Annotated in this window: 84 protein-coding genes and 1 other RNA gene (1 of these 85 only partly in view); 24 read left to right on the top strand and 61 right to left on the bottom strand. The window is 64.5% G+C overall.

The features are described 5' to 3' along the window. Window positions 1–220: 220 nt before the first annotated feature. Window positions 221–1,018: a DODA-type extradiol aromatic ring-opening family dioxygenase gene (locus tag JQ592_RS26045; RefSeq protein WP_211405624.1), complete on the bottom strand. Its 798-nt coding sequence runs from the start codon at window positions 1,016–1,018 to the stop codon at window positions 221–223. A gap of 158 nt (window positions 1,019–1,176) precedes the next feature. On the opposite strand from JQ592_RS26045, the gene JQ592_RS26040 reads away from it, so the two are divergent. Continuing rightward, a complete protein-coding gene (locus JQ592_RS26040; RefSeq protein ID WP_027547875.1) occupies window positions 1,177–1,356 on the top strand; it encodes a hypothetical protein in 180 nt (59 codons plus the stop codon). A 19-nt stretch (window positions 1,357–1,375) separates the two neighbouring features. Here the strand turns inward: JQ592_RS26040 and JQ592_RS26035 are convergent, their stop codons facing one another. Both JQ592_RS26035 and JQ592_RS26030 read right to left on the bottom strand, forming a co-directional pair. Then, window positions 1,376–2,839 (bottom strand): carboxylesterase/lipase family protein, encoded by a 1,464-nt coding sequence (locus JQ592_RS26035; RefSeq protein ID WP_211405623.1) that lies wholly within the window; start codon window positions 2,837–2,839, stop codon window positions 1,376–1,378. Between the two features lie 82 nt (window positions 2,840–2,921). Continuing rightward, on the bottom strand, window positions 2,922–3,170 hold the full coding sequence (locus tag JQ592_RS26030) for a hypothetical protein (RefSeq protein ID WP_211405622.1): 249 nt from the start codon (window positions 3,168–3,170) through the stop codon (window positions 2,922–2,924). A 191-nt stretch (window positions 3,171–3,361) separates the two neighbouring features. Here JQ592_RS26030 and JQ592_RS26025 point away from each other — a divergent pair, with 191 nt between their 5' ends. From JQ592_RS26025 to JQ592_RS26015, 3 genes are all read left to right on the top strand, one after another. Continuing rightward, window positions 3,362–6,052, top strand: a complete 2,691-nt coding sequence (locus JQ592_RS26025) for a flavin-containing monooxygenase (RefSeq protein WP_211405621.1) — start codon at window positions 3,362–3,364, stop codon at window positions 6,050–6,052. A gap of 133 nt (window positions 6,053–6,185) precedes the next feature. Then, complete coding sequence (locus tag JQ592_RS26020) at window positions 6,186–6,458, top strand: hypothetical protein (protein WP_211405620.1); 273 nt, start codon at window positions 6,186–6,188, stop codon at window positions 6,456–6,458. An 84-nt stretch (window positions 6,459–6,542) separates the two neighbouring features. Continuing rightward, on the top strand, window positions 6,543–6,848 hold the full coding sequence (locus tag JQ592_RS26015) for a hypothetical protein (protein WP_211405619.1): 306 nt from the start codon (window positions 6,543–6,545) through the stop codon (window positions 6,846–6,848). Window positions 6,849–6,922: 74 nt separating this feature from the next. On the opposite strand, the gene JQ592_RS26010 is transcribed toward JQ592_RS26015, so the two are convergent. From JQ592_RS26010 to JQ592_RS25945, 14 genes are all read right to left on the bottom strand, one after another. After that, window positions 6,923–7,078, bottom strand: coding sequence for a hypothetical protein (locus JQ592_RS26010; protein WP_211405618.1), 156 nt, complete (start codon window positions 7,076–7,078; stop codon window positions 6,923–6,925). A 117-nt stretch (window positions 7,079–7,195) separates the two neighbouring features. Then, window positions 7,196–7,714, bottom strand: coding sequence for a septal ring lytic transglycosylase RlpA family protein (locus tag JQ592_RS26005; RefSeq protein ID WP_211405617.1), 519 nt, complete (start codon window positions 7,712–7,714; stop codon window positions 7,196–7,198). 168 nt (window positions 7,715–7,882) lie between these two features. Then, window positions 7,883–9,535 carry an NAD-dependent malic enzyme gene (locus JQ592_RS26000; RefSeq protein ID WP_211405616.1) on the bottom strand — a complete coding sequence of 551 codons (1,653 nt, stop codon included), beginning with the start codon at window positions 9,533–9,535 and terminating at the stop codon, window positions 7,883–7,885. 160 nt (window positions 9,536–9,695) lie between these two features. Then, window positions 9,696–10,688, bottom strand: coding sequence for a tripartite tricarboxylate transporter substrate-binding protein (locus JQ592_RS25995; RefSeq protein ID WP_211405615.1), 993 nt, complete (start codon window positions 10,686–10,688; stop codon window positions 9,696–9,698). 102 nt (window positions 10,689–10,790) lie between these two features. Beyond that, a complete protein-coding gene (locus JQ592_RS25990) occupies window positions 10,791–13,121 on the bottom strand; it encodes a mechanosensitive ion channel domain-containing protein (RefSeq protein WP_211405614.1) in 2,331 nt (776 codons plus the stop codon). A gap of 847 nt (window positions 13,122–13,968) precedes the next feature. Further along, window positions 13,969–15,006, bottom strand: a complete 1,038-nt coding sequence (locus tag JQ592_RS25985; protein ID WP_211405613.1) for a patatin-like phospholipase family protein — start codon at window positions 15,004–15,006, stop codon at window positions 13,969–13,971. Then, entirely contained in the window at window positions 15,003–15,932 is a 930-nt protein-coding gene (locus JQ592_RS25980; protein WP_211405612.1) for a polyphosphate kinase 2 family protein, read from the bottom strand. Before JQ592_RS25980 ends, JQ592_RS25985 begins: the two co-directional genes overlap by 4 nt. Further along, complete coding sequence (locus JQ592_RS25975; RefSeq protein WP_211405611.1) at window positions 15,892–16,911, bottom strand: branched-chain amino acid ABC transporter permease; 1,020 nt, start codon at window positions 16,909–16,911, stop codon at window positions 15,892–15,894. Before JQ592_RS25975 ends, JQ592_RS25980 begins: the two co-directional genes overlap by 41 nt. Further along, window positions 16,908–17,789, bottom strand: coding sequence for a branched-chain amino acid ABC transporter permease (locus JQ592_RS25970; RefSeq protein WP_211405610.1), 882 nt, complete (start codon window positions 17,787–17,789; stop codon window positions 16,908–16,910). Before JQ592_RS25970 ends, JQ592_RS25975 begins: the two co-directional genes overlap by 4 nt. 5 nt (window positions 17,790–17,794) lie before the next feature. Next, window positions 17,795–18,499, bottom strand: a complete 705-nt coding sequence (locus tag JQ592_RS25965; RefSeq protein ID WP_211405609.1) for an ABC transporter ATP-binding protein — start codon at window positions 18,497–18,499, stop codon at window positions 17,795–17,797. Window positions 18,500–18,502: 3 nt separating this feature from the next. Next, window positions 18,503–19,270 (bottom strand): ABC transporter ATP-binding protein, encoded by a 768-nt coding sequence (locus tag JQ592_RS25960; protein ID WP_211405608.1) that lies wholly within the window; start codon window positions 19,268–19,270, stop codon window positions 18,503–18,505. 12 nt (window positions 19,271–19,282) lie between these two features. Then, complete coding sequence (locus JQ592_RS25955; RefSeq protein WP_211405607.1) at window positions 19,283–20,593, bottom strand: ABC transporter substrate-binding protein; 1,311 nt, start codon at window positions 20,591–20,593, stop codon at window positions 19,283–19,285. Between the two features lie 94 nt (window positions 20,594–20,687). Then, a complete protein-coding gene (locus JQ592_RS25950; protein WP_211405606.1) occupies window positions 20,688–21,392 on the bottom strand; it encodes an NUDIX hydrolase in 705 nt (234 codons plus the stop codon). A 28-nt stretch (window positions 21,393–21,420) separates the two neighbouring features. After that, window positions 21,421–22,446, bottom strand: coding sequence for an ABC transporter substrate-binding protein (locus JQ592_RS25945; RefSeq protein ID WP_211405605.1), 1,026 nt, complete (start codon window positions 22,444–22,446; stop codon window positions 21,421–21,423). A 138-nt stretch (window positions 22,447–22,584) separates the two neighbouring features. Here JQ592_RS25945 and JQ592_RS25940 point away from each other — a divergent pair, with 138 nt between their 5' ends. Further along, the gene (locus tag JQ592_RS25940; protein ID WP_211405604.1) at window positions 22,585–23,034 is read left to right on the top strand and encodes a cupin domain-containing protein; all 450 of its coding nucleotides are present in this window, start codon (window positions 22,585–22,587) and stop codon (window positions 23,032–23,034) included. 58 nt (window positions 23,035–23,092) lie between these two features. Here the strand turns inward: JQ592_RS25940 and JQ592_RS25935 are convergent, their stop codons facing one another. The 4 genes from JQ592_RS25935 to JQ592_RS25920 are packed head-to-tail and all read right to left on the bottom strand — an operon-like array spanning window position 23,093 to window position 26,340. Further along, a complete protein-coding gene (locus JQ592_RS25935) occupies window positions 23,093–23,866 on the bottom strand; it encodes an anti-sigma factor family protein (RefSeq protein WP_211405603.1) in 774 nt (257 codons plus the stop codon). After that, the gene (locus JQ592_RS25930; protein WP_211405602.1) at window positions 23,863–24,381 is read right to left on the bottom strand and encodes a sigma-70 family RNA polymerase sigma factor; all 519 of its coding nucleotides are present in this window, start codon (window positions 24,379–24,381) and stop codon (window positions 23,863–23,865) included. The genes JQ592_RS25935 and JQ592_RS25930 overlap by 4 nt, the downstream gene beginning before the upstream one ends. A 39-nt stretch (window positions 24,382–24,420) precedes the next feature. Next, window positions 24,421–25,890, bottom strand: coding sequence for a YncE family protein (locus JQ592_RS25925; RefSeq protein WP_211405601.1), 1,470 nt, complete (start codon window positions 25,888–25,890; stop codon window positions 24,421–24,423). Between the two features lie 9 nt (window positions 25,891–25,899). Further along, the gene (locus tag JQ592_RS25920; protein WP_349630494.1) at window positions 25,900–26,340 is read right to left on the bottom strand and encodes a DUF305 domain-containing protein; all 441 of its coding nucleotides are present in this window, start codon (window positions 26,338–26,340) and stop codon (window positions 25,900–25,902) included. On the opposite strand from JQ592_RS25920, the gene JQ592_RS38765 reads away from it, so the two are divergent. Continuing rightward, complete coding sequence (locus JQ592_RS38765) at window positions 26,299–26,427, top strand: hypothetical protein (RefSeq protein WP_349630495.1); 129 nt, start codon at window positions 26,299–26,301, stop codon at window positions 26,425–26,427. The two genes, JQ592_RS25920 and JQ592_RS38765, sit on opposite strands and share 42 nt — an antisense overlap. Window positions 26,428–26,537: 110 nt before the next feature. Here the strand turns inward: JQ592_RS38765 and JQ592_RS25915 are convergent, their stop codons facing one another. Both JQ592_RS25915 and JQ592_RS25910 read right to left on the bottom strand, forming a co-directional pair. Beyond that, window positions 26,538–27,326, bottom strand: a complete 789-nt coding sequence (locus tag JQ592_RS25915) for an ABC transporter permease (protein ID WP_211405599.1) — start codon at window positions 27,324–27,326, stop codon at window positions 26,538–26,540. Further along, on the bottom strand, window positions 27,326–28,144 hold the full coding sequence (locus tag JQ592_RS25910) for an ABC transporter ATP-binding protein (RefSeq protein WP_211405598.1): 819 nt from the start codon (window positions 28,142–28,144) through the stop codon (window positions 27,326–27,328). The genes JQ592_RS25915 and JQ592_RS25910 overlap by 1 nt, the downstream gene beginning before the upstream one ends. 121 nt (window positions 28,145–28,265) lie before the next feature. On the opposite strand from JQ592_RS25910, the gene JQ592_RS25905 reads away from it, so the two are divergent. Both JQ592_RS25905 and JQ592_RS25900 read left to right on the top strand, forming a co-directional pair. Then, window positions 28,266–29,048 (top strand): ATP-binding cassette domain-containing protein, encoded by a 783-nt coding sequence (locus tag JQ592_RS25905; RefSeq protein WP_211405597.1) that lies wholly within the window; start codon window positions 28,266–28,268, stop codon window positions 29,046–29,048. Beyond that, complete coding sequence (locus JQ592_RS25900; RefSeq protein ID WP_211405596.1) at window positions 29,045–30,604, top strand: glycine betaine ABC transporter substrate-binding protein; 1,560 nt, start codon at window positions 29,045–29,047, stop codon at window positions 30,602–30,604. Before JQ592_RS25905 ends, JQ592_RS25900 begins: the two co-directional genes overlap by 4 nt. Window positions 30,605–30,652: 48 nt before the next feature. On the opposite strand, the gene JQ592_RS25895 is transcribed toward JQ592_RS25900, so the two are convergent. Together JQ592_RS25895 and JQ592_RS25890 are read right to left on the bottom strand one after the other, a co-directional pair. Further along, window positions 30,653–32,365 carry a sulfatase-like hydrolase/transferase gene (locus JQ592_RS25895; RefSeq protein ID WP_211405595.1) on the bottom strand — a complete coding sequence of 571 codons (1,713 nt, stop codon included), beginning with the start codon at window positions 32,363–32,365 and terminating at the stop codon, window positions 30,653–30,655. A 176-nt stretch (window positions 32,366–32,541) separates the two neighbouring features. Beyond that, window positions 32,542–33,306, bottom strand: coding sequence for a TetR/AcrR family transcriptional regulator (locus JQ592_RS25890; protein ID WP_246820666.1), 765 nt, complete (start codon window positions 33,304–33,306; stop codon window positions 32,542–32,544). Here JQ592_RS25890 and JQ592_RS25885 point away from each other — a divergent pair. Next, window positions 33,305–33,925 carry a hypothetical protein gene (locus JQ592_RS25885; RefSeq protein WP_211405594.1) on the top strand — a complete coding sequence of 207 codons (621 nt, stop codon included), beginning with the start codon at window positions 33,305–33,307 and terminating at the stop codon, window positions 33,923–33,925. The two genes, JQ592_RS25890 and JQ592_RS25885, sit on opposite strands and share 2 nt — an antisense overlap. Before the next feature lie 7 nt (window positions 33,926–33,932). Here JQ592_RS25885 and JQ592_RS25880 read toward each other — a convergent pair whose 3' ends face one another. From JQ592_RS25880 to miaA, 11 genes are all read right to left on the bottom strand, one after another. After that, the gene (locus JQ592_RS25880) at window positions 33,933–34,784 is read right to left on the bottom strand and encodes an SDR family oxidoreductase (RefSeq protein WP_211405593.1); all 852 of its coding nucleotides are present in this window, start codon (window positions 34,782–34,784) and stop codon (window positions 33,933–33,935) included. 99 nt (window positions 34,785–34,883) lie between these two features. Then, window positions 34,884–35,894: a DUF2336 domain-containing protein gene (locus JQ592_RS25875; RefSeq protein ID WP_349630493.1), complete on the bottom strand. Its 1,011-nt coding sequence runs from the start codon at window positions 35,892–35,894 to the stop codon at window positions 34,884–34,886. Between the two features lie 145 nt (window positions 35,895–36,039). After that, window positions 36,040–39,423, bottom strand: coding sequence for a bifunctional diguanylate cyclase/phosphodiesterase (locus JQ592_RS25870; RefSeq protein WP_246820665.1), 3,384 nt, complete (start codon window positions 39,421–39,423; stop codon window positions 36,040–36,042). A 326-nt stretch (window positions 39,424–39,749) separates the two neighbouring features. Continuing rightward, the gene (gene ilvC, locus JQ592_RS25865) at window positions 39,750–40,769 is read right to left on the bottom strand and encodes a ketol-acid reductoisomerase (RefSeq protein WP_018640837.1); all 1,020 of its coding nucleotides are present in this window, start codon (window positions 40,767–40,769) and stop codon (window positions 39,750–39,752) included. A gap of 133 nt (window positions 40,770–40,902) precedes the next feature. Then, on the bottom strand, window positions 40,903–41,505 hold the full coding sequence (locus JQ592_RS25860; RefSeq protein WP_211405591.1) for a LysE family translocator: 603 nt from the start codon (window positions 41,503–41,505) through the stop codon (window positions 40,903–40,905). Between the two features lie 7 nt (window positions 41,506–41,512). Next, window positions 41,513–42,388 carry an EamA family transporter gene (locus JQ592_RS25855; protein WP_211405590.1) on the bottom strand — a complete coding sequence of 292 codons (876 nt, stop codon included), beginning with the start codon at window positions 42,386–42,388 and terminating at the stop codon, window positions 41,513–41,515. A gap of 49 nt (window positions 42,389–42,437) precedes the next feature. After that, window positions 42,438–43,133, bottom strand: coding sequence for a class I SAM-dependent methyltransferase (locus JQ592_RS25850; RefSeq protein WP_211405589.1), 696 nt, complete (start codon window positions 43,131–43,133; stop codon window positions 42,438–42,440). 3 nt (window positions 43,134–43,136) lie between these two features. Further along, complete coding sequence (ilvN, locus tag JQ592_RS25845) at window positions 43,137–43,679, bottom strand: acetolactate synthase small subunit (protein ID WP_018640841.1); 543 nt, start codon at window positions 43,677–43,679, stop codon at window positions 43,137–43,139. 151 nt (window positions 43,680–43,830) lie between these two features. Continuing rightward, window positions 43,831–44,784, bottom strand: coding sequence for a threonine dehydratase (locus JQ592_RS25840; protein ID WP_211405588.1), 954 nt, complete (start codon window positions 44,782–44,784; stop codon window positions 43,831–43,833). Window positions 44,785–44,788: 4 nt separating this feature from the next. Beyond that, window positions 44,789–46,564: an acetolactate synthase 3 large subunit gene (locus tag JQ592_RS25835; protein WP_211405587.1), complete on the bottom strand. Its 1,776-nt coding sequence runs from the start codon at window positions 46,562–46,564 to the stop codon at window positions 44,789–44,791. A gap of 420 nt (window positions 46,565–46,984) precedes the next feature. Then, on the bottom strand, window positions 46,985–47,926 hold the full coding sequence (miaA, locus tag JQ592_RS25830) for a tRNA (adenosine(37)-N6)-dimethylallyltransferase MiaA (RefSeq protein ID WP_211405586.1): 942 nt from the start codon (window positions 47,924–47,926) through the stop codon (window positions 46,985–46,987). Between the two features lie 11 nt (window positions 47,927–47,937). Between miaA and serB the strand changes: the two genes are divergently transcribed. Beyond that, entirely contained in the window at window positions 47,938–48,843 is a 906-nt protein-coding gene (serB, locus tag JQ592_RS25825; RefSeq protein WP_211405585.1) for a phosphoserine phosphatase SerB, read from the top strand. 96 nt (window positions 48,844–48,939) lie between these two features. Here the strand turns inward: serB and JQ592_RS25820 are convergent, their stop codons facing one another. From JQ592_RS25820 to JQ592_RS25755, 14 genes are all read right to left on the bottom strand, one after another. Further along, window positions 48,940–50,448, bottom strand: coding sequence for a Do family serine endopeptidase (locus tag JQ592_RS25820; protein WP_211405584.1), 1,509 nt, complete (start codon window positions 50,446–50,448; stop codon window positions 48,940–48,942). A gap of 145 nt (window positions 50,449–50,593) precedes the next feature. After that, entirely contained in the window at window positions 50,594–50,800 is a 207-nt protein-coding gene (locus tag JQ592_RS25815; protein ID WP_211405583.1) for a DUF2065 domain-containing protein, read from the bottom strand. A gap of 72 nt (window positions 50,801–50,872) precedes the next feature. After that, window positions 50,873–51,769 carry a protease modulator HflC gene (gene hflC, locus JQ592_RS25810; protein WP_211405582.1) on the bottom strand — a complete coding sequence of 299 codons (897 nt, stop codon included), beginning with the start codon at window positions 51,767–51,769 and terminating at the stop codon, window positions 50,873–50,875. Further along, window positions 51,766–52,908 (bottom strand): FtsH protease activity modulator HflK, encoded by a 1,143-nt coding sequence (gene hflK, locus JQ592_RS25805; protein WP_211405581.1) that lies wholly within the window; start codon window positions 52,906–52,908, stop codon window positions 51,766–51,768. Before hflK ends, hflC begins: the two co-directional genes overlap by 4 nt. Window positions 52,909–53,061: 153 nt before the next feature. Further along, on the bottom strand, window positions 53,062–53,574 hold the full coding sequence (locus tag JQ592_RS25800) for a dihydrofolate reductase (RefSeq protein WP_211405580.1): 513 nt from the start codon (window positions 53,572–53,574) through the stop codon (window positions 53,062–53,064). Continuing rightward, complete coding sequence (locus tag JQ592_RS25795; protein WP_211405579.1) at window positions 53,574–54,059, bottom strand: GNAT family N-acetyltransferase; 486 nt, start codon at window positions 54,057–54,059, stop codon at window positions 53,574–53,576. Before JQ592_RS25795 ends, JQ592_RS25800 begins: the two co-directional genes overlap by 1 nt. Window positions 54,060–54,080: 21 nt before the next feature. Next, window positions 54,081–54,488, bottom strand: a complete 408-nt coding sequence (locus JQ592_RS25790) for a hypothetical protein (protein WP_211405578.1) — start codon at window positions 54,486–54,488, stop codon at window positions 54,081–54,083. Beyond that, window positions 54,467–54,883, bottom strand: a complete 417-nt coding sequence (locus JQ592_RS25785) for a HEPN domain-containing protein (protein ID WP_211405577.1) — start codon at window positions 54,881–54,883, stop codon at window positions 54,467–54,469. Before JQ592_RS25785 ends, JQ592_RS25790 begins: the two co-directional genes overlap by 22 nt. Window positions 54,884–54,889: 6 nt before the next feature. Further along, window positions 54,890–55,684 (bottom strand): thymidylate synthase, encoded by a 795-nt coding sequence (locus JQ592_RS25780; protein ID WP_211405576.1) that lies wholly within the window; start codon window positions 55,682–55,684, stop codon window positions 54,890–54,892. 173 nt (window positions 55,685–55,857) lie between these two features. Then, complete coding sequence (locus JQ592_RS25775) at window positions 55,858–56,838, bottom strand: tripartite tricarboxylate transporter substrate binding protein BugD (protein WP_211405575.1); 981 nt, start codon at window positions 56,836–56,838, stop codon at window positions 55,858–55,860. Between the two features lie 147 nt (window positions 56,839–56,985). Next, window positions 56,986–58,500 (bottom strand): tripartite tricarboxylate transporter permease, encoded by a 1,515-nt coding sequence (locus JQ592_RS25770; protein ID WP_211405574.1) that lies wholly within the window; start codon window positions 58,498–58,500, stop codon window positions 56,986–56,988. A 7-nt stretch (window positions 58,501–58,507) separates the two neighbouring features. Then, entirely contained in the window at window positions 58,508–59,269 is a 762-nt protein-coding gene (locus JQ592_RS25765; protein ID WP_211405573.1) for a tripartite tricarboxylate transporter TctB family protein, read from the bottom strand. A 96-nt stretch (window positions 59,270–59,365) separates the two neighbouring features. Continuing rightward, window positions 59,366–59,896: a chromate transporter gene (locus JQ592_RS25760; protein WP_211405572.1), complete on the bottom strand. Its 531-nt coding sequence runs from the start codon at window positions 59,894–59,896 to the stop codon at window positions 59,366–59,368. Further along, window positions 59,893–60,498 (bottom strand): chromate transporter, encoded by a 606-nt coding sequence (locus tag JQ592_RS25755; protein ID WP_211405571.1) that lies wholly within the window; start codon window positions 60,496–60,498, stop codon window positions 59,893–59,895. The genes JQ592_RS25760 and JQ592_RS25755 overlap by 4 nt, the downstream gene beginning before the upstream one ends. Window positions 60,499–60,594: 96 nt before the next feature. Between JQ592_RS25755 and ssrA the strand changes: the two genes are divergently transcribed. From ssrA to JQ592_RS25715, 8 genes are all read left to right on the top strand, one after another. Further along, window positions 60,595–60,962: a transfer-messenger RNA gene (ssrA, locus tag JQ592_RS25750) on the top strand. 114 nt (window positions 60,963–61,076) lie between these two features. Further along, window positions 61,077–61,598, top strand: coding sequence for an SspB family protein (locus JQ592_RS25745; protein WP_211405570.1), 522 nt, complete (start codon window positions 61,077–61,079; stop codon window positions 61,596–61,598). Between the two features lie 90 nt (window positions 61,599–61,688). Continuing rightward, window positions 61,689–63,122: a class II fumarate hydratase gene (gene fumC, locus JQ592_RS25740; protein WP_211405569.1), complete on the top strand. Its 1,434-nt coding sequence runs from the start codon at window positions 61,689–61,691 to the stop codon at window positions 63,120–63,122. Window positions 63,123–63,394: 272 nt separating this feature from the next. After that, window positions 63,395–63,583 carry a DUF4169 family protein gene (locus JQ592_RS25735; protein WP_211405568.1) on the top strand — a complete coding sequence of 63 codons (189 nt, stop codon included), beginning with the start codon at window positions 63,395–63,397 and terminating at the stop codon, window positions 63,581–63,583. Then, window positions 63,580–63,831, top strand: coding sequence for a ribbon-helix-helix domain-containing protein (locus JQ592_RS25730; protein WP_211405567.1), 252 nt, complete (start codon window positions 63,580–63,582; stop codon window positions 63,829–63,831). Before JQ592_RS25735 ends, JQ592_RS25730 begins: the two co-directional genes overlap by 4 nt. Window positions 63,832–63,947: 116 nt before the next feature. After that, a complete protein-coding gene (locus tag JQ592_RS25725; RefSeq protein ID WP_211405566.1) occupies window positions 63,948–64,223 on the top strand; it encodes a FeoA family protein in 276 nt (91 codons plus the stop codon). A gap of 38 nt (window positions 64,224–64,261) precedes the next feature. Further along, a complete protein-coding gene (feoB, locus tag JQ592_RS25720; protein WP_211405565.1) occupies window positions 64,262–66,133 on the top strand; it encodes a ferrous iron transporter B in 1,872 nt (623 codons plus the stop codon). A 544-nt stretch (window positions 66,134–66,677) separates the two neighbouring features. Then, the gene (locus JQ592_RS25715) at window positions 66,678–66,968 is read left to right on the top strand and encodes a hypothetical protein (RefSeq protein WP_211405564.1); all 291 of its coding nucleotides are present in this window, start codon (window positions 66,678–66,680) and stop codon (window positions 66,966–66,968) included. Between the two features lie 125 nt (window positions 66,969–67,093). Here the strand turns inward: JQ592_RS25715 and JQ592_RS25710 are convergent, their stop codons facing one another. The 3 genes from JQ592_RS25710 to JQ592_RS25700 all read right to left on the bottom strand — a co-directional run bounded on the left by JQ592_RS25710 (window position 67,094) and on the right by JQ592_RS25700 (window position 68,538). Continuing rightward, a complete protein-coding gene (locus JQ592_RS25710; RefSeq protein WP_349630492.1) occupies window positions 67,094–67,372 on the bottom strand; it encodes a hypothetical protein in 279 nt (92 codons plus the stop codon). Window positions 67,373–67,399: 27 nt separating this feature from the next. Then, the gene (locus tag JQ592_RS25705; RefSeq protein ID WP_211405563.1) at window positions 67,400–67,588 is read right to left on the bottom strand and encodes a hypothetical protein; all 189 of its coding nucleotides are present in this window, start codon (window positions 67,586–67,588) and stop codon (window positions 67,400–67,402) included. A 110-nt stretch (window positions 67,589–67,698) separates the two neighbouring features. Beyond that, window positions 67,699–68,538 carry a DUF3313 domain-containing protein gene (locus JQ592_RS25700; RefSeq protein ID WP_211405632.1) on the bottom strand — a complete coding sequence of 280 codons (840 nt, stop codon included), beginning with the start codon at window positions 68,536–68,538 and terminating at the stop codon, window positions 67,699–67,701. Between the two features lie 187 nt (window positions 68,539–68,725). On the opposite strand from JQ592_RS25700, the gene JQ592_RS25695 reads away from it, so the two are divergent. Next, window positions 68,726–69,388 (top strand): TetR/AcrR family transcriptional regulator, encoded by a 663-nt coding sequence (locus JQ592_RS25695; protein ID WP_211405562.1) that lies wholly within the window; start codon window positions 68,726–68,728, stop codon window positions 69,386–69,388. A 41-nt stretch (window positions 69,389–69,429) separates the two neighbouring features. Beyond that, on the top strand, window positions 69,430–69,927 hold the full coding sequence (locus JQ592_RS25690; protein WP_211405561.1) for a GNAT family N-acetyltransferase: 498 nt from the start codon (window positions 69,430–69,432) through the stop codon (window positions 69,925–69,927). A 231-nt stretch (window positions 69,928–70,158) separates the two neighbouring features. Here the strand turns inward: JQ592_RS25690 and JQ592_RS25685 are convergent, their stop codons facing one another. The 3 genes from JQ592_RS25685 to JQ592_RS25675 form a co-directional block, all read right to left on the bottom strand. Continuing rightward, window positions 70,159–71,598, bottom strand: a complete 1,440-nt coding sequence (locus tag JQ592_RS25685) for a DUF1254 domain-containing protein (protein WP_211405631.1) — start codon at window positions 71,596–71,598, stop codon at window positions 70,159–70,161. 95 nt (window positions 71,599–71,693) lie between these two features. Then, the gene (locus JQ592_RS25680; RefSeq protein ID WP_211405560.1) at window positions 71,694–73,130 is read right to left on the bottom strand and encodes a DUF1254 domain-containing protein; all 1,437 of its coding nucleotides are present in this window, start codon (window positions 73,128–73,130) and stop codon (window positions 71,694–71,696) included. Window positions 73,131–73,213: 83 nt separating this feature from the next. Beyond that, the gene (locus JQ592_RS25675; protein ID WP_246820663.1) at window positions 73,214–73,882 is read right to left on the bottom strand and encodes a hypothetical protein; all 669 of its coding nucleotides are present in this window, start codon (window positions 73,880–73,882) and stop codon (window positions 73,214–73,216) included. Between the two features lie 565 nt (window positions 73,883–74,447). Here JQ592_RS25675 and JQ592_RS25670 point away from each other — a divergent pair. Continuing rightward, window positions 74,448–74,750: a hypothetical protein gene (locus tag JQ592_RS25670; RefSeq protein WP_349630491.1), complete on the top strand. Its 303-nt coding sequence runs from the start codon at window positions 74,448–74,450 to the stop codon at window positions 74,748–74,750. A gap of 76 nt (window positions 74,751–74,826) precedes the next feature. On the opposite strand, the gene JQ592_RS25665 is transcribed toward JQ592_RS25670, so the two are convergent. Further along, a complete protein-coding gene (locus tag JQ592_RS25665; RefSeq protein WP_211405559.1) occupies window positions 74,827–75,723 on the bottom strand; it encodes a LysR family transcriptional regulator in 897 nt (298 codons plus the stop codon). Window positions 75,724–75,864: 141 nt separating this feature from the next. Here JQ592_RS25665 and JQ592_RS25660 point away from each other — a divergent pair, with 141 nt between their 5' ends. After that, the gene (locus JQ592_RS25660; protein ID WP_211405558.1) at window positions 75,865–76,881 is read left to right on the top strand and encodes a zinc-dependent alcohol dehydrogenase family protein; all 1,017 of its coding nucleotides are present in this window, start codon (window positions 75,865–75,867) and stop codon (window positions 76,879–76,881) included. A gap of 129 nt (window positions 76,882–77,010) precedes the next feature. On the opposite strand, the gene JQ592_RS25655 is transcribed toward JQ592_RS25660, so the two are convergent. The 4 genes from JQ592_RS25655 to JQ592_RS25640 all read right to left on the bottom strand — a co-directional run bounded on the left by JQ592_RS25655 (window position 77,011) and on the right by JQ592_RS25640 (window position 83,828). Next, a complete protein-coding gene (locus tag JQ592_RS25655; RefSeq protein WP_211405557.1) occupies window positions 77,011–77,253 on the bottom strand; it encodes a hypothetical protein in 243 nt (80 codons plus the stop codon). Window positions 77,254–77,295: 42 nt separating this feature from the next. After that, window positions 77,296–78,420, bottom strand: a complete 1,125-nt coding sequence (locus tag JQ592_RS25650; RefSeq protein WP_211405556.1) for a DUF2336 domain-containing protein — start codon at window positions 78,418–78,420, stop codon at window positions 77,296–77,298. Between the two features lie 241 nt (window positions 78,421–78,661). Further along, entirely contained in the window at window positions 78,662–82,306 is a 3,645-nt protein-coding gene (locus JQ592_RS25645; RefSeq protein ID WP_211405555.1) for an AsmA family protein, read from the bottom strand. 289 nt (window positions 82,307–82,595) lie between these two features. Continuing rightward, window positions 82,596–83,828, bottom strand: coding sequence for a cytochrome P450 (locus JQ592_RS25640; protein ID WP_211405554.1), 1,233 nt, complete (start codon window positions 83,826–83,828; stop codon window positions 82,596–82,598). Between the two features lie 131 nt (window positions 83,829–83,959). Between JQ592_RS25640 and JQ592_RS25635 the strand changes: the two genes are divergently transcribed. Then, window positions 83,960–84,571: a TetR/AcrR family transcriptional regulator gene (locus JQ592_RS25635; RefSeq protein WP_211405553.1), complete on the top strand. Its 612-nt coding sequence runs from the start codon at window positions 83,960–83,962 to the stop codon at window positions 84,569–84,571. A gap of 205 nt (window positions 84,572–84,776) precedes the next feature. After that, a protein-coding gene (locus tag JQ592_RS25630; protein ID WP_211405552.1) for a response regulator transcription factor crosses the window boundary here: on the top strand, window positions 84,777–84,917 show its 5' end (the start). It continues 495 nt past the right edge of the window; the window shows 141 of its 636 coding nt (coding positions 1–141); its start codon is at window positions 84,777–84,779; the stop codon falls past the right edge of the window.

Below are 84,917 nucleotides of genomic sequence, written 5' to 3'. Positions count from 1 at the left end.
TCCGGCCTCTCGACGGGAGTCCAGAAAGTGTCCACGATGTCTCCGAACACCCGTCCACCATCTCCCCGGTCTGAACAGTGGGAGAGGGTGGCTCGCCGCACTAGCGGCGAGACGGGTGAGTGGTATCTCTCCGCAAATTCAAATGAGAGTTGGACTCGCGGAGAGATACCCCTCATCCGGCGCTTCGCGCCACCTTCTCCCACAAGGGGAGAAGGAAGAGTCACCCACCAAACACATACGACGCCATCGCGACGCCCGCGACTTCGTCGACAAAAACACGCTTGCCCACGTCGCTGCCGGCGGCGCCGGCCGCCACCATCAACGGCAGCAGATGGTCCTCGCGCGGATGCGCAAGGCGTGCGCTCGGCGCATTCTCCCAGTCGACCAGCATCGCGTTGCGGCGCACCGCATCGGGGTTGCTGATCGCCTCGTTCAGATAGGCCTCGAAATCATACGAGACCGGCTTCGACTCCGGCCGGTTGAAGCCGCGCATGTTGTGATAGGTGAGTCCGCTACCGACGATCAAAATGCCCTCGTCACGCAGCGATGAGATCGCCTCTCCGACCTTGATGTGTTCGGCCGCATCGTAACTCGATTTCAGCGACAAGAGCACGATCGGCATGTCGGCGCTGGGATACATCAGGCCGAGCGGCACGAAGGTGCCGTGGTCAAAACCCTGATTGGGATCTTCGCGACAATCGAGCCCGGCGTGCTTGAGCAGCGCCCTCACCTCCGCTGCGAGTTCGGGCTTGCCCGGCGCGGGATATTTGAGGTGATAGGTATGCTCGGGGAAACCGTAATAGTCGTAGACCATCGGCGGATGCGCCGAGGTCGACACGGTGAAGGCGTCGGCCTCCCAATGGCCGGTGATGACGAGCACGGCCTTCGGCCGTTCCGGGAGAAGCTGCGGCAGCCGGCCGAACTCCTCGGCCGTCTTTGCATATTGCACCCGCCGGTCCTCCATGAAGGGCCAGGGGCCGCCGCCATGCGACAGGAAGAGGGTCGGAAATCGCGTCATGGGTAAAGGCTCGGCTCAAAGACAACATACGCGCGTAGCGGCCGCAGGCGACCGGCGGCGAGCATAGGCAAACCCGTATGGTTAGCAAGTCGTTAACGATTTGCCTTCCAAAATCCCCGCCGTGGCCAAAGGAGTCGGCCAGAAGACGAGGACGTGAGATGAGGAAGTTTGCGCTGGGGGACGTCGTCAACAGTGACAAGGGCCGCCGCGGCGTCGTTCGCGCCGCCTTCAAGTCGCGGGAAGGCCAGCAATTCTATGCCGTCGAGAAGGACGGTGCGATGGACTATCTCGAGGAAGACCGGCTGAGCCCGGCGCCGCGCGTCGAGCTCGCGGCCTAAGTCCAACTCTTTTGTCGCGCTAGCGCGCGAGCCGGTCGAGACGCTCCGCGAGGGGATCGTCGCCGCTCGCGATGGTATCGTTCGTCATCAGCAGCAGGCGATCGCTGCCAGCCGCCGCGTCCCAGCGCGGCAGGTCAGGACCGTTGGGATCGCCGCTCCTGACGAAGTTGATCCAGTAGGCGCGCATGCGGCTTGCGACCTCGCGGTCGCGCCGCGACAGGATGCCGGCACCGGGGACGCCTTCCGCGCCGAAGATGAATTGCAACTCGCGTCCGTGACCGCCCTCGGGATTGGCGCGCCGGGCCTCCGGCACATAGGCGAAGCGATAGCGGAAGGTTGGCGCGCCGGTCGCGGCATGCAGGCGCGCCAGCAGCCTCACCGGCTCGGAGAACACCTTGTCGGTGTAGACTCGTGCGGCAAGGTCCGAAGGCCTGGCGAGGTCGAGATAGAGCTTGCGCAGTTGTTCGGGTGTCGCACCCGACGATGCAAGTGCCTCCGCGATCTCGGGCTCGCTGTCGAAACCCGTCTCGTCATCGTTGGCGCCGATGATCAGGGGAATCCGGCCTTGATGTCCGGCCGCAAAGCCTGCGGCGACGTCTTCCGTCACGAGACCCCCGTCGATGGCCGGCGCGAAGCCGTGCGGAGATCTTGCGAGCAGCTTGCTTTCGGCCGCAAGCAGCCGCGCCGGCGCAATCGCGCGGGGGTCGGTGCCATCCTGCCCGAGCGTCGCGACGAATTGCAGGCCCAAGGCCTCCGCCTCCTGCCGCGAGAGCAGGCGCACGCGGCCGGGCAGCGATTGCAAAATGGCTTTCTGAAACAGGCCGCGCGCCTCGCCGCACAGCATCAACAACGCAATCGATGTCGCACCCGCGTCACTGCCGAACAGAGTGACGTTGCCGGGATCGCCACCGAACGCCGCGATATTGTCGTGCACCCAACGCAGCGCCGCGACCTGATCCATCAGCCCGTAATTTCCGGAGCCGCCTTCCGACAGCGCGGGATGAGTGAGCCAGCCGAGCACGCCGAGACGATAATTCACGGTGACCACGATGAGGCCGGCCTGCGCGAGCCTGGCGCCGTCGAACAGCGGATCGTTCACGGTGCCGCTGACAAAGCCGCCGCCATGGACGAACACCATCACCGGCAACGGGCCGTCGACGCCGAACGGACGAAACACGTTGAGTGTGAGGCAATCCTCGCGCGCGTTCGGCAGCGATGACTGCGGGCAGGCTGCGCCGTACTCGTAGGCGGTGCGCATCTCCGAGCTTTCCTCGGTCGCCTCCGGCGGACGCCAGCGCAGCGGCCCGACCGGCGGAGCTGCATAAGCCAGCCCCTTGAAGAAGGCCACCTCGCCTTCGACGCCGCCGAGCATCTGGCCCTCGCGCGTCAGCGCAAACGGAAACTGTCCGACCGGCTGGGCTGCGGCCGGGCCGGCAAGGCAAAGGAATCCGGAAGCCGTAACGAGCGCAAGCAGGGACCGCATCTTGGGGGATCTCGATGCGCAAAAAGGTTTCCTGCAAGGTTATGTCCGCGACGCGCGAAGAGGCAAGTCTCGCGGCTCCCAGCTAACCGCCCTTGGCGAGAATCTCCGCAAGCGCGCGGCGGGCGATGATGCCGAGTTCACCGAGCGTGGAGTGTCCCGACTGCGCCGCCTCGATCAGGCGCTCGGCGATGAACCTGCGGCTGTCATGATCACCGCCATGGGGCAGTTGGCGGCACGTCTCCTCCAGGACGACGTCCATGTTGGCTTTGGTCCGCTCACTCAACTCTGTCATGACGCCCGGCCGGCACGCGTGGCTTGTAATCGCAAGCATACACAGAGGGATCAGGCATGATTAGCCCGGGTAATCACGGCCATTGTGCATCGCGATGCGTGCATTGGAGCAACGTTCGCGCCGCCACCGTGAAGCCGCAAACGACTACCGAAGATTGCACTTGCTCTGATGACAAGCCGAGCCTGCAGGGCTAGCCTGCCGGCAAAACAAAACGCACGGGAGGAAATGCCATGCAGGAAGCAATGGTCGCTGCGCGTGAGTCCAAAGCGGCGAGTGGAACAGCCCAAGAGGTCGACGTCGCCGTGGTCGGCGCCGGGTTCGCCGGCCTCTATCTTCTCCATCGCCTGCGCAAGGCCGGGTTCACGACCGTTGCCCTCGAAGAGGCCGGCGATGTCGGGGGAACCTGGTACTGGAACCGCTATCCCGGTGCGCGCTGCGATATCCAGACCATCGACTACAGCTACACCTTCGATCCCGAGCTCGAGGCGGCCTGGACCTGGTCGGAAAAATACGCGACCCAGCCCGAGATCCTGCGCTATCTCGGCTTCGTTGCCGACCGCTATGATCTCAGGCGCGACATCCGCTTCAGGACGAAGGTGACCGAGGCCAGATGGGACGAGGCGGCCGAGCGCTGGCAGCTCACCACCGACAATGGGCCACCTGTCTCCTGCCGCCACTACATCATGGCCACCGGCTGCCTCTCCGCGCCCAAGCCGCCGGAGATCGACGGCGTCAAGGACTTCAAGGGCGAGGTCTATTTCACCGGGCGCTGGCCGCATGACGGCGTCAATCTCGCGGGCAAACGTGTCGCCGTGATCGGCACGGGCTCGTCGGCCATCCAGTCGATCCCGCTGATCGCCGAGCAGGCCGCGCATCTGACCGTGTTCCAGCGCACGCCGAATTTTGCATTGCCGGCGCATAACGGCCCCGCTCCCTCCGACCGCATGAGCCTGCTGCAAGGCGATCGCGCGGACTATCGCGCGCAGGCACGCCAGTCGATGGCCGGCGTGCCCTATCCGCAGCAGACGGTCGTGAGCTGGCAATTGAGCGATGCCGAGCGTCGTGAACGGTTCGAACGGGCCTGGGCGGCCGGCGACCTCGTCCACATCCTGACGCAGCTCTGGGCCGACCAGGCCGTCGACGTCGACGGCAACAAGATCGTCCAGGACCTGATCCGCGAAAAGATCAGCGCCGCCGTCAGGGATCCCGAGACCGCCGCGGCACTCACGCCGCATGACCATCCCTTCGGCGCCAAGCGTCCCTGTCTCGACACCAACTATTACGCCACCTACAACCGGCCGAACGTTACACTGGTCAATCTGCGCCATGAGCCGATCAAGGCGATCACCGCGAGCGGCATCTCCACGAACGGCCGCAGCTTCGACCTCGACGTCATCGTGTTCGCGACCGGCTTCGACGCCATGACCGGCGCGATCCGCGCCGTGCATCCGATCACCGGACGCGGCGGCAGGTCGCTCACCGACGTCTGGGCGCAGGGGCCGCAGACCTATCTCGGGCTCACGGTGGAAGGCTTTCCGAACTTCTTCATGATCACCGGCCCCGGCAGCCCGTCGGTGCTGTCGAACATGGCGGTGTCGATCGAGCAGCATGTCGACTGGGTCGTTGACCGGCTGGCCGCATTGCGCGACGCCGGCTTCACGACGATGGAGCCGACCGAGACGGCGCAAGCCGCCTGGGGCCGGCATATGGCGGACTGCTCGATGCTGACGCTGCACCGGCTCGCCAACACCTGGTACACCGGCGCCAACGTGCCCGGCAAGGTGCAGGGCCTGATGCCCTATACCGGCGGCGTCGGCCCCTATCGCAGCATCTGCGACGAGGTGGTCAGCCGCGGCATGCTCGGCTTCAGGCTCACCGGCCCCAATGGCGCCGCGCAATGCAATGACGGCGAGGTGGTGCGCCTGCAACCCGATGTGCGGCTGGCGCTGAACCTGCTGGCAACGCTCAACCTGCCGCCGATCGAGTCGATGGGCGCGGAGGGCGCGCGCGCCTTCGTCAACGAGTTCAACAAGGGCCGTCCCGCCGGACGGCCGATCGGCGAGATCGTCGACGGCACCCTGCCCGGTGCCGACGGTCCGCTGCCCTATCGGGTCTTCAAGCCAGCGACAGCAGGCCCGCATCCGGTCGTGGTCTATTTCCACGGCGGTGGCTGGGTGCTCGGCGACGAGCAGTCGGACGAGCCGTTCTGCCGCGACATGGTGCGCAGGACCGGCATGATGTTCGTCAGCGTCGGCTATCGCCACGCGCCGGAGCATCGCTTCCCGGCCGCGGCCGAGGACGGCTATGCGGCAACGCGCTGGATCGCCGAGCACGCCGCCGAGCTCGGTGGCAGACCGGGACCGGTGCTCGTCGCCGGCTGGAGCGCCGGGGGCAACATCGCCGCCGTCACCTGCCAAATCGCGCGTGACCGTGGCGGTCCTGAAATCGCCGGCCAGTTGCTGATCTGTCCGGTCACCGACTGCACGTTTGACCGGCCCTCCTACAACGACAATGCGACCGCCTATTTCCTGACGCGCTCGCTGATGTACTGGTTCTGGGATCTCTATTGCTCGCCGGCCGACCGCACCGATCCGCGCGTCTCGCCGCTGCGCGGCAAGGTCGCGGGCCTGCCGCCGGCCTTCGTCGTCACCTGCGAGTTCGATCCGCTGCGCGACGAGGGTATCGCCTATGCCGAGGCGATGCAGGCTGCGGGCGTTCCGGTCGAGCAGCTCAAGGCGCGCGGCCATTTCCACTCGTCCTTCACGATGGTCGACGTGGTGATCACCGGCGCGCCGGGCCGGGTGCAGATGGCCGAAGCCCTGCGGCGCTTCGCCGGACTTCCGCCGGAGGTCAGTCGCGGTGATGAGCGCAGTCACGGTGATGCCAGCCCGGGGCACAAGATCGCGGCAGCTGCGAGCTGAGGAGCAACGGATCGGCCGGGAACCAATTCCCGGCTGCCGCGTTGTCTGAGCGTGGCATTGAGATGCAGCGACAAGGTGTAGGCCCCGGCGCGCAAGACCGCGCGCTGGGGTTCTTTTTGCGTGAGGCGGGACGATGGGGGACGTTGTTGCGGAGTCAAAAGTCGATTTCGGCGCGCTTGCAGCGCTGCATAAATGGCCGTCGCTTGCCAACCAGCGCCGCCCGGACCGCGTGCCCTACCAGGTGAGCGAGGGGACGCTCGACGAGTGCATCTCGGCCTTCATGAAGAAGCCCGCGGCGACCCGGCACCTCTATGAGATCCGCACGGCGCCGCAGCCGCCACTGGTTACCGCCGTTCTCTCTCCCGAGCACGTCATCGAGCTGTCGCGCTGGAGAGAATTTCTCTGACGGCCTTCACAAGCACGTGCGTAGGGACCTTCTTCCGGTTTTTCCCGTTGTCGGAGATCGGAAGTCAAATCGTGAGCGCCTCACATGCTAGAAGCTGGCGTTGCATCCCCCGTCGTGCCCTATGGCGCGGACCAAACCCTCTTCGTCGTCGTCGACCGCCTCGATAGAGCGACTGAAATCCGCATCGAGCGCAGCGATCTCGATGCCGCGATCGGCGAGTTGGTCGCCGGTTGCTTCAACGATCCCATCAAGGTGATCTCGTTCAACACGCTCGAGCACTGGATGAAGGACATCTCGACGGATGTCGCCGACGCGATCCAGGCGCGCTGCGACATCGATGGCATAGAGCTGCCCGATTATCTCAGCGATTTCGTCGAGAGCCATAGCTGAGCGCGGATCGCGCTCGCACGCTTCAAATCGCGCCCAACAAAAAAGCGCCGCGTCCGCGGCGCTTTTCGTATGAGTTAGGCGCGCCGATATTTGCCGGTGATGACCTCGATCTCGCGGCGGCGTTCGCCGGCGAAGGTCAGCAGCTTTTCGATCGCCAGCGTATCCGTGATCCGTTTGGCGAGCCGCTCGGCACGCGCGGCCTGATCTTCGAGATACTGGATCGTGTTCAAGCGCCCGCCTCCCCAAAAGCCCCCAAATTGGAGCCCCGAATTGTTTGGGCAGCCATGGTGCTTGAGAAGCGCCTAACAGCCGGTTAAGCGCGGCGCCTCATACGCGCGAAACGCGTCTCATCGCACGACGTCGAGCCGGACATTGGCAAGGCCCTTGTCGACCATGCCGAGCGCTTCGGCCGCGGACGGCGTGATGTCGACCACACGCCCGCGCACGAAGGGGCCGCGATCGTTGACCCTGACGGTGACGAAGCGGCCGGAGGACACGTCGGTGACGCGCAGCTTGGTGCCGAACGGCAGGGTGGGATGCGCCGCGGTCAGTTCGTTCTTGTCGAACTTCTCGCCGCTCGCGGTCTCGGTGTCCGAATAGAAGCTGGCAAGGCCATGCGAAGCGGTTCGCTTTGCCTCACCGTCGGGGACACGTGCCCGGCTGATCGGCCGCGGATGCAATGCCGCCACCCTGTGCGGCCGCTCGATCGCGGCCTGCCGGCTTGTGCCGGCGAGATCGGCCTTCTGGCGGCCGACCGGTGACTGCGCGCAGGCAGCGAGCGATGCGGCACCCAGGATCGCGAGCAGCAACCGGCTCGAGCTTGCCAGCGACATTCGGGCAGTTTCGGCACTTGCAATGCGAGACATGATGCGCCCTCCGAACAACCCAAGTTTCGGTGGGCAATCGGGGCAGAACCTTGTCGGAACAAAAGCGGCCGTGCGGCCGCCATCGTTTCGCGCCGGCTGTGACGATTCCATCACAGTGGATGTCCCGAATCGGGACAGATCAGCCCTATGAAGACCGTCGCGGACGCCTCAGTACTTCGGCTCGTACATCTGCGACTGGACCAGGGCCTTCACGTCATTGGGCGCGGGTCCGTCGGCGAGGCCGCGCTGATAGGCGACGTCGGCCACCGCGGCGGCGATGCGGACCGAGACCTCGCGGATGCGGGGCAGCGCCGGATAGAGGCTGCCCTGGGCGAGGTCCTCCTTGCCGACGCAATCGGCCAGAGCATGCGCGGCCGCCATGAACATCTCGTCCGTCACCAGCCTGGAGCGGCTGGCGATCACGCCGAGGCCGACGCCGGGGAAGATGTAGGAGTTGTTGCCCTGGCGCGGCACGAAGGTACGGCCGCTGAGCGTGACCGGATCATACGGGCTGCCGCAGGCGAACAGCGCACGGCCCTCGGTGTAGCGATAGGCGTCCTCCGCCGAGCATTCCGCCTTCGAGGTCGGGTTGGACAACGCGAACACGATCGGCTGCTCGTTGAGCTCGGCCATCGTCTTCAGCACCTCGGGCGTGAAGGCGCCGCCGACTGCGGCGACGCCAATGATCGCCGTCGGCTTCAGCGTCTTGATCGCGGTGAGGAAGTCCGCAATCGGCGCCTGGCCGGTGTGGGCATAGCGCAGCTTGTGGCCGGAGAGGCCTTCACGGCCGCCGACCACGAGGCCGCGGGAATCCACCAGCCAGTTGCGACGGAGCGCTTCGGCTTCCGTGGCCCCCTCCGCCATCATGGCGGAGACCACGAGATCGGCGATGCCGGTCGCCGCTTCGCCCGCGCCGAGGAACAGGATTTTCTGATTCTTTAGCTTGCCGCCGGAGACGCGCAAGGCCGAGAACAGGCCGGCAAGCGCCACCGCCGCAGTGCCCTGGATGTCGTCGTTGAAGACGCAGGTCTCGTCGCGATATTTGTGCAGCAGCTTGAACGCCGAATGATTGGCGAAATCCTCGAACTGGATCAGCACGTCGGGAAAGGTTTTGCGCGCAGCCGTCATGAACTCGTCGACGAAGCTGTCATAGGCCTCACCGGTGAGCCGGCGCTCACGCAGGCCGAGATAATACGGATCGTTCAAGAGCTCTTCGTTGTTGGTGCCGACGTCGAGCACAACAGGCAGGCAGTGCTCGGGATGCACGCCGGCACAGGCGGAATAGAGCGACAGCTTGCCGACGGGAATACCCATGCCGTTGGCACCGAGATCGCCAAGTCCCAGAATGCGCTCGCCATCGGTGACGACGATCAGCTTGGCCGGATAGGGCCAGTTCTTCAGGATCTCGGCGATCTGACCGCGATCGCGCGAGGAGATGAACATGCCGCGCGGCCGCTGGAAGATCAGGCCGTATTTCTGGCAGGCGAGCCCGACGGTCGGCGTGTAGATGATCGGCTGGATCTCGTCGATATTGTCGACGACGACGCGGAAGAACAGCGCCTCGTTGCGGTCATGCAGCGCGTTCAGCGCGACGTATTTTTCGAGGTCGGTCGGCAGCGCACGCAGATTGATCAGCACGCGTTCGACCTGTGCCTCGATCGTCAGCACGCAAGGCGGCAGCAGGCCACGCAGGCCGAGCGCGGCGCGCTCCGCTTCCGTGAAGGCAGTGCCCTTGTTGAGCAAGGGGTCGCGCAGCAGCGTCATGCCGTGCGCGGCGTCGGATGATGTCGAATGGGCGCTGACCCGAGCAGGTCTATTCACGAATTCCCCCAGGGAGTTTCTTATTGAACCGCAGGCATTGTCGGCCACCGCCCCCCTGAGATCAAGGACGTAGAAACTCAAGGCTCGATTGTGATCTCGCACCGCAGCGAGGCTTGCCTAAGAGAACGGCATCGCGCGATAAAAGGTTAACGTCGCAATGCTACTCAGGCTTGATGTCGGCGGCCTTCACGATCGGCCACCATTTCTCGGTCTCGGCCTTCTGGAAGGCGGCGAGCGCTGCGGGCGTTTGCTGGGTTATGGGCGGTATCTCCTGCCCGAGTTCGGCAAAGCGCTGCTTGACGGAAGCATCCGCAAGCACGGCGACGATGGCCGCGTTGAGCTTCGTGATGATCTCCTTCGGCGTGTTCTTCGGTGCCCAGATGCCGTGCCAGTAGGAAATATAGAGCCCGGGCAGGCCCGCCTCGTCGACAGTCGGGATGTCGGGTGCAGATGCAAGCCGTGTCGGCGAGGTCACGGCGAACGCCTTGATGGCGCCGTTCTTGTATTGCGGCAGCGAGTTCGAGGCCTGGTCGAACATGATGTCGATCTGGCCTGCGACCAGATCGATCATCGCCGGCCCGGCGCCGCGATAGGGCACGAACTGGAAGTCGGTCCCGGTCTTCTCCTTGAAGAAGACGCCGGCGACATGGGCGCCGGTGCCAGCGCCAGCCGTCCCCGCGGTGGCCTTGCCGGGGTGGGCCTTCAGCCACGCGATCATCTCTTTCAGATTGTTCGCCTCGAGAGACTTCCGGCCGACGATGAGCTGCGTGCCCATCGCGATGGTCGCAACCGGCTCGAAATCGGCGACCACGTCATAGGGCAGCTTGAGGATCGCGCCGTTCAGCACATGCGTGCCCCAATGGCCGATGGTGATGGTGGTGCCGTCAGGGGCCGCGCGTGCGACGCGGGCACCGGCGATGCTGCCGGACGCACCCGCCACGTTCTCGACCACGACCGTCGTGTGCAGCTCGGTCGCGACCCGCTCTGACAGGATCCGCGCCAGCGTGTCGGTCGGGCCGCCCGCCGCGAACGGCACAACGAGGGTGATGGGGCGCGACGGAAACGGCTGCGCGTTGCCCGGTGCGGCCCACGCCGCGATCAACGCGCAAATGACGAACACATGACCGCGAAATCCGGCCCACAGCCCCCGCATCATCGTCTCCACCCTTTTTTGCCGCCCGCATGTTGTCAGCGGGCTGAGGCTGGAGTGAACGCTGCCGGACGAGCGCAGGCAAGCTGGAATTTTGCGGAGCTTCTATCCGGCCGCCCGCCGCGGCGTCAGATTGGCGGCCCCCTCTGCCGGCGGCGCGATCTGCATCAGAATGGTCTGGGTCGCGGAGGCAACCTCGATGCCGTTCTGCTGGAAGCGCAGCTTCATGCGGCGGTTGAATTCGCGCTGCACCGGCCAGCGGCCGGCCTCGGTGCAGCGGATTTGGCCGACGATCGAAACCATCGCGCCATCGACCTTGTCGATGCCCCACAGTTCGAGATCGCCGCGGATCAGCGCGCGGAAGTCCGTTTCGCGCCGCATCTCGTCGACGATGTCCTTGAGGATCTGGCCGGCGCGGTCCGTGTCCTCCTTGTAGGCGACGTTGACGCTGACGGAGGCGTTGCCGGCGCCGCGGCTGGCATTGGTGATGGTGGTGACCGCGCTGAACGGCACGATGTGCACCGCGCCGTCGCCGGCACGCAGGCGGATGGTGCGGATCGAGACGTTCTCGACGACGCCTGTCAACCCCGAGACGCTGACGGTGTCGCCAACCTGCACCGTGTTCTCCAGCAGCAGGAACAGGCCGGTGATGAGGTCCTGCACCAGCTTTTGCGAACCGAAGCCGATGGCGATGCCGACAATGCCGGCGCCCGCCAGCAGCGGGGCGACATTGACGCCGATCTCGCTCAGCGCCGTAAGGCCGACGACGGTGGCGATCAGGCAGAGCAGCGCGGTGCGCAGCATCGGCTGGAAGGTGCGAAGGCGCGCCGCGCGGGCATAGTGCCCGTCCCTGGACAGCGCATTGATCTGACGATCCAGCAGCGCATTGCTGATTTCCCAGATGGCCGCAGCGATAGCCACCGCAATGCCGATCGTCACCACCGCCGAGATCAGCCGGCCGCCGATCTGGCCGCCATAGAACCAGACGATGGCGTCGACGCCCCAGACCTCGAGCACCGCCACGAAGCCGATGAAGGCGATCACGCCCGAGACGATCTTGCGCAGCAGCGGCAGATAGCGGTTTGCGCGGACCTCCAGTCCCGGAAAGCGCTGGAGGATCTCCGGATTGATGCGGAAACCGCGGTCGATCAGGCTCAGCGTCACCATGATAGTGACGCGCGTCATCAGCGCCACCACGACTGTCCCAACGAAATATTGCAGCAGCAGCGAATAGCCGTTGCGGATGTTGAGCGCCCAGACCGCCCACAGCGCGAGGTCGAGCGCGATCGCAAGATAATGCCAGCCGCCGGCGATGCGATTGCGCAGGCGTGCCGCAATGCCCTGCCGTTCGGCGGGCGCGCGAATGGCGTCGGCAACCTGGCGGCGGCATTGCAGGATGATGACGACGACGAAGAGATGCACGACCAGCATCACCATGCGCAACAGCGCGGCATAGCCGGTGCGGGGCAAGCCGAGCAGCAGTGCCACGTTGGCGAAGGCGATACCGGTGACGCCGACACCGACGATACGGCGGGCCCAGATCTCGATATAGGCCGCGGTCTCGGCCCGGACCGGAAACAGGCCGAACGGTCCCGCCAGGGCACGGATGACGCAGATGAGCCCGCGCGAGAACGCATAGGCGTTGACGACCGCGAGGATCACGAGGCGGACGGTGGCGGGTTCGCCGATCTCCGTTCCGAGCAGCGCGGTCGCCAGACCGACGAAAATGAACACCGGCAGCAGCTCGAGCGCGAGCCGTCCGACCACGAAAGGCAGCCGCAGCAGCAATTGCCAGACGCGCGCGAGGCTGTGACGGTGCCTGTGCAATTCGAGCGCGGGAGTGACGTCGGCGACCGATGACGGCGGATCGGCAATCGGGAGCGCCTGCACAGGAAGACGTGCGGTTTGCGGCACGCGTCCTTCGAGGAAGACAACGGGACGCCGGATCAGGCGGAAGATCACCCATTCCGCGGAGAAGGCGCAGCCGAACACCAGCGCGAGCTTCCAGGCGATCTCGATCAGGAGATTGTAGGCGGCAGGATCGTTCGCGGTCCGCATGATCCAGTAATAGAATGCCGGAAAATTCGTCAGTGTCCGCGCCATGTCGGCGACATCGCGCGAGATCTCGCCGATCTCCTCCGACACCGTGAGCATGAGCTGCGCACCGAGGCCGTCGGCCGCAAGCGGGATCGGCGATTTCTGTTCGGGCGCCGGCTGCTGCTGACCGGACGCATTGGCGATTGCGCGCAGCGTGTCGATCATCTGCGCGCGCTTCTTGTCGTCCTGAAGGGTTTCCAGTGCACGCTTTGCCTCATCGGGCGACAGCGCGGTCGCACCCTTGACGTCCGGCGCGGGCTGCTCGGCGCGCGCCGGGGAGAAAGACACGATGGCGAGGAAGAGCGCTGCGAGAAGCGCCGGGACAAGCTTATGCGACACGCGGATTCCCTGAAAAAAATGAATGCGCCGGCGGCGACGGGAGTCGCCGCCGAAGCGCATGCGTCATGTCGGATGACCGCTATTCGCCCCGGCCCTGTGTCGGAAGTTGGCCTTTGAGGCGACATTCTCTTGGCATTTGCCGCAATGCAACTCCGCTTCCGACCCAGCGAAATGCCGAATTGAAGGCATGCACCGATGGAACACGATGCTCACGCCAAAACCTCTCCCGTCATTCCGGGAGGACACCGGAATGACGGCGAAGAGGAGGAGGGAGAAGACATGATGTCAATGCCCGGCGCGACCTCGTCAGGTCTGCGCAATGCGAGCGTATCAAAATTACAGCGCCGGGAAGGTAGGGGCTATGCCTCACTGATGCAGCCCGCTAAACCTTGACCCGGCGTGCCGTTCGCGGTTTGCGCCGCTATGCGATAGTCCGAACGAGCTCCATCGCAATTAACGCGGCTGGATTTGCGGAGGTGGTGTCATAGACCTCCCCTTGCTCATGAGGTGGACGTTACGCGTCGCGTATTCGCGACCGCTGGGATGCTCCTCCTGAGACACAAAACTGTCAAGCAGGATCGATGACTGAAGGATCACATTTGAACGCGCGAGTTCCCTGAACCGCTGCGCCGTGCTCGCGAATAGGAAGCGCTTCCGCGCCGCGTCGCGCACATTGAGGAGACAGCGGGGCATGGTGACATCATGCCCCTGTTTTGCCCGACGGGTCAAATTGAATCCTTTAAATCCGAACAACAGCGACCGACCGCCAAGCCATTGATTCCGCTATCCTCGGCTACTGTGCATGGGGTTGTTTTCGCACTTTTTGTCGATGGCCGGGCTCAGTGGCCTACAGAAACATGCCTGCCAGGTCGACGGTCGAGGACTTTCCGATCTGGTCGAAGTTTCGCGCCAGCCAGCTTCGCGCCGCCTCGCGGCCCTCGTCGCGCAGGCGGCACAACAGGCTCCATTCGGGGTGGAACTGCGTGGCCGTGCCGAGCTGCGACATCAACTGATCGTTGCCGATCCAATGCATGTACATGCGGCTATGCTTGTCGCTGTCGAGCTCGCCGTCGTCGATCAGCCGCGTGGCGAAGGCGATCGCGCGCATCTCGCGCATCAGGGACGAATTGAAGCTGATCTCGTTGATACGGTGGAGGACATCGGCTGCACTGGTCGGCAGCTCGTCGCGCCTGATCGCCGTGACCTGCACGATGATGACGTCGTGACTGCCCTTGCGGTAGATCAACGGATAGATCGCGGGATTGCCGAGATAGCCGCCATCCCAATAATGCTCGCCGTCGATCTCGACGGCCTGGAAGTAAGGCGGCAGGCAGGCCGAGGCGAGCACGGTTTCCGCCGTGAGCAGCGGGCTCTGGAACACCTTGATCTTGCCGGTGCGGACGTTGGTGGCGTTGAGAAACAGCTGCGGCGCCTCCGGCGAGGAATTGAGCCGGTCGAAATCGACCACACGCTGCAGCAGCGAGCGAAGCGGATTGAAATGAAAGGGATTGAGCAGGCCCGGCGGCAGCGTGTGCGTCAGCGTGTGGATGACGGCGTGGACCGGATGATATTCCGGCGGCAGCTTCAGGGCCTGGATCCACTGGTTCAGCGGCGACATCAAATCGTACGCCATGTCCATGCGCGACACTTCGTACCAGAATGCGTGCAGGCTCTCCCGCGCGGCCTCCGCACCTCCGTGCGCCATGCCGGAGGCCATCGCGACCGCATTCATGGCGCCGGCACTGGTCGCGCTGATCGCCTCGATCGCGAGCCTGCCGTCTTCGAGCACCTGGTCGAGCACGCCCCAGACGAAGGCGCCGTGCGCGCCGCCGCCCTGGAGCGCGAAGTTGACGTTCTTGCAGTTCGTGGTCCCCTTGGCTGTCACTTTGCTTTCTTCTTGCCTCCCGTCCCCTCTTTCTCCAGCGCCTTGCGCACCTGCTCGAACTCTTCCAGCGAGGCCTTGTCGGCGCGGGGAAAGCGCAGGTCGAGCTTTTCGAGCGCGGCATTGATCACCGAGCCGATCACGACGCGGGCGAACCATTTGTGATCGGCGGGCACGACGTACCAGGGCGCATGGGAGCTCGCCGTGTGACGGACGATGTCCTGGTAGACCGCCTGGTAGCGCGGCCACAGCGCGCGCTCCTTGATATCGTCCATCGAGAACTTCCACTGCTTGGCCGGGTCCTCCAGCCGGTCGAGGAAGCGCTCGCGCTGCTCGTCCTTGGAGACGTTGAGGAAGAACTTCAGCACCACGGTGCCGTTGCGGCAGAGATAGCGCTCGAAGGCGGAGATGTCCTCGAACCGTTCCTTCCAGATGTTCTTGGTGACGAGCTTCTGCGGCAGCTTCTCCTTGGCGAGGATCTCCGGGTGCACGCGCGTGACGAGGCACTCTTCGTAATGGGAACGGTTGAAGATGCCGATATGGCCGCGCTCGGGCAGCGCGACGACGTGCCGCCAGAGGAAGTCGTGGTCGAGCTCCTTGCTGCTCGGCGCCTTGAAGGCCGTGACTTCGCAGCCCTGCGGATTGATGCCCTCGAAGATCGCCTTGATCGCACTGTCCTTGCCGCCGGCGTCCATGGCCTGGAACACGATCAGCAGCGACCAGCGATCCTGGGCGTAGAGCTTCTCCTGGAATTCGATCAGCCGCTTCTTGTTGGCGTCGAGAATCGCCTGCGCCTTCTCCTTGTCGAGATCGCCCTTCTCGTCGGTCCTGTGCGCCTTGAGGTGAAACTTGCCCGAGCCATCGTAGCGGAATGGCGTGATGTAGCGGTCAAGCTCCTGGGCGAACGATTTGGACGGCTTCTTGCTCATGAGCGCGGGATACCTTGCGTTGCGGCTTCAGTCGGTCGAGCAAGCTACCAAGGATGCCCTTGGGAAGGAATATGATGAAGAGCACGAGCAGCACGCCGTAGACGAGGTTGTCCCAGCCGACCGCCTTGGTGCCGAAACCGATGCGTAGCGTCTCGGCCAGGAGAATGGTGATGATGGCGCCGACGGTCGGCCCGAGCGAGACGAACAGGCCGCCGACGATCGCGGCGAACACCATCTGCAGCGACACCGCGATGCCGCTGACCGTGTCGGGGGTGATGAACATCTGGTACTGGCAGTAGATCGCGCCGGCGAGCGCCGTCATCAGCGCGCTGAGCAGCGTGATCTTCAGCTTCTCGGCGGTGACGTCGACGCCGGCAGCAGCCGCAGCGTCCTCGTCCTCCGAAATCGCCTCCAGCGCATAGCGCGCCATACTGCGGTCCACCCAGTGCCAGACCACGATGCCGAACAGCCAGACCGCAAGCGCGATCAGGTACCAGGTCGTCTTGTCGTCGAATTGCAGCGCCAGCAGCCTGTTGCCGGAGGCGCGGTTCGGCGTATAGCCGAGCGAGCCGCCGGTGTAATCGCGCGTCGCCGTGATCACCTGGAGCACGATGCCTGACAGCGCCAGCGTCACCAGCACGAAATAGTGCCCGGTGATGCGAAAGCGGAAGCAGGGATAGCCGACGATCAGCGCCAGCGTGCCGGCCGCCGCCATGCTGATGGGAATGCCGATCCAGGGCGACAGTCCCAGGTGATTCCACAAGAGCGCGGTGACATAGGCGCCAATGCCCATGAAGCCGCCATGCCCGAGTGAGACGAGGCCAAACCGCCCCATCATCGACCACGACGTATAGGCGAACGACCAGATCAGGATCAGCACCAGGATGTGCAGATGATAGGGATCGCGATAGACGAAGGGCAGCGCGACCAGCGCCGCGAGCCCAATCCCCCATGCAGCAAGACGTCCCTGCCCCATCATCGGCGCCTCGCAAGCAGGCCCGCGGGCCGGATGAACATCATGACGATGAAGAAGGCGAAGGCGAGCACATAGCCCCATTCGAGGTCGGAGAACAGGCCGCCGAGCGAGATGATCTCGGCGAACACGAAGGCGGCGATGAAGCCGCCGATGAAATTGCCGAGCCCCCCGAGCACGCAGATCAGGAAGGTGATCGGACCGAAGGAGAGGCCGACGAAGGGATGCACGTCATATTGCAGCACCAGGAGGCAGGCGGCGAGGCCGGCGAGCGCGCCGCCGAGCGCCGAGGTGATGAGATAGATCCGCTTGGTGTCGACGCCCATCAGCGCCATGATCTGCCGGTCCTGCGAGATGGCGCGGATCGCGGTGCCGGTGAAGGTGCGCGTCATGAACAGATAGACCGCGACCATGCCGAACAGCGCGGCCACGAACGACAGCAGTCGTGCGTAGCTGAAGTTCATGTCGCCGAAGGCGAGCACCGGCAGGCGGATGCCGAGATTGCGGAAGTCGATGCCGAAGGCGACGGTGGCAAAGCTCTGCAGCACGAACAGCACGCCGCCGGTTGCCAGCAGCTGGTTGATTGGCGGTGCGGTCAGCAGCGGCGCGATCACGAGGTAGTGCAGCGCCGCGCCGAGGACGGCGACCAGCAGGATGGTGAACGGGGCAGCAACGAAATAGCTGACGCCGTAATACTGCACCATGAAGTACATGGCGTACATGCCGATCATCACCAGCTCGGCGTAGCAGATCCAGGTCACGTCGATGACGCCGAAGATCAGGTTGAGCCCGAGCGCGAGCAGCGCCAGCACGCCGCCGAGCAGGATGCCGTTGATCACGGCCTCCAGCAGATAGATGTCGAAAATGTCCAGGAACGCCTGCATGCCCATCACACCCCGAGATAAGCTTCCTTGACCGTGTCGCTCGCCAGCATCTCGGCCGAGGTGCCGGACGCCCGGATCGTGCCCGCCTCGATCAGATAGGCGCGGTCGACCACCTTCAGCACCTGCTGCACGTTCTGCTCGACGATCAGCACCGTCAGCCCGCTGGCGCGGATCCGCTTCACCAGCTCGAACACCTGCTGCACCACGACCGGCGCAAGTCCGGCCGACGGCTCATCGAGCAGCAGCAGCTTTGGATTGGACATCATTGCGCGACCGATCGCGCACATCTGCTGCTCGCCGCCGGACATGGTGCCGGCCATCTGGTGGCGGCGCTCCTTCAGGCGCGGGAACAGGTCAAACACCACCTCCAGCCGTTCGGCGTAGCGGTCCCGCGCTTCCTTCATGTAGGCACCCATCTTGAGATTGTCGTCGACCGTGAGCTGCGGAAACAGCCGCCGGTTTTCCGGCACATGGGCAATGCCGAGGCTAACGATCTTGTGCGGCGGTGTCGCGACGACATCGACGCCTTCCATTTTGATCGATCCGCGCGAGGGGCGGATCAGGCCGGAGATGACGCGCATCAAGGTGGTCTTGCCGGCGCCGTTGGGACCGATGACGCCGACGGCTTCGCCGGCCTTCACGTCGAGATTGACGTCGAACAGCGCCTGGAAGGTGCCATAGCCGGCATTGACGCCGCGGAGCTCCAGCATCGGCTAGCCTCCCGCACGGCGGCGCGCTTCGGCGGCCGCGGCCTGCGTGGTCTCGGCATCGGTGCCGAGATAGACCTCGATGACGCGCGGATCGCCGGCAACCGCGCTCGGCAGCCCTTCCGAGATCTTCTCGCCGTGATCGAGCACCATGACGCGGTCGACGACGCGCATCAGGACGCCCATGATGTGCTCGACCCAGATGATGGTGATGCCGAGCTCGTCGCGGATGTTGCGCAGCATGTCGGCGGCCTGATCCATCTCGGCCTCGTCGAGACCGCCGAGGCTCTCGTCGGCGAGCAGCAGCTTTGGCGCGGTGGCGAGCGCCTTCGCGAGTTCAAGCTTCTTCAGCCCCGCAGCGCCGAGGCCATCGACGCTGGCATGGCGGTCGGTCGGCAGGCCGACCATCGCCAGCGAGCGCTCGGCCGCCGCCTCGGCCCTGGCGCGGCTGTGGCGGCCCTGGCCGTAGAAGCCGGCGAGCGCGACGTTCTCGAAAATGGAGAGGCGGCGGAACGGCCGCGGAATCTGGAAGGTCCGCCCGATTCCGCCATTGATGATCCGGTGCGGCGCGAGGCCCGCGATCTCGTGGCCGGCAAACAGGATCGAGCCCGAGGTCGGAGCCAGCGTGCCGGAGAGCATGTTGAAGATCGTGCTCTTGCCCGAGCCGTTGGGGCCGATCAGGCCGAGGATCTCGCCCTGGTCGACCCTGAACGACACGTTGTTCACGGCGGTGAAGCCGCCAAACCGCTTCACCAGCCCGCTGACTTCCAACACCGGAGCACTCCGCTACTGGTTGCTGTAGGTGGTGCCCTTCGGCAGCGGCAGCACGGCTTCGCGCTGCGCCTGACTCTTGGGCCACACCACATAGGACTTGTCGTCGACGTACTGGATCACGACGGGGAACGAGCGCTCGTTCTGGCCGGCCATTGGCGAGCCCTCGCCGTGGAATTTGACGCCGAAGCCGAGCATGGTGCCGCCTTCGGGTATGTCGGTGTCGAGTGCTGCCTTGCGCAGGGATTCGGGATCTATGCCGCCATATTTCTTGATCGCTCGCGGCAGCACGTCGGTCAGGAACAAGTAGGTGTTGGACGCAGCCATGCCGACATGGGCCGAACGGATGGCGACGCCCGGTTTGCGCTTGTCGAACTCCTCGCCAACCGCCTTGATGATCGGCGGCAGCTTCGCATCCATGCTCTTCTGGTTGGCGAGCCAGATCGAGATCGGATCGGTGTTGAAGACGTAGTTTACATCGGCGCCCAGGCCTTCCTTTAGCTTCTCATAGACCCCGTAGCCGGCGCCATGTCCCACCAGTGCGCCGAACTTCAGCCCCTGTTCGCGGGCTTGCCGGAGCAACAGGGTGATGTCGGGATTGTAGCCGGTGTGGAAGATCACATCCGGCTTGGCTCGCTTCAGCTTGGTGACCAGCGCAGACAAATCCGGGGCCGTCGCCGAATAGCCTTCCCTGAGCACGATGTTGAAACCGGCCTTCTTGGCCCCGGCCTCATTGCCTTTGGCAACGTCGACGCCGTAGGCGCCGTCCTCATGGATGATGGCGACCCGCAGGTCCTTCGGATCCTTGCCTAACTTTTCCTTCGTGTTCTGCGCGATGAAGTCCATCGTCATCATACCGAACTGATCGCCGGAGGCCTGCGGGCGAAACACGTATTTGTAATTCTTGTTCTCCAGCACCGCGGAAGAAATGCAAGTCGTGATCCACATGAACTTCTTCAGCTGCTCGACGCGCGCGGCCACCGGCACGCACTGCGCCGAGGAAAAGAAGCCGAGCAGCATGTCGACCTTTTCCTGCTCGATCAAACGGACCGCTTCATTGATGGCGACATCCGGCTTGCTCTGAGCATCGGCATAGATCGCCTCGATCTTGTAGCCCTCGACGTTCTTCGCGCTGTACTGATCCAGCATGATCCTTGCGCCGGTATATTGCAGCTCCGAACCGCCGCCGGCGAGCGGGCCGGTCAGATCATAGATGACGCCGATCTTGATCTTCTTCTCCTGGGCCTGGGCCGAAGCCATCAAGCCCGTCGCGGCAATCGCGACCAACAGCCCACGTACCGAGCGGGCAGCCATGCGCAGGCGCATCTAAACCTCCCTGGACGATTGTGCATCGCATTCTTGTTGCTATTGCTTTTTTGCCCATCACATGGGCTGCGCGCGGCGATGTCAAGCCTCGCGCTCAGCGCGAGGCGAACTGCTGCTCGACAAAGGCCGTGACAAATCGCGGCATAGCCGGCGTGAGATCGCTCATCCCGCGCACGAGATGAATGGCCGACAGTTCCGGCTCGGTCTCGCGCGCAAGATTGGCCTCGATCCGGGCGCGGGCCACATCGCCGGGCACATCCAGGTTGATGACCTGCAGCATTGCAATCGAGGGGCCGGTGACGACGCAATGCCAGCCCGGCTCGACCCGGTAGTCGGCCGCAGTCAAGCCGGTCTCCTCGCCGAGTTCGCGGACGACACTGCCGGGAATGTCGAGCGTGCCGTCCCTGACATCGTCGAGGTCGGGCGTGCCCGAGGGGAAATAGATGCGGCCCGCATTGGCGGTGTGGGGCGCCATCTCGCCCATGATGAAGGCGCCGTCGGACGCGCGCAACGCGCCCATGCCAAAGCCGTTGAACACGGCCTTGTCGGGAAAGCCCCAGTCGCGCCAGGCGAGGAAGCTTGCGAAATCGGTCTCGAAATAGGTCGCAGAAAGATGCCCGTCGGTGAACACCGCATCGCGCCCGAGCAGGACGCGGCCGTTCCAGATCTTCGGCCGCTCGCGCTGCTTCTCGGCGAAATGCGCCGCGATCTCGGCGCGCCGTTCCTCCGCGAACGGCCAGACGATCGGCCGCACGGCAAGATCAAGCGTCGTGACGCGATGAATGACCGGTGACGTCATGACGCCTGGTACCACGCCTTCGCGTCAGCTATTTGGCGCTCCCGGTGGTTTTCTTGGCCTGGTCAACGAATTTGTTGGTGAAGGTCTTGCTGACGTCGATCTTGGCGTTGGCCACCTCGGGCGAACCGACGCTGAACACCGCGAGCACGGCGTCGGCGCCCTTCGGGTCCATCTTGCCGGTCTCGGAGAACATGGGAATCGTGTTCTTCAGCGCGGCGAGATAGAGGTCCTTGTTCTTGCCGACCGTCTCCTCCGGCATCTTCGCCATGATCTCCTCGGGCGAGTGCGAATGGATCCAGGCGAGCGTGGCCAGGATGGCATTGGTCAGCGCCTGCGTCTCCTTCTCGTGGCCATTGACCCAGGCCGCCGTCGAGTACAGCGCGCCACCAGGATATTCGCCGCCAAACGTCTCGAGCGTATCCTTCTGGGTGCGGGTGTCGCTGAGGATGCGCAGATCCTTGTGGCTGCCCTGGAGCACGGTGACGGACGGGTCGAGCATCACGGCGGCGTCGATCTGGCCCTGTTCCATCGCAGCGACTGCGGTGGCGCCAAGGCCGACGCCGATCACGGCGGCGCTGGTGGGGTCGAGCCCGTTCTTCTTGAGCATATATTTCAGGAAGAAGTCCGTGGAGGAGCCGGGTGCGCTGACGCCGACCTTCTTGCCGGCGAGATCCTTGACCGACTTGATGTCATTGGTGCGCGAGGGCGCGACCACCAGCACGAGGCCGGGATAGCGGTCATAGACCACGAAGGACTGCAGCTCCTGCTTCTTGGCGGCGAGGTTGACGCAATGGTCGAAATAGCCGGAGACGACGTCGGCGCTGCCGCCGAGCACGGCCTTGAGCGCGTCCGAGCCACCCTTGAGGTCGACCAACTCGACATTGAGGCCGGCCTTCTCGTACTCGCCGAGCTGCTTGGCCAGCACCGTCGGCAGGTAGCACAGGCAGGAGCCGCCGCCGACCGCGACGGTGACCTTGCTTTGGGCTGCGACAAGCGAGGTCGTGAGCGTCAGCGCGAGCAGCGCGCCGGCGAGCCTGGCAATCGTGTTCTTCATTGGTTTCCTCCGTTCGGCCGGCGGCACCATAGAGCAGCGGGACTGGCTTGAGAAGCACTGCCTAAGTGGGCTGGCCATCGGCCTTTCGGCGCAATAGCATGGCTGAACAAGAACAATTCCTGATGGGGAGGATCATCCATGAATCGCCTTGTTGCCGGGCTGTCGCTCGCCGCCGCCTTTGCCGCCGGATGCGGCGCGAACCAGCTGCTCCGGCCGGCGCTGGCCGCCGAGAACATCACCGCGCAGCTCATCCACACCGGCGAGATGGAGGGCGATGCGCTCGGCCCCGCCAACAATGTCGGCTACCGGTCCAAGATGTTCATGGGCGCCGACGGCGCCACCGTCTCGATCCAGGTCGGCAATGTGCCGAAGCACATGCATCCCAACACCAACGAGATCCAGTACATCCTGGACGGGACCGGGACGATCTGGCTCGGCGACAAGGAAGTCGCGGTGAAGCCGGGCGACCTCGTCATCATCCCCAAGGGCACGCCGCATGGCGGCACCAAGCCGACCAGCGGCCAGGTCAAGGCGATCGCGATCAAGACGCCGCCGCAGGCGCCGGATGACACCAAGCTGCTGGATTAGGCTTTCGCGCGATGGGGCACTCTCGCCAATGCGCGGGCGCGTTCCGCGAATTTCGCCGCTAGATCGGACGCGCCTGCTTCCGGATCTCGTTCGCGATCGGCCTTAGGGTGTCAGTCGGAAGCTGGCCGACGAGGGTATAGCCCAGGCCACCGTCTGCCCAGGCGAAGCCCGCGACGTCGCCGGTCGACTGCGGCATCATCGGCGTATCCTGATTGCGGCCGCTCATCGGCCGCGTCAGCACGACCAGTCGGTCACCATGATCGTCGTCGTACATGAACATTGCGGCCGGGCCATGCGACGTGGCGACGACGCGGCCGCCCATCAGCCGATAACCGGAGACGGAGAGATCGGGAACCTTAACCGGCTGCTTCAGCCTGTTGGACGCCCATTGCACGAGCTCGGCGCTGTCGGACGCACGTATCTCGACCGGCCGCACCCGGTCCGGTGCGTAAACGCCATAGGTATAGGCTGCCTCCTGTGCCAACGCAGACAGTCCGCTCGGGCCATCCTGCAACACGCTGCGCATGGTCCATCCGCCGAGACCGCCGATGCCGAGAAGCAGCATCGCAGCGATCGCCCCCCACGCTCGCAGGGGACGCCGCTTCCGGCTTTCGAGGATGTGCGACAAATTCAATTCCGCCGGCAGCGGCTCCTCGGCGATCGACGCAAGCGCACCACGCAACTGCTCGCCCTGGGTGACGAAGGCCGCGACGCGGCTGGCGACATCAGGATGATCGTCCAGATAGGATGCGACCTCCGCGCGACGCTCGGGCTCGAGCGCCTGGTCGACATAGGCGTGGAGATCATCCTCGGTGATCGGTCGCTGGTTCATTTCAAGCTCCGCAGTGCCACGACATTTCCCGGCGCAACGCCATCCACCTCCTGTTGCAGCCTCTCTCGCGCGCGCGACAGGCGTGACATTACCGTACCAATCGGGACGTTGAGAACTGCCGCAGCGTCGGCGTAGGAAAGATCCTCGACCGCGACCAGCAACAGCACGGTCCGCTGCTCATCCGGGAGTTTTGCAAGCTTGCTCAGGACATCCTGATAGGTCAGCCTCTGCTCCTGCGCTGCCGCACTGACAAGTTCCTGCTCGCCTGCATCGTCGATCGGCATATGCCTGCCCCGCGCTGTGGCCTGGCGAAATTGCGTGACCGCCAGATTGTGGAGGATGGTGAACAGCCAAGCGCGGACGCTGCCGTCGCGCCGCTGATGCCAGCGGCTGACGGCGCGCTCCAGGCAGTCCTGGACCAAATCGTCAGCCGCCGCGCGATCGCGCATGAGTGCACGCGCATAGCGGCGGAGCGCGGGGATCAGCGGCTCGACCTGAACCAGCATATCCTTCATGACGCGCTCCGCCTCATCCCGGTTGCCGCCCGCCGAACGTCATCGCGCCTCGATTTGGACGGCCTCACCCGGCATGGCCGCATCGCCTGCCGCAATCACCAGGTATCGCCTCGCAGCCGCGGCCGACTGGTCGACGATCTGCCGGATTGGACCGGCAGCATTGACGATGGCCGATCCGGCCGGATTGGTCATGAACGCCGCCAATGGCTGCAGCGGGCCGCTGCCATCGCCATGGTCCGCCAGCGCCAGCACATATTTCTGCCTGGGCTGAAGCCCCGTCACCGAAGCTTGCAAGACCTGAATTAGGCCCTGATCGAACAACGACACGCTGGTCGGCGCCTTCCCGCCGCCTGCGTCGCCCTTCGATACCAGTGCCAGATGAGCGACCTGGCCGGCAACGCCGAGAGCCTGCAGGTTTTGGCGGTCATCCGGATCCGGCGCGGCGTTCGGAACGAAGGCGATCGCCTGCGGTGCCTGGCCGATCGGAACGTTGGCAATCACCTTGTTGGTTGCCGTATCGATAGCCGCAAGCGCGTCGGCGTTCTCCAGCCCCACATAGATGCGGGTGCCGTCGCCGGACGGCCACACCCCGTGCGGCAAATTACCGACCGGGATCGTCGCGACCTGCGAGAAGTCGTCGGTGCGGAACACCTTCACTTCGTTCAGGCCACCGACAGTGACATAGGCAAGCGTGCCCTTGGCGGTATGCGCGAAGTTGACGTGATTTGTGATCGGACCGGTGTCGATGGTCTTGATCGCATTGAAGGGCGGCCTCGCGTTGAATACCTGAGTCCGGCCCACATCTTTCAACGTGAACCAGACCTGGCTTCCATCCGGCGTCGCCGCGATGTTCGGGCAGAACGGACTTTCCTGCTTCACCTTCGCAATGATCTTGTGCTCGGCCACCGCGACGACATCAGTCTCGGGATTGAAGGACGAGCAGATGTAGCCGTACTTGCCGTCGGGTGAGAAAATCTGCATCCCCGGCCCGTTCGGCGTCGTGATGCGGGTCTTCTCCTTGAAGCTGATCGGATCGATGACGGAGATGTAGTTCTCGCCGCGAACGGTGACCCAGACTTCCTTGCCATCAGGCGTGAAGAACGCCTCGTGCGGCGACCGTCCGACGTAAGTGATATGCTTGACCGCGTTGGTCGCCGTATCGATGAAGCTCACGGAGTTCGAACCGATCGAGACCACGGCGAGCGTCTTGTGATCGGGCGAGAAGCCCATGCCATGGACGAGAACCTGGCCCTTGTAGAGCGGGCTGAAATTGCCGGGCTGGGGGTCGCCGAGCCGGATCACGCCAAGCAACCTGTTGTCGACGGGATCGGTGACCGAGACCGTATTCGAGAACTGTTCCGCGGCGTAGACGCGGTCGTGGTGACTGATCGGAATATCGGGGGTAGACAAAGAGCCCGGTGCCTGCCCCGCCCATGCGACAGAACCGGTGGCGAGCATCGTGGCTGCCAGGAAGAAGCTCTTCATCATATTGCTTCGTGACGTGGTCATCTGCGGCTCCTACTTCTTCATTCCATTGGACATATCCATCTGCATGCCCGGATGATGATGACCGGTTGCGACGGGAGCGGGTGGCGACTGGGTCGGAGCAGGCGTGGTTTCCGTGGCGGGCTCGCCGATGGCGAGCTTCATGGCCGCGATTTCCTGCATCTGGTCGACGATGATTTCCTGGGCGATGCGCCTCAGCTGCTCGTTCTTGCCGTAGCGCAATTCGGTCACCGCCATATCGATCGCGCCCTGATGGTGCGGGGTCATCATTGCAACGAAGTCGCGATCGACATCGCCGGTCGGCTTGGCCGCCATGTCGTTCATCATCTTGGTCATGGCGGCTTCGTTTTCTTCCAGGAACGCCCGTTCTTCTGCACTCACCGCAGCCGGCGGGGCGGCAGGATGGGACTCATGCGCGAACGCAAGCGGAGGCACCGCGAACGCAACGAGAATGCGCGCGGCAAGGAATGCCGTGCCGAGGCCGGGCCTGGGCCATCGACATCTGCCAGCGAGCGCTGCTACGGCGCGGCGAAACTGTGAAAGCGACATCGAAAACTCCCATGCGGGTGGTTGCATGGGGGTTTGACGCGTGGGCGCGCGTTCTATTCCGGCCGGCCAATCACATAAATGTCAGCAGCAACCGAGGCGGCCTAGCCGCGCCCATCCGACGCGGTCGGCCGCCACACCAACAGGCGCCGCTCGACCAGCGTCACCCCATAGTCGATCAGGATGACAAAGGCCGACAGCACGAACATGCCGGCGAACACGCCGGCGACGTCGAACACGCCCTCGGCCTGCTGAATGAGATAGCCGAGCCCGGCGGCCGATCCCAGATATTCGCCGACGACCGCACCGACCACGGCGAAGCCGACCGAGGTGTGCAGCGAGGAGAACATCCACGACAGGGCCGACGGCCAATAGACGTGCTGCATCAACTGCCGCTCGCTCATGCCGAGCATGCGGCCGTTGTCGAGCACGGTGCGGCTGACTTCCTTGACACCCTGATAGACGTTGAAGAAGACGATGAAGAACACCAGCGTCACGCCGAGCGCGACCTTGGACCAGATGCCGAGCCCGAGCCAGAGCGCAAAGATCGGCGCCAGCACCACGCGCGGCAGCGCGTTGACCATCTTGACGTAGGGGTCGAACACCGCGGCCACCAGCGGCTGGCGCGCGAACCAGAATCCGACCAGCACACCACCGGCTGATCCGATCACGAAGGCGAGGATCGATTCCGCCAGCGTGATGCCGAGATGCTTCCAGATCACGCCGGACGCGAACCATTTCACGATCTGGCTGAACACGTCGAACGGATTGGAGAAGAAGAACGGCGGCAGCAGGATCTTGCCGAACACGGGGACGGTCGACAGCACCTGCCACAGCACGATGCAGACGACCGCGACCAGGACTTGCAGCGCAAACAGCGTCGGGCGCGACATCAGACCGCCTCCGCCGCGTGGGTGGACTGCGCGTAGCCCTTCATCACCTCGTCCTTCAGCACGCTCCAGATCTCGCGATGGAGTGCGTGGAACTCCTTGTCGAGGCGCACCTCGAAGATGTCGCGCGGGCGCGGCAGGCTGACGCGCCAGTCGCCGATGATGCGCGAGGACGGCCCCGCGGACATGATCACGACGCGGTCAGCGAGCGCTATCGCCTCTTCCAGATCATGCGTCACGAACAGCACGGCCTTGCGGTCGGCGTTCCAGAGGTCGAGCAGCAGATTGCCCATCACTTGGCGCGTCTGCGCATCGAGCGGTCCGAACGGCTCGTCCATCAGCAGGATTTTTGGATCGCGGATCAGCACCTGAGCCAGCGCCACGCGCTTGCGCTGACCGCCGGAGAGCATGTGCGGATAGCGGCCCGCGAAGGCGCCGAGGCCCACCGACGTCAGCCATTTCTGCGCCTGCGGGAGCGCCTCGCTGCGCGGCGTGCCCTTGATCTCGAGCCCGATCGCGACATTGTCGAGCGCGGTCTTCCAGGGGAACAGCGCGTCGGCCTGGAACAAATAGCCGGCCTCCCGGTTCAGCCCCGTCAGCGGCTGGTCGAAGATCCTGACGCTGCCGGCTGCGGGCTTGAGCAGGCCCGCGGCGACATTGAGCAGCGTCGATTTCCCGCAGCCGGTCGGGCCGACGATGGCGACGAACTCGCCCTGCGCGACCGTAAGATGCGCCTTCTCCACCGCCGTATAGACCCGGCCGTCCCCCAGCCGGAACGCAACCTTGGCATCTTCCAGCGCCACCGCCGTTGGCGTTGTCATATGTTTCCTCCGAACTCTGGCCGATGCCTTAGCCTCTCGCGCGGCCAAGTTCAATCAAGCCGCCAAGCGTGCTACGCATGGGGACTTGCCGTCCCCTTCCCCTCCCTTGAGCCGACCCGCGATGCCTGCCAAGCTGGCGATCAGCTACCATGAGGTCACCAAGAGCTTCGGCTCCCTCACAGCCGTCGACGGCGTCTCGCTCGACATTGCCGACGGCGAATTTCTGGCCATCGTGGGCGGCTCCGGCTCGGGCAAGACCACGCTGCTGCGGCTCGCTAACCGGCTGATCGAGGCCGATGGCGGCACCATCACGGTCGAAGGGGAAGACGTGCGGAATGTCGATCCGGTCGCGCTGCGGCGCCGGATCGGCTACGTCTTCCAGAGCGGCGGGCTGTTTCCGCATCTGAGTGTCGCCGACAATATCGGGATCACGCCAAAGCTGCTGGGCGAGCCAGCAGCGGCCATCGCTGGGCGCGTCGACGAGTTGCTGGAGCTCGTGCAGCTTGACCGCGCATCGCATCGCGACCGTTTGCCCGAGGCACTCTCCGGCGGCCAGCGCCAGCGCGTCGGTGTGGCGCGGGCGCTCGCCGCCAAACCCCGCATCGTGCTGATGGACGAGCCGTTCGGCGCCCTCGATCCCCTCACCCGCGATGCGCTCGGCGAAGATTTTCGCGACCTGCACCGCAAGCTCGGCCTGACCTCCGTCATGATCACACATGACATGACCGAGGCGATCCTGCTCGCCGACCGTATCGCAGTGATGCGCGGCGGGCGATTGCTCGCGCAGGGTACGGCTGCGGAGCTCTCGAGCAGCAGCGACGATTACGTGCTCGAGCTGCTGCGCACGCCGCGGCGCCAGGTCGAGCGGCTGAATACGCTGCTGCCGAAGAGCGGTGCGGCATGAGCCTCTTCACCGATCCACGCTGGGGCGAGGCGCTGTCGCATCTGGCAGACTATCTCGGCAACCATGTGCGGGTGAGCCTTGCCGCGCTCGCGCTTGGCCTCGCCGTCAGCCTGCCGCTGGCGATCCTGACGCGCAACCGTCCGGCGCCGCGCGGCATCCTGCTCGCACTCGCCAGCATCGTGCAGACCGTGCCGGGACTGGCGCTGCTCGCGCTGTTCTATCCACTGCTGTTGCTGGCGGCCTCCGTGACGCTCGCCTGGTTCGGCGTTTCCTTCTCCGCCTTCGGCTTCCTGCCGGCGATGCTGGCGCTGGCGCTCTATTCGATGCTGCCGGTGCTGCGCAACGGCATCACCGGCCTCAACGGCATCGATCCCGCGCTGATCGAGGCTGCCAAGGGCGTGGGCATGACCGCACGGCAGTCGCTTGTCATGGTCGAGCTGCCGCTGGCGCTGCCGGTGATGATGGCGGGCATCCGCACCGCCGCGGTGTGGGTGATCGGCACCGCGACGCTCTCGACGCCGATCGGGCAGACCAGCCTCGGCAACTACATCTTCGCCGGGCTGCAGACCCAGAACTGGGTGTTCGTGCTGTTCGGCTGCCTCGCCTCGGCCCTGCTCGCGCTCGCAGTCGACCAGTTGCTCGGCCTGATCGAGAGCGGCCTGCGCCACCGCAGCCGCTTGCGCTCCGGGCTTGGCGCTGCGGGAATCGCGGCACTGGTCGCCGCAACGCTGGTGCCGACGATGGGCCGCTCATCGTCAGGCTATGTGGTCGGCGCAAAAACCTTCGCCGAGCAATATGTGCTGTCGGCGTTGATGAGGGACCGCCTCCAGGCGGCGGGCCTCTCGGCCACGGCGCGGTCCGGCCTCGGCTCCAGCGTGATCTTCGAGGCGCTGAAGGCGGGCGACATCGATCTCTGTGTCGATTATTCCGGCACGCTCTGGGCCAACCAGCTGCATCGCACCGATATCAAGCCGCGCGCCGAGCTGGTCGCAGAATTGAAGACGGAGCTCGCAAAGCAGAACATCACCCTGCTCGGCGAACTCGGCTTCGAGAATGCCTATGCGCTGGTGATGCCGAGGAAGCGCGCCGAGGCGCTCGGAATCCGCACCATCACTGATCTTGCGGCACATGCCTCGACGCTGTCGATTGCCGGCGACTACGAATTCTTCTCGCGCCCCGAATGGGCGGCCCTGCAAAAGGCCTATGGGCTCCAGTTCCGCGCCCAGCGCCAGATGCAGCCGGACTTCATGTATGCGGCCGTCGCCAGCGGCGAGGTCGACGTCATCGCCGGCTACACCAGCGACGGCCTGATCGCGAAATACGACCTCGTCACGCTCGACGATCCCAAGCATGCGATCCCGCCCTATGACGCCATCCTGCTGCTGGCGCCGAAACGCGCCGGCGACGAGCAGCTCAAGACGGCGCTGCAACCGCTGCTCGGCAAGATCGACATCGCCACCATGCGCGAAGCGAACCTGCGCGCCAGCGGCAATGACGCGAACTCCTCGCCCGATGCGGTGGCGAAGTGGCTGTGGGAGAAGGTGGGCAAGCGGTAGCTCCCCGCCACTTGCTCGGTGTCGTCCTGGCAACGCGCGTCAGAGCCGCTACAGCCCCCGGATCATCCCCGCATTGATCAGCAGCCGGTTCAGCCGCCGCGCCTCGGCGCCGTCCTTGCAGCCATAGAAGATGCCCTTGCAGCGGAGCATGATCGCCTTCTGCTCGGCGAAGGACGGGTCGAGCGGGATGCCGGCGGCTTCCTGGATCACCAGCGGCAGATAGGGGCCGTCGATCGTGTCCATCACGGCCTCGCTTTTGACCGGCTCGAAATTAACGGCGTCGATGGCATAATAGGTCGCGTAGAGGCGCGGATCGTAAGCGTCGAGCTTCTTGCCGATCGCGCCCTCGTCGAGCCCGGGTTCGAGCAGGTTCGGCGCGAATTCGGGCTGATGATCGCCATAGCGCACGATCAGGAAGGGCTCGCCGGGAAAGGTCTTCTTCAAGCCGGCAACGAACGCCTTGTACTGCTCGGCGCTCATCGCCTGCCGGCGCAGATATTCGTCGATGGACGCCACATTGCCCGGCGCGCGCCAGTTCGGCAGCAGGTCCGGACGGAAGCGGGTCTCCCAGGGGAAATGATTGGCACCGAGATAGATGAAGGTGAACAGCGGCTTGTTCGGCGTCCGCTCTCCCATCAGCTGGAGCGCCTTGTCGTAGAAGAAGCTGTCGGGTTCGACGTCCTTGGCGCCGAGATCATGAGAGTCGAGGAAGCGCTCTATGCCGGTCGTCATCTGGAAGCTGCGCGCCCCCATGAAGCCGCCATAGGCGGGATAGAGCGACAGCGTGTCGTAGCCGCAGCGGCGCAGCGCCAACGGCAGGCCGCGCTCGACGCGGCTCGAGGCGATACGCGTCACGAAATAGGCGAAGCGACCGAACGAGCGCGAGGAGAGCCCTGCAAGCACGTTGTATTCGGTGAACCAGCTCGGCCCGCCATTGCTCTCGGCGAGGAACGAGCGCTGCTTGCCGTCCCACGATTTGAAATGATCGCCATAGCGCTGCGGCACCTTGATGCCCTGTGCGGCGCGGATGTCGAAGCTGGATTCATCATGGATCATGATGATGTTCGGCCGGCGGCCCGCAGGGTGGCAGGCATCGACCAGCGGCATGTTGAGCCGCTCGTTGGTCGAGGCGGCCGATTCCATGAAGCCGTACTGCGCAAAGTCGGAGACGGCGCTGACGCCCGAGCGGAAGAATTTCGAGAGATAGCCGTCGTCGTAATAGCCGCGCCAAGCCTCGTCCGGATGATAGAGCGAGTAGCCGACGAGCGCGGCGAGACAGGCGAGCTTGCAGGCGAACGCCGGCAGGCGGCGGATGCGGAACGGGTCGAGCCACCACAGCGCGTACATCAGCGGCAGCGTGACGAGGCCGGCCAGGATCACCGACCAGCGCAAATTCGGGAAGATCGTGAACAGGAACGCAACCGTGTCGCGGTCGATCATCATCAGGTCGATGAAGTTGACCGTCATCTGCACAACGTCATGCTTGAGCCGCGACAGCAGCACCAGCACGACGACCATGGTGAGCGACAGCGCGCCCGACAGCGCCGGTCGGCGCAGCAGCGTGATCCAGAAGAAGTTGAGGATGCCCCAGGCGAGAGCGAAGGACAGGCGCGAGCCGAAATCGGTCTCGGTCTCGTACATCAGCGCGAGCGCCGCCAGATGCGGCGTTGCAACGGCGAGCAGCCGCCAGATGCCGAGCGCGGCGACGCTCGCCAGCACGGCGGTGGTGGCAGAAGGACCTGGATTGGGCGCGGACGCCATCGACGGCACGCAACTCTGGTCCGGCGCGGGAATACCAAGCCCTCTGGCCGGCCCTCAAGACGGCTAAGGCGTCCGGCGCAGCCGGAAGCCTGCACCGTGTCATAAAACTGTAACGGAACAGTCAAGGACAGGCAACGCGCGCCGCAATTCGACGTTCGCTTAATGTTGGCTCGTGGCTAATCGGGCCTGGCGATCCCGGCGATGAAGAGATCGATCACCCCTTCCGCCATCCGCTCGATCTCCCCCTCCTCGACGCCCCAGCGCGGAAAATGGCCGTCGAGATTCATCCGGGCAAAGCCGTAGACCAGGGCGCGGCCGGCGATTTGGATACGCTTGAGGTCGGCCGACCGCAGCAGGCCCTGCGCCGCCGCGTCAGCCAGCATTTGCTCCGTCAGCGCTATCAGCTCGGCGTTGTCGCGCGTCAGCTCCGGCGAGCTGCCATGGGCGAAATAGCGCCCGGTGGAGATGATCTCGAAATGCGCGGGGTTGCGCATGGCCCAGCGCAAATAGGCGAGGCCGAAGGCGCGGAAGCGCAGAAGCGGGTCGGCGGCCGAAGCGTCGCCCAGCGCCGCCTCGATCTCGGTTCGGAAGCGCCGCTGCGCCTCCTCGGCCGCGGCTGCCATCAGCGCATCGCGATTGGGGAAGTGTCGGAATGGCGCCCCCGGGGACACCGCAGCCCGGCGCGCGGCCTCGCGTACCGAGACGTCGGCGCCTTCCGCGGCGAGTTGCAACGCAGCATCGACCAACACGCGGCGGAGGTCGCCGTGATGGTACGGCCGGGCTTCAGCCGTTTGGCGGCGGGCGCGCGGCTTGGAGGTCGGACGGGCGGACATGGCGCCTTCTAGCATCACTCCATCGTGAATGTAAGCAGTGATTACACCATTGACGATGCGCGATCCCCAAATGTAATCGATGCTTACATCGAGCAAGGAGATCGCCATGTCGCAACGTCAAGGCTGGCTGGAAGGCTGGCGGCTGCTGGCCGCGCTCGTCGTGAGCCTGATCGCCCTGAGCCTGGGGATCGCCGCGATGCGGCACTTCGAGGTCGAGGGCGTGCGGATGGTGATCCGCTTCACGGCGCGAAGCTCGCTCATGCTGTTCTGCCTCGCCTTCAGTGCCGCGGCCCTGGCGCGGCTATGGCCGAATGCCTGGACGCGCTGGCAGCATCGCAATCGCCGCTATCTCGGCCTCGGCTTCGCCGCCTCCCACGCCATCCACGCGGTGGCGATCGCCGCCTTTGCCAGGATGGATCCGGCCGGCTTTGCGGAGGCCACCTCGGCGGCCTCCTACATCTTCGGCGGCATCGGCTATGCCGTTATCATTGTCATGAGCGCGACCTCGTTCGACCGCACCGCCGCGCTGCTCGGGCCGCGCGCCTTTCGCGCGCTGCACCTTGTGGGCGGCTATTACCTCTGGTTCCAGTTCATGGTGTCGTTCGGCAAGCGCGTGCCGGCGATGCCGCTCTATGCCGCCTTCCTGCTTCCGCTGCTCGTCGTGATGGCGCTGCGGCTGATCGCGATGGCCGCCAATCCGCGTGGGCGGACGGCCGAGGCGAGCTGAACAGCGGTCACCCCTGCGGCAGCAACCCGAGCCGCTTGGCAATGATGCGATCGAGCGTCCGCTTCGGCAGCACGGCGCCGATCAGATGACGCAGCGGATCGGGCGTGATCTGGTAGCGCACTTTGGGGCGCGTCGCCGTGAGCGCCTCGAACACGATTTCGGCGACGCGCTCGGCCGGCAGACCCTTCGCGCCGAGCTCCATCATGAAGGCCATGACCTTGTTCAGCGCCGGCAGATAGGGCGAGTTCTTGTAGACGGAGAGATCGATCTGTTCGGCCTTGCTCCAGATCGGCGTCTTGACCGCGCCGGGGGCGATGATGATGACGTCGATGCCGAACAGCATCAGCTCGCGGCGCAGGCTTTCCGACAAGCCCTCGACGGCGTGCTTGGAGGTGCAGTAAGGCGCCGACAACGGATTGCCGTTCTTGCCCGCAACCGAGCTGATCATCGCGATCCGGCCCTTCGGCCCCTTCAACGAGGGATCGGCGCCGAGCAGCGGCCCGAACGCCTGTGTCGCGATCACAGGACCGATGACGTTGATGTCCATCTGGCGGCGGAAATCATCCGCCGACAATTCGAGCACGGGACCGGCGACCGCGATGCCGGCATTGTTGACGAGGCCGGCCAGCGTCTCCCCGCCCAGCGCCTCGCGGACTTTTCGCGCAGCAGCGAGGACAGCGGCCTCGTCGGTCACGTCGAACAGGAGCGGCGTGAAGTTGGCACCGAACTCCCCCTGGAGCCGGTCGGCATCGGCCTGCTTGCGGACGCTGCCGAAGACACGATAGCTGCGCCCGATCAGGAATTTTGCAATGGCCCAGCCGATGCCCGTGGACGCGCCTGTAACGACGACAGACCGCATGGTCTCCTCCCCGAGTTTCCCGCGATCATGTAGAGGGGAAGGCGCCGGTGCGCAATGCCGCCCAACGCTCAAGCAGGCGCAGCAGTTTACCCGGCTCAGCTAGTAAACAGGATCCCGGCCGGCCCGCTCGCGAAGCCGGTAGAACTGGAGCGCAGCCTTCGCGGTATTTGGCTTCAACCGGAGGAAGCTCGCAAAGCACTCCTCCAATCGCTCTTTCGACCGCTCTTGCGACTCCTGCGCCGAGCCGGGCTGAAACGTCAGAAGCGCCTTCGTCGTATCCCAGGAGAGGCCGATCGCCTTCGCCAGGATGAGAATCTGCTCGGGCTCGGAGCGGATCAGCGCGCGCTCGATCGCCCCGATCGGCAGATCGGTCATGAGCGACAGCGCAACCGCGGTCTTGTCGAAGCTTTTCTCGCCGATGAAGCCGAGCACGCGCGCCTCGTCGAGTTGCCCGCCCGAATGCAGGGATCTCACCTCGGCCAACGCCCGGGCATGCTCGCTTGAGCCTGCCCGCGCCATGGACTGCAGCTCATCGGAGCCCTCCGCGATGGCGCTTCGAATGAGAGCCGCCTGGCGTGGATCGGCCGCCTCCAGCTTGCGCCTCACCATCTCGGAGGCATGAACGAACAATTTCAGCAGGGTTTCGCGCGGGATGTCGGGGCGAGCCCAGATGCACATGGCGAGCGCGCCATTGTCCCGCGCCCGCCTGACGAGCCCAGACATTCCCTGGGCCGAGAAGCTGGCTCCGCCGTTGCCGGCCGTCCGCAGGGCGACAGCGTTGTTGCCGCGCTCGACGAGGACATCGGTGACGGGCTCTCTCAGCCGGATACGGCCGGCGATGGCCAGCAGGTGATCCTGACTCTTGGTCCGCGCATTCTCCGCCAGGCTCGCCTCGTCGAGCCGTGGCGAGTGCTCCAGGACCGGCGCCGCCACCTCTGGTGCGTCGTCAAATGCCAGCAAGCGGATCGTCCGCCGCGGCGCGTCGGGCAATCTGGAAAGCCTGCTCCCGAAGGCCGCCCGCGCGGTGCATTCGATGTGCTTGAGGAGAGTGCTCATCACTTCGTCGAACAGCTCGATCTGCTCGTCGGTAAACTTGCCTGAGCCGAACACGAAGAGATCGGCGACATGCCGCAGGAGCTCGGCGCGCTTCGACAGCTCCGGGTTCGCCAGTGCGATCTCGAGTTGATCGATCAGGCTGTTCTCCAGATTCATCTCCCGCACCGGCGATGGAGTTGTTCCTGCGGTGGTCATGAGATCACGCGACGTGTTGCGCCGGCACCGGCGCATCGAAGCAGATTTCGGAGTTCGGCACGGGTCGCCCGAACAGATATCCCTGGACGAAGTCCACGCCCGCCGCTTGCAGGGCCTCGAACTGGGCGGCGGTCTCGACCCCCTTGCCTACCGTGGCGACATCGAGACCCCGCGCCAAAGCCACGGCAGAGGCGACGACCGCCGCGCAATCCCTTCGCGTCGTGCAGCCCTGCACGATCGCCCGGTCGATCTTGATCTTGTCGAACGGGAAACTCTGGAGGTAGCTCCCCGCGGAATAGCCCACACCGCAATTGTCGAGGACGACGCCGACGCCGAGGTTCTTCAATTGCCGGACCGTGAGCAGATGGGCCGCCAGATTGCCGTCCAGGAGCGCAGAGTCCGGTATTTCGAGCTCGAGACGCTCCGGCGACAATCCCGACTCGACCAGCGCGCACAGCACGACGTCGAGTATGTTACCCCGGTGAAACTGGGCGGCGCTCATGTTGACGGCGACCCGGATGTGTGGCGGCCAGGCCGCCGCGTCCAGGCAGGCCTGCCGCAAGATCCATTCTCCGAGCGGCAACATCAGTCCAGCCTGCTCCGCGACGCCGAGGAACTCCAAAGGCGCCAGCATGCCCTTCGACGGGTGATGCCAGCGCACGAAGCATTCCAGACCCGTCATCCGGCGCGTTCGAACATCGATGACCGGCTGGTAGTGCAGCTCCAGCTCGTTGCGAGCCATTGCCTCCCGCAGCTCGCCTTCCATCGACTTCTGCGTGTCGGCAGCTTCCGTCATTTCGGGCTGGAAGATGCGAAAATCGTTTCGGCCGGCGGATTTCGTCACGTAAAGCGCGACGTCCGCCTTCTGCAGCAAGGTGTCCGCGTCGACGCCGTGCTCCGGCGCGAAGGCGATTCCGACGCTGGTGCCGACACTGACGCGATTGCCGTCGAGATCGAAGGGATGATCGATCAGCTCGATGATTCTCAGCGCCAGCGCGATCGCGCCTTCGCTCTGATTCTTCTCGTTCTCCTGGATGATCGCGAATTCGTCGCCGCCGAGACGGGCCAGCACGTCGGTGTCCCGCAGCGATGACCCCAGCCGCCGCGCGACCTCGACCAGCAGCTGGTCGCCTGCAGCGTGACCGAGCGTATCGTTGACGATCTTGAACCTGTCGAGATCCAGCATCAGGACGGTGAACGTCGTGCCGTGGCGCTGCAGCCGCTTTGCAGCTTCGTCCAGTTTTTCGGAGAACACGGCGCGGTTCGCAAGACCCGTGAGAAGATCGTGCTGCGCCAGATATGCGATGCGTTTCTCGCTTCGCGCCCGCTCGGTAATGTCCTCGTGGGTCGTGAGCCAGCCGCCATCGGGCATCATGTGACGCGCAATCGCGACCACCCTTCCGTCGGCGAGTTCCCGGATCTCGCTGAGTTGTTTCACGTTCTGGGTGAGATAGACATCCGGCGCGACGTCGACGAAATGCGTGCCATGCTCGCGACGAAACTCGAGGATCTGCGCCAGCGTCGTTCCTGGCCTGATCCGATCGGGGTCAATGTGGTAGATCTCACTGTAGCGCGCGTTCGACACGACGATCCGCTGGTCCGCATCGAACATGCAGAGCCCCTGGGACATGTTGTTCAGTGCGGCGTCGAAACGCACGTTGATCGCCTGGAGCTCCGCGGCCTTCTGAGCCAGCATTTGCTCGCCACGTTTCTGCTCAGTGACGTCTTCGTGCGTCGCGACCCAGCCACCATCCGGCAGCGGCTTGCGCTGGATCAGGATCTGGCGCTGGTCTTTCAGCGCATACTCCTGTTGCCGCTGGGTCGGCATCATCTGGATATGCTGGGCGACCGTTAGCGAGCTCGTTTCGCCACGATCCGCATAGTGCTGCAATATTCGGTGCAGCGGCGTGCCCGGCTGCACCAGATCGTCCGGCAGATCGTACATCTGCTGGTAGCGGCTGTTGGAGACGACCAGGTTCTTGTCGGCATCAAACAGGCACAGGCCCTGATTCATGTTGTTGATCGCGACATCGAACCGGGCATTGATGAGCTTCAGCTCGGCGGCATTTTCGGCCAGCAGGATCTCGTCTCGCCGCTTCTCGGTGATGTCCTGATGGGTTGCGACCCAGCCGCCATCAGCCATGGGCGTACGGAGAATCGAGATGATGCGACCGTCGGCGAGTGTGAGATTCAGCGACGTCCGGTGCCTTGCGCCATCGAGGAACTCCTCTGCATCGAGTTCGGCTCCCCTCGCCTTGTAGTGGTCGATGATGCTGCTGAGCGGCGTTCCAGGTTTGAGCTGCGACGCCGTCATATCATACATGTCGTGATAGCGGCTGTTGGCGACCAGCAGCCTCTCGTCGGCGTCGAACATGCTGAGCCCATGCGGCATGTTGCTCAGGGCTGCATCGAACCGGGCACCCGCAGCCGCAAGCGCATTGGTTTGCCGCCGAAGCAGGAGTGTGCCGATCAGGATGATGGCGACGATCGCGACAGCCAGCGGACCAAAGGTGTAGAGATGCCGGTACCAGGGCTGCAGCACGTGACTGCGCGAGTAAGTCACTGCCAAAACCAGCGGCAGGCCGGACACGGCCTTGTAGCCCGCAATACGCCCGATGCCGTCGATGGGGCTCACGAGCTCGTATGAACCCGTCTCGGAAACCGGCAGATACTGGGTAAACAGCGGGCCGCCGGCGACCGACATGCCCACAGCACCCTTCTGTTCCGGTACCCGCGCAAGGATCCGTCCGCCGCGATGGAACAGAACCACCGAGCCGTCGGCGCCCAGATCGATCTTGCGATAGATCTTCAGCAGAAAGGATTGATCCAGCGGCGCAGTCACCACGCCGGCAAAGCTCCCATCCGGATTGTTCAACCGGCGTGACGCCGCAGTGAACCATTTGTCGCCACCTGCGGAACGAAAGGGTGGCGCAACGAACAATCCGGTGCCGGCGCCGTCGCGCTGCGCGATGAAGTGCGGCATGTCGGAGATGTTGCTGCGCGGCAGCGCGTGGTCGTAGGAATGCGCGACGACCGCTCCGGATGCATCGGTCCAGCCGACCGCGACCAAAATCGACGAGCTCTTGACCAACTGGCGCAGCGCAAGATTGGCTGCACCAGGATCGGCGTATCTTCCGGACAAGGCGTCCTTGCGGACCGCCTGCGCCTCGAGCAGCACACGATCGATGTCTTCGAACGTCACCGCAGCATGCTCGGCCAGAATGGCCGAGAGATTGAGAGTGTCGGTCTTCGCTAATGCGACCGCCTCGCGATAGCGGATGCCGAGATCGACGAGGAACAAGGTGACGACGACAAGCGAAAACACCGAGCCCAGGACCGTGACGGACGATCCCGGCGATCCGGTCAACCTTCGCCAAGCGTTCAGCATTGTCCATCTGCGGTACGAGCAATGGCTCACCATCGCTCGGTCGCGCTAAGATTTGGTTGACCGGGCTATCGCAATTCGACTCCGTATTGGTACGGAAATTACGTCAGTAACGGTGTCCTAATACTCGGAGAGGCCCGGAAAGCGCCCTATACCCCGCACAAACCGAAGTCGGTTTCAGCAGAAGCAAGCTCCGCGCATGGTCGACGAAATCGCGCTGAGCAGGTGCCTCACCGCGCCATTGCCGGGACAAACTCAAGGAACGAACGAACATGGATCGAGGTCCGGGGACGCGACTTCGTCACGTCCCCGGGACGACGGCGGTACCGTCAGTTCTTCGACTTGTCGACCAGCGCGCCCTTCTTGATCCAGGGCATCATGTCGCGGAGCTTCGCGCCGACTTCCTCGATCGGATGCGCAGCGAGCTTGGCGCGGGTCGCCTTGAACGAGGTCTGGTTGACCTTGTTCTCGAGCATCCAGTCGCGGGCGAACTTGCCGCCCTGGATGTCGGCCAGAACCTTACGCATCTCCTTCTTGGTCTCGTCCGTGATGATGCGCGGACCGGTGACATACTCGCCGTACTCGGCGGTGTTGGAGATCGAGTAGTTCATGTTGGCGATGCCGCCTTCATAGATCAGGTCGACGATCAGCTTCACCTCGTGCAGGCACTCGAAATAGGCCATCTCGGGCGCGTAGCCGGCTTCGACCAGGGTCTCGTAGCCACCCTTGATCAGCTCGACCAGGCCGCCGCAGAGCACCACCTGCTCGCCGAACAGGTCGGTCTCGCACTCTTCCTTGAAGGTGGTCTCGATGATGCCGGCGCGGCCACCGCCGACAGCCGAGGCGTAGGACAGGCCGAGGTCATGGGCGTTGCCCGAGACGTCCTTGGCGATCGCGATCAGGCAGGGCACGCCGCCGCCGCGCTGATACTCGGAGCGCACGGTGTGGCCGGGGCCCTTCGGCGCGATCATCAGCACGTCGAGGTCGGCGCGCGGATCGAGCAGGTTGAAGTGGACGTTGAGGCCGTGCGCGAACACGAGGGCGGCGCCCTTCTTCATGTTGTCGTGCAGGTGCTCGCGATAGATGTCGCCCTGGAGCTCGTCCGGGGTCAGCATCATGACGAGGTCGGCCCATTTGGCGGCCTCGGCGACTTCCATCACCTTGAAGCCGGCGGCTTCCGCCTTTTTCACCGAGCTCGAGTCCTTGCGCAGCGCAATGGCGACTTCCTTGACGCCGGAATCCTTCAGGTTGAGCGCATGGGCGTGGCCCTGGCTGCCATAGCCGACGATGGCGACCTTCTTGCCCTTGATCAGGTTCAGGTCGGCGTCGCGATCGTAATAAACACGCATAGGTCGTTTCCTCGTTCAGGGCCGAAATCGGCCGATGGTCAGTGTCCGAAGGGTGGAATTTGCGGATTTCGGGGGCTGTCTAGAGCATTTTCAGCCCTGAGGGAAACCCGTTTCTGCATGGAAATCCGCGACATCATGCATCCATGAAAACGGGGTAGAGGGAGGCCAGCAGCAGGATCGCCATCAGAATATTGAAGGCGCGGACCAGCCGCTCGGAGGTCAGGATCGGTCGCAATGCGGTGCCGAACAGCGCCCAGACCACGGTTGAGACCGTGCCGACGAGCAGGCTGATCAGGGTCTGGATCACGATGTTGATTGGAAACTGGGCAATCGCCGCGTAGGCGGTGATGGTGCCGATCACGATCACCCAGCCCTTGGCGTTGATCCACTGGAACATGGCCGCGCCCCAGAAGGTCATCGGGCCGCGACCATCTTCCTCGCCCGGCTTGGTTGGACCGGATATGGCGATCACGGCGGCAAGATAGATCAGGTAGACCGTACCGGCATATTTCAGAATGGTCTGGAGGATCGGATAGGCCAGGAACACGGTGCCGAGCCCGAGGCCGACGGTGGCGACCATGAAGGCAAAGCCGATGACGATGCCGACGATGTGCGGGATGGTGCGGCGGAAGCCATAGGTCAGGCCCGAGGACAGCAGCATGATGTTGTTCGGCCCGGGCGTGAAGTACATCACGACCATGAAGGCGAGGAAGGCATAGAACAGCGAGTAGGCCATGCTCACCTCACGCGGTCTTCGGCAGGACTTGCGGGCGCGTCGCCAGCACCATCACGGCGATACCGCCGATCACGGTCAGCATGCCGGCGAGGCGCAGCGGGCCGAACCGTTCGCCGAACACGATGCTGGAAGCGGCGGAGCCGACGAACGGCACCAGCAGTGCGAACGGCACCACCTGGGCTGCGGGATAGTCGCGCAAGAGGCGGCCCCACAGCCAATAGGCGATGCTGGTGGAAATGCCGCCGAGCATCAGCATGCAGAGAACCGATGTCAGCGACATGTGCGTCAGCGACGTCCAGGTCGACGCCGGTCCGTTCGCGATCAGCGCCAGCACGAACAGCGGCACGGCCGAGGCGAGGCACAGCCAGGCAAACAGGTCGAACATCGGCGCGCCGCGGGCGCCGCGCAGCAATAGATTGCCGACGGCAAAGCTGACCGGGGAAATCATCAGCACCGCAAAGGCGGCAACGCTGAAATCATAACCGACGGTGCCGCAAATCATCAAAAGGCCGGCCGCAGCAACGACGATGCCCAGCGTCTGCATCGGCGTCGGCCGCTCAGCGAACGCGAGCGCGGCAAAGCCGATCGTGAACAGCGCCTGGCTCTGCACGACGACGCTGGTCAGGCCCACCGGCACGCCGTGCGCGATGCCATAGGCCTGGGACAGGAACTGACCGAGGAACAGTGTGAAGCTGATCGCGATCAGCAGCGACCAGGCAACCTTCGGCTTGGGAATGAACAGGCACGGGACCGCAGCGATCGTAAAGCGCAACGCCGTCATCAGCTCCGGCGAAAGCTCGTCGAGCGCGATCCGGCTCGCCACGAAGGCAAACCCCCAGATGATCGCCACCATGACGGCGATGAAGATGTCGGCCGGCTTCATTGTTGTTTCCGGTTCTGCTTTGTCGTGCAGCCCTGCTTGTTGTTCTTGTCTAGCCTTGCTCGCCGGCTTTCGGTTTCCGCAGCAGATACGTGCCGTGCATCGGTGCGTGGTAGTCGGCCGAGATCAGCGTGAAGCCGACGTCGGTCAGCATCCGCTCCATCACCCAGCCAAAGGTGGAATACTCGTCGCGCATATGCGTCACCACGCCCTCGCGCGAGAAATCGTGATTCTTGATCTGGAAGTCGGCCCATTGCTCGACGTCGCGATCGAGGGCGTCAGGCATCGACGCATAGACGATGTCGCGCAAGTAGAAGCTCGCACCCGGCTTCAGCGCGCGATAGATCCGCGACATCGCCACCGCCTTCCAGAAATCCGGCAAATGGTGCAGCGTGAATTCGCTGACGATGAGATCATAGGATTCCGGCCGATAGGCGAAGCTGAGCAGGCCGGCGGACTGGGTGCGCACCGGCGCCTTGCGGTCGCGTGCGTAGATCTCGGCGAGCGCCAGCATCGCCGGCGAGATGTCGATGGCGTCGACCTCGGCGCCCATCAGCGCCGCTTCGGTGGCGAGCACGCCGTTGCCGCAGCCGATGTCGGCGATGCGCCAGCCACGCTGGACCCCGAGCATTTTCAGCGCGGCGCGCGCCCGCAGATCGGCATCGTCATGGTTGTCGTAGATCGACGCCACCGCGGGCTCGATCCCCATCCGGTTCCGCTCGTTGTAGTACCAGTCGCGCGCCAGCATGGCTCACATCCCTTCAGGCCCGCGACCGATCGCGGCAACACCCGTGCGCGACACCTCGACAAGGCCGAGCGGGCGCATCAGATCGATATATTGATTGATCTTGTCCGTGTTGCCTGTGATCTCGAACACAAAGCTCTCGGTGGTGGCGTCGATCACCCGGGCGCGGAACGCGTCCGCCAGCCTGAGCGCCTCGACGCGGTGCTCGCCCTGGCCGCGCACCTTCACCATCGCCAGCTCGCGCTCGATCGAGCGCTTGGTCTGGGTCATGTCGACGACCTGGTAGACCGGGATCATGCGGTCGAGCTGGTTCTTGATCTGCGCGATCACCATCGGCGTACCCGTGGTGACGATGGTGATGCGCGACAGATGTTTCTGGGCCTCGGTCTCCGAGACCGTGAGGCTCTCGATGTTGTAGCCGCGACCCGAGAACAGGCCGATGACGCGCGCGAGCACGCCCGGCTCGTTCTGCACGAGCACCGCAAGCGTGTGCGTCTCGTTGGGATCGTGGCGGTCCTCGATGAAGTAGGCGGATGCGGGCTGGTTCATTGTCGTTCCCTCTATTCTTTCTTGTCATGCCCCGCGAAGGCGGGGCATCCAGTAATCACCGGCATCGTGAGTCTCACATCTGCCGCGGCGTACTGGATCGTCCGGTCCAGCCGGACGATGACAGTGGTGTATGTGGCGAGCACTCGCGTCATCATGCGACCACCCATCGCTTGAACAGATCGAAATCGATGTTGCCGCCGGACAGCACGAGACCGACGCGCTTGCCCTTCAGCTTGCTCTTTTCCTGCAGCGCCGCGGCGAGCGCGGCAGCGCCGGCGCCTTCGGCCAGATTGTGCGTATCGGTCCAGTAGGCGTGGATCGCGGCGGCAACCTCGTCGTCGGTAACCTCTACGATGCGCGAGGCGCCCTTGCGGATCAGCGCGAACGCATCCGCGTCCGGAATGCGCGTCGCCATGCCGTCGGCGCGCGTGTTGCTGGTCTCGGTCGTCACGATCCTGCCGGCCGCGAACGACAACGCATAGGACGGCGCTTCCGTCGACTGCACGCCGACGATCTCGGTCTTCAGGCCGAGCAGGTCGCGCGCCATGATGCAGCCGCAGATGCCGGAGCCCTGCCCGATCGGCACGTACAGGATGTCGAGGTCAGGCGCGGACCTGAACAATTCGAGTGCATAGGTGGCGACGCCAAGCACGAGATCCGGATGGAACGATGGCACCATGTGCAGGCCGGTGAACTGGGCGCGCCGCCGGGCCTCTTCGGCCGCCGCCTGAAAGTCCTCGCCATGCTCGACCAGCTCGGCGCCAAAGGCCTTCATCGCACGGTTCTTCTCGACCGAGTTGCCGCGCGGCACATAGATCACCGCCGGCACGCCGTGGCGCCCCGCGGCAAAGGCCAGGCTCTGGCCGTGGTTGCCGCGCGTCGCCGAGATGATGCCGGGCGTGTCCGGCCGCTCGCGCTTCAGCCGTTCGAGATAGACGAGGCCGCCGCGCACCTTGAAGGCGCCGATCGGCGTGTGGTTCTCGTGCTTGACCACGACCTCGGTGCCGAGCCGACCGGCGAGCAGCGGCCAGGCATGCGCCGGCGTTGCCGGCACCGCCTGCCCCACGATCGCATGTGCGCGCTCGAGCTCCTTCAGGTCGAACATGGCCTCACACCAGCGCCTTGCCACCGGCGAACGCCTTGGCCGTCGCCTCGTCGTTGGCCTGCTCCGGCAGCAGCATCTCGTTATGCGCCTTGCCGGAGGGGATCATCGGGAAGCAGTTTTCGAGCGCGGCGACGCGGCAGTCGAACAGCACCGGGCGCTTGACCGAGATCATCTCCTGGATCGCGCCATCGAGATCGCCCGGCTTGTGCACCTGGAGGCCGACGGCGCCATAGGCTTCCGCGAGCTTGACGAAATCCGGCAGCGCTTCGGAGTAGGAATGCGACAGGCGGTTGCCGTGCAGCAGCTGCTGCCACTGGCGCACCATGCCCATGTACTGGTTGTTGAGGATGAAGATCTTGATCGGCAGCTCGTACTGAACCGCCGTCGACATCTCCTGCATCGTCATCTGCACCGAGGCGTCACCCGCGATGTCGATCACGAGGCTGTCCGGGTGCGCAACCTGCACGCCGACCGCGGCCGGCAGGCCGTAGCCCATGGTGCCGAGACCGCCCGAGGTCATCCAGCGATGCGGCTCCTCGAAGCCGTAGAACTGCGCCGCCCACATCTGATGCTGGCCGACCTCGGTCGTGATGTAGGTATCCTTGCCGCGCGTCGCCTCGAACAGGCTCTGGATCGCGTGCTGCGGCAGGATCACATCGTTGCTCTTCTTGTAGTAGAGCGAGTTGCGAGCGCGCCACTGCGCGATCTGCTGCCACCACGACTTGACGTCCGGCTTCTTCGCCTCCGCCTTGAAGACCTGGAGGATGTCGCCGAGGATGTTGCCGCAGTCGCCGATGATCGGCACGTCGACGCGAATGTTCTTGTTGATCGAGGACGGATCGATGTCGATGTGGATCTTCTTCGAGCCCGGCGAGAACGCATCGACGCGGCCGGTGATACGGTCGTCGAAGCGCGCGCCGACGCACAGCATGACGTCGCAATCATGCATCGTCATGTTGGCCTCGTAGGTGCCGTGCATGCCGAGCATGCCGAGCCAGTTCTTGCCCGAGGCCGGATAGGCGCCGAGGCCCATCAGCGTCGAGGTGATCGGAAAACCGGTGACCTCGACCAGCTCGCGCAGCAGCCTGGTCGCCTCGGGGCCGGAATTGATCACGCCGCCGCCGCTGTAGATCACGGGACGCTTGGCGTTCGCGAGCAGCGCGACCGCTTTACGGATCTGCGTCGCATCGCCCTTCACGCGCGGCGCGTAGGACCGGTGCACGTCGGACTTGCGCGGCGGATGATAGGTGCCGGTCGCGAACTGCACGTCCTTCGGCACGTCGACCAGCACCGGGCCCGGACGGCCCGAGGTCGCGACATAGAAGGCCTCGTGCAGCACTTTCGCGAGATCGTTGACGTCGCGCACCAGCCAGTTGTGCTTGGTGCAGGGCCGCGTGATGCCGACCGTATCGCATTCCTGGAAGGCGTCGTTGCCGATCAGATGCGTCGGCACCTGGCCGGAGATGCAGACCAGCGGGATCGAGTCCATCAGGGCATCGGTCAGCGGCGTCACCATGTTGGTGGCGCCGGGTCCGGAGGTCACCAGCGCAACACCGGGCTTGCCGGTCGAGCGCGCATAGCCCTCGGCGGCGTGGCCCGCGCCCTGCTCGTGGCGGACCAGGATGTGCTGGACCTGGCTCTGCTGGAAGATCTCGTCGTAGATCGGAAGCACCGCGCCGCCGGGATAGCCGAAAATGTCGGTCACGCCGTGATCGATGAGCGCGCGGACGATCATCGCGGCGCCGGTCATCTGGTTCGGATCGTGGCTCTTGTCGCTCATTGGCTTGCTCCGGATGCGCTGTTGTCAGCGGCTTCGTTCTGGGTTCGGGAAATAAAAAAGGCCCCGAAGAGGGCCCATGCACACCGCCTGTCTTGTGGATGGCAGCTAGCCATCCCCGGCGGTGTGCCTGGGTACGACGGCGATAAGGAGTTTGGTAATAATGTTACGCATGGCAGGCGCCCGGCTTCCCAAAGGTTGCGCGAAACATAGCGGCCAAAGCCCGGATGTCAAGGCAATGCGGCCGTTCCCGCGCGATTTTGGCAGTGTAGCGGTGTTCCCGGGGTTGGGCGAGAGGTAAATTCGGGAACCCGGCACAAATGCGCGTCAGTTCTTGCCCCCGACGTCATTCCGGGGCTCGCGAAGCGAGAACCCGGAATCTCGAGATTCCGGGTTCGCCCTTTGGGCGCCCCGGAATGACGGTCAGCCGGGGTCCCGCTCGGCGCTCATGGCCGCCGCGAGCCATCCCCGCGCCTCCTCGGGCTTCACCCATTCGAATTCCGGCAATTGGTGCCGGAACCAGGTGAACTGGCGCTTGGCGTAGTGGCGGGTGTCGGCGCGGCCGATCGTGGCGGCCTCCTCCAGGCCGAGCTCACCGCGCAGATGCCGGATCAGGGCCGGCACGCCGTGAGCCTTCATCGCCGGCAGCAGCGGATCAAGACCGCGGGCGGCGAGCCGCTCGACCTCCCTCAGCGCGCCGGCACCCAGCATGGCATCGAAGCGGGCGTCGATACGGGCATAGAGGTCGTCACGCTCGGGGGCGAGGAATAGCGCGCGAAAACTGTCTCTGGGCAACAGCGGCGGCTGGCCCTCCTGGTGCCAATCCAGCAGTGAACGGCCGGTCGCTTCGACCACTTCGAGCGCGCGCGCGATGCGGGTGCGGTCGCGCAGGTTCAATCGCGCGGCCGCGCGCGGGTCGCGGGCAGCGAGTTCCGCATGCAGCGCCTCGACGCCGTTCCGCTCCAGCCGCGCCCGCACGTCCTCGCGCAGCTCGGCGGGGATTGGCGGCACCACGGAGAGGCCCGCCGTCAGCGCCTTGAAATAGAGCCCGGTGCCGCCGATGAAGATCGGCAGACGGCCTTCGGCCCGCGCCTCCTCGAGCGCCTTTGCAGCGTCAGCAACCCACGCGCCGGCCGAGAAATTGACGGCCGCATCGACATGGCCGTAGAGACGATGCGGAACGCGCGCCTCATCGCCATGGGTCGGACGTGCCGTGATGATGCGGAGGTCGCGATAGACCTGCATGGAATCCGCGTTGATGACGGTGCCGCTCGCGCTGAGGGCAAGCTCGAGCGCCAGCGCCGACTTGCCGCTGGCGGTCGGGCCTGCGATAAGCACCGCCTTGCTCGAATGCCCCTTGCTCACGAAAACCTCAAATGTCCCTCGTCGCCACGCTGATCTGCAATCCTGACAATCCCGCGCTCGACTCTACCATCGTCGACGGCGCCCGCGCCGTGCTGCCTCAGGCCGCTCCCGCGCATTGGCTGTTCGACGGGGTTGCGGCCGACATCCCCTTCGGCGCCGACAGTAACCTCGAAGGCGACCGTCACGCCATCGAGCAGCGGCTCCGCGAGCTTCGCGGCGACCTGCCCATCGATATCGTGGTGCAGCCTGCCGGCTTCCGGCGCAAGAAGCTTTTTCTCGCCGACATGGATTCCACCATGATCGGCCAGGAATGCATCGACGAGCTCGCCGACCTGGTCGGGATGAAGGCCCATGTCGCGGCCATCACCGAACGCGCGATGCGCGGCGAGATCGAGTTCGAGCCGGCGCTGCGCGAGCGCGTCGCGCTGCTGAAGGGCCTTCCCGCCAGTGTCGTCGACGAGGTGCTGGACAAGCGCATCACGCTGACGCCGGGCGGCCGTGAGCTGGTCGCGACCATGCGCGCGCACGGCGCCTACACCTGCCTCGTCTCCGGCGGCTTCACGCTGTTCACGAGCGCGGTCGCCGCCAAGATCGGCTTCCAGGAGAACCGCGCCAACGAATTGATCGTGCGCGACGGCAAGTTCACCGGCGAGGTCAAGGAGCCGATTCTGGGCCGCGCCGCGAAGCTGGCGACGCTGGTGGATCTGATGGAGTTGTTCGATCTCGACGACGTCGACTCGGTCGTGGTCGGCGATGGCGCCAATGATCTCGCGATGATCCAGGCGGCGGGGCTGGGCGTGGCCTATCACGCCAAGCCGGCTGTGGCAGCCGCGGCAGCGGCGCGGATCGACCACGGCGATCTCACCGCACTGCTCTATGCGCAGGGGTATCGGCGCGAGGAGTTCGTGGAGACCTGACACACTCGTCGTTCCGGGATGGTGCGAAGCACTAGACCCGGAACCCTCGAGATTCCGGGTTCGATGCTTCGCATCGCCCCGGAATGACGGATGAAGTTACTGCACGCTCAGCGCCACAAACCGCAGCTCGCCGTCGGCGTTCGACACCAGCAGCAGCACCGACTTCTTGCCGTCCTTCTTGAGCTGGTCGACGCGCTTCTGGATGTCGGCACCGCTGGAGACGGCTTCCTGCGCCACCTCGACGATGACGTCGCCCGCCGAGAGGCGCTTTTCGGCGGCATCCGAATTGGCGTCGACATTGGTGACGACCACGCCCTTGACGCTGTCCTTGATCTTGTAGCGCGTGCGCAGGTCCTTGTTCAGCGCCGCGAGATCGAGGCCGAGCGCCTTCTGCGTCACCGGCTTCTCGGGCGCCGGCTCGTCGGTCTTCACCGCGGCCTGCACCTTCTCGGGATCCTGCAGGCGGCCGAGCGTGACCTTCTTGGTTTCTTCCTGGCCCTTGCGGATGATGACGACGTCGACCTCCTTGCCGACCGCGGTGTCGGCGACGACGCGGGACAGGTCCTTCGGGTCCTTGACGTCCTTGCCGTCGAACTTGACGACGACGTCGCCGGGCTCGATGCCGGCCGGCTTGGCCGGGCCCTTGTCATCGACGCCGGCAACCAGCGCGCCGCGCGGCGGCTTGATGTTGAGGCTCTCGGCAATGTCGTCGGTGACGCTCTGGATGCGCACGCCCAGCCAGCCGCGGCGCAGCTCGCCGAACTGGCGGAGCTGATCGACGACGCCCGCGACCGTCTTCGACGGCACGGCGAAGCCGATGCCGATCGAGCCGCCGGAGGGCGAGATGATCAGGGTGTTGACGCCGATGACATCGCCTTCGAGGTTGAACAGCGGGCCGCCGGAATTGCCGCGGTTGATTGCGGCGTCGGTCTGGATGTAGCTGTCATAGGGACCGGAAGAGATGTCGCGGTTCTTGGCCGAGACGATGCCGGCCGTCACCGTTCCCCCCAGGCTGAACGGATTGCCGATCGCGACCACCCAGTCGCCGAGGCGCAGCTTGTCGCTGTCGCCGAACTTCACCGCGACCAGCGGCTTGGTCGGCTTGAACTTCAGCACCGCAAGGTCGGTCTTCTTGTCGACGCCGACCAGCTCCGCCTTCATCTTGGTGCCGTCGTTGAGGATGACATTGATCTCGTCAGCGTCCGCGATGACGTGGTTGTTGGTGACGACGACGCCCGACGTGTCGATGATGAAGCCGCTTCCGAGCGAATTGGTCTTGCGCGGCGGGCCGCTGCCGCTGTCGCCGCCCTTGCTGCCGCCGCCGGGACCCCTGCGGTTCTTGAAGAAGTCGTCGAAGAACTCCTCGAAGGGCGAGCCGGGCGGCAGTTGCGGCATGGTGTTGGCGCCGCCCTTGGCCTCGACGGTCTGCGAGGTCGAGATGTTGACGACCGCGTCGATCACCTTCTCGGCGACGTCGGCGATGCCCTCCGGTCCGCGCGCCTGGGCCGGGTTGCCGAGCGCACCGAAAGCACTGATGGCGAGCGCGGCCAGCCCAATGCGCACACCATGGCGCAAGCGGGTCGGGGCAATGGTGGCAGCGGTCATTGTGATCTCCAGAGAAAATAAGGATTCGGCGCCAGACTGCGCTCGAACGGGGGCGCGGCGCAAGCGCGGACCTTAACGGGTCTCAAGACCCGGATAATATGGCGAAAACCGGCCTGTCGCCTTCACTTTGGCGTTGGCTCTGCGGTTAAACCGGACGCCGCATCACCCAGATCAGGATCAGCCCCGCGACGGCCGAACCGATCCCGACTGCCCGCAGGACGTTGTCGGGAGTGGCCATCGCACTCTTCATGGCCTTGCGCATCCAGTTTGGACTTGCCGCAAACATCAAGCCTTCCAGCACGAACAGGATGCCCAAGCCGATGAGGAAGTCGGCGAACGCAATGGACCTCATCGGATTGGAACCTCCCGTGGTGCTGTTCTTGTCTGGACGAAGGGCGGCCAGAACGGCCGCCCCCTGTCTAGCTTACGGCTTCGCCGGCGTCTCGGTCGCCGTCTTGCCCGCCGGGTTACCGAAATACCGGAAGAAATCCGAATTCGGCCGCAGCAGGAAGCGGGTATCGCTCGACTTCAGGCCCGTCTCGTAGGCCGTCATCGACCGGTAGAAGGCGAAGAAGTCGGCATCCCTGCTGTAGGCCTCGGCGAACAGGCGGTTGCGCTCGGCATCGCCCGCGCCGCGGGTCTGCTCGGCTTGCGAATTGGCCTCCGCGATGATCACGGTCGCCTCGCGGTCGGCCTTGGAGCGGATCTCCTGCGCCTTCTGGCCGCCCTGCGCGCGGAACTCGGCCGCCTCGCGCTCGCGCTCGGTCTTCATGCGCAGATAGACCGCCTGGCTGTTCTGCTCCGGCAGATCGGCGCGCCGGATGCGGACGTCCACCACCTGGATGCCGTAACCATCGGCCTCGCGATCGAGTTGGTCGCGGATGCGCAGCATCAGCTTCTCGCGATCGTCGCGCACCACGTTGATGAAGGTGACCTCGCCGAGCACGCGGCGCAGCGCCGCGTTCAGGAGCGTGGTGAGCTGGATGTTGGCAGCCTGGATCGAGCCGACGCTCTGATAGAAGCGCAGCGCGTCCTTGATGCGGTAGCGCGCGAAGGCGTCGACCACGAGCCGCTTCTGGTCGGACGCGATCGCTTCCTGCGACGGGTTCTCCAGATCGAGAATCCGCTTGTCGATGTTGATCACCGAATTCCACGGCGCCTTGAAGTGCAGGCCGGGGGCGGTGACGACGTCGACGGGCTTGCCGAACTGCAGCACGATGGTCTGTTCGGTCTGTTGCACCGTGAACAGCGACATGTAGCCGATGATCACGACGAGCAGGAGACCGAGCAGCGTGACGATACCTGTGACCGGAGACCTCATCGGCTGCCTCCGCCCGACTGCTGGCCGGCGGCAGGCGGCCGCTTGGTCGTCAGTTCGTTGAGCGGCAGGAAGGGCACGACGCCCTGGCCCGAGGGGCCGCCGTCATAGACGAGCTTGTCGGCACCGCCGAGCACGCGCTCCATCGTCTCGAGATAGATCCGTTCACGCGTCACGTCGGGCGCCTTCTTGTATTCCTCGTAAACCTTCAGGAAGCGCGCGCTCTGGCCCTTGGCCTCGGCGACCGCCTGCTCCTTGTAGCCTTCGGCGTCTTGGAGGATCTTGGCCGCCCGTCCGTGCGCCTGCGGCACCACCTGGTTGGCGTAGGTGTGGGCTTCGTTTTGCAATTGCTCCTGATTGGCGCGCGCCGCCTGCACGTCGCGGAACGCGTCGATCACCTGCGCGGGCGGATCGACCTTCTGCATCTGCACCTGGGTAATGAGAATGCCCGCGCCATAGCTGTCGAGCGTCTTCTGGATCAGCTCCTGCACACGCTGCTCGATCGTGTTGCGGGCGCCGGTCAGGATCGGCTGGATCTGCGAGCGGCCGATCACCTCGCGCATCGCGCTCTCGGCGACCGCCTTCACGGTGCCTTCGGGGTTCTGGATGTTGAACAGGAAGTCGCCGACGCCGCCGGCATCGGGCTTGATGCGCCAGAGCACGGTGAAGTCAACATCGACGATGTTCTCGTCGCCGGTGAGCATCAGGCTCTCTTCCGGCACGTCACGGATGGAGCGGCCGCGCCGCGCCGGATCGTCGATCAGGGTCATGCCGATGGAGGTGGTGTTGACGCGCAGCGCCTTCGGCAGCAGCACGGTCTCGATCGGATAGGGCAGATGATAATTCAGGCCGGGGTCCACGGTGCGGACATGCTTGCCGAAGCGCAGCACGACGCCGCGCTCTTCGGACTGCACGCGGAAGAAGCCCGACAGCAGCCAGAATGCGATGATGAGCAGGATGATCAGCGTGATGCCGACGCCGGAGAAATAGCCCCCCGGCATGATCTGCTGCAGGCGGTCCTGGCCGCGCCGCAGAAGGTCTTCCAGATCCGGCGGCCTCGGCCCGACCGGTTGCGGGCCTGAGCCCCATGGCCCTTTCGGACCCGAGCCCCACGGGCCACCGCCCTGATTCTTCCACGGCATTCGACGCTCTCCTCGGCAGGGTGGAATTGCCCCCGCCCGCTTTGTCCGGTCCGGCTTTATAGGGGACAGGCAGGTCCCTTACAACGCAGCCTTGGCTGCCTTTCGAGCTATGCTCGGGCACGAAAAAGTCAATGTAAACATTGGGGAATGCGGTTAATGGGGCGACCGCCGACGATATGTCACATAGGAGAAGTCGGCGCTGTCGTCGGGGCCGGCAGGATGACGGATCCGCGCTACCTCATCCCATTCTGCCTTATCGATGTCGAAATGGGTGTCGCCGTCGGGCCGCGCATGCACTTCGGTGATTTCCAGGCGATCGGCGCGATCGAGCCATTGCCGAAAGATCTCGGCGCCGCCGATCACCGCGATCTCGGTGACCGAACGCCGCAGGGCATCGCCGCGCGCGACCGCCTCCGCATCCGCTGCCGATGTCGTGACGACGGCGCCCACGGCGCGATAGTCCGCATCGCGGGTGATGACGATATTGGTGCGGCCCGGCAGGGGACGGCGGGGCAGGGATTCGAAAGTCCTGCGCCCCATGATCACGGGTTTTCCGATCGTGAGCGCCTTGAAGCGCGCCATGTCGGATTTCAAGCGCCACGGGATCGCGTTGCCGGCGCCGATGACGCCGTTTTCCGCAATCGCAACGACGAAGACGATCTCCATCAGGACGTGCTCCCGGCAAGCCGCCGCAGCGCCGGACCGGTGACGCGGCACAGCGTCCAGTCGTCCATCATCACGGCGCCCAAAGACTTGTAGAACGCGATCGACGGCGCGTTCCAGTCGAGCACGGCCCATTGCAGGCGCGACCAGCCGTTGTCGACGCATTCCCGGGCGAGATAGACCAGCAGCGCCTTGCCAAGGCCCCTGCCCCGATGCGACGGCCGCACATAGAGGTCTTCGAGATAGATGCCGTGGCGGCCGCTGAAGGTGGAGAAATTGGCGAACCAGACCGCAAAGCCGACCGGCTCGCCGTTCCACTCGGCGATCGCGCAATAGAGCTGCGGCCTCTCGCCGAACAGCGCCTCCGCGATGTCAGCCTCGGTCGCCTCGACCTCGTGCGACAGCTTTTCGTACTCGGCGAGCTCGCGGATGAAGGAGAGAACGAGCCCGGCTTCACCTAGGCGCGCGCGGCGGATGTTCAGTGACATTTCGTGGCTCGATCCGGGGGGCTAAGCCACCTGCACGTGGGTCAGTAGTTCCTGGGCCAAATAGACCGGAACGACACTCTCAAAGTATTGTCCTCCGGTGAACGTCGTGTCGATCCGACGTCCCACATAGGGCTTAACACGAATATAGGCTCCCAAGACCTGCGCCCGACCGATCTGTCGACTGTCGACCGCGACATCAGAGAGCGAGAAGGCCGAACGATAAGGTGCCTCAATCAGCAGTTCTGTAGCCTGCTTGATCAAGCGCTGTTCCTCATTTTGGGAAGAAGGTACGAGCACCAACCTCCAACAGTCCGCCTCTTCTTGAAACTCCCAATAGGCCGCGAGCAACGGAGCCGCTTGTCCAATCAAGCGCTGCGCGAGCTCGATCGAGACTTCGAGTTTGGTCTCTATGGGCGACTCTGCAGCCATCGCAATAACCCTTGATCACCCCCGACGGCTTCCAGCATAGCGGAAGCAGCCTCCTGCGTCCAAATCTCGTAACGGGCCCGCTCCGACCATTTCGTGATAGTCGACCATGCTTCACGCAACCCCGGGGCACCTTCCATTTCGACCTCAAGCTCGTCCTCAAGACCCGAGAGGCTTAGCAGCTTGCTAAGATCGTGGACATAGACCCGTTCGACCAGCCGTCGGTCGGGAATTTCATTGGCGCGGAACTGCGCAGCAATAATCGCTTTCAGAGCGCACTCGATTGCATAGCCCGACAAATAGTAAGCACCGGACGGAAAGCCGTTCACCAGGAGCAATCGGGCTTCGTCAAGACGCTTCTGCGCAAGTTCGAGGAAGGTCGCCCGCTCGTGGCTCATTTCCGGTCACACCGCGACTTCCGCCTTGATGTGCGGATGCGGATCGTAGCCGACGAGCTCGAAATCCTCGTAACGGAAGGAGAAGATGTCCTTCACATCGGGATTGATCCGCATCACCGGCAGCGCGCGCGGCGCGCGCGTGAGCTGGAGCCGCGCCTGCTCCAGATGGTTCGAGTAGAGGTGAGTGTCGCCGAGCGAGTGCACGAAGTCGCCGGGCTTCAGGCCGGTGACCTGCGCCACCATCATCGTGAGCAACGCATAGGATGCGATGTTGAAGGGCACACCGAGAAAGACGTCGGCCGAGCGCTGATAGAGCTGGCACGACAGTTTGCCGTTCGCGACATAGAACTGGAACAGCAGGTGGCAGGGCGGCAGCGCCATCTTCTCGACATCGGCCGGATTCCAGGCGGTGACGATCAGCCGGCGGGAATCCGGGGTGCGCTTGATCATGTCGATGACGTTGGCGATCTGGTCGATGCTGCCCCCGTCGGCCGTGGGCCAGGAGCGCCATTGATGGCCGTAGACCGGGCCGAGATCGCCATTGGCATCGGCCCATTCGTCCCAGATGGTGACGCCGTTATCGCGCAGATATTTGATGTTGGTGTCGCCCTTCAGGAACCACAGCAGCTCATGCACGATCGCCTTCAGCGGCAGCCGCTTGGTGGTCAGCATCGGGAAGCCGGCCGACAGGTTGAAGCGCATCTGATGGCCAAACACCGACAGCGTGCCGGTGCCGGTCCGATCGGTCTTTTCGGCGCCGTCTGAGAGAATCCGCTCGAGCAGGTCCTGATATTGGTGCATGTGCGATAGAGCCTTTGGGGAGGCGGCGAACTTAACGGCCGCCCCCTCGCTGCGACAGCGGCGATTCGCTGCTCCCACAGATTATACCCCGGAAAAGGTGAGCGTTCCCGCGGCAAACGACAAGGGGCGGAACTGAGCGTTCCGCCCCTCGCCTATCGGCTTGAAAGTGCTGGTTAAGTTGCCGGTTTGAGCACCGGGCTCCACTTCGCGATCTCGTTCTTGACGAGGGTCGCCAGGGCCTCGGGCGTCCGGTCCTTGGGCGCCGGGATGACACTGCCGAGCTCGAGCAGGCGCTTCTTCACGGTCTCGTCGTCGAGCGCCTTGATGGCGGCGGCGTTCAGGCTCGCAATGATCGCGGGCGAAGTTCCCTTGGGCGCAAACATTGCGTTCCAGGCCTGAGCGTGGAATGCGGGCAGGCCCGCTTCCGCCGTCGTCGGCACGTTCGGCAGCGACGGATTGCGCTCCGGCGTTGCGATCGCATAGGCCTTGATGGTGCCGGCGTTGATCTGCGGCACGGCGTTGACGATCTGGTCGCACATGTAGTCGACCTGCCCCGCCACCAGCGCGTTCATCGCGGGGCCGGTGCCGTTGAAGGGCACGCCGACCGGCTTGACGTCGAGGATGGAGTGCAAGAGCTCGCAGGAGACGTGCGAGACCGAGCCGACGCCGGCATGCGCCGCGTTCACCTTCTCGGCATTGGCCTTCACGTAAGCGACGAACTCCTTCAGGTCCTTCGGCGGAAAGTCCTTGCGCGCAAGGATCAGGATCGGGGTGCCCGCGAGCAGCGCGATCGGCTCGAAATCCTTCTCGGGATGATAGGCGAGCTTCGGATAGAGCGGCACGGACGCCGCATGCGTACCCATATGCCCGGTGATGAGCGTATAGCCGTCATTGGCGGCACGCGCCGCACGCGTGGTCGCGGTGGTGCCGCCAGCGCCGACCACGTTCTCGATGATGATGCTCTGCCCCAGCGTCTGCGCCATATGCGCAGTGACGATGCGCGAGATGACATCGGTCGGCCCGCCCGCTGCGAACGGCACGATCATGGTGATGCTGCGCGTCGGATAGGTCTGCGCCTTCGCGGGTGCAACAAAGGCGCACAGCGATGCGAGCACCACGGCACATGCGCCCGTGAGCGCGCGAGTAAAGATCATGTCGTTCCCCTTTGTCGGTCCCTCGGGACACAAACAAAAATGCCGGCCCAAAGGCCGGCATTTTCATTTCACGAAGCCGTCACACAAGTCGATTCGACTTCCGAATGCGGCGCGCGGACGCAGGGCGCCGCGACGACGCAGGCGCGATCAGTTCTCGGACTCGGTGAACACCTCGTCGCGCTTGGCACGCAGCACCGGCAGAACCGTAAGGATCAACAGGCTCGCCGCGACCGCCAGCAGTACCGCCGACAACGGACGCGTCAGGAACACGCTCCAGTCGCCGCGCGAGATCAGCAGCGCACGGCGCAGGTTTTCCTCCATCAGCGGTCCGAGCACCATGCCGAGCAGCAGCGGCGCCGGCTCGAAATCGTGCTTGATCAGCCAGTAGCCGACGAGCCCGAACACGCCGGCGAGGATGACGTCGACGGGTGCGTTGTTCACCGAGTAGATGCCGATCGCGCAGAAGATCACGATCGAGGGAAACATCAGCCGGTAGGGCACGCGCAGCAGGCGGACCCAGATTCCGACGAGCGGCAGGTTGATGATGATCAGCATCAAATTGCCGATCCACATCGAGGCGATCATGCCCCAGACGAGGTCGGGCTGCTTCTGCATCACCTGCGGACCCGGCACGATGCCGTGAATGGTCATCGCGCCCACCATCAGCGCCATCACCGCGTTCGGCGGGATGCCGAGCGTCAGGAGCGGGATGAAGGAGGTCTGCGCCGCCGCGTTGTTGGCGCTTTCCGGCGCCGCAACGCCCTCGATCGCGCCGCGGCCGAACCGTGACGGGTTCTTGGCGAGCTTCTTCTCGAGCGTATAGGCCGCGAACGAGGCGATCACGGCGCCGCCACCCGGCAGGATGCCGAGGATCGAGCCGAGCACGGTGCCGCGCAGGATCGGCGGCGTCGAGTCGACCAGGTCCTTCTTGGTCGGCATCAGGCCGGTGATCTTCTGCTGCACGAGGTCGCGGTTCATCTCGGCGCCATGGTCGAGATTGCGGATGATCTCGGCAAAGCCGAACACACCCATCGCCACCGTCGCAAAGCCGAGACCGTCGGCCAGTTCCGGAATGTTGAAGGCCATGCGCGAGGCGCCGGTCTCGATGTCGGAGCCGACCATCGAGAGCAAGAGACCGAACACGATCATCGCGATCGCCTTCAGCACCGAGCCCTTGGCCAGCACGACCGCGAAGATCAGGCCGAGCACCATCAGCGAGAAATACTCGGCCGGACCGAACGCGAGCGCGAGCTTCGTGAGCGGCGCGCCGAGAACGGCGATGAGCACGGTCGCAACGCAGCCGGCGAAGAACGAGCCGATCGCCGCGATCGCCAGCGCCGGGCCGGCACGGCCCTGCTTGGCCATCTGGTGGCCGTCGATGGCGGTGACGACCGATGTCGCCTCACCGGGAATGTTGACCAGGATCGACGTGGTCGAGCCGCCATATTGCGCGCCGTAATAGATGCCGGCGAGCATGATCAGCGCGCCGACCGGCGGCAGACCGAAGGTGATCGGCAGCAGCATCGCGACCGTCGCAATGGTGCCGATACCAGGGAGAACGCCGACCAGCGTGCCGACGAGGGCACCGATCAGGCACATCAGAAGGTTGATGGGAGAGAGCGCGACGGCAAAGCCGTGAGCGAGGTTGGCAAAAATATCCATCACGCCCTCACTGGATCAGGAAACGCGGAAACATCGGCATCGGCAGCCCGAGCACGTAGGGGAACAGGATCGCGCAGCCGAGCGTCAGGCAGGCGCCGACGATGGCGGCCTCCAGCCAGCGCGTCTCATGCGACCCTGTCGCTGCGATCATGAAGCTCGCGAAGGCCGTCACCACGAGACCGAGTGGCCGGATCGCCAGCGCGAAGAACAGGATCGCAGCCATCACGAACATCGGCCCGCGCCAGGCATAATGGGACATCCCCGGCCCGTCGGCCAGAAGGCCGGTCAGGGCGATGCCGGCCGACAAGGCGACCAGCAGCCCGCCGAACATCCGCGGCGCCGTGCCGGCGCCGAAGGAGAAGCCGCGCATGCCCTGCAAATCGCTCGAGGCCCACAGCGCAAACAGGGCCAGCGCCATCAGGATAACCCCGCCGACATAGTCCTGCGCCGACCGGACGGTCATGAACAGCGTGACGATCGCCACCGCGAAAATCGGATAGGAATAGATCAGCGCCAGCAGCACATCGGAGGACGCCTTCTTGGTCTCACCACTGGCCGATCCGATCAGGGTTGCGGGAGCGCCCGCGACCAGCGCGGTGGCGTGGCTGATCAGGACGGTGGCGGGGCCGCGTCCCGCGCCCCAGCCGAAGATGGTCCCGATCGACCAGATGAATTCGAAGATCTGCGGCGCTATCGCCAGCAGGCAGAAACCGATCACCACCTTGGTGTTTCGGGTGGCTGTCGCTGAGTGGCCCATCGTCTCGGCCATGCATGTCTCCTCCGCGACCCGTAAGTCACGAGCACTGTTGTTCTAAATCGGCTGGAAAGAGATCCCCCGGGCCGCAGCACTGCCTAGCGATTTTCATCACACAATGCCAGCAAAACCCAACAAGCCCCCAGCGAGCAGGAGCCAGAGGGGATTGATGCGCGAGACCGATGCGATCACCGCAACCATCGCGGTCAGAAGCACTGCAGCAATCGTCCGGTCGGTCGACTGAGCCAGGATCAGGGCACTCGCCGCCATCAATCCGATCGAGAGCGGAACCAATGCAGCCTGGATCAGGGCCGGCCAGCGCGACTGGCTGGGCCGGTTCAGAAGACGGCTGACATAATAGGCAACCAGCGCGGTCGGCAGGCACATCGCCAGCGTTGCCGCGAGCGCGCCGGGGATGCCGGCGACGGCATAGCCGATTAACGTCACGATAAGGACGTTTGGACCTGGCGAGAGTTGCGCGATCGCATAGGCATCCGTGAACTGCTTGTCGGTCATCCAGTGATGCACGTCGACCGCGATGCGTTGCATCTCGGGCACCGCCGCGGCGGCGCCGCCGACCGCGAACAGCGACATCAGGCCGAAGGTCGAGATCAGCGCCCAGACCGGGTTCTCGGCGTTCACGTTGCTACCTTCCGCCGCACGAGGAAGGTGGCGCCGACGCTCACGGGGATCGCGACCAGGAGCACCGCCTGGAGTGGCAGGCGAAGCACGCCGATGGCGAGGAAGACACCGAGCATCGGGATCAGCGCGACCGCCTCCATCCGCTTCAGGACCGGGGTCATCATGCGGAAGACCACCGCGATCAACAGACCGACCGCGGCGCAGGAGATGCCCGCGAGGATGCGACGCAGCACCTCGAGGTCGCCGAGCCGGGCGTAGGCGATCGCGAGCACGGTCATGATCAGCGTCGGCGGCAGCAGCAGCCCGGCAAAGGCGGCGACACCTCCGGCGATCCCGCGCAGCCGCGCGCCAAAGACCATCGACAGGTTGACGATGTTGGGTCCGGGCAGGAAATGGCAGAGCGCAAACGTCTCGTTGAATTCGTCGGCCGTCATCCAGCGGTGCTGCTCGACGATCGCCTGCCGCGCAAACACCAGAACCCCGCCGAAACCCGCCAGCGACATCCGGGCAAAGGCCACGAACAGCGCGGTCAGGCTGGGCGGGGCGGCAACTGAGGCTGGCTGATCCGGCTCTTCGACGGCCGGTGCTGAATCGGTGGACATCTCAGGAGCTTAGAACGGCGGCCGCGGCGCGGCCAAGATCGGGCCCTGTGGCGATCCGGAACCTATCCAAAGGGAACCGCACATCGCCGCTCGAAACCTCTGTTTTTTGAAACCTTTGCCCCCTATATTGGGCGTGCCGGTTCGCCGGCTATGGAAATAAACGGTCGTCGCAATAAACCATTCGGACCCGGGGGCGGTACCCGGCGCCTCCACCAAAGCCCACCATCGGGCTGGCCCCACAAGCGGGCTTTGGCGGGGGCGAAATAGGATCGACGAGGGCGTAAAGGGCGTGCTTTTTCCCGGTATTGTTCCGCCGTTATCGGGCTACTGCAATAGTTGCCAACGACAACTTTGCTCCGGTTGCTCAGGCTGCGTAACGCAGTTTGAAAGACCACTTTAAAGTCCTAGCGGGTTAAGCTCCGCTAGGCGGGGTTCGGAGGCACCTGGCAACAGAAGCCTCCACTTGCCTTCTATTTCCTCTCCGGCGGGGACTCCTGCTGATCCGTCAGGCGCGGTACTATTGCGGCTTGGCGAGTCGGGCCGGCAGGGCCCAACTCCTGGAATGCAACAGGACCACCATGGCGACCGATCATATCCGATACGATGTGCTGGCCCGCGACGCGCTGCGCGGCGTGCTGCGGAAGGTGCTGACCGATGCCGCGGTCCATGGCCTGCCGGGCGAGCACCATTTCTTCATCACCTTCGTGTCGAAGGCGGAGGGCGTGAAGCTGTCGTCGCGGCTGCTGGCGCAATATCCGGAGGAGATGACGATCATCCTCCAGCACCAGTTCTGGGATCTGACCGTGCTCGAAGACCGCTTCGAGGTCGGCCTGTCCTTCGGCGGCATTCCGGAGCGGCTGGTGGTGCCGTTCAGCGCCATCAAGAGCTTCCTCGATCCCTCCGTGAAATTCGGCCTCCAGTTCGACACGTCCGATGTCGCCGAGGTCGCGCCGGAAAATCTGCCGGCGGCCCCTGCTCCTTCGGCCGTAGCGGTGCCCGCCGCCGCAGCAGCCGAGAAGGCGGAGACCGCGGAAGAGCCGACCCCGCCGAGCCAGGGCGGTGCCGAGGTCGTGCGGCTCGATCGTTTCCGCAAGAAATGATCTAGGCTGTCGCGCGGAGCCATCGCGCCCGGTCGAACTGCCTGTATAGAAGAGCGCATCAAGAGGCCGCGCGGCGTTTCGCGCGGCAGAATGGATGTGCTCATGGCCAAAGCTTCCCGCTCGAAGACCGCCCGCCCCGCAACCCGCATCGAGACCGACAGCTTCGGTCCCATCGAAGTGCCCGCCGATCGCTATTGGGGGGCGCAGACCGAGCGGTCGCGCCAGAATTTTCGCATCGGCACGGACCGCATGCCGATCTCGCTCGTGCATGCACTCGGGATCGTCAAGCTCGCGGCCGCGCAGTCCAATCTCGAGCTCGGCCTGCTCGATCAGCGCCGCGCCAATGCCATCATCCGCGCCGCGCGCGAGGTGATCGAGGGCAGACTGGACGATCATTTCCCGCTTGTTGTGTGGCAGACCGGCTCCGGCACGCAGAGCAACATGAACCTCAACGAGGTGATCGCCAACCGCGCCAATGAGCTGCTCGGCGGCGAGCTCGGCGCCAAGAAGCCGGTGCATCCCAACGATCACGTCAACATGAGCCAGTCGTCGAACGACTCGTTTCCGACCGCGATGCATATCGCGGCCGCAAGCCGCATCAATGCCGATCTCGTCCCTGCGCTCGGTGAGCTGCTGCGCGCGCTGCGCAAGAAGGAGAAGGAGTTTTCGAGGATCGTCAAGATCGGCCGCACCCATACCCAGGATGCGACGCCGCTGACGCTCGGCCAGGAATTCTCCGGCTATGCCGCGCAGGTCGAAAGCGGCATCGCACGGCTCAAGGTCGCGGTGAAGGATCTCTATCCGCTGGCGCAAGGCGGCACCGCAGTCGGCACCGGCCTCAATTCGAAACCGCGCTTTGCCAAGCTGTTCGCAAAGCACGTGGCCGGGATTACGAAACTGCCCTTCACCAGCGCCGCCAACAAATTCGAGGCGCTGGCCTCGAACGATGCCTATGTGCTGGCGCACGGCGCCATCAATTCGGTCGCGACCGGCCTGTTCAAGATCGCCAACGACATCCGCCTGCTCGGATCGGGTCCGCGCTCCGGGCTAGGCGAGTTGATCCTGCCGGAGAACGAGCCGGGCTCCTCGATCATGCCGGGCAAGGTCAACCCGACGCAGTGCGAGGCGATGACCATGGTGTGCTGCCAGGTGTTCGGCAATCACACCGCGATCACGGTCGCCGGCAGCCAGGGCCATTTCGAGCTCAACGTCTACAAGCCGGTGCTGGCCTACAACATGCTGCACTCGATCCGCCTGATGGCGGATGCGGCGCGCTCCTTCACCGAGCATTGCGTCAGCGGCATCCGCGCCGACGAAAAGCGCATCAGGGAGCTGATGGAACGCTCGCTGATGCTGGTGACGGCGCTGGCCCCGAAGATCGGCTACGACAATGCCGCCAAGGTGGCCAAGACCGCCCATGCCAACGGCACCACGCTGAAGGAGGAGGCGCTGCGGCTCGGTTTCGTCTCGGCGGACGAATTCGACCGCCTGGTGCGCCCGGAGAAGATGACCAGCCCGGGCTAGGTTTCCGAATTCCGATAGTCATCCGTAATGATACGGACGCTGGACGCTCAGAAATATGCGGTTTTGGGGGCGGGATTTGATTACCGTCAATGTTCCGGCGGGGCGGCGTGTTACGCAGCCCCACCGCCCTTGACGGGGCGAAATTCATCGTTTGATGGCCCGAGGGGCCGATTGACGAGGACGAGCGAATGACCATCAAGTCTTTTGGGGCGCAATGCGGCCCCCTGAATATTTCATCCCGCCTGCCGAGGATCGGATGATGGAGACGCGGCATGGGGAACGTCATCAACCTGAATCGTTTCAGGAAGCGCGCCGAGCGGGAAGCTTCGGCGAAACAGGCGGACGTCAACCGGGCGAAGTTCGGCCGCACCAAGGCGGAGCGGTCGGCGGAGGAGACGCGCACGGACAAGGCGAAGGCGCATCTGGACCAGCATCGGATCGATCGCGAGGAGCAGCCATGAAGTCGCCCGTCGTGAAGCGGTCGATCGTCGTTGCCGGCCACAAGACCAGCGTCAGCCTGGAAGAGGCGTTCTGGAACGGCATGAAGGAGATCTCGGGTCTGCGTAACATGACGCTGTCCGAGCTCGTCGGCGAGATCGACGGCAACCGCCAGCAGGGCAACCTGTCCTCGGCGATCCGGCTGTTCGTGCTCGATTACTTCAAGAGCCGGGCCATGGCCACCCAGCCGGACAAGGTCCCGGCGCAGTAGCCGCCGGGGCGTGTTTTCGGCGCGACCACGGCGCCTGTACTTTAAAATCACTCTAAGGTGCAGTTTCAGCCGCCGAGTGCGCTTGACCTCAATGCCCTGCGTTGAAAATACAGGGCATGACCGACCATGATGAAAAGCGCCCGCACATGCCGCTGGGTCTGGCCCTACGCGGCTATACCGGCGTCATTCAGCACCTTTCCACCAAGGATACGGGTTCGGCGCTTTCGGACATCGAGCTCGAGAGCCGCCTGATCGAGCTCGGCTTCGTCGAGGGGGCCCGGGTCGAGGTCCTGCATGAGGGGCTGGTCGGGCGCGACCCGATCGCGGTCAGGGTCGACAGCATTACGATCGCGGTCCGTCGGCGCGAAGCCATGGCCATCATCGTCGCCTAATCAGCGACCGGATAACTGCCCCCAAGGCCCTTGATCCCATGGAAGCACCCCTGCTGCATCTCGCCCTGGTCGGCACGCCCAACAGCGGCAAGACCTCGCTGTTCAATGCCCTGACCGGCAGCCGGCAGAAGGTCGCGAACTATCCCGGCGTCACCGTCGAGCGCAAGGAAGGCTTCTTCGTCACCCCGCTCGGCCGCCAGGTCTCCGTGGTCGACCTGCCCGGCACCTACTCGCTGCGCGGCCGCAGCCCGGACGAGGAGATCACCCGCGACTTCGTGCTCGGCAAGGCCTCCGGCGAGATCGTGCCCGATCTCGTGCTGTGCGTCGCCGACTCCACCAATCTGCGCCTGACCATCCGCCTGCTGCTCGAGCTGAAGCGCACGGGACGGCCGATGATCCTCGTCCTCAACATGTTCGACATCGCGAGCCGCCGCGGCATCACGGTCGACGTCGAGCGGCTCGTCAAGGAGCTCGGCGTGCCCGTGGTGACCTCGATCGCGGTGCGCAAGGGCGGCACCGCCGACCTGCTGGCGCTGACCGACGAGATTTCCGCAAAGCTTGCCGCCGAGCCGCAGGAGAACAGCTGGCGCGCGCTCAGTGTCTCCGAATTGCGCGCCACCCAGCGCGAAGCCGACCGCATCATCGCCGATTGCGTCAGCCTGCCTGCTCGCCCCGACACCTGGACCGCGCGGATCGACGCCGTGGTGCTGCATCCCGTCGGCGGGCTGATTGTGCTGGCGCTGATCCTGTTCGTGATGTTCCAGGCAGTGTTCGCCTGGGCGCAGCCGGCGATGGATCTGCTCAAGTCGGGCTTCGACGCGCTCGGCGAGCTCGTGAAAGCCACCCTGCCCGACGGCCTGCTCCAGAGCTTCCTTCAGGACGGCGTGATCTCCGGCGTCGGCAGCGTGATCGTGTTCCTGCCGCAGATCATCCTCATCTTCCTGTTCATCCTGCTGCTGGAAGATTTCGGCTACATGGCACGCGCCGCCTTCCTGATGGACCGCATCATGGGCGGCGCCGGCCTGCACGGCCGCGCCTTCATTCCGCTGCTGTCGAGCTTTGCCTGCGCCATTCCCGGCATCATGGCGACGCGCGTGATCGACAACAAGCGCGACCGCCTGACCACGATCCTGATCGCGCCGCTGATGACCTGCTCGGCGCGCATCCCGGTCTACACACTGATCATCTCCGCCTTCATCCCGGCGAAGGACGTCTGGGGCTTCATCAACCTGCAGGGCCTCGTGATGTTCGGCCTCTACGTCACCGGCATCGTCAGCGCGCTTGCCGTCTCGTTCGTGATCAAGTTCTTCATGATCCGCGACTACGCACCGGCGCCCTTCATGCTGGAGCTGCCGGACTACAAGTTGCCCAGGCTGAAATCGATCGCGATCGGCATCTACACCCGCGCAAAAATGTTCCTGCAGCGCGCCGGCACCACGATCTTCTCGATGATGGTGCTGATCTGGTTCCTGGCCTCGTTCCCGCAGCCGCCGGCGGGCAGCACCGAGCCTGCGATCGACTTCAGCCTCGCCGCGATCATCGGCAAGGCGCTCGAGCCGCTGCTCGCCCCTGTCGGCTTCAATTGGCAGATCGCGGTGGCGCTGATCCCCGGCATGGCAGCCCGCGAGGTCGCGGTCGCCGCGCTCGGCACGGTCTATTCGATCGAAGGCGGCAAGGAAGCCGCCGAGCAGATCGGCCAGGTGCTGGCGACCAAATGGTCGCTCGCCACCGCACTGTCGATGCTGGCCTGGTACATCTTCGCTCCCCAATGCGCCTCCACGCTCGCCGTGATCCGGCGCGAGACCGGAAGCTGGGGATGGATGGCCGTCACCTTCACCTACATGCTGGTGCTGGCCTATGCGGCGAGCCTCGTGACGTACAACGTCGCGGTGGCGCTGGGCGCGGGATAGCCTCTCTCAAAACTCAAACAGCGAAAACAACCCCATGCACAGTAGACGGGGGTTGTGAAATCAATGGGTTACGGATGTGCGAAACTCATCCGGCGGTAGCCCGGATGGAACGCCGCGAAATCCGGGCTACGAACCATGGGCGGTTGCGCCGTCGGGCAAAACACTGGCATGATGGCATCATCCCGAAAATCATCGACGCCGCACACGCTTCATCCCGTGAGGCGTGGATTATGCGAAGCAGCCGTGTAGTGCATTGCGCCAATCAGGGTTTTGGATGTCCCGATTATATTGGATTGAGATTCGGGCGACAGGACGGATAGCGATTATGGCACGTCCTCGCGCTGACGAGTGGCTGGAGTGAAGGCGTTCGGTAATGCGCAGCGTGGCGAGATGCCGCCTGCCCGATAGACGGCGCATTCTGCCAAGAGCGTCACCACGGCGCGTTGCTTGCGCTCCACCCGGAAGTTCGACCTTTGATTTCGGTCAATGGTAGGGCTCATCGGCATGTCACGTTGTCTCGTCGTCCTGCAAAGGGAGAGAGCACATGATCAGACATGCCAAGCTGCTTGGACTGTTCGTGACCGCCGTGCTGTTCACGGCAACGCCCCTGTCGTTCCGCTACTCGCCGGTGGATGCGCTGACCGTGTCAGCTGACACAGCCGAGGCCCGCGTCGGGCGTCCTCTTACGCCCGGAAGCGTTGCAGGTGTCAATCGCAGGGTCCATCGGCGCGCCTACTATGGTGCGGCAGCGGCGGGAGCCGCAGCCTATGGGGCCTATGGTGCCTACGGCTATCGACGTGCTTGTGGATATTACCCCTACCCGCCCTGCTATTGAGGGGCGCGCGACCTGGGCCGGTTGGACCGTCGTAGGATGGGTAGAGCGAGGCGAAACCCATCGCGCTTCGACACGCTCCGAAGCAATGATGGGTTTCGCAAGAGCTCTACCCATCCTGCGGACTTCTATTTCGGTTTGGCGCTGACGCGCTGCGCCTGGCGTTGGGCTGCGATCAATTCCGTCTTGATCCTGTCCTGCTCCCCGGCGGGGATCAAAGGCTCATCGCGTTGAGGCGGCAGATCATGGACTGGAAGATAGTCATGCAAGGTGCTTGAGCCGGGCTGCCGTTGCGCGGCGCGGCTGTCAGCGACATCGTCCCTGGCAAGCGTCGCACATCCGCCGAGCACGGACAGCATGAGCAGGACGGCATGGCGCGCCAACAAGGCGCGGAACTCGATACGCACGATTACGCAACCTGATGTGTGGTGACGTCAGACCTCGGCAAAGAAGAGCAGATACAGGAAGCCCAGGACCGTCGGCAGGAACGCCAGCGCGATCCAAATCCAGAAATCGGCGTCGAAGATTGCCTCTGCATTGCCGCTCTCGTGACTCGCCGGCAGTTGCGACCGCTGCCAGGCAGCATCGGCCACGAAAAGAGGACGTCGGGGATTGTTTCCCATGGTTGGGTCCTGCGTCCTTCAGCCGGGGAAAAGCGAGGTCACCGACAAGGCGATGAGCGTGATGAGGATGCGCCCGAGAGTCGCAAGCAGGACGGTCAGAAGAAAGCGCTTCATCGGGAGGCCGTTTGTCCTTCGTTGATTGGCGTCGGCTGTGGCTTTGCGCCGGAGTCCGTCCATGACGGCGGCATGCCGAGCTGCTGACCGACGAACCCGGTCACACCTGGAAATCTGCCGAATTGCTCGCAGGCGACGTATTTTGGCGCGCCGCCGAAACGTGGCCCCACGCTCTCGACCGGGGGCAACGCAGGCAATCCTCCGAAAGGAGACTCGCCCGTCAGAACGAGCTTGGAGAAATCCGCGCCGAAATCCGATGCAAGGTCGTAGGCGTCGCCCTCGTTGGCGATCCGCGGCGAATTGGTGATCGAATTGGCTCCGCGCGCCCAGACCATTGCCGCCTTCTGGAAGCCGGCGAAGTCTCGTGCTTCGGCCTCGACGGAAAGGCTGCCCAGACCGACCGGCAGTCGCGGCACCGGCACGGGCACGCCGGGCAACGCCACGGTCTTTGCAACCGCGGCGGCCTTCGAGGCCCCCGCCGCGGTCTCACCGGTCGGCGTTGCATGAGTCACCGTGGCTTGAATCGTCAGGTCGGCGTCGTCGTCGCTCGAGACGATGCGAAACTTCTCGCTCAGCCTGAGGCAGAGCTCGCGGCTGATCGCATTCGCGACCAAAGCCCGCTCCTTCTCGTTGAGAGGCACCCCGGCCCGCGCCGGAAACATGGCGGGAGCAATCCGAACGGTCTTTGCAGCGAGCAGATCCTTCTTGCTTGCCCGGATCTGCGCCTTGGTGACCAGGCCATCGGCCTCCGACAGGCGGTCGTAACTTCGAAGTGAGCCCGCGCGATCCAGCGGGGCTGCCGCGCAGCCCGCGAGTATCAGCGTCAGCGACGCCATCGTGGTCACGTCCGCCCAGCAGAAACGGGTAGAGATACGCACCACAGGAACTCGCAACGATTATTAGACTTATCTCTCTAATAATTGATCCGAACGGCTTGTCAAGAATAATAGAGTTACCTCTCTATTTTTGACGTCGCTGCGGTCAAATTGTGGTAAGCCAGTGTCAGAATTGGAGACGCCGATCGTGCGCAAAGTGGACCCCGTCAAACACGAACAGAAGCGCCGGGACATCCTCGACGCGGCGTTTCGTTGCTTCATCAAGAACGGTTTTCACGGGGCGAGCACGACGGACATCTGCGCCGCGGCGAAGATCAGCCCGGGGCATCTGTATCACTACTTTCCGAGCAAGGAGGCGATCGTCGAGGCCATGGTCGATATCGGCCTCACGCGTGCGGCGGCGGAGCTCGGCAAGATATCGGCGGCGCCGGACTTCATCGAGGCCCTGATCCAATATCTCGAGCAAGGCAGCCTGCGCCATCGCACAGCCCAGGTCCTCAGCCTCGATGCATTGGCGGAGGCCGCCCGAAACCCCCACTTCGCAAAGATTGTCGAGAAGCACGGCAGCGAACTGCGAAATCTGCTGGTCGATTTTATCGGCAAGGCGCAACGCGAAGGGCAGATCGATCCGGGGCTGGACCCGACTGCCACCGCCAACATTCTGCTCGCAATCATCGACGGCATGCGTGCGATGCCGATCCGCTCGCCGACGTTGGACATCGAGCATAGCGTCAACCATCTTCGAACCCTGCTATCGCGTTTCCTGAAGCCGCCGAAAGAGGTGTCAGCGCACGTGCGCCGCGTCACCAGCAGCAGGAACGCGGCTTTGAACACGAACCGGAAGAGATAATCGGCGACAACGCGATCAACGCAGAGCGGCGATCTATTTTCATGGACCACTTCAGCACAAGCAGATTGATCGCCGAAAGGCTGAACGAAAGTCATCTCGCAGACCTGGTCGCGCTGCATCTCGATGCCGAAGTGTCGCGTTATCTCGGCGGGCTGCGCTCGGCGGAGGCAACGAAGACCTATCTCGACGTCAACATGGCCCATTGGGACCGGCACGGTTTTGGCCTCTGGGCGCTGCGAACGAAAGACGGCACATTCGCCGGACGGGCGGGCATCCGGCACATCCTCGTCGACGACATCGACGAGATCGAGATCGCCTACACCTTCAAGCGCGACCTCTGGGGCCAGGGACTTGCGAGCGAGATTGCGATCGCGCTGACGGACATCGGGCTGACGCAGCTCCAGCTGCCGTCCCTCATCGGCCTCGTCTTCGTCGGACACGGCGCGTCCCGCCGCGTGCTGGAGAAGGCGAACTACATCCTCGAGAAGAGCACGACGCATCATGGCGAGGACGTCGTGATCTATCGTATTCGACAGTAACGGCGCATCCTCGCAGGACGGGTAGAGCGAAGCAAAACTCATCGCGCCTCGACACGCTCAGAAGTAATGATGGGTAGAGCGTCAGGATGATAAGCACCTAAAGGCGCCCTAGGTAATCTCCATTCACCTCGTCGCGGCCATTGATCGACGGACTGACTTGCATCGGTGTCACGCCGGTCCCGCCGCACACCAGCGGCGGGACCCATAAGCCGGCAGCTATTTGCACCTCTATCAAACCCTCTTTATTCTGGGCGGCTGCCAGGTGCCTTCGCCCGCGGGCAGGACCGAGGGTGGTTCTGTCTTTGGCCAGTAGAGCCGCATCACCAGATAGATCGGGCCGTTCGGGGCCGGCAGCCAATTGGCTTCCTTGTCGACGCCTGGAGATTTGTTCTGGATGTACAGCGTCAACGACCCGTCCGGATTCGTCTTCATGGCCGGCAGCATCGGTGAATTGATCAGATACCGGTTGATCGGATTCTCGATGAGCAACTGCGTCTTGCCGTCGTACATTGTGATGGACCAGAAGGCATTCACCGGCGGCTGCTGACCCGGTGCAAAGGTCAGCGTGTAATTGTGCTTGCTGCCATCGAGAGTCTGGCCATCGCTGTCGCTGCGCGTGAGCGGATATACCGCCTCCACGGCATCATTGCCGTAGATACCGGCCTTGGCGGCGACGGCGCGCTTCAGCCAGTCGCCATTGTAGTGCGCGCTATCGCCCGGCAACGAACTGATCCGCCAGCCGTTGACATCCTTGCCGACCGTCGCGACGGCCTCATCGATCTTGCGCTCACCTTCCTTCATGCCGAGACCGACTTCGAGCTTTTGTTCCAGCGGCAGGTCCTTGAAGTTGAAGGTCTTGCCCGGCCCGACGCCGATGGCGGCAAGCTTTGCGCGTATCTCCTTCTCGTTCTCCTGGGCGGGCGCGAACTGCAGCGCGAAGTCGAGGTATTCGAAGAAGTTCGTTTTCACGAGCTCCTTGTCGATCTTTGGGAAGTCGACGGTCGCCGCGGCAGTCGTGATCGGTTGTTTCAGATAGGCGGAAAGCGTCTGTACCTTGTATCCGTCCTGCACCTTCTTGACGTTGTCGAGATCATCCGGGTTGAAAAGCTGGGTGCGATAGCCAGCCACTGAAAACTGTGTGCTTGACCGGAACACCTTCTTGATCCCGGGTGGGGTCGCGCCCTTCCAGTCCGGCCCCACCACCATGTAGTCGCCCGGTTCACTTCCCGTGGCACGGCTGCCGATATAGCCGTAGTTGTAGGTATTGCCGTCGCAGAGCATGACCGAATAGTAGCGCTTGGGGTCTACTGCCGGAACGGACAGGACGACCGGCTCCGCCCGGAGGTCCATCCACACGAACGAATAGGGCGTATCGCTGTTCGGCGTGACAATGGCAGTGTCTTTGTAGGTGAATACGTTGGGCTCGTTCTTGATCTGATTGAATGGCGCCTTGAATTGCCCGGAATTGCGATCGACGGCGTACGCGTACATGACGGCGTAGTTCATCACGATCGGCAGGCCGTAGATGAAGCCGGCTTCGGCAATGTCGTTTGCCTTGAAGAAGCCCGGACGATCGGTGCTTGTCTGCGCATGTACTGGGACGGATTTTGCCGTTGAGGCGGTGATCGCGGCGAGGGCGGCGGAACGAAGAAGATCGCGCTTCGTCAGCATTTGAACGTCTCCTCTTCTAGTTGCTTCACGGGCCGCCGCTGTGGCCATCGCGGCGCGCCGGGGGCTTTCATCCCCCAACGCAAGCGTGGTGAGGTTCACGCGACCCCGTCCTTTTTCACCGGCGGAATCTTCCATGATCCGTTGATAATCGAGGGATTCTTCTCGCTCGGCCAGTACAGCCGCATCATCAGCACAAAGTCGCCTGCCGGTGCCGGCAGCCAGTTCGATTCCTTGTCCTTCCCCGGCGAGTCTTTCTGGATGTAGAGGTCGGTCGAGCCGTCAGGGTTGGATTTCAGATTCTGCCGCGCGCTGATCGAGTAGCGGTTGATCGGGTTGTTGACGAAGAAATAGTCGGCGTCATACATCGTCACCGACCAGAAACCCTGCGCCGGCGGCAACTGTCCCCTGGGGAAGCGCATGACGTATTTGTTCGCGCCGTTGTACTTTCGGCCCTCCGCATCCTTCAATGAAGTCGGATAGACGGCATCCTGCGGCCGGTTTGCGCCGAGCCCGATGGCAGTGACCAGCGCCCGCATCAGATAGTCGGTGCCGTAGATGCCCGTCTTGGTCGTGAATCCCCAGCCATTCTCATCCTTCACCTCCTTGTTGATCTTGAACTGGAGCATGATCCGGTCAACGGCGATTTCCGGGACGCGCTTGACGAAATCCGCCTTGAGCTTGCTTGCATCGAAATCCTGTCCCGGCACGATGCCGATCCTGGCGAACCTGGCGAGCTGAGGCGCATCCGCAGCCGCCGGCGGGTTGTCCTTCATCAGCTTGCAAAGCAGTGTGAAATAGGCCGTCGCGTCCATGCGGTTGACCTGTTCGCGCACTGCCGTCTTCATGTCTTGGGACGGATCGACCGTGCCCGGCGGCGGCGTGTAGGGCTTGCCGTAGGCACTCAGCGGCACGAGTTTGACTTCGTCCTGCAACTTGTGCACTTCGGCGTAGTCCTCCGGCGTACCGGTGCAGTAGATGCGGCCGAGCAGCCACACGATGCTGGTGGGCGACTTGTACTCCTTGACACCGGCCGGCAGCGTGCCTTTCCAGCCGGGTCCGGTGATGGCGTAGGTCTGCGCGGCGGTGCCGGTGGTTCGCTTGCCAGGCACCTGGAATACCGTGGTCCAGCCGTCCAGCATCGGAAAGAGTGCATAGCGGCCTTTCATGTCGGGGAGGCTGAGCACCCACGGCTCCTTGCCGACGTCGAAGAAGGCGGTGGTGTAAAGCGTGTCCGCATTCGGCGCAGTCACGTCCCGGAAGGACGCATTCGGATACTGGCGCAGCTTGATGATCTGCCCCATCGGCGCCTTTGTCCCCTCCGGTGCCGCGACGTTGGTGATGACCCTGCGCGTCATCTCCATCGTTACCAGCGGATAGCCGTAGATGTAGGCATCAGTGGCGAGCGCGAAATCCTCAAGTCCCTCGCCGATGCCGAGAAGTTCACCAAGCTCGGCGCGAGTTGGTGCGCTCATCGAGGTGCCGGCGAGCAGGCTCATGCTGCCAATCATGACGTTGCGACGGGTGATGCTCATGGGATGGACTTCCTTGGGATTCGATATCGAAAACTGTTGTCGCTTTTCATTGACAGGGCCCGCGCGTCGCCCTCTCACTCGCCTCAATAGCAAGGTGGATAAGGGTAATAGCCGCAGGCGGGGCGGCCGTAGCCGTACGCATAGGGCGCTGCGTATGCCGCCGCTCCCACGGCGCCGGCATACATCGCACCGCGAAACGCGGAGCGACGCGCTACGCCCGCAAACGACAGCGGCGTGAACGGGCGGCCGATGATGTCGATGAAGAGGGCAGCCCCGCCATCCGCGCCGGCGAGATCACCTTCGAGGATCTGAACATTGAAGGTCAGCTTGTCGCCCTCGAGCTTCGGATTCTTCAGCACGACGACGGCGTCTTTCACGGAACCCTCCTTGCCAAGCACCGATACGGTCGCGTTCGGAGGATTCTTGGCAAAGCTGTCGTCACCCGATCCCCATTCCGCGATGACGTCAGCGGTCGGCTGGTGGCCTGCCGCCCTGACCGGCCGATCGGCAAATATGATGGCGCTCGGTGTCACGCCGGTCAGCGTCAGGGTATCGCCTTGCAGCGTCGCGCCGCGGGAATTCAACACGAACAGGGAGGGCACGATGTCTGGCTTGGCTGCGGCCGTGGGCGTGCCGATTGTTTTCATCGATGGCGCCGGCGGAGCGGTTTGCGCAACAGCTGCTTCCGCGCCCAGCGCTATGGTTGCTGCGAGCACCCCCGCGATCTGAACCAGTCTTAGGCCTCTCGTCATGTCAGCGTCTCCTGTTGGGAGTTCGGCTAAGCCTTTTCGAAATTTGCTCGCGGAAGGTCACGCGTTCGTCCGCACCGGTCTAAAAGCAATTCTCCCCTGGCGCGCGCGAAGTTGCGCCCAACGTGGGGGCTGCAGGCGCAGTTTGTGCTGTCGCCCATCCGGGCGCGCAGAGCAGCCCGGCCACAGTCAAGGTGAAGCAAGTTGCATGCTGTCGCATATGGCATCGCTCCATGAATGGGTGTGAGCAATACGTATTGGGTTCAGCGATTGGTGTCGAAAAGCCGTTGCACGCGCCGGATGGGTGAACTTGATGCTTGGTATCAGACGCTCCCTGCTCGCGACGAGATCGAGCCCATTCCGTGTTCAGGTGTAGGAGAAACGGAACGGCCCCCGTTCTGATTGATCTAGATCAAGGGAATCTCAGCCTTACGTTGCTGAAGTACAATGGCACCCGCTTTTCGAGGGGCATGGTTGGCTGCGTCCTGTCGCCTGGCACGGTTCCGTCAGGAGCTTCGATGAAGCGCTTGGATGCAACCGACCTGAACAGCCATTCAAGAAAGTTTCGTTGCTGTTCCTGCAACAGGTACTGGCGGCAGCCGTTGACCAGGCGACGATGCAGACCAAGGAGGAACAGATGAAGAAGCTGACTTACGCTCTTGCAGCGCTAGCGACGCTTGCAATCGGTACCCCTACCATCGCCAACGCGGCCGGCTTCGGCGTCTATGTCGGCGGCGACAGGGACTATTATGATGGCCCCCGCGCGCGCATCTACCAGCATGACCGCGGCTGGCATCGTGGCTGGTACCATCGCGACCGCGACTACGACCGCGGCGTCGTGATCCGTCGTTATCATCATTGGGACGATTGATGCGAGCCAGCGCACGTACAAGGAGGCCTCGCTTCGGCGGGGCCTTTTTGCATGTCGGCCGCCTTCGCCGCCACCATCACTCGCCGCGATGGCGCAGCGCGTCGACGATGACCTTGAAGGCGGGCGCGTTCTGGCGGCGGCTCGGATAGTAGATGTGGTAGCCGTCGAACGTCGGCGACCAATCGTCAAGGACCAGTACGAGGTCACCGGATGCGATGTGCTGCTGTGCGATGTTCTCCGGCACATAGGCGATGCCGTATCCCTTCAGGGCTGCGTCAGCCTGGGCGTAGGAATTGTTGAAGGTCAATTGTCCGTCGACGCGGACGCGAAGCTCCTGGCCTGCCTTGGCGAACTCCCACGCATAGAGCCCGCCCGCCCGTTCCATGCGCAGGTTGATGCAATTGTGCCGCACGAGCTCGTGGGGGTGCGTCGGCGCACCGTGCTCGGCGAAGTAGCCGGGTGAGCCCACGGCCACCAGTCGCCAGTCCGGTCCGATCCGCACCGCGACCATGTCCTTCTCGACGCTCTCGCCGAGGCGGACGCCGGCGTCGAATCCCTCCTCGACGATGTTGCGAAATCCACTGTCGAGGCTGACCTCGAGCTTGATGTCCGGGTAATCCTTCAGGACCGGCTGCAACTTCGGCCACACCACGCTGTGAAACGCATGGTCCGAAATCGTCATCCGGATCCGCCCCGAGGGCTTGTCGCGGAATGCCATGAGGTCGGCAATGTCGGCCTCGATCTCGGCAATGCGCGGCGCCATCGACAGCCGCAAGCGCTCGCCCGCTTCAGTGAGACCGACGCTGCGAGTCGTGCGCGTCAGGAGCCGGATACCCATCTGGTCTTCCAGACGCTTGATGGTGTGGCTCAACGTCGACTGCGCGATACCGAGCTTGGCGGCCGCCTTGGTGAAACTGCGCTCCCTGGCGACGGTGAGAAACCACAAGAGATCGTTGAAATCGTGCCTGGCCATGGTTGTCCGCCGCTGAAACCCACCATTTATGCCCGAGGTCGATCAATGCAAGCGGACTATTCCATCTAATCGGGTTGCGCGCGGGGCGCTATCTGGACGCTGCGGACGACCGCGGCTTTCAAACCCCGAAAGGATACGACCATGCTGGCAACGCTCATGTACGGTCCCGGCGACGTTCGCTGCGAAGCGGTCGACGACCCAAAGCTTCTCAAGCCCACCGACGCCATCATCAAGCTGTCGGCGACCTGCATCTGCGGCTCGGATTTGTGGCCCTATCGCGGCCTGCAGCCGACCGACGGCCCCGCGCATATGGGCCACGAATATTGCGGCGTCGTCGTCGAGGTCGGCAGCGAGGTGAAGACGGTGCGGCCCGGGCAGTTCGTCGTCGGCTCATTCTGCATCTCCGACAACACCTGCCCGCATTGCCGCTTCGGCTTCCATTCCTCCTGCGTGCAGCGCGAGTTCATGTCCGGCGCACAAGCCCCCTTCGCGCGCGTGCCGCTGGCGGACGGCACGCTGGTGGCGACCGCGGAGCTTCCATCGGCCGATCTCATTCCCCATCTGCTCGCGACCTCCGACGTGCTCGGCACCGGCTGGTATGCCGCCGACGCTGCCAACGTCGGCGAAGGGTCGACCGTCGTCGTGGTCGGGGACGGTGCGGTCGGGTTGATGGGCGTGCTGGCGGCCAAGGAGATGGGCGCGGCGCGGATCATCGCCATGAGCCGGCACGCGGCGCGGCAGAAGCTCGCCACAGAGTTCGGGGCCACCGACATCGTGGCGGAGCGCGGCGAAGAAGGTGTTGCCCGCATCAAGGATCTCACCGGCGGCGTCGGTGCCGATTCCGTTCTGGAGTGCGTCGGCACGCAGCAATCGATGACGCAGGCGATCGCCTGCTCACGGCCCGGCGGGTCGATCGGCTATGTCGGCGTGCCTCACGGCGTGACCTTCGAAGGCGAGGCGATGTTCTTCGCGCAGCGACGCATGCTCGGCGGGCCGGCGCCGGTCCGCCGCTTCCTGCCGGACCTGATCGACCGCGTCCTCGCCGGCAGGATCAAGCCGGGCAAGGTGTTCGATCTCAAGCTGCCGCTGTCGGAGGTGGCCGAGGGATACCGCGCCATGGACGAGCGGCGCGCGATCAAGACGTTGATCACCGTGTAAGAGAAATTGCTTCGCTGCGCTCGCAATGACGGTGTGTAGCCCGGATGGAGCGCAGCGTAATCCGGGACCACCGTGTCCGCGCGAGAAGGACCCCGGATTGCGCTTCGCTCCATCCGGGCTACGAAAATCTTACCGGAAATATCCCACCACGAGATCGACGTCCGAGCTGCGGGCCACCGTGCCGTTCAGTTCGGCATCGATGACGCGGCGGCAGGCCTCGATCGCGGCGTGGTCGCCGAGGTCGTTGGCGGCTTCGAGCACGAGCCAGGCGGCGTCCACCGAGGCCTTGTCCGGTGCCCCGCCGCCGATGTCTGTGGCGACGACCTTGTCGAGGCTCTTCTTGCGAACCGCGGTGCCGAATTGAGGCAACATCTGCAAATACTCCCCTCTCGAATTCCCGCTCGGTGAACCTGTTCAGTGAACCTGGAGCTCGGGCTGACGGCCCGAAGCGGAATCGGCACCCGCGCTGTTCTTGCGCGACTGGTAGAATTTCAGAATGCTGCGCGACGTCTCGATCTTGAGCCGGCCGTATTCGCGCTCATTGTCCTGGAGGTCGCGCGCGGTGATCAGATGATCCTTGGCACCGAGGAACAGCAGCGACATGGTGGTGTCCCAGGAGAAGTCGAGCGCCTTGCACAGCACCAGGATCATCTCGCGGTTGCGGTCCATCAGCGCGCGCTCGATCACGTCGACCGGCAGCGCCGACAGCAGCGACAGGCCGATCTGCACTTCGTCGAAGCGGTGCTGGCGCGCATAATTCGAGATCGAATCCTGGTTGAGGTTGCCCTGGCGGTACTGCGTCGTCACCACGCGCTTGGCAACGAAATAGCTGCGCGAGGACGGACCGAACTTGGACTGAAGATCGCCGGTGACCTCGGTCACCGAGCTCTGGATCTGCGCCATCATCTCGGGGCGCTCGGTCTCGAGGCGGCGGCGGACGTCTTCCGACGCCTTCGAGATCAGTTGCTGGAAGATGTGGCGCGGCACGTCCTTGCGCAGGCCGAGCTGCTCGGCGAGGATCGAATCGCCCTCGGCGCGGCGGACCATGTGCAGCAGGCCCGAGCCGGAGAAGCGGGCGCCCTCGTTCTTCGCAACCGACGTCACGACCTCATGGTTGCCACGCTTGACCAGCACGTCGGTCACGGCCTCGCCGATCGACTGGCGCTGGGAGATCGCGAGCAGATGCGCCTGGCCCTTGGTCAGGGCGCTCTCGACCAGAACCTTCTCGTCGATCCGGGTGGAATCGCGCAGCACGGGGCCGGCGACCTCGATGGCGTCGTCGAAGGCGAGCTTCTCGATGACGTTGAGCGGAGCGTGGTCGCAGGCCGACATCAGTTCGGACAGCTGCACGCGGGCGGCGACCTCGATCTCGTCGGCGAGCCGGCCGATCACCTCGCCGAACATGCTGATCTCGTCGTCGCTGTAGCGGCCGGTGATCAGAATGTCGGTCGCATGCCACAACGCGCGTGCCCGGCTTTCGTCGGTGCCGCGCGCGATCGCGTCGTCCAGATCCTGTAGAAGCGATTTCGCCGCGTTCATCTCGATACCCCAGTTCTTGGTCGTTCTTTGGCGAGTCGTCCCGCCTGCTCGGCGCGACGCCGAATTCCTCTGGGATCCAACGCTAGAGATGAAACGCGAGAATTCGGTAAAATCGGCAAATCAGTTTTGCCGACGAAAATTCATTCAAATGCGAGGGAATGCGTTAACCGGCCGGCAAGCTGCTACACCTCTTCCCGCTAGGAAGAGGTGACCATCGAGCGCTGCGGGGAGCACCGTCGCATCACGGATTCTGCGGCGTCAGCACCAGCGGCGGCTTCGGCTTGGGCTTTGCGGGCGGAGGGCCCGGCGCCGGCCGCACCTCGATCGGCGGCGGCAATGGCGCGACCTGCTGGCTTGCGAGCGGCGGGCTCGCAAGTGGAGGGCTTGTGAGCGGAGGGCTTGGCGCGGCGGGCGCGGCCTGCGGCGCCTTCGGCGTCGGCGCGGCCTTCTTGGGCGGCGGCGCGCGGCGCGGGTCCTGGCCCGGCAGCGGCACATTGGCCGGCACCTGCTCGGGCGCGGCATCCGGAGAGACCAGCGTCGGCAGCGCGGCGGTTGCCGGCGGCGGCTCACCGCGCTCGATCGCATCGAGACGGCGCGTCTCGCGATCGATCGTGCGCACCGCAAGCCATGACGACAGCGGCGCGAGGTCGACGGTGCGGCTCAGTCTATCGGGGGGACCTGCCGCAAACAGCTGGATCTCGGGCGGTGCACCGGAGAGCCCGGTCATGATCGGCGTCAGGCTGGCACGGATGTCGGCCTGGTCGGCGGGAATGTCGTAGCCGCCGGAGACGATGGCGCGCGCGTTCTTGGCCTCCAGCGGCGTCGCGCCGACCCGCAGCCGTCCGTCGCGGATCGTGAACGGGATCTGCGCCGAGGCGACCGCGATCGGACCGGCCGCCAGCGCCGGCTCGACCAGCTGCCGCAGGCGGTTGTCGTCACTGACCTGGCCGCCGTCGCTGGCGCGGATGGCAATCTCGAAGGCGCGCGGATTGAGGCCGGAGATTTCGGCGGATTCGAGCGTCACGGTGCCGTTGCCGGCGAGCGCGCCGGTGAGCGCCGCGACGCTGCGGCCCTGGCTGGTCAGTGCCATTTGCACCGACGCCCGTCCCTTCGGCAGCGCGAGATCGCGGTAGCGCAGCACGGTCGCATCGACATTGCCGAGCTCGATCCGCGCGTTCAGTGCCAGGCCATTGGCGCCATTGCGCGCGTCAAAGCTCGCCGACATCTCGCCGCCGCCGACGCCGCCCTTGAGGCCATCGAGCGCGAGCGACTGGCCGTCGCTGCGGATCGTGCCGCCGAACGGGCGCAGCTCGATGCCGCCGGGCATCGTGCCGCGCAACGCCTGAAAGGCAATGCGGCCGCGCCAGCCACCGAGCAGCCCCGCGCTGAGCGGCTCGCCCGCATCGCGTCCCGCCGCGCCGATCGCCATCGCAAACGCAGGCCCAAGGTCGAGCGTATCGAGACCGACCTCGCCGTCGACGCTCTTCTCCTGATCGAGCGTGACCGCGAGACGCCCGCGCAGACGCGAGCTGCCTGCGCTGCTGTCGAGATCGTCGAAGGTCAGGCGGTTGCCGGAGAGCGTGAGGCGCGAGGACAGGCTGACGCTCTGCGCGGATTTGTCGGCCGAACCGGTCCCGAACAGCGGCGCGAGGTTGACGTTGCGCACGCGCAGATTCACGCTGGCCTTGGGCTCCGACAGTTCGACAGTCCCTTGCGCATCCGCATCCAATCCGCCGCCACTGATTTTTGCGTTCAATTGCAGCGGCCGGCGCCAGGCACCGCTCAAGCGGCCCTCGAACTGCGAAGCGCCCTCGCCTGCGGCCACCACGCGATCGAGCCCGAGCAGGGCCAGCAATGCGCCGGCCTGCGGGGTCGACAGTTTGGAATCCAGCGTGAAGTCGCTGCTCCGCAATTTGTCGAGATCGATGCCGTTGACGGCTGCTACCGGTGTCTGCGCGGCCAGCGTCGCATTGGCCTTGAGCTGCGGCGCGTCGAGATCGAGCACGGCGCGGGCGTCGCTGCGATCGGCATGCTCGGCGCTCCTGTCGAGGCTGAGGTCGAGCTTCAGGCGGGTTGCGCCCGGCAGTGCCGGGAGCGCATCGAAGCGCGCGCGCACCGACGGCGCAAGCGGCTCGATCAGCGCAGTGAGCTCGCGCAGCGAGTTGCCTGAGGATTTCAGCGCGAGCTTGCCGGTGGCCCTGGTGCGGTCGAAGCTGCCGCTCGCTTCCGTGGTCACGCCGCTGGTCTGGCCGAACCGCAACTGCTCCAGCGACAGCGACGCCGGCGAGTAGCCGAGCTTTGCCGCGAACGGCCGCAGCTCCTGGCCGGCAGAGATGGCGCGGCCGACATCGAGCGACAGCTTTGCTTCCTCCGGCCATTCACCTTGCGGCCCCGCCAGCGCGCGGACAAAACTCGCGGCGGCATCGAGATCGAGCCGGTCGGCCTTCAGCTCGGCGTCGATCCGCGAGCCCTTGCTCGCGCCGGTCTGGACGAAGGCAATTCGCCCCTCGACGGCACCGCCCTCGATCTCGGCCTTCAGCCTGTCGACGGCGAGATGGTTGGCGGCGATCGTCACGTCGCCGGCAAGGCGCAGCGGCCGCGTGCTGCGGCGGTTGATCTCGCTGCGGCCCTGGAGCCAGGCCACCAGCGTATCGGGATCGGACGACTCGACGTTGAGGCGGCCGCTGAAACTGTCGGCGCCCGGCGTCGCGCCGTTGAGCGAGAGCTGCGTCATGCCCGGCGCGCGCAACTCGAGCCGCCGGAAGGTCCAGGACCGGCCGTCGGTCGCAAGCTCCGCCGCGATGTTCTGGAGCGGGCGGCCACCGAGCATGATCTGGTCGGAGTTGAACTCGATCTGCGCCGGGATCGGCGCCTGCGGGATCGCGGCGAGGCCAGCGCGCAGCGCCGGCAGGATGCGCAGCGGCTCGGAATCGTTTTTCGCCGCCAGCCTGTCGGCATCGATCTGGCGGGCCGACAGCACCGCGCGCAGCAAAGGCGAAGCACCGAACCTGAGCTCGCCGACGCCGCCGGCTTTCAATGCGTTGTCATCGGTGCCGATGCTCGCATCGATCTGGTCGAACCTGGCGCCGGCCGGGTCGGCCTTGAGTTTTGCGGTGAGCTTCCACGGCGTCGGCCCCGCCTCGCCGGGCTTCTTCGCCGCGGGCACGGCGAGCGTCAACGCGCCGTCGAATTTCGGCTGGCGGCCTTCGAAGGCGAGCACGCCTTCGAGATCGGCCAGGATCGCGCGCTCGCCGGGATCGACGTTGAGATGCAGACGCGTGGCGCTGCCGTCGGCGCTCGGGCCGGAGGAGATGCGGAACGGATAGCGCGTGCCTGATACCTTGAAACTGCCGTCGCCGCGCACCGAGCCGGCGAGCGAGCGGACGTCGCCGGAGAATGCGATGTCGGTCAGCTCCAGCGTCGAACGGCTGGCGGCATCATGCAGCGCGACACGCCCGGTGAGATTCAGCCGCTCGATGGCGAGCGAGGCCAGGTTGAAGCTGCCGCTCGCGGTGGACGGCAGGTCGACCCGCCCGCGCGCATCGAGGCCGAGATCGACCGCCATGCCGCCCACGGTCAGCTCGGTGGCGCGCCATTCGCCGCGCATGAGGGAGCCCAGGCTGAACTCGACGTCGAGCTTGTCGGCGCGCAGCCGGCCGAGATCGTTGTTGCCGCCGAAGGTCACGGAGCGCAGCCGCAAGGTCGGCGCCGGCAGGAGCCGCGCGTCGAGCTCGCCCGCCACCCGCACCGGTACGCCGATGATCCGGCCGGCCTCCGCCTCGAACTGGGGCCTGAACTGGTTCCAGTCGATGAAGTAAGGCCCGATCAGCGCGGCCAGCAGCGCTAAGATGAAGGCAATCGCCAATCCGAGCAGCGTCGTCTGCACGGGTCTCCCCTCGGCCAAACCGGCACCCGGGCCAAACCTTGGCCCCTGCAAACCTTGGCCTTGAGGCTTCAGGCGCGCCGGAACAGCCCCTTATATAGAGGGAAGTGTGGCGAAGTCACAGCGACTGTTGCGCGCGGAGGTTAACGCTGGGGAGACCCTCATGGTGAGGAGGCGCGCAGCGCCGTCTCGAACCATGGAGGCCCGGTTCTCGCCTGCGGCCATCCTTCGAGACGCCCGCTTCGCGGGCCCTCAGGATGAGGGTCTGCGCTTGCAGAGGCGATGCCGACTCCTACCAACTCGCCGGAAGCTGCGTCAGGCCGCGCAGCACGAAGGTCGGCCGCCATTTCGGGTTCTCGACGTCGTCGATGCGCAGGTTGGGCAGCCGCCGCAACAGCGTGGCAATGGCGATCTCGGCCTCGATCCGCGCCAGCTGGGCCCCCAGGCAGAAATGGATGCCGCCGCCGAACGACAGCGGCTTGACGTTCGCCCGGGTGACGTCGAGCCGGTCGGGGCGATCGGGGTAGACCGCCGGATCGCGGTTGGCCGAGCCGAGCAGGCACAGCACCGTCTCGCCCTTGGGGATCTGCCTGCCGCCGAGATCCTCGATGTCCTCCAGCGCGACCCGCCCGGTCATCTGCACCGAGGAATCGTAGCGCAAAAATTCCTCGATCGCGTTCGTCATCAGCTCCGGCCGCGCCTTCAGCAGCGCGAGCTGGTCCGGATTGCGGTGCAGCGCGAGCAAGCCATTGCCGATCAGATTGACGGTGGTCTCGTGCCCGGCGACGAACAGCAGCATGATGTTCGCGGTCAATTCCTCGTTGGTGAGCTTGTTGCCGTCCTCCTCGGCCTGCACCAGCTGCGTGGTGAGGTCGTCGCCGGGATTGCGGCGACGCAGTTCGAACAATTGCTGGAAATACATCTGCGCCATCAGGTTGCGCGCGTTGCCCTGCTTGATCTCGTCCGGCGTCAAGGGGACAGGATCCAGGATCCGCACACCATCGCTCGAGCCCTTGTGGAACCCCTCGCGGTGCTCTTCCGGGATACCAAGCATGTCGCAGATGATCGTGACCGGCAGACGGAAGGCGAAATCCCTGATCAGGTCCATCTGGCCGCGATCGACCATCGCATCGAGGGTCTGATCGACGACTTCCTGGATTCGCGGCCGCATGTCCTCCACGCGCCGCGCGGTGAAGGCCTTCACCACGAGGCCGCGCAAACGGGTGTGATCCGGCGGATCGGCCTGGAGCATCGTGTGGCCCAGATTCCGAAAGACCGGCTCGTCCATGATCTTTTCACTGTAGCGGCGCCTGGAGCGCTCGGCGAAATCCTTGCCGAAGCGCTTGTCGCGCATCACGAGGCTGACATCGGCATGGCGGCTGGCGACGAACTGGCCGAACGGCGTCACATGGATCGGGTCGATTGCGCGCAGCCGGTCGTAGTGCGGATAGGGATCGCGGATGAAGTCCGGCGACAGCGGATTGAACAGCGGATCACCGCCGGCGTTCTGCACTTGCTCGTTCATGGTGACCTCAAACCGGTTGCCGCATGACACGAATACGCCGGCAGCCCCTGCCCGCGCGGCGTAACCATCCCCTTTTATTGTCAACTCGATACATTGTTGTATCGAGTTGCATTCTGCCCTAAGCTGCGCCGATGTCAAGGGTGAGAACCAGGCCGACCAGGGACGATACGCGCGACAGGCTGTTCGAGGCGGCCGCGCGCGTGTTCGAGGAGGACGGCATCGGCGGCGCCAGCATCGAGGCGATCGCGGCTGCGGCGGGTTTCACCCGCGGCGCGTTCTATTCCAACTTCAAGAGCAAGGACGAGCTGATCATCGCCATGCTCGAGGACCATGTCGCGCAGTCGATCCGCCGCAACATGGACATCCTCGCCCAGCACGACAATCTCGACGATTTCATCGCGGCACTCAAGTCGATGGACCGCAGCAAGCAGGATCCGCTCGGCCGCGCGCCCCTCCTTCACATGGAGATGATCCTCTACGTCGCGCGCGCCGAGAAGCGGCGGCCGGAACTTGCCAAACGCCTGCGCGCGCGGCGCAAGCTCGTCGCCGACATCGTCGAGGCGACATTGAAGGGCAACGCGAAGGGCGACACGGTGAACCCGCCCTGGATGGCCTCCGTCGTGCTCGCGCTCGAAGACGGCTTTCGCCTGCACCGGCTGATCGATCCGGAAACGACGCCGGCCGACAGCTTTCTGCGTGCAATTACGGATTTGCGGCGGAGGACCGGACTTTCGTCGAACTAGGCTCGCGTCCGCGCGCGTTTGCGATCAAAAGGACACACTCAACGTCCACCGCCGCATGTTGTACCAGATTTAATTTGCACCTCGCGATGCCAGGACGTAACTGCCATTCAAGAGCGACGCGATCCGGGAATAACCGGACGAGAAGGCGCTGCACCAACAGCAAGAAAAGCAAGCACAGCAGCTACTTTTCGTTCAGGAGAATTCATTGCCCGGCATTGTCCATGTCGTGGATGACGACGCATCGTACCTATCGGCCATCCAACAATTTCTAGAGGCAAGCGGATACCGCGTCGCCACCTATGCATCGGCGCAGCAATTGCTGGAGCAGCAGCCCGACGAAAGCAAG

Source organism: Bradyrhizobium iriomotense, assembly GCF_018129405.1.
Lineage (GTDB): Bacteria > Pseudomonadota > Alphaproteobacteria > Rhizobiales > Xanthobacteraceae > Bradyrhizobium > Bradyrhizobium iriomotense_B.
The sequence above is the reverse complement of the archived record's forward strand: the minus strand, read 5'-3'. Positions and strand labels throughout refer to the sequence as shown.

What these genes read in the sequence shown, in the direction of transcription:
- JQ592_RS26045 (WP_211405624.1), bottom strand. Translation starts at nt 1,018, where the DNA reads ATGACGCGATTTCCGACCCTCTTCCTGTCGCATGGCGGCGGCCCCTGG.
- JQ592_RS26040 (WP_027547875.1), top strand. Translation starts at nt 1,177, where the DNA reads ATGAGGAAGTTTGCGCTGGGGGACGTCGTCAACAGTGACAAGGGCCGC.
- JQ592_RS26035 (WP_211405623.1), bottom strand. Translation starts at nt 2,839, where the DNA reads ATGCGGTCCCTGCTTGCGCTCGTTACGGCTTCCGGATTCCTTTGCCTT.
- JQ592_RS26030 (WP_211405622.1), bottom strand. Translation starts at nt 3,170, where the DNA reads ATGCTTGCGATTACAAGCCACGCGTGCCGGCCGGGCGTCATGACAGAG.
- JQ592_RS26025 (WP_211405621.1), top strand. Translation starts at nt 3,362, where the DNA reads ATGCAGGAAGCAATGGTCGCTGCGCGTGAGTCCAAAGCGGCGAGTGGA.
- JQ592_RS26020 (WP_211405620.1), top strand. Translation starts at nt 6,186, where the DNA reads ATGGGGGACGTTGTTGCGGAGTCAAAAGTCGATTTCGGCGCGCTTGCA.
- JQ592_RS26015 (WP_211405619.1), top strand. Translation starts at nt 6,543, where the DNA reads ATGCTAGAAGCTGGCGTTGCATCCCCCGTCGTGCCCTATGGCGCGGAC.
- JQ592_RS26005 (WP_211405617.1), bottom strand. Translation starts at nt 7,714, where the DNA reads ATGTCTCGCATTGCAAGTGCCGAAACTGCCCGAATGTCGCTGGCAAGC.
- JQ592_RS25995 (WP_211405615.1), bottom strand. Translation starts at nt 10,688, where the DNA reads ATGCGGGGGCTGTGGGCCGGATTTCGCGGTCATGTGTTCGTCATTTGC.
- JQ592_RS25980 (WP_211405612.1), bottom strand. Translation starts at nt 15,932, where the DNA reads ATGAGCAAGAAGCCGTCCAAATCGTTCGCCCAGGAGCTTGACCGCTAC.
- JQ592_RS25975 (WP_211405611.1), bottom strand. Translation starts at nt 16,911, where the DNA reads ATGATGGGGCAGGGACGTCTTGCTGCATGGGGGATTGGGCTCGCGGCG.
- JQ592_RS25970 (WP_211405610.1), bottom strand. Translation starts at nt 17,789, where the DNA reads ATGCAGGCGTTCCTGGACATTTTCGACATCTATCTGCTGGAGGCCGTG.
- JQ592_RS25965 (WP_211405609.1), bottom strand. Translation starts at nt 18,499, where the DNA reads ATGCTGGAGCTCCGCGGCGTCAATGCCGGCTATGGCACCTTCCAGGCG.
- JQ592_RS25955 (WP_211405607.1), bottom strand. Translation starts at nt 20,593, where the DNA reads ATGCGCCTGCGCATGGCTGCCCGCTCGGTACGTGGGCTGTTGGTCGCG.
- JQ592_RS25950 (WP_211405606.1), bottom strand. Translation starts at nt 21,392, where the DNA reads ATGACGTCACCGGTCATTCATCGCGTCACGACGCTTGATCTTGCCGTG.
- JQ592_RS25945 (WP_211405605.1), bottom strand. Translation starts at nt 22,446, where the DNA reads ATGAAGAACACGATTGCCAGGCTCGCCGGCGCGCTGCTCGCGCTGACG.
- JQ592_RS25940 (WP_211405604.1), top strand. Translation starts at nt 22,585, where the DNA reads ATGAATCGCCTTGTTGCCGGGCTGTCGCTCGCCGCCGCCTTTGCCGCC.
- JQ592_RS25935 (WP_211405603.1), bottom strand. Translation starts at nt 23,866, where the DNA reads ATGAACCAGCGACCGATCACCGAGGATGATCTCCACGCCTATGTCGAC.
- JQ592_RS25930 (WP_211405602.1), bottom strand. Translation starts at nt 24,381, where the DNA reads ATGAAGGATATGCTGGTTCAGGTCGAGCCGCTGATCCCCGCGCTCCGC.
- JQ592_RS25925 (WP_211405601.1), bottom strand. Translation starts at nt 25,890, where the DNA reads ATGACCACGTCACGAAGCAATATGATGAAGAGCTTCTTCCTGGCAGCC.
- JQ592_RS38765 (WP_349630495.1), top strand. Translation starts at nt 26,299, where the DNA reads ATGCGCGAACGCAAGCGGAGGCACCGCGAACGCAACGAGAATGCGCGC.
- JQ592_RS25915 (WP_211405599.1), bottom strand. Translation starts at nt 27,326, where the DNA reads ATGTCGCGCCCGACGCTGTTTGCGCTGCAAGTCCTGGTCGCGGTCGTC.
- JQ592_RS25910 (WP_211405598.1), bottom strand. Translation starts at nt 28,144, where the DNA reads ATGACAACGCCAACGGCGGTGGCGCTGGAAGATGCCAAGGTTGCGTTC.
- JQ592_RS25905 (WP_211405597.1), top strand. Translation starts at nt 28,266, where the DNA reads ATGCCTGCCAAGCTGGCGATCAGCTACCATGAGGTCACCAAGAGCTTC.
- JQ592_RS25900 (WP_211405596.1), top strand. Translation starts at nt 29,045, where the DNA reads ATGAGCCTCTTCACCGATCCACGCTGGGGCGAGGCGCTGTCGCATCTG.
- JQ592_RS25895 (WP_211405595.1), bottom strand. Translation starts at nt 32,365, where the DNA reads ATGGCGTCCGCGCCCAATCCAGGTCCTTCTGCCACCACCGCCGTGCTG.
- JQ592_RS25885 (WP_211405594.1), top strand. Translation starts at nt 33,305, where the DNA reads ATGTCGCAACGTCAAGGCTGGCTGGAAGGCTGGCGGCTGCTGGCCGCG.
- JQ592_RS25890 (WP_246820666.1), bottom strand. Translation starts at nt 33,306, where the DNA reads ATGGCGATCTCCTTGCTCGATGTAAGCATCGATTACATTTGGGGATCG.
- JQ592_RS25880 (WP_211405593.1), bottom strand. Translation starts at nt 34,784, where the DNA reads ATGCGGTCTGTCGTCGTTACAGGCGCGTCCACGGGCATCGGCTGGGCC.
- JQ592_RS25870 (WP_246820665.1), bottom strand. Translation starts at nt 39,423, where the DNA reads ATGCTGAACGCTTGGCGAAGGTTGACCGGATCGCCGGGATCGTCCGTC.
- ilvC (WP_018640837.1), bottom strand. Translation starts at nt 40,769, where the DNA reads ATGCGTGTTTATTACGATCGCGACGCCGACCTGAACCTGATCAAGGGC.
- JQ592_RS25860 (WP_211405591.1), bottom strand. Translation starts at nt 41,505, where the DNA reads ATGGCCTACTCGCTGTTCTATGCCTTCCTCGCCTTCATGGTCGTGATG.
- JQ592_RS25855 (WP_211405590.1), bottom strand. Translation starts at nt 42,388, where the DNA reads ATGAAGCCGGCCGACATCTTCATCGCCGTCATGGTGGCGATCATCTGG.
- JQ592_RS25850 (WP_211405589.1), bottom strand. Translation starts at nt 43,133, where the DNA reads ATGCTGGCGCGCGACTGGTACTACAACGAGCGGAACCGGATGGGGATC.
- ilvN (WP_018640841.1), bottom strand. Translation starts at nt 43,679, where the DNA reads ATGAACCAGCCCGCATCCGCCTACTTCATCGAGGACCGCCACGATCCC.
- JQ592_RS25840 (WP_211405588.1), bottom strand. Translation starts at nt 44,784, where the DNA reads ATGTTCGACCTGAAGGAGCTCGAGCGCGCACATGCGATCGTGGGGCAG.
- JQ592_RS25835 (WP_211405587.1), bottom strand. Translation starts at nt 46,564, where the DNA reads ATGAGCGACAAGAGCCACGATCCGAACCAGATGACCGGCGCCGCGATG.
- serB (WP_211405585.1), top strand. Translation starts at nt 47,938, where the DNA reads ATGTCCCTCGTCGCCACGCTGATCTGCAATCCTGACAATCCCGCGCTC.
- JQ592_RS25820 (WP_211405584.1), bottom strand. Translation starts at nt 50,448, where the DNA reads ATGACCGCTGCCACCATTGCCCCGACCCGCTTGCGCCATGGTGTGCGC.
- JQ592_RS25815 (WP_211405583.1), bottom strand. Translation starts at nt 50,800, where the DNA reads ATGAGGTCCATTGCGTTCGCCGACTTCCTCATCGGCTTGGGCATCCTG.
- hflC (WP_211405582.1), bottom strand. Translation starts at nt 51,769, where the DNA reads ATGAGGTCTCCGGTCACAGGTATCGTCACGCTGCTCGGTCTCCTGCTC.
- hflK (WP_211405581.1), bottom strand. Translation starts at nt 52,908, where the DNA reads ATGCCGTGGAAGAATCAGGGCGGTGGCCCGTGGGGCTCGGGTCCGAAA.
- JQ592_RS25800 (WP_211405580.1), bottom strand. Translation starts at nt 53,574, where the DNA reads ATGGAGATCGTCTTCGTCGTTGCGATTGCGGAAAACGGCGTCATCGGC.
- JQ592_RS25795 (WP_211405579.1), bottom strand. Translation starts at nt 54,059, where the DNA reads ATGTCACTGAACATCCGCCGCGCGCGCCTAGGTGAAGCCGGGCTCGTT.
- JQ592_RS25790 (WP_211405578.1), bottom strand. Translation starts at nt 54,488, where the DNA reads ATGGCTGCAGAGTCGCCCATAGAGACCAAACTCGAAGTCTCGATCGAG.
- JQ592_RS25785 (WP_211405577.1), bottom strand. Translation starts at nt 54,883, where the DNA reads ATGAGCCACGAGCGGGCGACCTTCCTCGAACTTGCGCAGAAGCGTCTT.
- JQ592_RS25780 (WP_211405576.1), bottom strand. Translation starts at nt 55,684, where the DNA reads ATGCACCAATATCAGGACCTGCTCGAGCGGATTCTCTCAGACGGCGCC.
- JQ592_RS25775 (WP_211405575.1), bottom strand. Translation starts at nt 56,838, where the DNA reads ATGATCTTTACTCGCGCGCTCACGGGCGCATGTGCCGTGGTGCTCGCA.
- JQ592_RS25770 (WP_211405574.1), bottom strand. Translation starts at nt 58,500, where the DNA reads ATGGATATTTTTGCCAACCTCGCTCACGGCTTTGCCGTCGCGCTCTCT.
- JQ592_RS25765 (WP_211405573.1), bottom strand. Translation starts at nt 59,269, where the DNA reads ATGGCCGAGACGATGGGCCACTCAGCGACAGCCACCCGAAACACCAAG.
- JQ592_RS25755 (WP_211405571.1), bottom strand. Translation starts at nt 60,498, where the DNA reads ATGTCCACCGATTCAGCACCGGCCGTCGAAGAGCCGGATCAGCCAGCC.
- JQ592_RS25745 (WP_211405570.1), top strand. Translation starts at nt 61,077, where the DNA reads ATGGCGACCGATCATATCCGATACGATGTGCTGGCCCGCGACGCGCTG.
- fumC (WP_211405569.1), top strand. Translation starts at nt 61,689, where the DNA reads ATGGATGTGCTCATGGCCAAAGCTTCCCGCTCGAAGACCGCCCGCCCC.
- JQ592_RS25735 (WP_211405568.1), top strand. Translation starts at nt 63,395, where the DNA reads ATGGGGAACGTCATCAACCTGAATCGTTTCAGGAAGCGCGCCGAGCGG.
- JQ592_RS25730 (WP_211405567.1), top strand. Translation starts at nt 63,580, where the DNA reads ATGAAGTCGCCCGTCGTGAAGCGGTCGATCGTCGTTGCCGGCCACAAG.
- JQ592_RS25725 (WP_211405566.1), top strand. Translation starts at nt 63,948, where the DNA reads ATGACCGACCATGATGAAAAGCGCCCGCACATGCCGCTGGGTCTGGCC.
- feoB (WP_211405565.1), top strand. Translation starts at nt 64,262, where the DNA reads ATGGAAGCACCCCTGCTGCATCTCGCCCTGGTCGGCACGCCCAACAGC.
- JQ592_RS25715 (WP_211405564.1), top strand. Translation starts at nt 66,678, where the DNA reads ATGATCAGACATGCCAAGCTGCTTGGACTGTTCGTGACCGCCGTGCTG.
- JQ592_RS25705 (WP_211405563.1), bottom strand. Translation starts at nt 67,588, where the DNA reads ATGGGAAACAATCCCCGACGTCCTCTTTTCGTGGCCGATGCTGCCTGG.
- JQ592_RS25700 (WP_211405632.1), bottom strand. Translation starts at nt 68,538, where the DNA reads ATGGCGTCGCTGACGCTGATACTCGCGGGCTGCGCGGCAGCCCCGCTG.
- JQ592_RS25690 (WP_211405561.1), top strand. Translation starts at nt 69,430, where the DNA reads ATGGACCACTTCAGCACAAGCAGATTGATCGCCGAAAGGCTGAACGAA.
- JQ592_RS25685 (WP_211405631.1), bottom strand. Translation starts at nt 71,598, where the DNA reads ATGCTGACGAAGCGCGATCTTCTTCGTTCCGCCGCCCTCGCCGCGATC.
- JQ592_RS25680 (WP_211405560.1), bottom strand. Translation starts at nt 73,130, where the DNA reads ATGAGCATCACCCGTCGCAACGTCATGATTGGCAGCATGAGCCTGCTC.
- JQ592_RS25675 (WP_246820663.1), bottom strand. Translation starts at nt 73,882, where the DNA reads ATGACGAGAGGCCTAAGACTGGTTCAGATCGCGGGGGTGCTCGCAGCA.
- JQ592_RS25665 (WP_211405559.1), bottom strand. Translation starts at nt 75,723, where the DNA reads ATGGCCAGGCACGATTTCAACGATCTCTTGTGGTTTCTCACCGTCGCC.
- JQ592_RS25660 (WP_211405558.1), top strand. Translation starts at nt 75,865, where the DNA reads ATGCTGGCAACGCTCATGTACGGTCCCGGCGACGTTCGCTGCGAAGCG.
- JQ592_RS25655 (WP_211405557.1), bottom strand. Translation starts at nt 77,253, where the DNA reads ATGTTGCCTCAATTCGGCACCGCGGTTCGCAAGAAGAGCCTCGACAAG.
- JQ592_RS25650 (WP_211405556.1), bottom strand. Translation starts at nt 78,420, where the DNA reads ATGAACGCGGCGAAATCGCTTCTACAGGATCTGGACGACGCGATCGCG.
- JQ592_RS25640 (WP_211405554.1), bottom strand. Translation starts at nt 83,828, where the DNA reads ATGAACGAGCAAGTGCAGAACGCCGGCGGTGATCCGCTGTTCAATCCG.
- JQ592_RS25635 (WP_211405553.1), top strand. Translation starts at nt 83,960, where the DNA reads ATGTCAAGGGTGAGAACCAGGCCGACCAGGGACGATACGCGCGACAGG.